The organism is Pseudomonas sp. ICMP 460 (genome assembly GCF_002723595.1).
In the GTDB taxonomy this organism is placed as follows: domain Bacteria; phylum Pseudomonadota; class Gammaproteobacteria; order Pseudomonadales; family Pseudomonadaceae; genus Aquipseudomonas; species Aquipseudomonas kitaguniensis.
Genome location: NZ_LKBR01000008.1, coordinates 1 through 111,425, shown reverse-complemented (window position 1 = coordinate 111,425; position 111,425 = coordinate 1). Strand labels below are relative to the sequence as shown.

Annotated in this window: 123 protein-coding genes and 2 pseudogenes (1 of these 125 running past the window's edge); 47 read left to right on the top strand and 78 right to left on the bottom strand. The window is 58.0% G+C overall.

Annotation, left to right across the window (positions count from 1 at the left end; genetic code table 11):
- Positions 1 to 51, bottom strand: the 5' portion of a protein-coding gene (locus AO240_RS08305) for a tellurite resistance TerB family protein (RefSeq protein ID WP_099236110.1). Its footprint begins 654 nt before the window's first position; only the first 51 of its 705 coding nucleotides appear in the window; it begins with the start codon at positions 49 to 51; its stop codon lies beyond the left edge, outside the window.
- Positions 52 to 505: 454 nt separating this feature from the next.
- On the opposite strand from AO240_RS08305, the gene AO240_RS08295 reads away from it, so the two are divergent.
- Complete coding sequence (locus tag AO240_RS08295) at positions 506 to 2,131, top strand: glucan biosynthesis protein D (RefSeq protein ID WP_099236106.1); 1,626 nt, start codon at positions 506 to 508, stop codon at positions 2,129 to 2,131.
- A gap of 52 nt (positions 2,132 to 2,183) precedes the next feature.
- Here AO240_RS08295 and AO240_RS08290 read toward each other — a convergent pair whose 3' ends face one another.
- The 3 genes from AO240_RS08290 to AO240_RS08280 form a co-directional block, all read right to left on the bottom strand.
- Complete coding sequence (locus tag AO240_RS08290) at positions 2,184 to 2,369, bottom strand: hypothetical protein (protein WP_099236104.1); 186 nt, start codon at positions 2,367 to 2,369, stop codon at positions 2,184 to 2,186.
- 266 nt (positions 2,370 to 2,635) lie between these two features.
- Positions 2,636 to 3,742: an NADH:flavin oxidoreductase/NADH oxidase gene (locus AO240_RS08285; RefSeq protein WP_099236102.1), complete on the bottom strand. Its 1,107-nt coding sequence runs from the start codon at positions 3,740 to 3,742 to the stop codon at positions 2,636 to 2,638.
- A gap of 131 nt (positions 3,743 to 3,873) precedes the next feature.
- The gene (locus AO240_RS08280) at positions 3,874 to 5,775 is read right to left on the bottom strand and encodes a potassium transporter Kup (protein ID WP_099236100.1); all 1,902 of its coding nucleotides are present in this window, start codon (positions 5,773 to 5,775) and stop codon (positions 3,874 to 3,876) included.
- Between the two features lie 289 nt (positions 5,776 to 6,064).
- Here AO240_RS08280 and rimO point away from each other — a divergent pair, with 289 nt between their 5' ends.
- The 5 genes from rimO to tsaA all read left to right on the top strand — a co-directional run bounded on the left by rimO (position 6,065) and on the right by tsaA (position 10,739).
- Positions 6,065 to 7,405 (top strand): 30S ribosomal protein S12 methylthiotransferase RimO, encoded by a 1,341-nt coding sequence (gene rimO, locus AO240_RS08270; protein ID WP_099236096.1) that lies wholly within the window; start codon positions 6,065 to 6,067, stop codon positions 7,403 to 7,405.
- A gap of 113 nt (positions 7,406 to 7,518) precedes the next feature.
- Positions 7,519 to 7,986, top strand: coding sequence for a GNAT family N-acetyltransferase (locus AO240_RS08265; RefSeq protein WP_099236094.1), 468 nt, complete (start codon positions 7,519 to 7,521; stop codon positions 7,984 to 7,986).
- 747 nt (positions 7,987 to 8,733) lie between these two features.
- Positions 8,734 to 9,444, top strand: a complete 711-nt coding sequence (locus tag AO240_RS08255; RefSeq protein WP_099236092.1) for an rRNA pseudouridine synthase — start codon at positions 8,734 to 8,736, stop codon at positions 9,442 to 9,444.
- A gap of 68 nt (positions 9,445 to 9,512) precedes the next feature.
- Positions 9,513 to 9,974, top strand: coding sequence for a DUF1456 family protein (locus tag AO240_RS08250; protein WP_058412658.1), 462 nt, complete (start codon positions 9,513 to 9,515; stop codon positions 9,972 to 9,974).
- A gap of 69 nt (positions 9,975 to 10,043) precedes the next feature.
- On the top strand, positions 10,044 to 10,739 hold the full coding sequence (gene tsaA / locus AO240_RS08245; protein ID WP_099236090.1) for a tRNA (N6-threonylcarbamoyladenosine(37)-N6)-methyltransferase TrmO: 696 nt from the start codon (positions 10,044 to 10,046) through the stop codon (positions 10,737 to 10,739).
- A gap of 84 nt (positions 10,740 to 10,823) precedes the next feature.
- Here the strand turns inward: tsaA and fpr are convergent, their stop codons facing one another.
- Positions 10,824 to 11,603 (bottom strand): ferredoxin-NADP reductase, encoded by a 780-nt coding sequence (fpr, locus tag AO240_RS08240; protein WP_003189055.1) that lies wholly within the window; start codon positions 11,601 to 11,603, stop codon positions 10,824 to 10,826.
- A 124-nt stretch (positions 11,604 to 11,727) separates the two neighbouring features.
- Here fpr and AO240_RS08235 point away from each other — a divergent pair, with 124 nt between their 5' ends.
- Positions 11,728 to 12,654: a LysR family transcriptional regulator gene (locus tag AO240_RS08235; RefSeq protein WP_177445798.1), complete on the top strand. Its 927-nt coding sequence runs from the start codon at positions 11,728 to 11,730 to the stop codon at positions 12,652 to 12,654.
- Between the two features lie 3 nt (positions 12,655 to 12,657).
- Here the strand turns inward: AO240_RS08235 and AO240_RS08230 are convergent, their stop codons facing one another.
- The 3 genes from AO240_RS08230 to AO240_RS08220 all read right to left on the bottom strand — a co-directional run bounded on the left by AO240_RS08230 (position 12,658) and on the right by AO240_RS08220 (position 14,719).
- Entirely contained in the window at positions 12,658 to 13,020 is a 363-nt protein-coding gene (locus AO240_RS08230; RefSeq protein ID WP_058412662.1) for a diacylglycerol kinase, read from the bottom strand.
- Positions 13,021 to 13,095: 75 nt separating this feature from the next.
- Complete coding sequence (erdR, locus tag AO240_RS08225) at positions 13,096 to 13,746, bottom strand: response regulator transcription factor ErdR (protein ID WP_099236086.1); 651 nt, start codon at positions 13,744 to 13,746, stop codon at positions 13,096 to 13,098.
- 253 nt (positions 13,747 to 13,999) lie between these two features.
- Entirely contained in the window at positions 14,000 to 14,719 is a 720-nt protein-coding gene (locus tag AO240_RS08220; protein ID WP_099236085.1) for a tRNA-uridine aminocarboxypropyltransferase, read from the bottom strand.
- Between the two features lie 199 nt (positions 14,720 to 14,918).
- Here AO240_RS08220 and AO240_RS08215 point away from each other — a divergent pair, with 199 nt between their 5' ends.
- Together AO240_RS08215 and AO240_RS08210 are read left to right on the top strand one after the other, a co-directional pair.
- Complete coding sequence (locus AO240_RS08215; RefSeq protein WP_099236084.1) at positions 14,919 to 15,359, top strand: PA3611 family quorum-sensing-regulated virulence factor; 441 nt, start codon at positions 14,919 to 14,921, stop codon at positions 15,357 to 15,359.
- A 377-nt stretch (positions 15,360 to 15,736) separates the two neighbouring features.
- Positions 15,737 to 16,849, top strand: a complete 1,113-nt coding sequence (locus AO240_RS08210) for a TIGR00730 family Rossman fold protein (protein ID WP_099236083.1) — start codon at positions 15,737 to 15,739, stop codon at positions 16,847 to 16,849.
- A gap of 92 nt (positions 16,850 to 16,941) precedes the next feature.
- Here the strand turns inward: AO240_RS08210 and recX are convergent, their stop codons facing one another.
- The 23 genes from recX to AO240_RS08100 all read right to left on the bottom strand — a co-directional run bounded on the left by recX (position 16,942) and on the right by AO240_RS08100 (position 33,057).
- Positions 16,942 to 17,409 (bottom strand): recombination regulator RecX, encoded by a 468-nt coding sequence (gene recX, locus AO240_RS08205; protein WP_099236082.1) that lies wholly within the window; start codon positions 17,407 to 17,409, stop codon positions 16,942 to 16,944.
- Positions 17,410 to 17,417: 8 nt separating this feature from the next.
- Complete coding sequence (gene recA, locus AO240_RS08200) at positions 17,418 to 18,476, bottom strand: recombinase RecA (protein WP_058412668.1); 1,059 nt, start codon at positions 18,474 to 18,476, stop codon at positions 17,418 to 17,420.
- 83 nt (positions 18,477 to 18,559) lie between these two features.
- Positions 18,560 to 19,060 (bottom strand): CinA family protein, encoded by a 501-nt coding sequence (locus AO240_RS08195; protein WP_058412669.1) that lies wholly within the window; start codon positions 19,058 to 19,060, stop codon positions 18,560 to 18,562.
- An 81-nt stretch (positions 19,061 to 19,141) separates the two neighbouring features.
- Complete coding sequence (locus AO240_RS08190) at positions 19,142 to 19,654, bottom strand: lysis system i-spanin subunit Rz (RefSeq protein WP_099236081.1); 513 nt, start codon at positions 19,652 to 19,654, stop codon at positions 19,142 to 19,144.
- A complete protein-coding gene (locus AO240_RS08185; RefSeq protein ID WP_099236080.1) occupies positions 19,642 to 20,166 on the bottom strand; it encodes a glycoside hydrolase family 19 protein in 525 nt (174 codons plus the stop codon). Before AO240_RS08185 ends, AO240_RS08190 begins: the two co-directional genes overlap by 13 nt.
- Before the next feature lie 51 nt (positions 20,167 to 20,217).
- A complete protein-coding gene (locus AO240_RS08180; RefSeq protein WP_099236079.1) occupies positions 20,218 to 21,225 on the bottom strand; it encodes a phage tail protein in 1,008 nt (335 codons plus the stop codon).
- Between the two features lie 9 nt (positions 21,226 to 21,234).
- The gene (locus tag AO240_RS08175) at positions 21,235 to 21,447 is read right to left on the bottom strand and encodes a tail protein X (protein WP_058412673.1); all 213 of its coding nucleotides are present in this window, start codon (positions 21,445 to 21,447) and stop codon (positions 21,235 to 21,237) included.
- A complete protein-coding gene (locus AO240_RS08170; RefSeq protein WP_099236078.1) occupies positions 21,440 to 21,823 on the bottom strand; it encodes a phage tail protein in 384 nt (127 codons plus the stop codon). The genes AO240_RS08175 and AO240_RS08170 overlap by 8 nt, the downstream gene beginning before the upstream one ends.
- Positions 21,823 to 23,742, bottom strand: a complete 1,920-nt coding sequence (locus tag AO240_RS28895; RefSeq protein ID WP_256585892.1) for a phage tail tape measure protein — start codon at positions 23,740 to 23,742, stop codon at positions 21,823 to 21,825. The genes AO240_RS08170 and AO240_RS28895 overlap by 1 nt, the downstream gene beginning before the upstream one ends.
- 127 nt (positions 23,743 to 23,869) lie before the next feature.
- Positions 23,870 to 24,442 carry a phage tail assembly protein gene (locus tag AO240_RS08160; protein WP_099236077.1) on the bottom strand — a complete coding sequence of 191 codons (573 nt, stop codon included), beginning with the start codon at positions 24,440 to 24,442 and terminating at the stop codon, positions 23,870 to 23,872.
- A 168-nt stretch (positions 24,443 to 24,610) separates the two neighbouring features.
- Complete coding sequence (locus tag AO240_RS08155; protein WP_058412676.1) at positions 24,611 to 25,117, bottom strand: phage major tail tube protein; 507 nt, start codon at positions 25,115 to 25,117, stop codon at positions 24,611 to 24,613.
- Positions 25,117 to 26,283 (bottom strand): phage tail protein, encoded by a 1,167-nt coding sequence (locus tag AO240_RS08150; RefSeq protein ID WP_099236076.1) that lies wholly within the window; start codon positions 26,281 to 26,283, stop codon positions 25,117 to 25,119. Before AO240_RS08150 ends, AO240_RS08155 begins: the two co-directional genes overlap by 1 nt.
- A gap of 2 nt (positions 26,284 to 26,285) precedes the next feature.
- Positions 26,286 to 26,459 carry a hypothetical protein gene (locus AO240_RS28610; protein ID WP_162839872.1) on the bottom strand — a complete coding sequence of 58 codons (174 nt, stop codon included), beginning with the start codon at positions 26,457 to 26,459 and terminating at the stop codon, positions 26,286 to 26,288.
- A gap of 86 nt (positions 26,460 to 26,545) precedes the next feature.
- A complete protein-coding gene (locus tag AO240_RS08145; protein ID WP_099236075.1) occupies positions 26,546 to 26,782 on the bottom strand; it encodes a tail fiber assembly protein in 237 nt (78 codons plus the stop codon).
- 11 nt (positions 26,783 to 26,793) lie between these two features.
- On the bottom strand, positions 26,794 to 27,546 hold the full coding sequence (locus AO240_RS08140; RefSeq protein WP_099236074.1) for a hypothetical protein: 753 nt from the start codon (positions 27,544 to 27,546) through the stop codon (positions 26,794 to 26,796).
- Positions 27,547 to 27,626: 80 nt separating this feature from the next.
- A complete protein-coding gene (locus AO240_RS08135; RefSeq protein WP_099236073.1) occupies positions 27,627 to 28,163 on the bottom strand; it encodes a hypothetical protein in 537 nt (178 codons plus the stop codon).
- The gene (locus tag AO240_RS08130; RefSeq protein ID WP_099236072.1) at positions 28,160 to 28,798 is read right to left on the bottom strand and encodes a phage tail protein I; all 639 of its coding nucleotides are present in this window, start codon (positions 28,796 to 28,798) and stop codon (positions 28,160 to 28,162) included. Before AO240_RS08130 ends, AO240_RS08135 begins: the two co-directional genes overlap by 4 nt.
- Entirely contained in the window at positions 28,795 to 29,790 is a 996-nt protein-coding gene (locus AO240_RS08125; RefSeq protein WP_099236071.1) for a baseplate J/gp47 family protein, read from the bottom strand. Before AO240_RS08125 ends, AO240_RS08130 begins: the two co-directional genes overlap by 4 nt.
- Positions 29,787 to 30,119, bottom strand: coding sequence for a phage baseplate protein (locus AO240_RS08120; protein ID WP_099236069.1), 333 nt, complete (start codon positions 30,117 to 30,119; stop codon positions 29,787 to 29,789). Before AO240_RS08120 ends, AO240_RS08125 begins: the two co-directional genes overlap by 4 nt.
- Positions 30,120 to 30,128: 9 nt before the next feature.
- Positions 30,129 to 30,740, bottom strand: a complete 612-nt coding sequence (locus AO240_RS08115; protein WP_099236067.1) for a phage baseplate assembly protein V — start codon at positions 30,738 to 30,740, stop codon at positions 30,129 to 30,131.
- Between the two features lie 3 nt (positions 30,741 to 30,743).
- Positions 30,744 to 31,259, bottom strand: coding sequence for a hypothetical protein (locus AO240_RS08110; protein ID WP_099236065.1), 516 nt, complete (start codon positions 31,257 to 31,259; stop codon positions 30,744 to 30,746).
- 21 nt (positions 31,260 to 31,280) lie between these two features.
- Positions 31,281 to 31,619: a phage holin family protein gene (locus AO240_RS08105; protein WP_099236063.1), complete on the bottom strand. Its 339-nt coding sequence runs from the start codon at positions 31,617 to 31,619 to the stop codon at positions 31,281 to 31,283.
- Between the two features lie 703 nt (positions 31,620 to 32,322).
- Positions 32,323 to 33,057: an XRE family transcriptional regulator gene (locus AO240_RS08100; protein WP_082649018.1), complete on the bottom strand. Its 735-nt coding sequence runs from the start codon at positions 33,055 to 33,057 to the stop codon at positions 32,323 to 32,325.
- A gap of 155 nt (positions 33,058 to 33,212) precedes the next feature.
- On the opposite strand from AO240_RS08100, the gene AO240_RS08095 reads away from it, so the two are divergent.
- From AO240_RS08095 to AO240_RS08055, 9 genes are all read left to right on the top strand, one after another.
- Positions 33,213 to 33,968 carry a zeta toxin family protein gene (locus tag AO240_RS08095; protein ID WP_256585891.1) on the top strand — a complete coding sequence of 252 codons (756 nt, stop codon included), beginning with the start codon at positions 33,213 to 33,215 and terminating at the stop codon, positions 33,966 to 33,968.
- Positions 33,968 to 34,135 (top strand): hypothetical protein, encoded by a 168-nt coding sequence (locus AO240_RS28605; protein ID WP_177445797.1) that lies wholly within the window; start codon positions 33,968 to 33,970, stop codon positions 34,133 to 34,135. Before AO240_RS08095 ends, AO240_RS28605 begins: the two co-directional genes overlap by 1 nt.
- A 427-nt stretch (positions 34,136 to 34,562) precedes the next feature.
- Positions 34,563 to 34,844 carry a DUF3077 domain-containing protein gene (locus AO240_RS08090; protein WP_099236061.1) on the top strand — a complete coding sequence of 94 codons (282 nt, stop codon included), beginning with the start codon at positions 34,563 to 34,565 and terminating at the stop codon, positions 34,842 to 34,844.
- A 401-nt stretch (positions 34,845 to 35,245) separates the two neighbouring features.
- A complete protein-coding gene (locus tag AO240_RS08085; RefSeq protein WP_099236059.1) occupies positions 35,246 to 35,602 on the top strand; it encodes a DUF6572 domain-containing protein in 357 nt (118 codons plus the stop codon).
- 56 nt (positions 35,603 to 35,658) lie between these two features.
- Positions 35,659 to 35,910, top strand: a complete 252-nt coding sequence (locus AO240_RS08080; protein ID WP_099236057.1) for a bacteriocin immunity protein — start codon at positions 35,659 to 35,661, stop codon at positions 35,908 to 35,910.
- A gap of 618 nt (positions 35,911 to 36,528) precedes the next feature.
- Positions 36,529 to 36,741 carry a hypothetical protein gene (locus AO240_RS28890; RefSeq protein WP_099236055.1) on the top strand — a complete coding sequence of 71 codons (213 nt, stop codon included), beginning with the start codon at positions 36,529 to 36,531 and terminating at the stop codon, positions 36,739 to 36,741.
- A 755-nt stretch (positions 36,742 to 37,496) separates the two neighbouring features.
- Positions 37,497 to 38,927, top strand: coding sequence for an IS1182 family transposase (locus AO240_RS08065; RefSeq protein WP_099236051.1), 1,431 nt, complete (start codon positions 37,497 to 37,499; stop codon positions 38,925 to 38,927).
- A gap of 407 nt (positions 38,928 to 39,334) precedes the next feature.
- On the top strand, positions 39,335 to 40,705 hold the full coding sequence (locus AO240_RS08060; protein ID WP_256585890.1) for a hypothetical protein: 1,371 nt from the start codon (positions 39,335 to 39,337) through the stop codon (positions 40,703 to 40,705).
- A 194-nt stretch (positions 40,706 to 40,899) separates the two neighbouring features.
- Positions 40,900 to 41,553 (top strand): hypothetical protein, encoded by a 654-nt coding sequence (locus AO240_RS08055; RefSeq protein WP_099236049.1) that lies wholly within the window; start codon positions 40,900 to 40,902, stop codon positions 41,551 to 41,553.
- Positions 41,554 to 41,698: 145 nt separating this feature from the next.
- On the opposite strand, the gene umuC is transcribed toward AO240_RS08055, so the two are convergent.
- A complete protein-coding gene (gene umuC / locus AO240_RS08050; RefSeq protein WP_099236048.1) occupies positions 41,699 to 42,976 on the bottom strand; it encodes a translesion error-prone DNA polymerase V subunit UmuC in 1,278 nt (425 codons plus the stop codon).
- The gene (locus AO240_RS08045) at positions 42,969 to 43,394 is read right to left on the bottom strand and encodes a LexA family transcriptional regulator (RefSeq protein ID WP_099236046.1); all 426 of its coding nucleotides are present in this window, start codon (positions 43,392 to 43,394) and stop codon (positions 42,969 to 42,971) included. Before AO240_RS08045 ends, umuC begins: the two co-directional genes overlap by 8 nt.
- Before the next feature lie 101 nt (positions 43,395 to 43,495).
- On the opposite strand from AO240_RS08045, the gene AO240_RS08040 reads away from it, so the two are divergent.
- Positions 43,496 to 44,197: an SOS response-associated peptidase family protein gene (locus AO240_RS08040; protein ID WP_099236044.1), complete on the top strand. Its 702-nt coding sequence runs from the start codon at positions 43,496 to 43,498 to the stop codon at positions 44,195 to 44,197.
- On the opposite strand, the gene AO240_RS08035 is transcribed toward AO240_RS08040, so the two are convergent.
- The 34 genes and pseudogenes from AO240_RS08035 to AO240_RS07875 all read right to left on the bottom strand — a co-directional run bounded on the left by AO240_RS08035 (position 44,194) and on the right by AO240_RS07875 (position 71,670).
- Positions 44,194 to 44,379 (bottom strand): hypothetical protein, encoded by a 186-nt coding sequence (locus AO240_RS08035; protein WP_099236042.1) that lies wholly within the window; start codon positions 44,377 to 44,379, stop codon positions 44,194 to 44,196. The genes AO240_RS08040 and AO240_RS08035 overlap by 4 nt on opposite strands.
- Before the next feature lie 81 nt (positions 44,380 to 44,460).
- The gene (locus AO240_RS08030; RefSeq protein WP_099236040.1) at positions 44,461 to 45,255 is read right to left on the bottom strand and encodes a DNA adenine methylase; all 795 of its coding nucleotides are present in this window, start codon (positions 45,253 to 45,255) and stop codon (positions 44,461 to 44,463) included.
- A 149-nt stretch (positions 45,256 to 45,404) separates the two neighbouring features.
- A complete protein-coding gene (locus AO240_RS08025) occupies positions 45,405 to 45,938 on the bottom strand; it encodes a lysis system i-spanin subunit Rz (RefSeq protein ID WP_099236038.1) in 534 nt (177 codons plus the stop codon).
- Positions 45,935 to 46,483 carry a glycoside hydrolase family 19 protein gene (locus AO240_RS08020; RefSeq protein ID WP_058411095.1) on the bottom strand — a complete coding sequence of 183 codons (549 nt, stop codon included), beginning with the start codon at positions 46,481 to 46,483 and terminating at the stop codon, positions 45,935 to 45,937. Before AO240_RS08020 ends, AO240_RS08025 begins: the two co-directional genes overlap by 4 nt.
- Positions 46,484 to 46,530: 47 nt before the next feature.
- The gene (locus AO240_RS08015; protein WP_099236036.1) at positions 46,531 to 47,580 is read right to left on the bottom strand and encodes a phage late control D family protein; all 1,050 of its coding nucleotides are present in this window, start codon (positions 47,578 to 47,580) and stop codon (positions 46,531 to 46,533) included.
- A 95-nt stretch (positions 47,581 to 47,675) separates the two neighbouring features.
- The gene (locus AO240_RS08010; RefSeq protein WP_099236034.1) at positions 47,676 to 47,882 is read right to left on the bottom strand and encodes a tail protein X; all 207 of its coding nucleotides are present in this window, start codon (positions 47,880 to 47,882) and stop codon (positions 47,676 to 47,678) included.
- Positions 47,857 to 48,702, bottom strand: coding sequence for a phage tail protein (locus AO240_RS08005; RefSeq protein ID WP_099236032.1), 846 nt, complete (start codon positions 48,700 to 48,702; stop codon positions 47,857 to 47,859). Before AO240_RS08005 ends, AO240_RS08010 begins: the two co-directional genes overlap by 26 nt.
- Before the next feature lie 9 nt (positions 48,703 to 48,711).
- Positions 48,712 to 51,756, bottom strand: coding sequence for a phage tail tape measure protein (locus AO240_RS08000; RefSeq protein WP_099236030.1), 3,045 nt, complete (start codon positions 51,754 to 51,756; stop codon positions 48,712 to 48,714).
- Between the two features lie 150 nt (positions 51,757 to 51,906).
- A complete protein-coding gene (locus AO240_RS28885) occupies positions 51,907 to 52,191 on the bottom strand; it encodes a phage tail assembly protein (protein ID WP_256585898.1) in 285 nt (94 codons plus the stop codon).
- A gap of 12 nt (positions 52,192 to 52,203) precedes the next feature.
- Positions 52,204 to 52,506: pseudogene (locus AO240_RS28880) on the bottom strand (phage tail assembly protein); the annotation flags it as partial.
- A gap of 14 nt (positions 52,507 to 52,520) precedes the next feature.
- Complete coding sequence (locus tag AO240_RS07990; protein WP_058411101.1) at positions 52,521 to 53,024, bottom strand: phage major tail tube protein; 504 nt, start codon at positions 53,022 to 53,024, stop codon at positions 52,521 to 52,523.
- A gap of 12 nt (positions 53,025 to 53,036) precedes the next feature.
- Positions 53,037 to 54,203, bottom strand: coding sequence for a phage tail sheath family protein (locus AO240_RS07985; RefSeq protein ID WP_058411102.1), 1,167 nt, complete (start codon positions 54,201 to 54,203; stop codon positions 53,037 to 53,039).
- 104 nt (positions 54,204 to 54,307) lie between these two features.
- On the bottom strand, positions 54,308 to 54,736 hold the full coding sequence (locus AO240_RS07980) for a phage tail assembly chaperone (RefSeq protein WP_099236026.1): 429 nt from the start codon (positions 54,734 to 54,736) through the stop codon (positions 54,308 to 54,310).
- Positions 54,737 to 54,746: 10 nt separating this feature from the next.
- Entirely contained in the window at positions 54,747 to 56,174 is a 1,428-nt protein-coding gene (locus AO240_RS07975) for a phage tail protein (RefSeq protein WP_099236024.1), read from the bottom strand.
- Positions 56,171 to 56,860: a phage tail protein I gene (locus tag AO240_RS07970; RefSeq protein ID WP_099236022.1), complete on the bottom strand. Its 690-nt coding sequence runs from the start codon at positions 56,858 to 56,860 to the stop codon at positions 56,171 to 56,173. The genes AO240_RS07975 and AO240_RS07970 overlap by 4 nt, the downstream gene beginning before the upstream one ends.
- Position 56,861: 1 nt before the next feature.
- Positions 56,862 to 57,743, bottom strand: coding sequence for a baseplate J/gp47 family protein (locus tag AO240_RS07965; RefSeq protein WP_099236020.1), 882 nt, complete (start codon positions 57,741 to 57,743; stop codon positions 56,862 to 56,864).
- A complete protein-coding gene (locus AO240_RS07960) occupies positions 57,740 to 58,066 on the bottom strand; it encodes a GPW/gp25 family protein (RefSeq protein WP_099236018.1) in 327 nt (108 codons plus the stop codon). Before AO240_RS07960 ends, AO240_RS07965 begins: the two co-directional genes overlap by 4 nt.
- Before the next feature lie 4 nt (positions 58,067 to 58,070).
- The gene (locus AO240_RS07955) at positions 58,071 to 58,349 is read right to left on the bottom strand and encodes a hypothetical protein (protein ID WP_099236016.1); all 279 of its coding nucleotides are present in this window, start codon (positions 58,347 to 58,349) and stop codon (positions 58,071 to 58,073) included.
- Between the two features lie 56 nt (positions 58,350 to 58,405).
- Positions 58,406 to 58,972, bottom strand: a complete 567-nt coding sequence (locus AO240_RS07950) for a phage baseplate assembly protein V (RefSeq protein WP_099236014.1) — start codon at positions 58,970 to 58,972, stop codon at positions 58,406 to 58,408.
- Positions 58,969 to 59,484, bottom strand: a complete 516-nt coding sequence (locus AO240_RS07945) for a hypothetical protein (RefSeq protein ID WP_099236012.1) — start codon at positions 59,482 to 59,484, stop codon at positions 58,969 to 58,971. The genes AO240_RS07950 and AO240_RS07945 overlap by 4 nt, the downstream gene beginning before the upstream one ends.
- Entirely contained in the window at positions 59,484 to 60,143 is a 660-nt protein-coding gene (locus AO240_RS07940) for a hypothetical protein (RefSeq protein ID WP_099236011.1), read from the bottom strand. Before AO240_RS07940 ends, AO240_RS07945 begins: the two co-directional genes overlap by 1 nt.
- Positions 60,140 to 60,460 carry a hypothetical protein gene (locus tag AO240_RS07935; RefSeq protein ID WP_099236009.1) on the bottom strand — a complete coding sequence of 107 codons (321 nt, stop codon included), beginning with the start codon at positions 60,458 to 60,460 and terminating at the stop codon, positions 60,140 to 60,142. Before AO240_RS07935 ends, AO240_RS07940 begins: the two co-directional genes overlap by 4 nt.
- A gap of 2 nt (positions 60,461 to 60,462) precedes the next feature.
- On the bottom strand, positions 60,463 to 61,458 hold the full coding sequence (locus AO240_RS07930; RefSeq protein WP_099236007.1) for a major capsid protein: 996 nt from the start codon (positions 61,456 to 61,458) through the stop codon (positions 60,463 to 60,465).
- A 62-nt stretch (positions 61,459 to 61,520) separates the two neighbouring features.
- On the bottom strand, positions 61,521 to 61,859 hold the full coding sequence (locus AO240_RS07925; protein WP_099236005.1) for a head decoration protein: 339 nt from the start codon (positions 61,857 to 61,859) through the stop codon (positions 61,521 to 61,523).
- Positions 61,856 to 62,998, bottom strand: a complete 1,143-nt coding sequence (locus tag AO240_RS07920) for a head maturation protease, ClpP-related (RefSeq protein ID WP_099236003.1) — start codon at positions 62,996 to 62,998, stop codon at positions 61,856 to 61,858. The genes AO240_RS07925 and AO240_RS07920 overlap by 4 nt, the downstream gene beginning before the upstream one ends.
- On the bottom strand, positions 62,995 to 64,476 hold the full coding sequence (locus AO240_RS07915; RefSeq protein WP_099236001.1) for a phage portal protein: 1,482 nt from the start codon (positions 64,474 to 64,476) through the stop codon (positions 62,995 to 62,997). The genes AO240_RS07920 and AO240_RS07915 overlap by 4 nt, the downstream gene beginning before the upstream one ends.
- Complete coding sequence (locus AO240_RS07910) at positions 64,476 to 64,682, bottom strand: phage head-tail joining protein (protein ID WP_056783432.1); 207 nt, start codon at positions 64,680 to 64,682, stop codon at positions 64,476 to 64,478. Before AO240_RS07910 ends, AO240_RS07915 begins: the two co-directional genes overlap by 1 nt.
- Before the next feature lies 1 nt (position 64,683).
- A complete protein-coding gene (locus AO240_RS07905) occupies positions 64,684 to 66,684 on the bottom strand; it encodes a phage terminase large subunit family protein (RefSeq protein ID WP_099235999.1) in 2,001 nt (666 codons plus the stop codon).
- Between the two features lie 3 nt (positions 66,685 to 66,687).
- The gene (locus AO240_RS07900; RefSeq protein WP_065935942.1) at positions 66,688 to 67,293 is read right to left on the bottom strand and encodes a terminase small subunit; all 606 of its coding nucleotides are present in this window, start codon (positions 67,291 to 67,293) and stop codon (positions 66,688 to 66,690) included.
- Between the two features lie 205 nt (positions 67,294 to 67,498).
- Positions 67,499 to 67,843 carry a phage holin family protein gene (locus tag AO240_RS07895; protein ID WP_003172128.1) on the bottom strand — a complete coding sequence of 115 codons (345 nt, stop codon included), beginning with the start codon at positions 67,841 to 67,843 and terminating at the stop codon, positions 67,499 to 67,501.
- Between the two features lie 518 nt (positions 67,844 to 68,361).
- On the bottom strand, positions 68,362 to 68,727 hold the full coding sequence (locus tag AO240_RS07890; RefSeq protein ID WP_099235997.1) for a hypothetical protein: 366 nt from the start codon (positions 68,725 to 68,727) through the stop codon (positions 68,362 to 68,364).
- Positions 68,720 to 70,942 carry a VapE domain-containing protein gene (locus AO240_RS07885; RefSeq protein ID WP_099235995.1) on the bottom strand — a complete coding sequence of 741 codons (2,223 nt, stop codon included), beginning with the start codon at positions 70,940 to 70,942 and terminating at the stop codon, positions 68,720 to 68,722. The genes AO240_RS07890 and AO240_RS07885 overlap by 8 nt, the downstream gene beginning before the upstream one ends.
- A complete protein-coding gene (locus AO240_RS07880; RefSeq protein ID WP_099235993.1) occupies positions 70,932 to 71,159 on the bottom strand; it encodes a TraR/DksA C4-type zinc finger protein in 228 nt (75 codons plus the stop codon). Before AO240_RS07880 ends, AO240_RS07885 begins: the two co-directional genes overlap by 11 nt.
- Positions 71,152 to 71,670, bottom strand: a complete 519-nt coding sequence (locus AO240_RS07875) for a phage regulatory CII family protein (protein WP_177445796.1) — start codon at positions 71,668 to 71,670, stop codon at positions 71,152 to 71,154. The genes AO240_RS07880 and AO240_RS07875 overlap by 8 nt, the downstream gene beginning before the upstream one ends.
- 658 nt (positions 71,671 to 72,328) lie before the next feature.
- Between AO240_RS07875 and AO240_RS07865 the strand changes: the two genes are divergently transcribed.
- The 12 genes from AO240_RS07865 (at position 72,329) to AO240_RS07810 (ending at position 81,001) form a co-directional block, all read left to right on the top strand.
- Positions 72,329 to 72,976 carry a LexA family transcriptional regulator gene (locus tag AO240_RS07865; RefSeq protein WP_099235988.1) on the top strand — a complete coding sequence of 216 codons (648 nt, stop codon included), beginning with the start codon at positions 72,329 to 72,331 and terminating at the stop codon, positions 72,974 to 72,976.
- Positions 72,977 to 73,027: 51 nt separating this feature from the next.
- Positions 73,028 to 74,443 (top strand): hypothetical protein, encoded by a 1,416-nt coding sequence (locus AO240_RS07860; RefSeq protein WP_099235987.1) that lies wholly within the window; start codon positions 73,028 to 73,030, stop codon positions 74,441 to 74,443.
- 256 nt (positions 74,444 to 74,699) lie between these two features.
- Positions 74,700 to 75,281 (top strand): hypothetical protein, encoded by a 582-nt coding sequence (locus tag AO240_RS07855; RefSeq protein WP_099235985.1) that lies wholly within the window; start codon positions 74,700 to 74,702, stop codon positions 75,279 to 75,281.
- A 9-nt stretch (positions 75,282 to 75,290) separates the two neighbouring features.
- Positions 75,291 to 75,575, top strand: a complete 285-nt coding sequence (locus AO240_RS07850) for a phage antirepressor KilAC domain-containing protein (protein WP_099235983.1) — start codon at positions 75,291 to 75,293, stop codon at positions 75,573 to 75,575.
- Between the two features lie 140 nt (positions 75,576 to 75,715).
- Positions 75,716 to 76,054 (top strand): pyocin activator PrtN family protein, encoded by a 339-nt coding sequence (locus AO240_RS07845; RefSeq protein ID WP_099235981.1) that lies wholly within the window; start codon positions 75,716 to 75,718, stop codon positions 76,052 to 76,054.
- Entirely contained in the window at positions 76,042 to 76,239 is a 198-nt protein-coding gene (locus AO240_RS28315; RefSeq protein ID WP_143505337.1) for a hypothetical protein, read from the top strand. Before AO240_RS07845 ends, AO240_RS28315 begins: the two co-directional genes overlap by 13 nt.
- 51 nt (positions 76,240 to 76,290) lie before the next feature.
- Positions 76,291 to 76,878 (top strand): hypothetical protein, encoded by a 588-nt coding sequence (locus tag AO240_RS07835; protein WP_371918606.1) that lies wholly within the window; start codon positions 76,291 to 76,293, stop codon positions 76,876 to 76,878.
- Positions 76,875 to 77,096 (top strand): hypothetical protein, encoded by a 222-nt coding sequence (locus tag AO240_RS07830; RefSeq protein WP_099235977.1) that lies wholly within the window; start codon positions 76,875 to 76,877, stop codon positions 77,094 to 77,096. The genes AO240_RS07835 and AO240_RS07830 overlap by 4 nt, the downstream gene beginning before the upstream one ends.
- Positions 77,093 to 77,635, top strand: a complete 543-nt coding sequence (locus AO240_RS07825; RefSeq protein WP_099235975.1) for a phosphohydrolase — start codon at positions 77,093 to 77,095, stop codon at positions 77,633 to 77,635. Before AO240_RS07830 ends, AO240_RS07825 begins: the two co-directional genes overlap by 4 nt.
- On the top strand, positions 77,632 to 79,593 hold the full coding sequence (locus AO240_RS07820) for a DNA cytosine methyltransferase (RefSeq protein WP_177445795.1): 1,962 nt from the start codon (positions 77,632 to 77,634) through the stop codon (positions 79,591 to 79,593). Before AO240_RS07825 ends, AO240_RS07820 begins: the two co-directional genes overlap by 4 nt.
- On the top strand, positions 79,590 to 79,787 hold the full coding sequence (locus AO240_RS07815; protein ID WP_099235973.1) for an excisionase: 198 nt from the start codon (positions 79,590 to 79,592) through the stop codon (positions 79,785 to 79,787). The genes AO240_RS07820 and AO240_RS07815 overlap by 4 nt, the downstream gene beginning before the upstream one ends.
- Complete coding sequence (locus tag AO240_RS07810) at positions 79,754 to 81,001, top strand: site-specific integrase (protein ID WP_099235971.1); 1,248 nt, start codon at positions 79,754 to 79,756, stop codon at positions 80,999 to 81,001. Before AO240_RS07815 ends, AO240_RS07810 begins: the two co-directional genes overlap by 34 nt.
- Before the next feature lie 25 nt (positions 81,002 to 81,026).
- Here the strand turns inward: AO240_RS07810 and AO240_RS07805 are convergent, their stop codons facing one another.
- Genes AO240_RS07805 through AO240_RS28305 form a run of 3 tightly spaced genes read right to left on the bottom strand, consistent with a single transcriptional unit; the run spans position 81,027 to position 83,127 of the window.
- Complete coding sequence (locus AO240_RS07805) at positions 81,027 to 81,698, bottom strand: hypothetical protein (RefSeq protein WP_099235969.1); 672 nt, start codon at positions 81,696 to 81,698, stop codon at positions 81,027 to 81,029.
- Positions 81,699 to 81,712: 14 nt separating this feature from the next.
- Positions 81,713 to 82,408 carry a hypothetical protein gene (locus AO240_RS28310; protein WP_143505335.1) on the bottom strand — a complete coding sequence of 232 codons (696 nt, stop codon included), beginning with the start codon at positions 82,406 to 82,408 and terminating at the stop codon, positions 81,713 to 81,715.
- Positions 82,405 to 83,127: a hypothetical protein gene (locus tag AO240_RS28305; protein WP_143505332.1), complete on the bottom strand. Its 723-nt coding sequence runs from the start codon at positions 83,125 to 83,127 to the stop codon at positions 82,405 to 82,407. Before AO240_RS28305 ends, AO240_RS28310 begins: the two co-directional genes overlap by 4 nt.
- Positions 83,128 to 83,477: 350 nt before the next feature.
- On the opposite strand from AO240_RS28305, the gene mutS reads away from it, so the two are divergent.
- Entirely contained in the window at positions 83,478 to 86,057 is a 2,580-nt protein-coding gene (gene mutS, locus AO240_RS07795; protein WP_177445799.1) for a DNA mismatch repair protein MutS, read from the top strand.
- A gap of 143 nt (positions 86,058 to 86,200) precedes the next feature.
- Complete coding sequence (fdxA, locus tag AO240_RS07790; RefSeq protein ID WP_058412691.1) at positions 86,201 to 86,524, top strand: ferredoxin FdxA; 324 nt, start codon at positions 86,201 to 86,203, stop codon at positions 86,522 to 86,524.
- Between the two features lie 614 nt (positions 86,525 to 87,138).
- Here the strand turns inward: fdxA and apbC are convergent.
- The gene (apbC, locus tag AO240_RS07780; RefSeq protein WP_099235963.1) at positions 87,139 to 88,233 is read right to left on the bottom strand and encodes an iron-sulfur cluster carrier protein ApbC; all 1,095 of its coding nucleotides are present in this window, start codon (positions 88,231 to 88,233) and stop codon (positions 87,139 to 87,141) included.
- Positions 88,234 to 88,405: 172 nt separating this feature from the next.
- Between apbC and metG the strand changes: the two genes are divergently transcribed.
- The 4 genes and pseudogenes from metG (at position 88,406) to AO240_RS07760 (ending at position 92,587) form a co-directional block, all read left to right on the top strand.
- Positions 88,406 to 90,457: a methionine--tRNA ligase gene (metG, locus tag AO240_RS07775; RefSeq protein WP_058412693.1), complete on the top strand. Its 2,052-nt coding sequence runs from the start codon at positions 88,406 to 88,408 to the stop codon at positions 90,455 to 90,457.
- 112 nt (positions 90,458 to 90,569) lie between these two features.
- Positions 90,570 to 90,944 (top strand): annotated as a pseudogene (gene rsxB, locus AO240_RS29270) (electron transport complex subunit RsxB); the annotation flags it as partial.
- Between the two features lie 714 nt (positions 90,945 to 91,658).
- On the top strand, positions 91,659 to 92,297 hold the full coding sequence (gene nth, locus AO240_RS07765) for an endonuclease III (protein ID WP_099235959.1): 639 nt from the start codon (positions 91,659 to 91,661) through the stop codon (positions 92,295 to 92,297).
- A gap of 107 nt (positions 92,298 to 92,404) precedes the next feature.
- Positions 92,405 to 92,587, top strand: a complete 183-nt coding sequence (locus tag AO240_RS07760) for a PA3496 family putative envelope integrity protein (protein WP_058412695.1) — start codon at positions 92,405 to 92,407, stop codon at positions 92,585 to 92,587.
- An 82-nt stretch (positions 92,588 to 92,669) separates the two neighbouring features.
- On the opposite strand, the gene AO240_RS07755 is transcribed toward AO240_RS07760, so the two are convergent.
- The 3 genes from AO240_RS07755 to AO240_RS07745 form a co-directional block, all read right to left on the bottom strand.
- Positions 92,670 to 93,302 carry a response regulator transcription factor gene (locus AO240_RS07755; RefSeq protein WP_058412696.1) on the bottom strand — a complete coding sequence of 211 codons (633 nt, stop codon included), beginning with the start codon at positions 93,300 to 93,302 and terminating at the stop codon, positions 92,670 to 92,672.
- A gap of 633 nt (positions 93,303 to 93,935) precedes the next feature.
- Positions 93,936 to 95,153, bottom strand: a complete 1,218-nt coding sequence (locus AO240_RS07750; protein WP_017738284.1) for an argininosuccinate synthase — start codon at positions 95,151 to 95,153, stop codon at positions 93,936 to 93,938.
- A gap of 129 nt (positions 95,154 to 95,282) precedes the next feature.
- Positions 95,283 to 96,191: an OmpA family protein gene (locus AO240_RS07745; RefSeq protein ID WP_099235957.1), complete on the bottom strand. Its 909-nt coding sequence runs from the start codon at positions 96,189 to 96,191 to the stop codon at positions 95,283 to 95,285.
- Positions 96,192 to 96,347: 156 nt separating this feature from the next.
- Between AO240_RS07745 and pyrC the strand changes: the two genes are divergently transcribed.
- Both pyrC and rnt read left to right on the top strand, forming a co-directional pair.
- Positions 96,348 to 97,394 (top strand): dihydroorotase, encoded by a 1,047-nt coding sequence (gene pyrC, locus AO240_RS07740; RefSeq protein ID WP_099235955.1) that lies wholly within the window; start codon positions 96,348 to 96,350, stop codon positions 97,392 to 97,394.
- A complete protein-coding gene (rnt, locus tag AO240_RS07735; protein ID WP_058412699.1) occupies positions 97,391 to 98,062 on the top strand; it encodes a ribonuclease T in 672 nt (223 codons plus the stop codon). Before pyrC ends, rnt begins: the two co-directional genes overlap by 4 nt.
- Before the next feature lie 67 nt (positions 98,063 to 98,129).
- Here rnt and AO240_RS07730 read toward each other — a convergent pair whose 3' ends face one another.
- Positions 98,130 to 98,732, bottom strand: a complete 603-nt coding sequence (locus AO240_RS07730) for a peroxiredoxin (RefSeq protein WP_057724790.1) — start codon at positions 98,730 to 98,732, stop codon at positions 98,130 to 98,132.
- Between the two features lie 246 nt (positions 98,733 to 98,978).
- On the opposite strand from AO240_RS07730, the gene AO240_RS07725 reads away from it, so the two are divergent.
- Positions 98,979 to 99,197, top strand: coding sequence for a bacterioferritin-associated ferredoxin (locus tag AO240_RS07725; protein ID WP_099235954.1), 219 nt, complete (start codon positions 98,979 to 98,981; stop codon positions 99,195 to 99,197).
- A gap of 200 nt (positions 99,198 to 99,397) precedes the next feature.
- The gene (gene bfr / locus AO240_RS07720; RefSeq protein ID WP_058412700.1) at positions 99,398 to 99,868 is read left to right on the top strand and encodes a bacterioferritin; all 471 of its coding nucleotides are present in this window, start codon (positions 99,398 to 99,400) and stop codon (positions 99,866 to 99,868) included.
- Positions 99,869 to 99,954: 86 nt separating this feature from the next.
- On the opposite strand, the gene grxD is transcribed toward bfr, so the two are convergent.
- The gene (gene grxD / locus AO240_RS07715) at positions 99,955 to 100,293 is read right to left on the bottom strand and encodes a Grx4 family monothiol glutaredoxin (RefSeq protein WP_058412701.1); all 339 of its coding nucleotides are present in this window, start codon (positions 100,291 to 100,293) and stop codon (positions 99,955 to 99,957) included.
- 86 nt (positions 100,294 to 100,379) lie between these two features.
- On the bottom strand, positions 100,380 to 102,488 hold the full coding sequence (locus tag AO240_RS07710) for a molybdopterin oxidoreductase family protein (RefSeq protein WP_099235952.1): 2,109 nt from the start codon (positions 102,486 to 102,488) through the stop codon (positions 100,380 to 100,382).
- A 435-nt stretch (positions 102,489 to 102,923) separates the two neighbouring features.
- Here AO240_RS07710 and argF point away from each other — a divergent pair, with 435 nt between their 5' ends.
- Both argF and AO240_RS07695 read left to right on the top strand, forming a co-directional pair.
- Positions 102,924 to 103,844, top strand: coding sequence for an ornithine carbamoyltransferase (gene argF / locus AO240_RS07700; RefSeq protein ID WP_058412703.1), 921 nt, complete (start codon positions 102,924 to 102,926; stop codon positions 103,842 to 103,844).
- Positions 103,841 to 104,902: an ABC transporter ATP-binding protein gene (locus tag AO240_RS07695; protein ID WP_099235950.1), complete on the top strand. Its 1,062-nt coding sequence runs from the start codon at positions 103,841 to 103,843 to the stop codon at positions 104,900 to 104,902. The genes argF and AO240_RS07695 overlap by 4 nt, the downstream gene beginning before the upstream one ends.
- 82 nt (positions 104,903 to 104,984) lie before the next feature.
- Here AO240_RS07695 and ybaK read toward each other — a convergent pair whose 3' ends face one another.
- The gene (gene ybaK / locus AO240_RS07690; RefSeq protein WP_099235948.1) at positions 104,985 to 105,455 is read right to left on the bottom strand and encodes a Cys-tRNA(Pro) deacylase; all 471 of its coding nucleotides are present in this window, start codon (positions 105,453 to 105,455) and stop codon (positions 104,985 to 104,987) included.
- A gap of 326 nt (positions 105,456 to 105,781) precedes the next feature.
- Here ybaK and AO240_RS07685 point away from each other — a divergent pair, with 326 nt between their 5' ends.
- From AO240_RS07685 to glpD, 4 genes are all read left to right on the top strand, one after another.
- Positions 105,782 to 106,636: an MIP/aquaporin family protein gene (locus tag AO240_RS07685; protein WP_099235946.1), complete on the top strand. Its 855-nt coding sequence runs from the start codon at positions 105,782 to 105,784 to the stop codon at positions 106,634 to 106,636.
- Between the two features lie 80 nt (positions 106,637 to 106,716).
- Positions 106,717 to 108,222: a glycerol kinase GlpK gene (gene glpK, locus AO240_RS07680; protein ID WP_058412707.1), complete on the top strand. Its 1,506-nt coding sequence runs from the start codon at positions 106,717 to 106,719 to the stop codon at positions 108,220 to 108,222.
- Between the two features lie 95 nt (positions 108,223 to 108,317).
- Positions 108,318 to 109,073 (top strand): DeoR/GlpR family transcriptional regulator, encoded by a 756-nt coding sequence (locus AO240_RS07675; protein WP_099235935.1) that lies wholly within the window; start codon positions 108,318 to 108,320, stop codon positions 109,071 to 109,073.
- A gap of 304 nt (positions 109,074 to 109,377) precedes the next feature.
- Positions 109,378 to 110,916, top strand: a complete 1,539-nt coding sequence (gene glpD, locus AO240_RS07670; RefSeq protein WP_099235933.1) for a glycerol-3-phosphate dehydrogenase — start codon at positions 109,378 to 109,380, stop codon at positions 110,914 to 110,916.
- The last annotated feature ends 509 nt before the right edge of the window (positions 110,917 to 111,425 follow it).

Genomic DNA, 111,425 nt, shown 5'->3' with positions numbered 1-111,425 from the left:
CATGTCCTGGCCAGATTTGAGCAACTGATCAAGCAATCCACGGGTATTCATTCACAGCCTCCAGACACTTGGGTTCGTAGGACCAATAGGCCTCCAGCGTAAAACTAAGTGCCAAAAAACCGAGATCTAGAGTGCTTCCAGATGTAACCCGCCGAGCAGATTGGCTTTCTGTGGGAGCGGGCTTGCTCGCGATAGCATCAACTCGGTATGCCTGATGCACCGAGGTGCCTGCATCGCGAGCAAGCCCGCTCCCACAGTTGACGGCATTGGGCTTGCGAGATTGCACTGAGAAGTGCGCCGCTGTGAAAGCCAGTCGGAAAAATCTTGTTTCATATGCCCCGCTACACGCTGCTATCAAGCAATTTTCCTACAGCATCGAACCGCTTAAGCTATCTGGCGTCTGTTTATAGTCCGTTGCGTTTGGCCGAAGGCATGTCCGAACCGTAATTTCTGATCCATTACGTGCCAGGAACGGCGCGGGATTTGCTCACGACAGGTTGTCTCTATGCACCGCAGGAATTTGCTCAAAGCGTCCATGGCCATTGCGGCTTACACCGGTTTGTCGGCCAGCGGGCTGCTGGCCGCGCAGGCTTGGGCGGGGAACCGCGCCGCCGATGGCAAGGCCGTGGCCTTCGATTTTGAATCGCTCAAAGCCCAGGCCAAGCAACTCGCCGGAACGGCTTATAAAGACACTAAACAGGTGCTGCCGCCGACCCTGGCAAGCATGACGCCGCAGAATTTCAACGCCATTGGCTACGACGGCAACCATTCGCTGTGGAAGGAATTGAACGGCCAACTCGACGTGCAATTTTTCCACGTCGGCATGGGTTTCAAGACGCCGGTGCGCATGCACAGTGTCGACCCCAAGACGCGTGAGGCGCGCGAGGTGCATTTCCGCCCGTCGCTGTTCAACTATGCAAAAACCACGGTGGACACCAAGCAGTTGACCGGCGACTTGGGTTTTGCAGGTTTCAAGCTGTTCAAGGCACCGGAACTGGATCGCCATGACGTGCTGTCCTTTCTTGGCGCCAGCTACTTTCGCGCGGTGGATGCCAGCGGCCAGTACGGCCTCTCCGCACGCGGCCTGGCGATTGATACCTACGCGAAAAAACGCGAAGAATTCCCCGACTTCACGCAGTTCTGGTTCGAAACCCCGGCCAAGGACGCCACGCGTTTTGTGGTCTACGCGTTGCTCGACTCGCCGAGCGCCACCGGCGCCTACCGCTTCGACATCGACTGCCAGGCCAGCCAGGTAGTGATGGCCATCGACGCGCACATCAACGCGCGTACTGCCATCGAGCAATTGGGCATCGCCGCCATGACCAGCATGTTCAGCTGCGGCACCGCTGAGCGGCGCATGTGCGACACCATTCACCCGCAAATCCACGATTCAGACCGCCTGGCGATGTGGCGCGGCAATGGCGAGTGGATCTGCCGCCCGCTGAACAACCCGGCCAAGCTGCAATTCAACGCATTTGCCGACACCGACCCGAAAGGCTTCGGCCTGGTGCAGACCGACCATGAGTTCGCCAGCTACCAGGACACCGTGGACTGGTACAGCAAGCGCCCCAGCCTGTGGGTGGAACCGACGACGGCGTGGGGCGAAGGCTCGATCGACCTGCTCGAAATACCGACTACCGGCGAAACCCTCGACAACATCGTGGCCTTCTGGACCCCGAAAAAACCGGTGGCCGCCGGCGACTCGCTGAACTATGGCTACAAGCTCTACTGGAGCGCGCTGCCGCCGGTGAGTACGCCGCTGGCGCAGGTCGACGCGACCCGTTCCGGCATGGGCGGTTTCACCGAAGGTTGGGCACCGGGCGAACACTACCCCGAAGTGTGGGCACGCCGGTTTGCCGTGGACTTCAAAGGCGGCGGCCTGGATCGCCTGCCGGCCGGCACCGGGATCGAGCCGGTGGTGACCTGCTCCCACGGTGAAGTCAAAGACTTCAGCGTGCTGGTACTCGATAACATCAAGGGCTACCGCATTCTGTTCGATTGGTACCCGACCAGCGACAGCGTGGAACCGGTGGAACTGCGGCTGTTTATTCGCACTCAGGACCGCACCTTGAGTGAGACCTGGCTGTATCAGTACTTCCCGCCTGCGCCGGACCAGCGCAAGTACACCTGATACACACGGTGGGAGCGCGCAGGCGCGCTCCCACCGCTCACCACTGCGCGGTTCAGAACCGCGACACGCTCTTCATCGCCCCAATCAGATAACGCATCGCCACTTGATCGTTCACGTTCAAGGCGCGGTACTGCGCGAGCATTTCAGCCTCGTCCAAACTTAACCGTCGAGCCCGCACGAATATCCTGCGGGTCAGTAAAACCACCAGTTCACCCGCTACACCATAGGACTTGGCCATGGACTGTTTCTCCTGATATCAATAAGACTCCTGGCGCCCATCGCCCGCGTCCCCTGAGGCGCGTGACCGTTACCGACAGCCTTGCTTGCTGGGCCAGCAATCAGACTTACCCTAAGAGTAGAAACAATCTCATCACGCGTGGGATTTTTTTAGAGTATTAACTTAAATAAATCTCTTAAGCAACAATGACCTACAGACTTTTCCTACGTGAGAGGCAATAAAAAACCCACCGGGCAAAGGTGGGTTTTTGGGTGCAACGCGTCGTATCAGTCCCGCAGATCAGACTCATGAATCGGCTGATCGCGATGCGTCGCGCGCTGGTACTGCGCCGGCCAGACGGCCTTGCGCCCGCCCAAGTCATCATCGGCATGCAGCGGCCAGTACGGGTCACGCAACAGCTCACGCGCAAGGAAAATAATGTCGGCCTGGCAAGTGCGCAGGATGTGTTCGGCCTGCGCCGGCTCGGTGATCATGCCCACGGTGCCGGTGGCGATGCCCGACTCTTTGCGCACACGCTCGGCAAAACGCGTCTGGTAACCGGGGCCGACGGGAATTTCGGCGTTGGCGGCGGTACCACCGGAGGACACGTCGATCAGGTCCACGCCGAGGTCTTTCAACTGCCGCGCCAGCGCGACGGTTTCATCCGGGTTCCAGCCGTCTTCCACCCAGTCCGTCGCCGACACGCGCACGAACAGCGGCAGGTCCTCAGGCCAGACTTCACGCACGGCCTGGGTCACTTCAAGCACCAGCCGAATGCGGTTTTCGAAGGAACCGCCGTATTGATCCCGACGCTGGTTGCTCAGCGGCGAAAGAAATTGGTGCAGCAGGTAACCGTGGGCGGCATGGATTTCCACCACCTCAAAACCGGCGGTCAGTGCGCGCTTGGCGGCGGCCACAAAGTCGGCGATGACTTGCTGGATGTGCGCTTCATCCAATTGTGTTGGCTGCGTGTGATTGGGGTCGAACGCAATCGGTGACGGGCCGACCGGCACCCAGCCGCCGTCTTCCGGCTTGACGCTGCCGTGCTTGCCGATCCACGGCCGATGAGTGCTGGCCTTGCGCCCGGCATGCGCCAGCTGGATGCCCGCCACCGCGCCTTGGGCGGCAATAAACCGCGTGATGCGTTGCAGCGGTTCGATCTGCGCGTCGTTCCACAGGCCCAAGTCCTGAGCGGTAATGCGACCATCGGCCGTCACCGCCGTGGCTTCGGTAAAAATCAGCCCGGCGCCGCCGACGGCGCGGCTGCCGAGGTGCACCAGGTGCCAGTCATTGGCCAGGCCATCGTCGGATGAGTATTGGCACATCGGCGACACGGCGATGCGGTTGAGCAGGGTCAATTGACGCAGGGTATAGGGTTCGAGCAGCTGACTCATGGCGCACCTCTTGGGCGTTCTGTGGGCACTCGTCTACACAACAGTGCATTGAGCCTAGTCGACAACGCTGGATCGCACAGGGTTCAGAAAGGAACGCGGGAGCCGATTGCCGGCTCCCGTTTTACAGCGGCTTACATCTCGACCTGGGTACCCAGTTCGATCACGCGGTTTACCGGGAGCTTGAAGAAGCGCAGGTTGCCGTTGGCGTTCTTCAACATGAACGCAAACAGGCCCTCACGCCAGCGCGCCATGCCGCGGATGCGCGAGGCGATCACCGTCTCGCGGCTGAGGAAGTAGGTGGTGCGCATCGGGCTGAAGTCCAGATCGTCCAGATGGCACAGTTTCAGCGCTTCAGGCACGTCCGGCTCATCGGTAAAGCCGAAGTGCAGGATGACGCGGAAGAAGCCTTCGCCATACGAATCCACCTCAAAACGCCGCGCCGCAGGCACCCGCGGAATGTCTTCGTAAACCACCGTCAACAATACCACTTGCTCGTGCAATACCTGGTTATGCAGCAGGTTGTGCAACAGCGCGTGAGGCACCGCGTCGGGCCGCGCGGTGAGAAACACCGCCGTGCCCTGCACGCGATGCGGCGGCTGCACGCGGATACTGCTGATAAAAATCGGCAGCGGCAAACCGCCCTCGTCGAGGCGCTCCACGAGCAATTGCTTGCCGCGTTTCCACGTGGTCATCAACACGAACAGCACGATCCCCGCGAGCACCGGGAAAGCGCCGCCCTGGATGATCTTCGGCACGTTGGCGGCGAAGAACAGCCCATCCACCAACAGGCAGCAGAGCAATACCGGCACGGCAAACACCGGCGGCCATTTCCACAGCAGCAGCATCACCGCCGCCACTAGAATGGTGGTCATCAGCATGGTGCCGGTCACGGCCACACCGTACGCCGACGCCAGCGCGTTGGACGACTCAAAGCCCAGCACCAGCAGGATCACGCCGACCATCAGCGACCAATTCACCGCGCCAATATAGATTTGGCCCTGCTCGGCGCTTGAGGTGTGTTGAATGTGCATCCGCGGGATATAACCCAACTGGATCGCCTGGCGTGTAAGCGAAAACGCGCCGGAAATCACTGCCTGGGAGGCAATCACCGTGGCCAGCGTGGACAACACCACCAGTGGGATCAGTGCCCAGCTCGGCGCCAGCAAGTAGAACGGGTTGCGCGCCGCCTCCGGGTCACCGAGCAGCAGCGCGCCCTGGCCAAAATAATTCAGCGCCAGCGCCGGCAGCACCAGAATAAACCAGGCGCGGGCGATGGGTTTGCGCCCGAAGTGACCCATGTCGGCATACAGCGCCTCGGCGCCGGTCAGCGCCAGGACTACCGCGCCGAGGATCGCCACACCAATGCCTGGGTGAACCATAAAAAAGCGCACGCCCCAGACCGGGTTCAGCGCACTCAGCACTTCGGGTTGCTGCAGGATGCCGTAGACGCCCAAGCCGCCCAGCACCAGAAACCACGTGACCATCACCGGGCCGAACAGCTTGCCGATGCGGTCAGTCCCGTGTTTTTGGATGAGGAACAGCGCCACCAGCACCACCAGCGCGATCGGCACTACCCATTTTTCGAGGCCATCGAACGCCAGTTCCAGGCCTTCCACGGCCGACAACACGGAAATCGCCGGGGTGATCATGCTGTCGCCGTAGAACAACGCGGCACCGCACAGACCACACACCACCAGGAAGCTGCGCAGCTTCTTGCGCTCCCCCGCCGCCCGCCGCGCCAGTGCGGTCAGCGCCATGATGCCGCCCTCGCCCTGGTTGTCGGCGCGCAGCACGAACAGCATATATTTGATTGACACGACCCAGATCAGCGACCAAAAGATCAGCGCCAGGATCCCCAACACGCCGTCATGGTTAACCTGCACACCGTAACCGCCAGTGAATACCTCTTTAAGGGTATAAAGCGGGCTGGTACCGATGTCTCCGTAAACCACCCCGACTGCCGCCACCAGCATGCCAATCGGCTTTGCATTGGAATGCTCGGCACCTGCTGCCTGACTCTTTGCCTGACCCATCAACCACTCCTGCCCTTTGACCTGAGGTCTTTTATAAACAACGCATCTAAGCTGACCGTAGCATGCGCTGTTTTACTTCTCGTAACAGACGTTTTATTGACCCAGGACTCATACCCGCGTGCAACGGCGCGAAGCATAGCGCAGCACTCGTCGCATTTCCCTGCATAAAGCTGGTCAAGTGCGGTGCCCGTCGCTAGAATTGCGCACTTTTTGATCAGAGGCGTACCAAGCGCCCATCCGCTGCCCTGTCGTGCCCGACGTGCGGCGTCATTCAATACCGAGGTTAGACATGTCCACCACCATCGCAAAAGCCAACCCCAAGGTCGGCTTTGTATCCCTGGGCTGCCCGAAGGCTCTGGTCGACTCCGAGCGCATCCTTACGCAACTGCGTATGGAAGGCTATGACGTCGTGTCCACTTACCAGGACGCCGACGTGGTGGTGGTCAACACCTGCGGTTTCATCGACTCGGCCAAGGCTGAGTCCCTGGAAGTGATCGGCGAAGCCATCAAGGAAAACGGCAAGGTCATCGTGACCGGCTGCATGGGCGTCGAAGAAGGCAACATCCGCAACGTGCACCCGAGCGTGCTGGCGGTTACCGGCCCGCAGCAATATGAGCAAGTGGTCAACGCCGTGCACCAAGTAGTGCCGCCGCCTCAGGACCACAACCCGCTGATCGACCTGGTGCCGCCGCAAGGCATCAAGCTGACGCCGCGCCACTACGCTTACCTGAAGATTTCCGAAGGCTGCAACCACAGTTGCAGCTTCTGCATCATCCCGTCGATGCGCGGCAAGCTGGTCAGCCGCCCGGTCGGCGACGTGCTCGACGAAGCCCAGCGCCTGGTTAAATCCGGCGTGAAAGAGCTGTTGGTGATCTCGCAGGACACCAGCGCCTACGGCGTCGACGTGAAATACCGCACCGGTTTCTGGAACGGCGCGCCGGTGAAAACCCGCATGACCGAACTCTGTGAAGCCTTGAGCAGCCTCGGTGTATGGGTGCGCCTGCACTACGTTTACCCGTACCCGCACGTCGACGAGTTGATCCCGCTGATGGCCGCCGGCAAGATCCTGCCGTACCTCGACATCCCGTTCCAGCACGCCAGCCCGAAAGTGCTCAAGGCGATGAAACGCCCGGCCTTCGAAGACAAGACCCTGGCGCGCATCAAGAACTGGCGCGAGATCTGCCCTGAGCTGATCATCCGCTCCACCTTCATCGTCGGCTTCCCCGGCGAAACCGAAGAAGACTTCCAGTACCTGCTGGACTGGTTGACCGAAGCGCAGCTGGACCGCGTCGGCTGCTTCCAGTACTCGCCGGTGGAAGGCGCTCCGGCCAACCTGCTGGACCTGGCGGTGGTGCCGGACGACGTCAAGCAGGCGCGTTGGGACCGTTTCATGGCGCACCAGCAAGCCATCAGCTCGGCGCGCCTGCAACTGCGCGTCGGCAAGGAAATCGAAGTGCTGATCGACGAAGTTGACGAGCAAGGCGCCGTTGGCCGCTGCTTCTTCGACGCGCCGGAGATCGACGGTAACGTGTTCATCGACGATGCCAGCGGCTTGAAGCCGGGCGACAAAGTCTGGTGCACCGTGACCGATGCCGACGAGTACGACCTGTGGGCTGAAAAGCGCGACTGATAGCGTCAGCGCTTTAAAAAAACCTGAAAAGCCCTGCCTCTGGAGAAGATGCGGGGCTTTTTTAGGTCTATCGTTTTGCCCATCAATACACAGAGAGACAAGGGGCAGCGGGCATGCGCCAGCATTCGGTTATCCACACGGCTAAAACCAGCGACTACGCGCAGTTGGCGCAACTCTGGGAAAACTCGGTGCGAGCGACCCACGACTTTTTGCCGGAAAGCTACATCGTGCTGCTTAAAGATTTGGTGCTGACGCGCTATTTGGACGCTGTGATGCTGATCTGCACCAAAGACGCCCGCCAGCGCATCACCGGGTTTGCCGGGGTGGCGGCGGGTAAGGTCGAGATGCTGTTTATCGACCCGCAGCACCGCGGCCAAGGCCTGGGCCGAGACCTGCTGCGCCATGCAGTCGAGCACCTGAACGCGGATAAACTGGACGTCAACGAACAAAACCCGCAGGCGCTGGGCTTTTATTTAAAGCAGGGGTTCGAGGTGGTCGGGCGCGCGGAGCATGATGGCCTCGGGCAGCCGTATCCGTTGCTGCACATGCGTTTGCGCCGGCAGCAAGATACCGGGGCTTAGGCGGCCTGAAGCAGAATGCGCTCAAATGTGGGAGATTCAATGGCTGAAAAATCGGGACGCAGAGCGTCCGGAGCGGCATTACCACGCAGAGCGTGGGAACGATCATCCCTCAAGCAGAACTCGGTCAACTGTGGGAGGGGGCTTGCTCCCGATGGCGGGGGGGCAGATAAATATTTTTCAACTGACACACTGCTATCGGGAGCAAGCCCCCTCCCACAAAAAGCAAAAAAAGCAGATCTACTGTGTATGCAAAACCCGCCCTTGATCTGCTTCAACCACTCAGGTCGGCTTTCAGGCCGCCGTGCTTTTGCTTTTGATCTGAGAAGCGCCCCGTTAAACCACGATGGCCGCACGCAGGCTTGAATCCGTGGGTAACCCGGCAGGACGCCGGGTTAGCCGCGCTGGGCCAAGGATGGCCCATCGCGGCGGCCCACGGATTCAAGCCTGTGTGCGGGCATGCCGAGCCCAAGCGAGGCACCGAGTGGTGGGGCAAGAGCGTTTTGGTTACTTTTGCGCTGTTCAAAAGTGACTCGCTGTAAGAGCGAAACCGATATAAGCCACAAACCAAATACCGGATATATACCCAACCTGAACAACACCCCAAGCCAGTCCAATGCTCGACAGCGCTACATCAAAAAAGCCAACCCCCGCCCCAGCGCCACAAAATGCCACAGCACTGAAATGGGGCCGGGATTAACCGGCGCCAGGCAGGTACAATAAACGCCCCCTTTTGCTACGGCCCTAGTCATGACTGACCCCATACGCCTCTCCAAACGCCTCATCGAACTGGTCGGTTGCTCCCGTCGGGAGGCTGAACTGTTTATCGAAGGCGGCTGGGTCTCGGTGGACGGCGAAATCATCGACGAGCCGCAGTTCAAAATCACCACCCAAAAGGTCGAACTCGACCCAGAGGCTAAAGCCACTGCGCCGGAACCGGTGACCATCCTGCTGCACGCGCCAGTGGGTATGGATGCTGAAACCGCGATGGCCTCGATCAGCGCCGAAACCCTGTCGGAAGAACACCGCTTCAGCAAACGCCCGCTCAAGGGCCACTTCCTGCGCCTGACCGCCAGCGCCGACCTGCAAGCCAAGGCCAGCGGCCTGTTGGTGTTCACTCAGGACTGGAAGATTCTGCGCAAGCTGACCGCCGACGCCGCCAAGATCGAGCAGGAATACGTGGTGGAGGTGGAAGGCGACATGGTCGCCCATGGCCTTAATCGCCTGAACCACGGCCTGACGTATAAAGGCAAAGAACTGCCAGCCGTGAAGGCCAGTTGGCAGAACGAAAACCGCCTGCGGTTTGCGATGAAAAACCCGCAGCCGGGTGTGATCGCCCTGTTCTGCGAAGCCGTTGGCTTGAAAGTCATCGCCATTCGCCGCATTCGTATCGGCGGCGTGTCCATCGGCAAAGTGCCGGTAGGCCAATGGCGTTACCTGTCCGGCAAAGAGAAGTTCTAGGCCGCACACCCTTTCCCGACATCGCCTGATTGGGCGGTGTCCACTGTTGAAAACCAGGATTGCCCACCATGATTCACAACGACGTACTGCGCAGCGTGCGCTACATGCTCGACATCAGCGACAACAAGATGGTCGAGATCACCAAGCTCGGCGGCATGGACGTAACCAAGGAAGACCTGCTGACTTACCTCAAGAAAGATGAGGAAGAAGGTTTTGTATTCTGCCCGGACGAGGTCATGGCGCATTTCCTTGATGGCTTGGTGATCTTCAAGCGCGGCAAAGACGAAAGCCGTCCACCGCAGCCGATCGAAACCCCGGTGACCAACAACATCATCCTCAAGAAACTGCGCGTGGCCTTCGAGCTGAAAGAAGACGACATGCACGCCATCCTCAAGGCCTCCGAGTTTCCGGTGTCCAAGCCTGAGCTGAGCGCGCTGTTTCGCAAATTCGGCCACACCAACTACCGCACCTGTGGCGACCAGTTGCTGCGTAACTTCCTCAAGGGCCTGACCCTGCGCGTCAGAGCTTAAAGCAGCCCCAAGCTTCACGCTGCAAGTTAAACGCTTGTAGCGTGCAGCTTGTAACTTGAGGCTTCAGAAATGAGTTACAACGTCTCGCCCATCGGCTTCGTGCGCTCCTGCTTCAAGGAGAAGTTCGCCATTCCGCGTCAGCCACAACTGGCACCCGCCGCCCGTGGCGTGCTGGAACTGGTGGCGCCGTTCGATACCGGTGAGGCGGTGCAGGGCTTGGAGCAGGTCAGCCATGTGTGGTTGCTGTTTCTGTTCCATCAGGCGCTGGAAGACAAACCTCGCCTGAAGGTGCGCCCGCCACGCTTGGGCGGCAATACGTCGATGGGCGTGTTCGCCACCCGCGCGACTCACCGTCCGAATGGCATTGGCCAGTCGGTGGTCAAGCTGGACAAGGTAGAGCCGGGCCGGCTGTGGGTTTCCGGAATTGATTTGCTCGATGGCACGCCCGTGCTGGATATCAAACCGTACGTGCCGTACGCGGACATCATTGACACCGCGACCAACAACATCGCCAGCAATGCGCCGCCGCTGATTCCCGTGCAATGGCTGAAGACGGCTCTGCACCAGGCACAAAGCCATGCTCAGCGCCTTGACGAGCCCTTGGTGGCATTGATCGAGCAATGTTTGGCACAAGACCCACGCCCGGCGTATCAAACACCGGTGCCTACACGCGAATACGGCGCACAGTTCTGGGATGTGGACGTGCGGTGGCACTATCCCGAAGCCGGGGTGATTTGCGTGCTTGAAGTGATTTCAGCTGACTGAAACCGAACGCCAATGTGGGAGGGGCTTGCCCCCTCCCACATTTAGAGCTTTTTTGTTGCCTGGTCAGCCAATGGCCTGACGTGTTTACTTCTCGACGAACGCACGCTCGATCAAGTAATCGCCCGGCTCACGCATGCGCGGCGAAACTTTCAGGCCGAAGCTGTTCAACACTTCGCTGGTCTCATCCAACATGCTTGGGCTGCCGCACAGCATGGCGCGGTCGTCCTCTGGGTTGATCGGCGGCAGGCCAATATCGCTGAACAGTTTGCCGCTGCGCATCAGGTCGGTCAGGCGGCCTTCGTTTTCGAACGGCTCGCGGGTCACGGTTGGGTAGTAGATCAACTTGTCACGCAGCGCCTCGCCGAAGAATTCGTTCTGCGGCAGGTGCTCGGTGATGAATTCGCGGTAAGCGACTTCGTTGACGTAACGCACGCCGTGGCACAGGATCACTTTTTCGAAACGCTCATAGGTTTCCGGGTCCTGGATCACGCTCATAAACGGCGCCAAGCCAGTACCGGTGCTGAGCAGGTACAGGTGTTTACCCGGTTTCAAATCGTCAAGCACCAGGGTGCCTGTCGGTTTTTTGCTGATGATGATCTCGTCGCCTTCCTTCAAATGCTGCAATTGGGAAGTCAGCGGGCCATCCGGTACCTTGATGCTGAAGAACTCCAGATGCTCTTCCCAGTTCGGGCTGGCAATCGAGTAAGCACGCATGAGCGGGCGGCCATTGGGCTGTTGCAGGCCGATCATCACGAACTGACCGTTCTCGAAGCGCAAGCCCGGGTCGCGGGTGCACTTGAAGCTGAACAGAGTGTCGTTCCAGTGATGAACACTGAGGACACGCTCGTGGTTCATGTTGCTCATGTACGGGGAACTCCTGGAAATGGGTCTGCGCCAAAGGTGAAGTGCGCAATTGCACAGCATTCTAATGGCGGCGACAATATCTGTTAACTGGATTATTAAGATAAGGGTTATCGGTTATATCGATATGCGATTTACTCTCCGTCAACTGCAAGTCTTCGTCGCCGTCGCCCAGCAGGAAAGCGTCTCACGCGCTGCTGGCCTTCTGGCCTTATCGCAATCCGCCGCCAGCACCTCGATCACCGAGCTGGAGCGCCAATCCAGCTGCCAATTATTCGACCGCGCGGGCAAACGCCTGAGCCTTAACGCCCTCGGCCATCAGCTATTGCCCCAGGCGGTGGCGCTGTTGGACCAGGCCAAGGAGATCGAAGACCTGCTGAACGGCAAGTCCGGCTTCGGCTCGCTGGCGGTCGGCGCCACCCTGACCATCGGTAATTACCTGGCCACGCTGCTGATCGGCAGCTTTATGCAGCAACACCCCGAGAGCCAAGTGAAGCTGCATGTGCAGAACACTGCAAACATCGTGCACCAAGTGGCGCACTACGAAATTGATCTGGGTCTGATTGAAGGCGACTGCAGCCACCCGGACATCGAGGTGCAAACCTGGGTGGAGGATGAACTGGTGGTGTTTTGCGCGCCGCAACATCATTTGGCCAAGCGCGGCGTGGCGACCATGCAACAACTGACCCATGAAGCGTGGATCCTGCGCGAACAAGGCTCGGGCACGCGCCTGACCTTTGACCAGGCAATGCGTCATCACCGCAGCGCATTGAATATTCGCCTCGAACTGGAACACACCGAGGCGATCAAGCGTGCGGTGGAGTCAGGGCTGGGGATTGGCTGCATTTCCCGGCTGGCGCTGCGCGACGCGTTTCGCCGTGGCAGCCTGGTGCCGGTAGAAACCCCGGACCTGGACCTGGCCCGGCAGTTCTACTTCATCTGGCATAAACAGAAGTACCAGACCTCGGCGATGCGCGAGTTTCTGGAGCTGTGCCGCACCTTCACGGCCGGGGTTCAGCGCAGCGACGAGATCGTGCTGCCGAGCATCGCCTGAGCCTTAGATCAGGATCACCGCCCACACCAGGGCGATCATGCTCAGTGCCACGAATTGCGCGGCGCTGCCCATGTCCTTGGCGTTTTTCGACAGCGGGTGACGCTCCAGGGAGATTCGGTCGATAGCCGCTTCGACCGCCGAATTGAGCAATTCGACGATCAACGCCAGCAGGCACACCGCAATCAGCAAAGCGCGCTCAACCCGGCTGACATGCAAGAAGAAGCTCACAGGAATAAGGATGACGTTGAGCAGTACCAACTGACGGAATGCCGCCTCGCCAGTGAAAGCCGCACGCAAGCCATCCAGGGAATAGCCCCCTGCGTTGAAGATACGTTTGATACCGGTTTGACCCTTGAAAGGCGACATAGATGTAGGCAACTGAACCAAAGAAGTGGGGAAACTAGTTCACGCAAGGTCAAAAAAGCGTGAATCGATGACAGCTTAATGCTGTGAAATTGACTCAAGTTGTTGCAAAAGCAGCGCCGCCTGCGTGCGCGTGCGTACGCCCAGCTTGCGGAAAATCGCGGTGACGTGGGCCTTGATGGTGGCCTCCGACACGCTCAACTCGTAGGCAATCTGCTTGTTCAGCAAACCTTCGCAGACCATGGTCAGCACCCGAAATTGCTGGGGCGTCAGGCTGGCGAGGCCATCACGGGCGGCCTTGGCTTCGTCGGACACGTTGATTTCTTCAAACGCTTGCGGCGGCCAGGACACATCACCGTCGAGTACGCTGCGCACCGCCTTCTGAATATCTGCCATCGCGCTGGACTTGGGGATAAAACCGCTGGCGCCAAACTCCTTGGAGCGCACCACCACATCGGCGTCTTCCTGTGCAGAGACCATCACCACCGGAATTTGCGGGTATTGCCCGCGCAACAGCACCAGCCCCGAGAAACCGTAGGCGCCAGGCATGTTCAGGTCAAGCAGCACCAGGTCCCAATCGGACTTTTCGGTCAGGCGGGCTTCCAGCTCAGCGATGCTGGCCACCTCAACCAAACGCACATCCGGGCCAAGACCCAGGGTCACCGCCTGATGCAGCGCACTGCGAAACAGCGGATGGTCATCGGCTATCAGGATTTCGTATGTGGCCATTGATTAAATGATCCTGTTTTTTTACGGCAGCCCTGATGGGTTCAGGGTTGGCCAGTACACAAGGCGACAGCCAGGCAGCTATCACCGCAGGGCACCCTCAGCGTCAAAAACATCTGAAACGGCGCTGAAAATTCACGCTTACGCCCCAATCGGCGCCCAGCATGCCCAGCGTAGCCTGGAGGGTCAAGCACTACGCCGGTGGGCATTCTAGCGGGGTACGGGTTTACAGTGCCATCATCGAGTTAGCGTCCGCTCATACCGCCGGGATATACGGTGCAAGACGCGTATGAACGAGGTCGGCCGGGTCCAGCGGCATCTGGAACTTGGCGGCCAGATAATGCGTGCTGAACACGTCGAGGTAGGCGTCGAGCACTTCACTGGCAGCTTGATCGCCGGCCAGTTCCAGGCACAGCGCGGCGACTTCGGCGGTGCAAAAATGGTCGTCACGCTTGGAGCGGCGCAGTTTGTAGCGCGACAGCTGTTCCGGCGCCAGGCTCAGCACCGGCAAGTGTTCAAGGTAAGGGCTCTTGCGAAACATCTTGCGCGCTTCGCTCCAGGTGCCGTCCAGCAAAATAAACAATGGGCGCTTGCCTGGTGCCACGTCGACCTGACTGACCACCCGCTGCGGCGCCACGAATTCGCCGGGGAATACGATGTAGGGCTGCCACTGCGGATCGGCAAGCAAGCTCAGCAACTCGGGCTCGACTTCAGTGCGCGCCCAGGCGAATGCGCTGGTGTCGTCAATCACATCGGCGATCAGCCAGCCGGTGTTACTCGGTTTCATCGGCTCAACGTCGTGCATCAGCAGGCACATGGCGGAACGCGCCTGCACCTGCGGGCGCCAGGCGCACAGGCAGTATTCGGGAATCACCCGGCAATCGGGGCAGCGCTCGGCACGTGAACCGCGATTGAGAAAAGGCCTGACGGCCCGCGCCAGGCGTTCGGTACGCAAGCGGGAGACGGCGTGGCTCATCGGATGCAACCCGCGAAAGGGGAAATCGACACTGAGGGAACTCGAGGCAGGCTTTAAGTGGCCGCAGTTTACCAGAGCTGTAGGCACTTCCCAGCAATACGCCTGGCTGTAGTGCCCAGCGCTCCCCTATAATTGCGCGCCACTGAACGCACAGCGCAGTGGCTGGTCTATGCACCAGTAACCGAATCAGGAGAGTTTCATGCTGCGTTCCATGCTGCGCCTTGTTGCCCCATCCGTCGCCCTTGCGTTGGTTTTGCCCATGGGCGCCCACGCGGCCTCGCTGCTGGAGGCCCAAATGAACAGGAAGCTGCAAAGCGTCGCGGCTGAAAGCAACAAGGACCTGCCACGGGAAATCGATGAAAAAACCCTGGAAGTGGCCTACACCGTTGAAGGCATGCAACTGATCGATCACCTCAGTGTGCAGCCTGATCGCGCCGAACAAATGCGCGCCAACCCCAAGGCTGTGTATTTTCAACTCGGGCAGAGCGTGTGCCTCAACCCGGGTTACCGCGAGTTGATGGCCAAGGGCGCAATCATGCGCTACGAGATCACCGAGAACAAAACCAATCGCCCAGTGGCATCGGTCAAGTTTGCGGAAGCCGATTGCCCGGCACCTGCCGCCGCCAAGAAGAAAAAGTAACCTCAGCTCGACCCTCGCGCGCTGCTGTCCTGCAGCGCGCGCATCCCCCGCTTCAATTGCCTGCAGACCACTGAACGGCGTGATGTGCGACCAACAACCGGTTGCCAACCAACGGTTTTTCGGCACATGATCAAGTCATCCCGACAGCCCACCCAGAGCGTTACCTACGTCGTTCTGTAACATTTTCAGGGCAAAAGAGGGTTGCCCTTCTGCGACTGGCAGTGCAAAGGTTTCTAAATCACCAGGAACATACAGAGCCCGTCTTGCCGCCCGGCGAGCAGCGTGCAATGCCTTCGGCATGCAGCGACACATGCAGTGTCGCGGCCTCGGAGAATTTCTCGCCGACGGCCCAGGCTCTGTGAAGAAGGAGAAGTTGAATGCCTTATGAATCGAACGAGCAACTGCTCCGTCATTTTGAAGAACACGGGGCTGACCTCACGCAGCAGGTCGACGCACAGCTACAGCTGATCGCCCCCAACAGCCCGAACATCCCCCTTTATCGCGACATGATTCTCACCGTTCTGCGCATGGCCCAGGACGACCGCAACCGTTGGAACGCCAAAATCACCTTGCAGGCCATCCGTGAACTGGACAACGCCTTCCGTGTGTTGGAACAGTTCAAGGACCGCCGCAAGGTCACGGTGTTCGGTTCGGCACGCACGCCGGTCGAAAGCCCTTTGTACGCCTTGGCTCGCGAAGTCGGCGCGATGCTCGCGCAATCCGACCTGATGGTGATTACCGGCGGCGGCGGCGGCATCATGGCGGCAGCCCATGAGGGGGCGGGCCTGCAACACAGCCTGGGGTTCAACATCACCCTGCCGTTTGAACAGCACGCCAACCCGACCATTGATGGCACCGATAACCTGCTGTCATTCCACTTTTTCTTCACCCGCAAGCTGTTCTTCGTCAAGGAAGCCGATGCGCTGGTGCTGTGCCCAGGCGGGTTCGGCACGCTGGACGAAGCGCTCGAAGTGCTGACCCTGATTCAGACCGGCAAGAGCCCGCTGGTGCCGGTTGTATTGCTGGATGCACCCGGCGGCGGTTTCTGGCAAGGCGCTCTGGACTTTATTCGCAGCCAGCTGGAAGCCAATCGCTACATCCTGCCAACCGACCTCAAGCTGGTCCGCCTGGTCTACAGCGCTGAAGAAGCAGTGGATGAGATCAACCGGTTCTATGCCAACTTCCACTCCACACGCTGGTTAAAACGTGAGTTTGTGGTACGCATGAATCACCCGCTGAGTGATCGAGCCTTGGCCCATTTGCAGAACGAGTTTGCCAGCCTGCGGCTAAAGGGTGAGTTCCAGCAATTGGCCTACACGGGCGAGGAACACGATGAGCCAAAGTTCGGCCATTTGACGCGGCTGGTGTTCAATTTCAACGGGCGTGATCAAGGCCGGCTGCGCGAGCTGGTGGATTACATCAACGTGCCGGAGAACTGGGCGCAGGCTGAGGGCAAAGCACAACAGCGCGTGACACCCGAGACGGCTTGATTTTTTAAAGGCAAAAAAAAAGGCCCACTATTTTCATAGTGGGCCTTTGTTTTTTGGCAGTTGCAGCAGATTAACGGTGGCAACTTGAGGATTCAGTCGTCCATGTGCCGGCCGCTTAGTAAGCGGCTGATCATTTCCATTGAAAACCCGCGATAACTCAGGAAGCGACCTTGCTTTGCGCGCTCCCTGGCATCAATCGGCAGATGACCCGAAAACTTGCGACGCCAGGTGTCTTCCAACTGCGACTGCCAACTGATGGTGCATTCGCGCAGGGCGAGGTCGATATCGGCACGTTGCAGGCCACGCTGGCTCAGCTCTTCGCGAATTCGCGCAGGGCCGTAGCCGGAGCGCGCTCGGTAAGACACAAAGCTTTCGAGGTAACGGGCTTCAGATAACAGCCCTTCTTCCGTCAAACGGTCGAGGGCGGTTTCGATCATTTCGGGCTCTGCGCCGCGCTGACGCAGTTTACGCGTCAGCTCGACTCGACCATGCTCGCGGCGAGCGAGCAGGTCCATCGCAGTGCGCCGAACGGCGACGAGTGTATCCAGTACAACTGTCATCGTTTGCTTCAGCTATCAGTGTCGGCTTCTTCTACTTCTTCAACCGGCTCGCGGTTGGCGGCAGCCTTCACGTCTGGCGCTGGAGTCAGCAGCTTGTCGCGAATCTGCTTCTCAAGCGTGGCAGCGATGTCCGGGTTGTCCGCCAGGAACTTGGCCGAGTTGGCCTTGCCCTGACCGATCTTGCTGCCGTTGTAGGCATACCAGGCACCGGACTTCTCGACAAAACCGTGCAGCACGCCCAGGTCGATCATCTCGCCGTTCAGGTAAATACCCTTGCCGTAGAGAATCTGGAACTCGGCTTGACGGAATGGCGGGGCCACTTTGTTCTTGACCACTTTAACGCGGGTTTCGCTACCGACAACCTCGTCACCTTCCTTCACCGCGCCAGTACGACGGATGTCCAGACGGACCGACGCGTAGAACTTCAGCGCGTTACCACCGGTGGTGGTTTCCGGGCTGCCGAACATCACGCCGATCTTCATGCGGATCTGGTTGATGAAGATCACCAGGCAGTTGGCGTTCTTGATGTTACCGGTGATTTTACGCAGCGCCTGAGACATCAGACGGGCTTGCAGGCCCACGTGCATGTCACCCATTTCGCCTTCGATTTCAGCCTTCGGTACCAGGGCTGCCACGGAGTCGACCACGATCACGTCGATGGCGTTGGAGCGCACCAGCATGTCGGTGATTTCCAGGGCTTGCTCACCGGTGTCCGGTTGGGACACCAGCAGGTCGTCAACGTTGACACCCAGCTTGCCGGCGTACTCAGGGTCGAGGGCGTGCTCGGCGTCGACGAACGCGCAGGTGGCGCCCATTTTTTGCGCCTGGGCAATCACCGACAGCGTGAGCGTGGTTTTACCGGAAGATTCAGGACCGTAGATTTCAACGATACGGCCTTTTGGCAGGCCGCCAATGCCGAGTGCGATGTCCAGACCCAGAGAGCCAGTGGAAATAGCCGGGATCGCCTGACGGTCGTGATCGCCCATACGCATTACGGCACCCTTGCCGAATTGACGTTCGATCTGACCCAGGGCCGCAGCCAAGGCTTTCTTCTTGTTCTCGTCCATTGAAGTCCTCACGTAATCAATAAGGCCTGACGGCCAACACCTGTATAAGTAGACAGTATTGTTCCACAAACATCGAAGATCGCCTACCCCTGATTTTCTATTTCTGCTGCAGCTCGTCGCAACAAGCCCTCCAGCGCGGCTTTTACCGTTTGTCGGCGAACCTCGTCGCGGTTGCCGGGGAAGTGCGCAAGCTCGGCCGTCACCTCCTCGCCTACGCCGAACGCCAACCATACCGTGCCCACCGGTTTGTCGCGCGAACCGCCATCGGGGCCGGCGACGCCACTCACCGCCACGGCAAAACGCGACAGGCTTTTTTCCTGCGCGCCCCGCACCATTGCCTCGACCACTTCCTGGCTGACGGCACCGACGTTGGCGAACAGTTGTTCAGCTACGCCCAGTTGTCGGGTTTTTTGTCGATTGGAATAGGTGACATACCCCGCCTCGAACCAGGCCGAACTGCCCGGTATGCGTGTGATGGCCTCGGCGATACCGCCGCCGGTGCAAGACTCGGCAGTGGTGACGTGGGCATTGAGCACCTGCAAGCGGCGACCCAGTTCAGCGGCTAATTGAGTGATTTCCTTCACGGTCGTCTCCAGAAACAGGCGGGGGTTTGCCTACCCTACAGGAGCAAATCGCACACGCAAGCGACAGACTGGATCAAGATGCTAACGCCCGACGGCGCGCACATACGCCTGGCAAGCCCGCAAGGCGATCAGGGCGTTATCACCGTCGTCGGTGATGCCGATAATTCGTTGAGCATGCGCCGGGTCAAGTCGGGCTCGCGCGGCTGCATGAACCACGCCGCCGGGGGTGGCGGTGGCAGGCACTGCGCAGCCACTGGCAGGCTCGCTGGCGTCGAGAAGGACTGACAGCCGCACATCAGCAGTGGCCAGGCGGGCGCGCAAATACGCCTGATTATGGTGGGCATCGTTCAACTCCTGCGCATGGTGTTGGTCGCTGGCACTGAGTTGTTGCTCCAGGGCCAACCGTTTGTCTTGTTCGGCATGTTGTTGCTGCAACGCCGCCTGGGTGTGTTGATCGAGCACGTTTGCGTGCGTCGCCGCCAAGCGCACAAGCTGCGCCTCATACCGCCACGTCTGAAGCTGCCATGCCAGGCTCGCAGCAACACCAAGCGAAAGGAAATACCCCAACAGCCGGTAGGACATTAAGAAACGCATAACACCGCCTTCGCCCGCGCACACAATTGCAAGCGGTCGTCCAAGCCATTCAGGCCACCATTAATGCGCCGGGTGATGGTGGTGAACTGGTCGTTGTCGGCCAGTTGATTCAGGCCATTGCTTTGCCAGAACCAGGCGGCGGATTCGCACGCCCATTGGGGTTGTTCGAGCAGTTGCGGTTGTTGCAGCAAACGCTCATCACCGAACAGCGCCTGGCTGCACGCCAGGTAATTGCGCCGTCCGGTGATCTGGATGAGCCCGCGACCGCGATATTTCTGGCCATCGCCATCTGCCTCGGGAGTGTTGCCCAGGCGAGCCGCCAATGTGCCGGTGTCGTACTTGCTCAGGTATTGCTCGCTGCCCAGTTCACGCACGTACAGCAGTTGGCCGGATTCGTGGCCGACTTGGGCGAGGAAGGCGGCGATGCGTTTGGGGTTGTCGATGGCGTATTTCGAGGTCGCCGTGTTTAACGCCGATAAAAAAATGCCCGCTCTAAGGCGGGCTCCAGGCATCACCTGGATAAGGTGAGACAGCGTTATCAATAGATGCCCTTACTTAAGTGATTATTCTGCCTGCGATAAACCGCTTGCGTTGATCACGCATCGATAGCTCTGTTGACGGTTGCCGCTGGCCGTGACGGTGTGGATCGACCAACGCCCCTGCATAAAACTTGGCCATGATTCATCCAGCAGTAACACGCCTTCTGCGGCCAGTGACGGATTACCGGGGCAGGCCACATCGATCTTCAACCCTTCACGCCCCACTCGACGCATTTCGCCTTGCGCCGCAGAGCGGGCTTCGTCTTCGTTTTGATAACGTTGCGTGACCACCTTGAACGGTTCAAAACCCACCTCCACCAAACGCTGTATACCGGCCGCTGCATCCCACCAAGAAGTTTGCGCGCCGTTGTAGAGGGCTCGGCTGGTCTTGGTAAACAGTGCGCTGATAAACGCGCGATCACCCGGGCGATTGTCGCGGGTGACCGACAGCTGCACGTCCGGCAGTACCTTGCCGGACAAGGAAGTGATCCGCCCTTTGCGCCCCAGCACGTACAGCGCGTCGACGGGTTTGGCGACCGCATCGAACTGCTTCGCCAGGCGCGTCAAAAATGCCATGTCGCTTTCATTGGTCTGGTCGATATGCGCGATCAGCTTGCCATCCAGTTCAGGCTCCACACGCGGTGAAAACCCATAGCGCGTGGTCAGTTGGCGAAACAGCGCGCCCAGGGTGATCGGCCCGTGGCTGGCGGTACGCCGTTGCTTGAACCCCTCCATGTCAAACGGCGCCGCCGTGGCCACCAGCACCAAGCGCATGGGGAACAGTGACGCGGTGCGCTGGGTGATCTTGAACAGCCCTTTGTCGACCAAACCCGACTCCAGGTAACCGACGCGCAGGCCAACTTTCCCGCCCAGGTCCGGCAACCCTTCGAGCCCTTCGATATCGAGGGTCAGCTTGAGCTGGTCCGAGGCCAAGCCGGTGGTATCGGTATGCACCCACTCCAATAAACGCTGGTTGAACAGCGCGGCATTGGCGCCGTAAAGCTCCACCACGGGTGTGAATCCAAGTGCCATGGTTGCTCCTTAATCCCAGGCCGATACCGGACGGTTCGTGAGGGGTTGCGTGTCCAATTCGGGCACGAGTACGGTGACGCCTGCGGGTAATACAGCGCCCTGTTCGGCCAGCGCCGGGTTCAAGCGCCACAGGGCTTCTTCCGCCGCATCATCACAGCGGCCCAGCTCGCGGTAGAGCAGCAGGTTGACTGAGTCACCGGCAATACTTCTCACCTTACGCATTGACGAACTCCTCAAGCACCAGCGTCCAATTGATCAGCATGGCGGTGCCATCGTCGATCACACCGGCCTGCTTTTCGTCGATCGACTTGATCGTCCACAACCCCCAGTTACGCCCGATACCATCGACCAAAGGCAACGGCACCCGAACAGCTTGCAGCGCCCGCAGCTCATCCAGACGCGCCATGCCCTTGGCACGTGTGGCCTTGCCGCCAAACGTAAGTGTTTCGAGCGCTTGGCCAACCTGGGTGGATTTGGGCTTGCCGACAATAATGTCCAGGCTGCCCCAGCCACCGCTGCTCACACGATCAAGGGTGTCGTAGGCAAACCCGCGCGAGAGCCCAAAAATAAAAGTGCCCAACACCATCTGTTGTCGCATCACACAGCTCCATCGGTCAGTGCTGCGTCGCGTCGCGTCGCCAGCAGGTTGTCCATCGACAGTGGGGTAAATTGCGCTTCGATCTGTTGCACCACCAGCGCCGCCAACTCTTGATGGCTGGCTTGCTCAGGCGCGGTGATAGTGATCTGCGGCGCAAAATTGATTGGGCGGTTATCGGCTTGAGGGCTGTTCAGGTTTTGACTGACCTGCGTGGGTGAAGGCAGACGGTCGCTTGTGCTCATCACTTTTTCAGCCAGCCACGTGCCCGCCTCACTGCCGAGCAAGCCACCGATGGCGCCGCCTACTGCGGTGCCGACGCCGGGCAATATCAACGTGCCAATGGCTGCACCAGCGGAAGCGCCCGCCCACGCGCCACCGGCGGTACTCAGGCCTGTGCCGATGGCTTTTGCGTCGCCATTGCGCACGCCCTGGATGACATCCATGGCGGTGTCGACGTACTTCAACGGGCCCAGCCGGCGCGCGGCGGATGACTCCAATTTGCTCAAGGTGCCCATCAGGCCGGAGGTGGGCATGCTTGGCGAGCCGGGCACAGCCGCGGGCAGGCGCTCGCCGCCGACAGCCTGGGCACGCGATGAGGTATTCGCGCGACCTTCAGACGGCGTCAGCGCAGCGCGCCGCGCCGACGCTTCAATCAACTCCGGCGCTCTGCCTGGCACCGATTGGCGCGCGGCATTAGCCTTCTTGCGGCGGTTTGGCTGGGCGCGGGACGAAGTATTCGCGCGGCCTTCGGACGGCATCGGTACTACGCTGCGCGCCGACGCTTCGACCAACCCCGGCGCTCTGCCTGGCGCCGATTGGCGCGCGGCATTATTCCTTTTGCGGCGGGTTGGCTCGGCCGCAGGCGGCAGTAAAGCCTGAGTGGGAGCGATGCCAGTGAATCCTGCCAGCGAGCGGCTTAAAGGCTTGGCAACCCGATCAAACAGACTGCGGGCCAACCCGGAGAAGCCACCGGTTTTTTTCGCCGGGCCTCTGGCGGCTGCCGGCGAACGGGCGGGTTTCGGCTTGCCTGCGTTGGTCTTCCTGCCGGTGTTTCTTGGGCCAAAACGCTCGCGCCCTCGCGGGGCTTCGGCCGCAGGCGGACAGCAGCAATCCTTGCCATCGTCCTTATCGCCGTCTTTATCGTTGCCCTTTTCGGAATCACCTCCCTTGAACAGCTCGCCGATGAACGGCAGCTTACCGAGTGTTCCATCGACCACTTTATCGGTAACGCGGGTCTTGATGGTTTCGCCCAACGTTTCAAGCATCGGCATGATCACGGCGCCTGCCGTTTTTAATGCGCTGGCCGCAACAGGCGAATCGCCGGCAAGTTCATTTGCGCCGTCCACCACGCGGGTCTTGGCCTTCAGCCAGGCGCCTTCGAACAACATCGGCGCGGGTTCTAACGTTTTAGAAAGGCGACTTTCGCTTTCAGTGGATTCTTCGCGCAGAACGCTGATCGACTTTTGCGACGTTGTGGTCGTATCCAGCGACAGATTGGCGTTGGAAGATCGAAGCGCTGCGACCGGGTCGAGCACCTGTGCGGTGACGACTTTTATGGATTCGCGGGTATGGCTGATGTTCTCTGACGTGTTCGACGTCAATTCAGCGCCAGCCTTGGGCTCGGTTTGCTCAGCGGTCTTTGACGGCTGAACATCCAGTGCCTTGAACGGCAATAAAGAGGTTTCCAGCGCATCCACGCTGTCACGCAATTGGCTCAAGGACAGGCTGAGGCGATTCACCTCAAGGCCTGCATTGGCCAGCGCCAACTCCACGCCCGATGATGCTGCAGCCGCCCTACTAGTTTCGGGTACCAAAGCCCCTGCGTTGACGACGGCGGCGTCCATCGCACCGCCGACGCTGCCGAACACCTGCTGGCCATCCTTGGCCGTGGCATACGTGAGCGAATACTTGTCTTGCATCCCGCTTACTCCTGTTTGACGCCAAGACGAGTGATCGCAATGTCGTAGCGGCGCAATGCTTTTCCGGCATCCCAGTCGAGGATCTCCGCCTCATTGACCGAATAAATCAGCGGAACCACATCGAGGATTACTTCGATGTCGCGCTCCGAAAGAAGTCCGCCGGTTGATTTAAAAAATCGTCGATGCGCTCCTGCAGTTCCGTCCAGTCGGGCACGGTCAGGCCGGCGAGATCAGGGATCATCAGGCCGGTGCAGTGCGCGGTGATGAACTCGGCGCGCTCCTTGTTGGTGGCGAGCTTTTTCATCACTTTGGTCACGCGCAGGGCGGGCATTTCCAACGCGAGTTCAGTCTGGGTTCGACCGGCTGCCGCCAACGGCAATAGCAAGTGGACCGGCTGATCGTGGTTCGCCGCGGTGCGCTCATCCAGGAAGAACGACGCAGGGCGCGTCGACATTTCGTGGACGTATTGGGCGATGCTCACGTAGTCCGGACGCTTGAGTTGGTCGAGCTCTTTTTCCGACAGGCCGGTGGCGAGTTTCGCCAGCTCGAAGAACTGGTCGTCCTCGTCGTCACCGGCGCGGGCCAGCGCGTCTTTTTGCGCGGCATAAAACAGCGGCTTGAGTTGGATTTTTTCGATCGTCGCGCCGGTGTCAGCGGTGATCGGGGACAGCAGGCTGTGCAGCGGAGGCATCCAGGCCATTAAGTCATTCCTTGATAAGCGTTTTAAAAGGCAGCGCAGCGTTAAGCTGCGCGCGCGGTCACTGTGGGCGCCGGCTTGCTCGCGATGGCAGTGGGTCAATCAGCACAGGTGTCGGCTGACCTGGCGCTATCGCGAACAAGCCCGCTCCCACAGGGGGCGCACTGCGCTTTACGGCATCAGCACGGCGCGGCGGGCATCACCGAGGATGTCGACACCGTTGAGCACGAACTTCTGGGTGCGCACGTCGATGTCGATCACCGGAATGCCGTTTTCCAGGCGGCTGTAGGTGCGGCAGGAGAGTTCCAGCGTGATGGCCGGTTTATCGCCCATTTTCAACGTGGTTTCGGTCAGGGATTTCAACTTGCCGCCGACGGTGTGGTAGGTGAAGTACGTCTTGCCGTCCTGGTCCTGACCGGCTTCACGCACGTTCAGCAAAATGTCCTCACCCAAGGTCACGCCCAGAGCCAGCATGATCTCCGGGCCTGCACCTTGCAGCTCCAGGGTGGCATTCAACACCTTGGCGCTCTTGGCCATTTCTTCGCCGATGAAGCGTCCGCCGGTCATCGACTCCATGTCGAAGTCGATCTTCGGCGGTGCGAACGAATTGACCGTTGCCGACAACGGCAGGCCTTGAAGGGTGGCCGCAAGGGCCTGTCTGATTCGGTTGGTAAACATTAGAGAACGTCCTCCAGGAACTGCTCGATGATTTCATCGCGGGCGTTGAGTTGATAAACCATGTGTTCGTTCGGCGCGTAGCGGCCGTAGTCGATGACGATGAACCAGGTGCCGTTCTTGTACTTCTCGACGCTGTTCAGTTCCGGGTGCAGGTACACGCTGCCGCCGGGAATGGTTTCGTCGGCAACCAGGGTTTGCATCCAGTCGTTGATGCGCTTGACCTCCTGGTCCATGAAGGACTTGGTGAGGTTCTTGGCCATGGCTTTCTGGCCGGCCTTGACCAGCTTGCGGCTGATGGCGTCTTCCAGGCCGACGTAGCTGATGAACTTGCCGGTGATCGAGCGGTTACCCAACAGCGAAAAACCGCCGAGGATGGTGCGCGCGTAGTAGCTCACGCCGTAGCGGTTGAGCAGGTCGCCTTCGGTGGAGGTGTCGAGGATGTTGTACTCGACCACGCGCGAAACGTCCTCGGCGAACGTCACCTGATTGCCCGGGCTTTCCCACTGTTTGACCTTGGCCAAGGCAGCGATAGCCAGCGACGACGGCGCCAGAAACACGTTTTTCTTCGCCGCTTTGGAGTACACCGACGGCATGTTGTGAACCAGCAGGCAACGGTCGAAGCCGAGGTCGGCACCGCCCAGCTCGCCGCTGTAAGTCACTTGGTCAGCGACCGAAGCGTCCTTGCCATCCAGCACCACACGCGCCTTGATGCGCTTGCCGAACGCGGCAAACTCACCGGCCGCAGCCTTGGTGCCGGTGAAGCCTGGCGCACCGATAATGGTCAGGTCTTCCGGCACGCTGCTCAGCGCAGCCAGGCCAAGTTTGCGCCCGGTGACCGGCTCGTTGCCGCCAATCACGTTGTTCAGCGTGTCGGCCGGGGTTGCGCCCTCCTCCACGATCACCACGTAAACCGGTACTTTGACCACTTTGAGAATCTGGTAAACAGCCTGAAACAGTGTGCCGGTTTCAGCGCCGGTAGGGTCCAGCAGCGCCTGAGTGGTGAAGCTGTTGATGCGAAACGGCGCGTTTTTCGGGATCGACGCATGCGCATTCGGCGCAGTGCCGACCAGCCCGATCACGTTATCGCCCAGGCCACCCATGGCCTCGGGAGATTCGGTGGCATTCACGGTGATGCCGTTGTGCTCGAAGTTCAAAACCTCAGCCATGATTAGTCAGCCTTCTTGGGGGTGGAGTTAAGGACGCTGGTCAGTTCCAGACGGCCAGCGGTGCGCAGCGCGGAGGCTTCGACGTCGAGCAGTTCGAGTTCCTGGCCGGCGGTGGACCAATGGCCACCTCCGGTGGGGAACGGGATGAGGACGGTGTAGGTTTGGCGGGTGTACATGTGTGGGATTCTCCAGATGGAAAACGCCAAAGCCCCTGCGGGAGGGGCTTTGATGGGGCGAAAAAAAACCGCTTTCGCGGTGGGGGTTATTTCAGGAAGCCGGGTTTTTCAGGCCAGACGACTGCGTCAGGATCGGCTCCCTGATCAGGGATATCACGCAACCCCTGACGGTAAGCCACGAACACCGCGCGATCCTTTTCCGCCATCGGGTAGTCGGGCATGGCCGCGTAGTCGCTGGCAGCCAGGTCGGCATCGCGCGCCGTACGAATCAGTTTCCATTTAATCAATGGGTGAATTTCAGGCAGTACAAATTCAGGTTTCATCAATATTCTCCTTAACCCAGGCCCAGCAGGGTTCCCCAGTCGGTAGGACGCGTGACGACACCGGTACAGGCGCCTGCCAGCATGACCTCGACCGAACCGGTTGCAGAACTGCGGATAGGGTGAATGTGCATGTAATTAGCAAAGAAGTTGTCTGGCATGAGCTGCGCGGAACACCAGCGCCACTTGCCTTTCTTGTTCCCGCTGGCCCATGCCCCGTCAATGGCGCCCTCACTGACGCGAACAAAAGCGCCCATCGTCATGCAGTTGTTCAACGGTACGGGTGTGGTGCCGCTCAAACGCCCCGCATCGACGGAGGTAGGAAACGCCAACCAACCCACCGAATTGTTTTCCGACCACTTCATTTGCCAAACATTGACCGGATTTCGCCAGTAACCCGCCGCCCTGATATCAAAATCAGGAAACTGCTCGCGCACGTCGGCCTGCACCTGGTTCATAAACTCAACGTCTGCATTCGGACGCCCGGCAGATTGGGCCGCCTGGGTGATCGTGCGTAATTTGGTGGCGGCGACTTCGGTATGCACATACCAGCCATCAATCAATTTTTCGGTGGCGTCCGGCACCATATGAAAGTTTCTCGTGACGGCCAGACGAGGCAGACGGCTATTCAAACTCGATAGCTGTTCTTCATATTTCACCCGTGCGTCCGCCAGCGCCTTGTCAATGTCGCCTATCTTGCCTGTCACGACAGTGGTCAACGCGTTCGCTGCGCTGACCACCGCCGCCAATTGCTGTTCAGTACTCAATGTTGAACTCCTTGTAGTGCATTGAACGATTCACTCACCTGATTGAATCAGGTCAAGGTTCGAATCTGATTAAACAGTTGTTACCCGGCCCTGGTCTCCAGAGCCATGACCCGAAACAGCACAGAGACACCTCTGGACATGTTGTCGATACTCGCTGCCGAGAGCGAAGCCAGTTCTTCGGTCAGCAGAATATTGAGGTTCTCGGAGCCCACCACCACGGTCACGCTGTCCGCCGGCAACGGCGAAATATCCAGCGTGAATTTCTGCAGCACTCGCGCCGCCGCCGCTTTATACGTCAGCAACTTGCCCGCCACGGAATACACCGCCAGCAAGGTCCCGCTGGCGAGGTAAAAACCGAACTCGCCAATCTCGTATTCAGCCTCGCCGTCAAACAGTGCGGCCATCCTGAGTTGGCGGTCGCCCAAGTCCTCGTAATCCACAATGGCGACCCGTTGGCGCTCATCACGCAAGGCCACTTCTGTGCCGTCCGTGGTGTAGCGGCCTGTGCCGGCGCCGATGTGGGTGATCTGGCCTTTCAAACCCTGATTCTTGGCCTGCAGCACTTCATCCAAACCTTTGGAGGTGAAGCGCACCAGGCGCGTAATGTCATCTGTCATGGCTGCGCCCTGAGGTCGTAGTCGTTAATGGTGTAGTGCTGGGCAACCCCAGCGCTGTTAAGTCGCGCAACCAACGCCAACTCCGGCAACCCGCCGTACAGGCACAGCTCGCCGTCGCTTAGCGGGGCGTGCAGGACCTGAGTGAGCGCAAGCCGACCTTCGGTTTCATGCACGATGGTGATCGTCGCCTGGTCCCGCTCACTCTTGGCCGCATTGATTCGGCGGATCAGCCGGTTGTGATCACCGCTGGACCAACTGCGCCCGATGATCGCCTCTACGTCGAAGGTGTAAGGCAACCCCACTGGCCGCTGCTGATACCAAGCGCTGATGTTGGGGGTGAAACCGAGTGACTCCACCGCGTAACTCAGTGCCTTGGGCGTACCCGCCTGGCGCTGTATCTGCCAGGACAAGGCCACCGTCAGGCGCTTTTCGGTCTCAGTGGCGTCGGCATCCCACTCACTGACGCCACGGTCGGCGGCGAGGTAAGGCAGAAACTCGGTGGGCGTTTGCAGCGGGTTCATCAATGCCGGAAACGGCAGCACGATCCGGTCGAGCAATTGCCCGAATCCCACGTCCAGGGCCTTTTCCAGCGGTGAGCTGTTGGCAGGCAACAAACTTGCTTCAGGCTCAGTCATAGCGTGTGCACCTCCACCTCGACGCCCGTGCAATAAGGGGCCTGAAACGCTGTGCTGATGATCGGCTCCAGCGGTTCAAGGATTTGCAGTTGCGCCGCCCCGGCGCTGTGGATCGCATAATCGATCCAGCTCGGATCTACCCGGCCTTCCAGGCGATGACAAGAGCCTGCGTAGTCTTGCAACAGTTTCTGGGCGGCGACTTGCGTGAGGCCGGAATCGGGGCCAGCGTTGATCTTGGCCACCACGCGAATCTTGTAGGGTTGAATCTGCGCACCTTGCACGCTGACCAAATCGGTCTCGGGCCGCACATCCGGCCGGGCGAAATGGCGACGAACACCGTCAAGCAAATCCGCCGATGGCGTACCGTCGCCGTCGCGGGAGAGTACGGTGACCATCACTTCACCGGGCGCCGTTCGACGCCCATTGCCATCCTTGACCTGCGCGGCGTAGCCGTCCGGATCAAAGGTGTAACTGACCGTGACCACGCCCGGTGTGGCGCTCTGCACGTTTACCGACGGCCGCTCGCCGAGGGTGAACACCTCACGGCGATACTGCATCCGCGAGCCCGCCGCCGGGGCATGCGGTGCCAGGTAATAACGCAAGCGGGCGTCGTCGTCGCTTTCAAGCGTCGGCGGCACGGGCGGGAAAGCCGCCGGGTCGCCGGGGTCGAGCACCTGGCGTTCCAGGCCCATATCGGCCAGGCGTGCATCCAGGTTGCTACCGGTGGCCCACCACGCCAGCATCTGCTTGATGCGTGCGTTGTATTTGCGTTCGTGAGTTTGCAAACGCACGCAAAAAGCTTCCAGGGCAAGGGTCAGCAACTCGCTTTCATTGTCGAGGCTGACCTTGAGTTTGGCCGCGCTTTGCGGCGCTCGGGTGGCCACGTAGTCGATGACAAACGCCTTGAATTCAGCCAGCAACGGTTCGAACTCATCCACCGCAATGATGGCCGGTTCCGCCAGTTGGTTCTGGCCAGGGATCAACATGCTCATGTCACGACCTCGAAGGTTTGTTGGCGGTTTTTCCAGGTGCCGGCAAACCGCAGCAGCAGGCCTGCGCCCTGGCGGGTGGCGACGATGACCTGGGGCTGAAAGTCGCCGATGCCGTTCTGCGCGTTATAGAACGCTTGAGCCGCATGGCTTTGCGCGAGAATCAGCAGGTCGTCGCCAAGGTTCTGGCCGAGCAATTGCGGGATCATCGAACCGTACAAAGGGCGTTTTTGGCGAGTCCCCACGGGGGTGGTCAGCGCTCGGGTGGCGCGCTGCACGAACTGCAGCCAGTCATCGACGGCTGCCCCGGTGTTTCGATCTATTCCGATCATGCGATGTCCTTATCGGGGGCTGATGACTCGGCCCTGGTGGTCCACCACCGGGCCGCTGAAGTGCGCGCCAGCCGCATCCAACACTAAAAGGGTGGCGCCGACTTGCAGGGTGATGCCTTGGGCATTCATCGTCAGGCTGGCGGCGCCGACCCTGGCTTCAACCTGTTCGCGCGAACCTGTGAACGTGGTGGTGCCGTTGACCCAGTTGAAGGTGTGGCTGGCGTCGTCGTAGTCGCTTTGGGTGCCGTCCTGATGGCGCCGCCTTGTGAGCGTCGCCATGCTGGAAACCGGCGGAAAGCGATCACTGTTGAGGCCGAACAGCGCCACCGATTGCGAGCCGCCCTCACCGCCGCCGTAGTTGAGCAACACGCACTGCTCACCCACGGTAGGGATACGGGTTTCGGTTTGCGCACCCGCGCTGGGGTTGAAAAAGCGGATCGCTGGCGTAAGTAACTCACCGTGGCTGACCTTGCAGGTGTTGCTGGCAGCGTCGACTTCCTGGCAAATGCCAATCCGGCACACACTCTCGGCACGTCGATGCACGTCTTCGAGTTGGGCCTCCATCTCTGCCAGGCGCTCGACAATCGGCCCCAGTTGCATGCGTAACAGCGCGTCGAACATGAGCTACTCCGCCAATGGTTTGTATTGAGCGGGATCATCGATGTTCGACACCTCCCAAGTGAAAGCGAACAACGGTTGGCCTGTGGGATCGTGGAGTAACTCCGGCCCCAGATAGAGTGTTTGGGTGAAGGAAACAGTCCAGGTGTTGTAGTCCTTTTCTGCGGTGCTCTGAACGGAGGGCGCGGCAACGATATTGATCGGCAAATCGCACTGTGCCAGCGGTAAGTTCCAGCGGTTATCCAGCACCAGGTCCATGAGTTGGCTGGCCAGGTCGCAGGCGTCAAATGGCAGCGCACCCGGCGCCAGCATGGCCTTGAGCGAAATCGCCAAGGCGTGGGCCTTGCGCCCTTCGCAAGAGCGAATGCCCGTGCCATTGCCCTCGACCGAAATCAACACACCGGTTTGTTCCACGGCGCCCTGAAAGTCCTGATAACTGCCAACTTTCAGGTCCGGGAATGCACGGTGCAGCGCCTCGCCAATCGCCTGTAGCAGTTGGGATGGTTTTTCGATAAGTGTCATTAGGTAGCGTCCTTGCAACGGTTACTGCGGGTCCGGGCGGGAGCCTTGGTTCACGCCGATGCGCTTGGCCGCCCACCGCTCATAAAGGCCGATGGCCACGTCGGCACCCGCCATGGCGGTCAGGCAGCCGATGGCGCCGGCGGTCCAAATCGACATACCGGCGGCGTAACACAGCATTAGGGCTGAAACCCCGCACACCATGCACGCCCCGGACCTAAGGGCCAGACGCCGGACCAGCGACCACCCGCGGGCGCCCTCTTTGTCGGCGCGCCACATTTCGCCGGAAACCCCGCCGATCACGGCCAGTGCGATCACCAGCCAGACAGGCATTTCCGCCAACGCTTGCTGCTCGTTTGTCATGTCACGCCTCCTGGCTGAGCATTACCGGCAGAGTGCCGGGTTCTGGGTAAATCCATTTATAGGTAAGCATTCCAAAAAGCCCGGTCGCCCAGGCTTTTCAGTAATGATGTCCTGTGCCCTGCCCCACCCGTACGCACCTTTTGAAAAATGACCGCGGTTGTGTGGCAACCCGGCGTGGCGATAAAACGCCGTCAAAAGGCCCCGTAAGGGTGAGGCAAGGCACTGGTCCTTCGGCGCTACTGGCGCGGTACGGACCTGTCTCCATGTTTTTTCCGACCACGATCCCTGTCTGCCGGATAACTGCTTCTGGTGCTTTACGCTGCGCACCCGGGTCAGTTGCCAACCCTCTGAACCGTTAAGGCCGGTTCATCGCTGCCTGTTTTTTAAAGCGTTACAACTAAAGAGCGTCGGCATCCTTGCCGGTGTTACCTGGCTTCCCTGCCATCGCTTCGATGGCGTCCTTGCCGATGTTGCTTGCCTTCCTTGTCTTCCCTGGCAGCATCCTTGCCGCCTCCACCAGACCTTGTTGGCTGGCTTGAGATGAAGAATATGCCTGTATAAATATACAGTCAATGCATCAGTGCATTTATTTTTGTCGTTAAAATGCACAAACGCATTTAAGGCCCAGTGGATAAAGGGTTTGGCGGTTTTTGACAGGCGAAAAAAAACCCGCTCATGGCGGGTTTGGTCTTACGCAAGAAGGTTAACGGGCGTACATACCCCACCAGAACACATGGCCGAGGATGCTGATCTGCTCATCCTGAATATCCTGGAAGCTGTAGTCCTCGTCCGGGTGCTCATCGCGGTTGAAACTGCGCAAGCGAATACCGGAAGGCAGGCGATAGAGCTGTTTCACGCGCAATTGGCCGTTGTGATTGATGGCGTACAAGTCGCCGTCAACAATATCGCCGATACCACACTTGCCCGCATTCACCCCCACCGTGGCGCCATCGCGCAGCACCGGCAACATACTGTTGCCGCGCACCGTCACACACTTGGCCTGATCAAACTGCACACCGTTATGCCGAAGGCTGCGCTTGCCGAAACGCAGGCTGGCCTTCTCGCTTTCCTCGATGACGAATCTTCCTGATCCAGCAGCCAATTCAACCTCACGCAGAAAGGGGATCGACACCTCGTCATCATTAACGGGCGTGTCGTCATCCCACAGGCTTATGTCCTTGAGCTCCGAATGCATCGGGTCACGCCCGTCGTCACGCAAAGCGCCCACCGCCACGCGCCCGCGCAGCTGGTCGGTGCTCACGCGAAAGTACTCGGCGATGCGCGAGATGTGCTTGTCCGACGGGTCAACGATCTTGCCGCTGAGAATCCGGGAGAGTGTGGATTGAGGCACGCCGGTACGCCGGTGAAGCTCCGTGGGGGAGATCCGGTCGCGGTCTAGTAGCTCTCTTAAGACGGTTGAAACGTTGCGTTTTTGCATAACGCGGATGATGACGGGGGATTTGGGGGTTGGCAAATGCTAATTTGCATATTTTATGCATAAAAAAAGATGTATTAGGTGAAATTTCGGCCAACAGCGATCCTGTAATCGCATGATAGCCTTTAGAACAAAGCCGAAGCAGATGGGGATGTTTAATGGACCGACATGCACTTCCCGACACCGGCGGGATGACACCGGCAGAGATTGAGATTTCAGACGAAGCACTTCGCTTTGCTCGATCTAATAAAAAATCAATTGCCAGACGCCTGACAGACAAGGCCATCTATCCACCAGAGGAGGCCCCGGTATCTGTCTTCATGGCTGGATCGCCCGGTGCAGGAAAAACAGAGGCGTCAATCGCTCTAGTGAACCTATTCGCTGACACCCCTATTTTGCGGATTGATCCTGACGAACTTCGCAGAGAGTTTGCGGCTTACGAGGGCGCAAATTCGTGGCTGTTCCAGCGAGGCGTATCAATTCTCGTCGAAAAGATAATTGACCAAGCATTGGACCAGCGCCAGTCCCTCCTTCTCGACGGCACTTTTTCGAATCTCAAAGTCGCTAGGAGAAATGTTGAACGCTCCTTGAAAAAGGGAAGATTCGTACAGATCTTGTACGTGTACCAAAACCCCATGCTTGCATGGGACTTCGTAAGGGCCCGTGAGGAGTCCGAAGGTAGAAGAATTCGTAGAGAGCATTTCATCGAGCAGTATTTTGCAGCGCGTGACGTAGTGAACACGCTTAAGCTAGAGTACGGAAGCGACGTTCATGTGGATTTGCTCATAAAGCATATCGACAATTCTGGACGACTTTACAAAGCGGGTGTCGATAAGATTGACTACCATATTCCTGAGCAGCACACGCGGGCCGATCTAGAGGCCAAGCTCGGGCCACAATCAGGAGCGCATTGATGATTTCGATCAAGCTGGGCTTGTCAAAAGGTGTGAAAAGCTCCTTTGCAGACTTTATTCGTGACGCAAAATCTGATCAGAAAAAGCGTGTTTACAGTGAAGTCCTAAGCGAAGCTACCAAGCAGCAGAATCTTGTGATGATGAAGGCAGAGGCCAAACGAGCCTGATTGCATCCAACTAGCTTTCCAAATCCCGGCCCTGCGCTGAGCTTTTTATTGGGCAAATTTGGCTCAGAAACATATGGCGAGCACGCTTACTTCGTGCACGGTCCTTAGGTTCTCGATAGCAACAAAATGGCACATCCATCTTCCCCTGTTGCACCAGCCACGCCGCCACGCTACCCTCCCCTCCGTCGCTGCCAATTCAGCGATCGGGCCTGATAACCCGGCAAGATGCAGGCGCACCAAGCGCCCTCAGAACTCGATTTGCAGGCGTTTTTTTTCGCCCAGCATTTTGTGCAATGGCGGCTGTGCGTGGGAGACCTTCGGGTCTGCCGGGTTCCTGTATCTCCGGTTTATCAGCCTGCGCACAGTTGCCACCCAATTCGCCTGATAACGAATGTGGTAGCTCTCAATTGATATGGGAGTTTTACCGATGACCGCAACAAATCCGTCTGCATTAACCACCCTCGGCGTCACCCCCTTCTCTTTCCACTCCGACCAACCTCTATTCCGCGTCAACAGCGGCGTTTCCCTGCACGAAGCTTTGCAACACGCCTCCGACCTCCTCCACGTCGCCAAGCAGCTCGCAGAAGAAGCGGCGATGACCAAGGAAACGGACCGTTACGCCTGGGCGTCGCATTACTTGCAGGAGATGGTCAAAGCGGTGATTGATGATGTGGTGAAGGTGTTGGATTCGCCCGTCGGCACTCAGTAAGGGGCAACAGCAAAAAGGGGCGCTTGCCGCCCCCACTGTACCAGCGGGCTTGTCGCGCAATGACTGCCCGGCATCACTGCGCGCAGTCAATCGTGGTTACGCCTTTACTGATGCGCTTTGAAAGCGCTGCTCAACTTTTCGGAACGATCCTACGACGCGCGTCGACGGTCTTGAATTCCCGGTAACGCCATTCTTCCCTAGCCTCATCCGCGACTCTCCCAAGACGAAAAGGAAGTTGCATATCCGGCTATGTGCCAGGGCCAGCCAGGCCCAACGCTATCAAGAGCAACAGCGGCGCGACCCTCGTTGGTAAAGGGAACCCGGTTTCCCCGGTTGCACCAAACTACCGCCCACCAGAATCGAAATCCTTCGACCTGATCTACCCTTCTGAGGGAGCAGCCATGTCCATCGTAGAAACGAAAGTCGTCGATATTATTGCCGTGCCAGAGTGGGAGCCTAAAAACGTAATTCTGCTTATTACTGACCACCTAAAATGGGGCGACAAGGCCCAACAGGACGAGCACTTGCTGTTGCTGCAGGAAAAAATCAATACCTACATTGCCTTCATCGAAAGCGGCGAGATTTTGGAAAGTTATCCACCCTCCAAAGGTAAGCTGCCCATCATCCGCATCAATGGCCTGTACGAATTACCAGAGCAGGCCGAGTTCTTCATTGACCAAGTCTCAGAGACGTTGACGGAAGTGGGTATTGGATTTGAGTTTGTGTTTAAAGACGACGAAGCCATTCGCACTATGTGACCGGCAATATCGCCGGTTGGTAGCGCTTATGAATTTCACAAGACACCACCAAAAACATGAAAAACACATTTAGCGAATACACCGAGAGCACATTCGTAGCCCTGCTACAGCGCATCATCAGGCACGATGGCACGGAGCCGGAAGTGGACAAATTAGTGATCCTCTTTGAACAGGTGAGCGAACACCCCGATGGTTCTGACCTGATTTTCTACCCGGAAGACGGGGCCGATGATTCAGCATCGGGCATTACCCAGACTGTGAAGGAATGGCGCGCGGCTAAGGGATTGCCGGGACTTATGGGCGAATGATTAAAGCTCTTGGCAGAAGGCGTGAAGACCGGTCGAAGTGTTTTAAGTCGCGAGTAGGTGGGCAGGTCCCCTCGCCACACTCAATGTTTCTGTTTAATTGACTGCCGTTAGCGGCTGCGCCCCTTCTACAGTTCACCTTGCCGTTTGCGACCTGCGAAGCCCCGACCTCGCGTGTTAACCTTGCGCCCATCGCAAAAACTGCTGGGCCAAGCGTGCCCTTTGCCCCATCACTTTCAACGAATTTGCCTATTATCCAATGAGTAAAAACACCTCCGATCTGTCCTCCCACACGCCGATTGTGTAGGAGTATGTGGGAGATTTTGGGGGATAGTCCCGTGCTTGCGGTCTGTGACACTCTTCCACGGCAGGTTGCATAAATGCCTATTGGGCATTAATTGGCATAGATTGGCGTACAGCTTGCCCCATTTATGCCCCACCAGACCCCACTGAATCCCGCTTGCCCAATCAGTCCGATGATGGATTGGACGGAGCCCTCCTCCAAATCCCCACTTTCCTGTCTTTCGAGGCATTGAGCGGCCGTTCTCGTGGCATTTTTTAAGCAAGCACCCATTTACTAGGCTACTGCTATGCTTAGATCTTTTAGGCGGGGTAACACATATGGATGGGGAATATTCACTCCCAGATTTGCTTGAACGAATGTACGAGAATCAGCTCGCGTTGGAAGCAGCTCTGATGGAGTTGGCTCTCCAAAGCGAAAAGCAAGGGATGGATGAGGTAGGTGACAACGTACGTGGTGCTCTATTCGTTATCGGCGAAAACGCCGGGCACATCAAGCAGGGCTTGGCGAAGCTACGAACTAATCGTCTCTGACAAAGCAGACGCCAATTCTGTAGAAATATGTGGTGGATTTTGGGGGATAGTTCCATGGTTGCGAGCTATAAGGCCCGGACGCAGCACGTCGCAGAAATGCATAGTGGGCGTTGAGTGACATAGACTGGCGTAACGTTTTACCCAATTTTGACCGGTTATCCATCCGATATTCAATAACCGCTTATGCACCCAATCAGCGAGCCAAGTGCTTCACGACACGGCGGCTTTCTGCCGAAAGTTGGCCGGTCGCAGGGGGCCACTACCGGCCCAGAGTGTGTCAAAACCCTTGTTAGCGGCTTCCACTCTAGTGTTTTTTCCTACTCAGCCCAGGTCAGACATCAGTTGCTCAGATTCAGTATAAGATTCCGGAAATCAGCAGGTACGCCGACAACGTGGGCTAGAGGCTAGAAATCTGGGGGTTGGATGATTGCAAGCAACGTTTCATATCTTTGTCCGGTTTGTGGATACCCCGGGCTTGAAGAGCCTCCATACGATGAGGTTGGCTGCTCTTCGTTTGGCATGTGTCCGTCCTGCGGTACGCAGTTTGGCTATGATGACGCAACATCTGCTCATGCTGATTTGCGGAAATTATGGATCTCTAAAGGAATGCTTTGGTGGAGCAAAGCTCAAGCGTCGCCGAGTGGTTGGGACCCGGTAAGGCAACTACAGGCGGTTGAAAAACGCATCACTATCTGAACAGAACACCGCTCTTAGCCCTGCTATGATTTCTGAGGATTTCATCGCAGGGATCGCCCATGAAGCGCTTTATCCAAGGTGAACATCGAGGCCAAGAAACCTTCCTTCCCGCGAGCCTCGACGATTACGTCACGGATGCCAATCCGGTGCGCGTAGTCGACATCTTTGTCGACGAACTGGACCTGGTCAAACTAGGTTTCGAGGGCGCCTTACCTGCTGATACAGGCCGGCCGGCTTACCATCCCTCGGTCCTGCTGAAGATCTACATCTACGGCTATCTGAACCGCATTCCATCGAGCCGGCGTCTTGAACGAGAAGCCCAACGTAACGTCGAGCTGATGTGGCTGACCGGGCGTTTGATGCCCGATTTCAAGACCATCTCCAACTTCCGAAAAGACAACAGCAAGGCCATCCGAGGTGTCTGCCGCCAGTTCGTGGTGCTGTGCCAGCAGCTAGGACTGTTCGAAGAAAATCTGGTCGCCATCGACGGCAGTAAATTCAAGGCCGTCAATAACCGCGACCGCAATTTCACCAGCGCCAAGCTGAAACGGCGGATGGAAGAAATTGAATCAAGTATCAATCGGTACCTGACTACGCTCGACGAAACCGATCGGCAAGAACCCTCGGTCGCTCAGCCCAAGGCTGCTCGTCTGCAAGAGAAAATCGACAAGCTCAAAGCTCAGATGAAAGAGTTGCAGGTCATTGAAACTCTGCTCAACGAATCACCGGATAAACAGGTCTCACTGACCGATCCAGACGCCCGTTCCATGATGACGCGCGGCACTGGAATCGTCGGTTACAACGTGCAGACAGCAGTCGATACCCAGCACCATTTGATCGTTGCGCATGAGGTGACCAACGTCGGTTCCGACCGCGATCTACTCAGCTCGATGGCCAAGCAGGCCCGCGAGGCGATGGCGTCAGATACGTTGTCGGTAGTGGCTGACCGAGGTTACTTCAAAAGCGAACAAATCCTAGCTTGTCACGATGCAGGCATCACCGCCTATGTGCCCAAGCCGATGACCTCTGGAGCCAAGGCTGACGGGCGTTTCAATAATGATGCCTTCATCTATGACGCGGCAAAAAACGTATACATTTGTCCCGCTGGAGAGGCGTTGATCTGGCGCTTTTCCAGCGTTGAAAAAGGCCTGAAGTTGCACCGTTACTGGAGTTCTAATTGCCAGGGATGCGTGCTGAAATCGAAGTGCACACCGAGCAAGCAACGGCGAGTTCGGCGATGGGAGCATGAAGCCGTTTTGGAGGAAATGCAGAACAGGCTGAGCAACGCGCCGGACATGATGCGAGTCCGCAAGCGTACGGTCGAGCATCCCTTCGGGACACTCAAACAATGGATGGGCGCCACACATTTCCTGACACGAAAGCTGAACGGAGTAAGTGCGGAGATGAGCTTGAACGTCCTCGCCTACAACTTGAAACGAGTCATGAAAATTCTCGGTACCAGCGGTTTAATGAAGGCGCTGTCGGCCTGAAGAGGTCTGTATTTTGGCCACCCAGCAAGGTAGAAGCGGCGCTAGGGGCTCCCAGACCCTCGTGATGATCCGCAGGACTTGTTGTGAGCAATTACTCAGCTAACAACCGTCAGCGCTGCGCGCCGACAGTGCATCAGCGCGTTTTTACACACTCTGGGCCATAAGCGGACGCTTCTGAGCGTCTACTTTCGACCGGTTCTGTTGAAAGCAGTCGGCCATCTTTCCACGGCGGAAAAGTACGCGCCAGAGATTGAAATCTTTACTTCGAGCAGAGGGTTTCTGGCTCAGATTTCTCGTAGCTAAGCGCAAAAAAACTTTTTCAGCACAATCGACCAACAGGCTGCCATTCGTTGGGTGCAATGCCATAATGCTACCTATGGACGATGACCGACCCGTGGAGGGAGTGCGTGACTAATTTCGTATTTTCACGTAGAGCGATGCAAGCTCGCATCAATGGCCTTGCGGAAACCCTTAGCCCCACTCAGCTCACCGCAATCATCAACAGACTCAACGCTACGGACGCCACCCGACTTCATGTTATGTGGGAGTTAGTAATATTGCATGGGCTCTCCCAATCGGGACACCTCAAGCACGAGGAGGCATTGCCAAATGGACGTTGCCCCGACATCTGCTGGACGATAAATAAGCAAGACGGTGGCGCACTAACGATCATCGGCGATATCACCACAATATCAGATGATGGGCTTGACGCTCAGAACCCTCTAAAATATATCAGTGAAGAAGTTCTACGGATTGCATCTAAGTTTGGATTGCGCCCCGGGAGTTTTTGGATAGATGTGCGTGGAGAAACCACAGGGCCTCGCCATAAAAGCAAAATGCGCCTGATGCTACCTGAAAAATCTGAGATGAGTCGCTTCATCAGAACAGAGCTTGAACCATGGTTATATAGCATCAGAGACACTCCTACAATCAAATCCAGATTTGATTGTACCGAGAACAACACAAATCTTAAAATCATTTACGATCCGAATTGGGAGAATGGAGGCGGCAGCCACACTAGCTACACTGTAGCCACTTCAAAAAGCATCAACCCTTTATTTAGTGCACTCAAAGGGAAAGTTAAGCAGCTAAATAACGCACCAGAAGACTCTCTCCGTATTATCGCCGCATGTGATGGCGGTTGCGATTTAATTAGAAGCGGAAATCGAGGAAAATCACATTATATTTATAGCTCGATAGAAATCGCAGAAGATTTTCTTCGCCAAAATAGTAGTATTGATGTTGTTTTGTTAGTTTCTATATATGAGCAGCATCGTTCATTTGGTAGTCAACAAGAATATCAGATGAGCTACGAGCTAATCTGTGCTCCTCTTTTGGCTCGCTCTCACCGCGCTACGAATGAATCAATCGAATTACTGACCGCAGCGTTGAATGTAGCGTTTCCACACTTACCGAGGCCATTACGTCCCGCCTATCACTCTGCTTCGCTGCTGAAAACTCCAGGCGTTGGATACGATCAATTAGGAAGATATTCTATGCAAGGCAATAAAATCACAATCTCATCTAGAGGGCTGCTTCGACTTCTCGCAGGTGAGATATCTACTGAAGAATTCAATCAAGCGCACGGATGGGACGAACCTACGAACCACTCTAATCCATTTGCCAGTAATCGCAATAATGGATTTATGATCAGTAATCTTGACGTAACTAGTGACATAGACTCCGATGACGATAAGATCACGATTACAATAGATAAATTTGACGTAGCCACAGCTCCTTTCATTTTTCCGAAAAAAGACAAGCCGGACAATATATAACGGTCAAGTTTAATCGAGCGGAGATCACTCAAGCAAGCTCAAATTCGACTGCATTTTTGTCGTCAAGCGAGTGACCACTTTTGGCCGATTGCAGCACTTCATGAGAGGCGGTAATCGGCCACTAATCGCCACTCGGCATCACGTCGAAAGCCAGATAGATTTCAAGTGCAACGGGAATAACAAGGACCGAACCAATGGATTACCCCAGTATCGATACGCTCGTTAATTTGACTGTAGGACTTATCGGCGCAGGCATTGGCGGATTTTGTACACTCAAGGGAACCAATCATGCGCATCGATTGGCGCTACAGAAGGAAGCGGAAGCCGACCATGAAAAAATGGTCACTACACTGATGCTGTTACGCACTGAGATAGAGACGGCGTGGCAGATCTTTGAAGGAGAGATCGGAAGTGAGATGCTCGCTCAGACCGCAGATGAACCATACCTGGCAATATTCCCTATTGGGGACTCACCGTTTCCCCTTTTCAACTCTGCCCCACAAGCGCTCAATCTACTGCCGTACGACCAGGCCAAAGACGTTGTTCGCTTTTACATGCGCGCCAAAGGCATGATAGCGATGATTGAGACAAACAACCGTGACTACGAACAGGCACTTCAACATGCTCGTCTTTTGCTGGATTCACATCTAGCGCAAGACCGAGGTATGCCTCATAAGTTGCAACAGGAACTCTTCCAAGGCGGCGTTGAGTACATGGCTGCCATGCTGGGAATGGGCGATAACGCGGAAGGAATCCGCAGGCTTGCCCGTGAGTTAGCTCCAGTGGTTAAACGCATAACGACTTCCGTCGACGAGCTACTGGTTCCGAACACCAACCGTATGGGCTAGGTGCCGTACCCGCTCCTTTAGCTCCGTAAAGGCGATAACGTAGGCCTTGGCATATGCCTTCGGCCAGAAAGTCGACGCATAGGGGAAAGTGAATAGCACCCGCTTTTGTAGATACTCGACGTCCGCTTTTGGCCGAAAGCAGCCATTACCTGCAAGCAACTGACCAAAGCTGATCAAGCTTGGTTGTGTAGCTTTGACTCATCAATTCGCGGCGCATGGCCCAGTCAGGATCTGTTGGCACGCTGGCGGAGCGGAGCGTGCCCCTGCCCCACCGCTCATTGATCTGATCCAATACGGTCATCACCCTTGTCGCCTCTGCAGGCTGCGATATGGCAAACAGGTCATCAGTGTACTCCCCAGGCTGGCACAGGTTTAGCAGCATCACCTCTGCCTTGCTGTACTTGAAGCCAAGTCGAAAGATACTGTCAAGCGCGTCCACTGCCGCCTGCGTGAGCAGACGCACATCGTCTGTGGGATAGGGCATGTCCACTACAACCCCGTTCGCGTACTTAGCTTCCTCGGGATTGAACATGCCGGTGCGTATACAGACGCGCACCTTCTTGCACAGCGAATTCTGAGCGCGGAGTTTTTCAGATGCCCGCATCATGTAGGTGGCCACCGCCTCACGGATCGGTGGCAACTCAGTCAGCCGCTTGCCGAACATCCGACTGCAGCAGATCTCTTGCTTTGGCGGGTCAGGTTCGTCCAGCTCCAGACAAGGCGTACCGCCCAGCTCTCTGGCAGTCTTCTCGATCACAACACTGAACTTCTTGCGGAGCGTCCACGGGTCGGCCTTAGCCAAGTCCATGGCAGACTTAATCCCTAAGGAATCTAAGTGAAGTTTCATCTTGCGACCGACGCCCCACACGTCGGCTACGTCAGTATTGCGCAGCACCCAGTCGCGCTTAACCGGGTCAGTGATGTTGACTACCCCACCGGTTTGGGACTGAAGGCGCTTAGCCGTGTGGTTTGCCAGCTTCGCCAAGGTCTTGGTGTGAGCGATACCGACACCGACCGGAATGCCGGTACACCGAAGTACCTGGGCACGAATCTGCCGGCCTAAAGTATCCAGCCCACTGATACCCGTCAGATCAGCGAACGCCTCATCGATGCTGTACACCTCAACAGCTGGCACCATTGCCTCGATCAGACTCATCACGCGCTCGCTCATATCGCCGTACAGCGCATAGTTTGAGGAGAATGGGACAATGCCGTGTTGCTTGAGCTTGTGCTTGATCTGGAAGTAAGGCTCGCCCATCTTGATGAACGGTTTAGCGTCGTAGCTACGGGCGATGACGCAGCCATCATTGTTGCTCAGCACCACAATGGGCACCTTTGCCAGGTCCGGCCGGAATACACGCTCGCAACTGGCATAGAAGCTGTTGCAGTCGATCAGCGCAAAGGTCGGCTCTTGCTTAGACATGGCTGCGCACTGTGCTAGTGATAACACCCCAGATTGACAGCTCGTCGCCTTCCAGCACGTAGCGCGCAGGGTACTTAGGGTTTTCCGAGAGAAGGACCACCTCCAGGCCGCGCTTGCACAGGCGCTTGCAGACAGGCTCATTGTTCAGCAGGGCAACCACCACATGGCCGCTGACCGGCTCAATGGCACGATCCACAACCGCGAGGTCACCCTCGAAGATCCCAACCCCTTGCATGCTTTCCCCGGTAATTGCGACCAGGTACACATGTGGTGCACGGATATTCAGAACCTCATCCAGTGAGATGTGCTGCTCAATATGATCCGCTGCCGGCGAAGGAAAACCGGCCGGAACCTGGAACGAGCACAAAGGCAGCTTCGCGCCGACTTCAGCGAGGGGACCTAGAATGGTGAAGCTCATGACGCGGCCTTTTGCAATTACTGTACGAATGTACAGTTAACTTTGTAGGACTCTTGCGGTCAATTTTTCTGTAGGGGATTTCGACAGACGGAGAGGTGAATATGTGTGGACGATTCGTGCAGTACGAAGGGATGGCCTTATTTATCGAAGAGCTGAGCCCCCAAATAGAGCTGTTCAGCGGATACGACGCACAGCCTATTGATCGCTACAACATAGCTCCGTCGACACGGGTGCAGGTGCTGCACTCGGCAGAGGGTGGACTGCATATCGATGCAGTCAAATGGGGATGGGCGCCGTTTTGGGCCAAGGGCAAGCGCCCCGACCCGATTAACGCACGCGTAGAGACAGTCACCACAGGAAAGTTCTTCAAGCAACTCTGGCCAAATGGCCGGGCCGTGGTGCCGAGTGAAGGGTGGTACGAATGGGTCAAAGACCCTGACGATCCGAAGAAAAAACAGCCTTACTTCATTCGCCTAAAGAGTCAGAAACCCATGTTCTTTGGCGCGCTCGCTCAAGTTCACCCAGGACTTGATCCTCACGAAGGCGACGGTTTTGTGATTATCACAGCCGCGAGTGACCAGGGCATGGTGGATATACATGACCGTAAGCCTTTGGTGCTGACACCCGAGCATGCGCGGGAATGGCTCGACTCGAACCTGTCGCCGGAGCGCGCCGAGGAAATTGCGAAGGAGTGTTGCCAACCCACTGATGATTTTGAGTGGTATGCGGTCGACCGAGCTGTGGGAAACGTGAAAAACCAGGGAGCTGATCTTCTGCTCCCCGTGCCGAAAATAGAAGACTAAGCCTGGCGACGCTGCTCCAGAAGACTGGCGGCGGCCTGGAACCCAACCCAGCTCGCATTTTGGTCAAGTCCGCGACCGGCCAAGACGGCTCCGGCCAATTCGTTCAGATCAATTTCTCCTCGAACGATTGCAGCAAGCATTTCGGATGGGAAAACGTTCAGGTATTTGTCGGCGGTTTCCATGAGGCGTCCTTCGTTTGAGTGACCACAGTAACGCTCTCGCGTAATCGCATAGCAAGCTAATCAGCGTAAGAAAATCGCACTTCAAAACAACCCTCCCAACGCTGCCGGCTCCCAGTTCATGATTATCAGTTCACCGCTCAACTCAGCCCTCGCTTGGCGCTGGTTGGTGGTGCTGTACCGAATGTCCACCATCTCAAAGTGAAACCCCTCAAACACCTGCCGAATGTCGGGGTGATCGTTGATGCTGACCATCACCTTGCCTTTGCAGCGCCGCATAAAGTCAGCCATGCGCTCGTAATTCTCGAAAGGAAAGTCCACGCCGTAGCCTGCCGTCTGCCAGTAAGGCGGGTCCATGTAATGAAAGGTGTGAGCACGGTCGTAGCGTTCGGCACATTCAAGCCAGGGGAGATTTTCGACGTAGGTGCCAGACAGACGCTGCCACGCTGCAGACAGGTTCTCCTCGATCCGCAGCAGGTTGATGGCCGGGCCGGTTGTGGCAGTACCAAACGTTTGCCCGGTGACCTTGCCGGCGAAGGCATGGTGCTGCAGATAAAAGAATCGGGCGGCGCGTTGGATGTCGGTGAGGGTTTCAGGGCGGGTCATCTTCTGCCACTCGAACACTTGGCGCGAACTGAGCGCCCATTTGAACTGGCGCACAAATTCCTCCAAGTGGTTCTGCACGACACGATACAACGTCACCAGGTCACCGTTGATGTCGTTGAGTACTTCAACCGGCGCCGCCTGGGGCCGCATGAAATAAAGTGCGGCGCCGCCGGCAAAGACTTCAACGTAGCATTCGTGGGGTGGGAAGAGCGGGATGAGGCGGTCGGCCAGGCGGCGTTTGCCGCCCATCCAAGGGATGATGGGTGTAGACATAAAAGCAAGACCTTTACTGTATGGATAAACAGGTGCTAGGCTCGCCGCGCTTCGTGCACGGAGTAAGAGCCATGGCTGGACTTGCAGGGACGATCTGCAGGGACGGCGGTCGGGTTGGATGTTGACGCATCCAACCCGACCGCTCTTTTTCACTTCGGTGTTGAGACTTCTTTGGCGTAGGCCTGACAGGCCGCCAGGGCGATCAGTCCTTGGTCGCCGGCATCGGTGATGCTGATAATTCGTTGAGCATGCGCCGGGTCAAGTTGGGCTCTTGTGGTGCCATGAACCACGCTGCCGGCGGCGGCGGTGGCAGGCACTGAGCCGTTGGCGGGTTTGGCGGTGGCGTCGAGTAGGACTGACAAGCGCAAATCAGCAGTGGCAAGGCGGTCGCGCAAACGACTTTGATCACGTTGGACATCATTCAAAACTCGGTAGTAGGTTTGCTCACTGGCGGAAAGTCTTCGTTCCAATGCCAGGCGCTTATCCTGCTCGGCTTGCTGCTGAGCAGCCGCTGCCTGGGCCTGTTGGTTCAGACCGTCGACATGCAGGCGGGCTTGCCGCTCCAGCTGCTGACCGTAGCGCCAAGCCTGAACTTGCCAGGCCAGCGCGCCAGTACTGCCAGCCAACACGGCCAGCAACACACCGTTGGCCAGCAGCCGATGCGGCGTGGGGATCAGGCTCATAGCACCGCCCTCGCCCGCTCCCACAGCTCCAGCCGATCCGCTAATCCGTTGAGGCCGCCATTGATCTTGCGAGTGATGGCCTCGAACTCGTCTCGATCTGCCAGGGCATTCAACTCGCGCACCCACCAGAACCATGCGGCCGACTCGGCGGCCCATTGCGGCAGCTCGAGTAGCTCAGGCGTGCGCAGCAATCGCTCGTCGCCAAACAAGGCCAGGCTGCAGCGCAGGTAATTGTTGCGCCCTGTTATCTGAATCAGACCGCGACCGCGATAGCGTTGGCCATCGCCATCTGCTGCAGGTGTGTTACCCAAATTCGCGGCCAGTTTGCCGGTGTCGTATTTGCTCAGGTACTGATCGCCGCCCAGCTCGCGGACGTACTGCAGTTGACCCGACTCGTGACCGACCTGCGCCAGGAACGCGGCCTGGCGTTTTGGCGTGTTGATCTGGCGATTGACCATCGCCACGTTGAGGGCGGATACAAAAACGCCCGCTTGGCGGCGGGCGTTCGGCATGATGCGTTGTAGTTGTTGCTCAGTGACGGGCATAAACACTCCAGACATAAAAAAACCGCACTTGGGCGGCCAGAGATTCGTTACTGTTTTTCGACGTTCACTACCTTGAGCGGCGCCGTTGCTTTCTTTTTCTTCGCCGATTTAGATTTGCCTTTCTTGCCGGCATTGCACTCGACCGTGGTGGACCAGCCCGCTTGCGTAAACACCTGCTCAACCGAATCCGCCAAGTACTCACCATCAAGGCCGACCTTGAAGCCCTGAGCATTGATCGACCGCTCGGCAAAAATGTCTGTCCGGCCAGGCATCTCAAACCGCACGTCAGCGGTCGAGCGATTGAACGCCGCCAAGCGCGCCTTGGCCGCCGATTCGGCAGCGGTTTTGTTTGGGTAGATATGCCGGTCGGTATGCACCGCCGGCAAACCATCCGGCGCGTCATCGTTATCAATGGTGACCACCGATAGCATGCCGTCCTTCTTGTTCTGATGTTTGGTCGCCACGGCCTTGTGCGAGTTGCGGTCGCCTAGACTGAACTGCCAGCGGCTGACGTCGCTGCGCGTCAGGGTGATCGCGCCGAACGTCTTGCCGCTCGCGGTCTGGCCACCTTGACGCGGCATGACCAAAAGCTTGCCGTCAGAGACCTTGGCCGTGCAGTCATATTGCTTCGCCAAGCGTGTGATGAAATTAAAATCCGACTCGTTGAGCTGATCCACCCGGACCACTTTCGTGGCCACCGGGCACCCTGACTGCCAACCGTTGCGCGCCGCAATGTCGCTCACGATCTTAGACAGCGGCACGTCCTCCCAACTGCCGCTACGGATGGTCTTACCACTGCCGCGCATGTCGCTGGCCTTGCCCTTGATCACAATCGTATCCGGCGGGCCGGACACTTCGACCGTATCGACCGCGTAACGCCCCAGGCGCTGTAGGGCCGTTTCGACATAGCCCAGGTAGATCTCGATTGAGCTGCCACGCGAAGGCAGTTGCACCTGGCCGTCCCGGTCATCGATACGCAACTCAAACTCGTCAGATTCCATACCTGGCTTGTCAGAGGTGCGCAGCAACAACAGTCGATCATTGATCAGAGCCGTGATGTCGGAACCATCGGCCACGATTCGAAAGGTGGGTGTCATGGATTTTATCCAAAAAAAAGCCCGCACCAGGCGGGTCAAAACAGAGTGCCGTTACGCGTAACGCAACGAGTTGCCAGCGGCGGTGTGGCCCGAGGTCAATCCCACAAGCTAATCCCTTCCTCGGTCGGGCTGGGCAGATCAGGCAGCACGATCACCACCCCCGCGCGGTAAGGCTGGGGCTCGTCAGCCAACCCCTGATTGGCATCGAGCACCGCTTCGGTGGTTCCGTTCAGATGGCCATAAACGTTATGGCAAATGACATCGAGCATGTCCCCATCAGACGTTCTGCATATCGTCGCCATAACGCACAAACTCCAAACTAAACCCTTGTTTACGCGGAATCCCGCCGTGCAACAGCGCGCCCTGTTCCTCGTTGATAGCCTTCAGACACCAAGTACCGATTACCTCGCCATAGCCCGTGGTCAGGGTTAGCGGCTGTAGCCTGCCGCCGATGGTGCGCAACGTGTCGAGCTGCTTGAGACCACCTTTGAAGCCCGGGTAAATCGTCCCCTTGAGGGTTAGCTTTTCATCCCCCTGGCCCACGGCCTGCTGCGCCGGCCGCCGCGATAAGCGCTCCTGTGAAGCCCAGCGGAATTCAGTCGAGCGGCTTAGCTCGTCGAAGGCCGCCGTATCCAAGTTGAAGTAATAAGGCTGCACCTTGGGGTCTCGCGGCTGGATGATCAGCAAGTGCGGGAACGGCTTCACCGCTTCCGGTGCCGGCGTGGCGTCCACTGCAAAAGAGCTGGTGGGCACGATGTTCGCCAGTGACGGACTGATTTTGCCGGCAATGTTGTTGATCGCCGTGGCCGCTTTGCCCGCTTGCTCCTTCAGCGTACCCAATCGTTCCTGTACTTCGGCGGCGGCACGCGTGGCACGCCCGTACACCGCTGCCACCTGGCCGACCTTGGCCTGTGCCGCATTCACCCCCCGCATGACCCGTTGCAGCTTGGCCCCGATGGCTGGCCCCACAAACGGGATGCTTTCCAGTTCGGACGCGGCGCCGGTTATTTCACTGATGGCACCGTTAACCGGCCCCAGCATGCCGTCAACGCTGCGCCGCCCGGCCTCCCCCGCGTCTACCAGGTACTTGAGGCCCGATTGCAACTGTTCCATATAGGCCATAAAGCCCCCTTATAAGTGAGGTTCGTCATACAGCTTCGTCGCGTTCTGTTTCGCCGCATCGGCCATCATCCGCTGCATGTGCGGCATCAGATCCTGTGCAAAGCGTTGTGGATCTTTGACATCCCCCTGCACCGTGACCGGCATGTTTAGCGAGTACTGAAACTGCTGATCCACTTTGGCCGGGACCGGCTTTTCCGGCGCCTTGGGCTCAATGGCCACGGCCGCCGGCTTAACCGGTGCCTGTACAGCCATTGCGCGCGCGACGTCGCCCAGCACCGGGCCTTGAGGCGCCGGGGCATGAGCCATCAGCAACGCGCCGGAACCGTTCGCCTTGTCCTGATCGGCCGACCCATTGAGCGGCTGAGTCAAGGTGGCCAAGCTTGGAACTGCCGGACCAGGGCGCGGCCCCATCAGTAATGGCGTGATCAGTGGCGCCGGCTTTGCTTCCGGTTTTTCCTCGGGCTTTTCATCATCGCCACCAAACAGCGACTTGCCCAAGGAGCCACCCAACACCGAGCCGCCCTGACTGCCGACATACGCGCCAATCAAACTGCCGATGGCGGTGCCAATAATCGGCACCACAGAACCAATGGCCGCACCCGCCGCCGCGCCGGCCATGGTCCCGGCCAAATTGCCAGCGGCCGCGCCATAGCCTTCAGCCTTTTCGTTCTGGGTCGTGGCATTCTCAAACGTGTCGAACGCCATCGCGCCAGCTTCCATCACCGAGGCGCCCGGTATCATCTTGGCGGCTTTGCCGACCTTGCCTGCCACTTGCACCACGCCACTCAACTTGGCCAACGCCCCGCTGGGAACCGGTACCGGCGGTACCGGTGGAATCGGCGGGCGGGGAATCGGCACCGGTGGCCGGGGTACTGGCGGTCTCGGCGGGAGCGGACTCGGCACCGGCGGCCGAGGCACAGGCGGTCTCGGCGGGAGCGGATTGGGCACCGGCGGCCGAGGTACTGGCGGTCCCGGCCTTGGCACGGGCGGGCGCGGCGGGCCGCCCGCCCGAGGTGGTCTCGGCCGACGACGCGAAGGCGTGCGCCTTGCACCGCGACCACGTCGACGCGCTTCGCCGGCCCCTCCAGCAGCTGCGCCTATATCACTCGCATTTACAACGAAAACCCTTTTGACGCCGTCGTCGCCTCCACCCGCAGCACCACCTTCAGCGCCTTCGTCGCCGCCAGATACCGCCTCCTGCGCTAGCGAAACCACCTTGAGGCCAGTCGCGACCAGGTCGAACTTGCCCGGCTTCTTGTCGTCTTTACCCTCGCTATCGTCGTCACCATCGGCGGGCTCCCCTTTGAAAGCGGCCACCGCCTTAAGCCCTGTTTCAACCAGCGACAGCGCTTTACCGGCCTTGCCCTTGGGCTCTGCGCCTTTCCCACTGCCCTCGCCGTCGCCATCCTTGGCGTTGGTGACGAAGACTTTTTGCACTTCACCAGACTTTCCGCCCAGCGAGCCCCGCGCGAGGTTGAGCAACCCTTTAGCGATCTTGAACGAACTGAGCAAACCCTTTAACGCAACAAGGCCTCCACCAACCGCCACGATCCCCGTTACCACCCCAGGGGTGCTGTCTGACAGCGAAGTAATCCCTTTGGTGACTTTGGTGAGCGTCTCGGCCACGGTATCCGTGACAGGGCGTAGCGCGTCCCCAACGCTGCGCATTGCGTCGTCCATCGACTGGGCCATCTCGGCCCACTTTTGTGACGACGACTCGCGGCGCTCGCTGAGGTTTTTGTCGAGGATGCCGGTTGCGTCGCGCGAATCGTTTTTGAGCTGGCTATACAGCGCCTTGTTCTGCATGTAAGCGGAAAGCGCAGCCTTCACCTGCATGTCGGCGAACAGGTCGCCGGTGCGCAATGACTCTTCCAGCGAGGCCATCATGGCCTTGGCTTTCTGCGGGTCAGATTCCTTGCTGATCTTTGCCGTTGCCTCGGCCATCGCGGCCGCACGCTTCGGATCGGTGGCCTGAATGTACTTCTGAGCTAACGCCATGCTCGTTTCGAGCGTGGACATACCGTTCTGCAAACCGGTTTGCATCGAGCCCTTATAGTCAATGCCAGCGTTTTGGTAGGCTTTGACCGTGTCGGTCGAACCTATTTTGCCCATCCAGTTTTTGAGGTTGTTCGCCGCCTCATCGGCGCCGCCGGCAGACTTCATCTGCACTTGCAGCATGGCGCCCAACTGAGTCACCGCATCCATGCCAGTGATACCCAGGCTGCCCATGTTGGCCAACAGTTCAGGGAACCACTTGGCCATGTCGGCGGCTTCAAAGCTGCCCGCCTGCCCTTGGTAGGCAATCGCCTCCAGCGCTTGCTGCATCTGCTTGGGGTCGGTGATCTTGGCGTTCTGCCCTAAGGCGTTGATCATCTTGGCCGTGTCTACGCCACTTGATCCCTGCCCCACAACGAACTTGGCCGCGACCGGCGCATATTCCAACGCCTTGCTCAAATCCATGCCGGCGCCGACCAACTGATTGACCACGTCGGCGACTTCGTTACGTGCCATGCCGGTGTCGCGCGACGTATCAATGATTTTTCGCGAAACCTCCTGCTCTTGCGGCTTGTTGGCAATGCCAGCCTTGATCGCAATATCACGAACAATGGCACCGAAGTCAGCGCTCACCTTCGTCGGAATTGCCAGCATGCCGACCCCGACGACAGCTGCGCCGACCGCGCTTTTCATGCCGTCCTTGCCGGCATTAATTTGCTGGTGTCCTTTGGCTTTAAGCTCTGCCTTGTTCGCGGTCTGCCCCAGGGACCGATAGGCCTTCTCTAGCCCGCCGACTTCAATACCCTGCTTTTTAAGCATGTCCAGATTTGAATTCAACCGACCCAGCAACTTCGACGCCCCAGCAGAGCCGCTGTCATGGGCTTTCTTCCATTCCTCGCGCAAGCGAATGGTGTCGCCGATAGTGCGCTGCAGAACGCGCGCCTTGTTACCTTCGGCCTCAAGACGCTTGATGCGCCCCGTTACATCTTTGAACGCAGCGCCGACAGTCGAGCTGACGGCGCCGCCGATGACCAGCCCGAGAGCGATTTTGTTCGCCATGTCATGGCCCCCATTTGCACAGCCTCACCGAAAGAGGCTCAATCCGTGAGCCACCAAACCATCTCAGCAAACGGCATCGACTGAATCTCAGCGGCGGAAAATCCGGTTTCCGCCGCCAGACGTTTCGCGGCCATTTTTATAACGCCGGGGTTAAATCCCGTCGTCTTGGTCCATGCGAAAATAGCCGGCCTGCAGGCGGTTAAAATCCACCAGCTTCAGGCCCTCCAGGTCTGCGACCGGCGCACCGGCCAGCTCGGCAAACAACACCAGCTCGCGCTGCTCGGCATCGCCCCCTGCCTCACGGTTCGCCGAACGAACGTCGCGCACGGTTGGGGAACGCAGGGTCAACTTGTCGACGGTCACGCCGTTGATCACGGTCGGACACGACAACGTGACCTGCACGTTATCGGTGGTGATCGACAACCAGGCCGGCATCGACTCCGAATAATCAGTATCCGGGACCAAACGCGAATAGCCCGACTGAACGCGGCGATAGTCCACCAGTTTCAGGCCTTCAAGGTCCTTGACGCCCAACTCTGCCAAGCCCGCGAACAACATCATTTCGCGCTGCTCGGCATCACCATTAGAGGCGCGGTCAGCCGCCCGCACTTCGCGCACCGTAGGGCCGCGCAAGGTCAACGTATCGACCTTGATCCCATTGGCATCACTCGGCCGCGAAAGTGTCACGACAGCGGACTCTGCGGTGATCTTCAGCCAATCCGGCAATTTGTTTACGTCTACTTGATTCATCTGGATTTCTTCCCTTACAGGCCGAGCGCGGTGCGCACTTCGAGGAGTTGGTCTTTGCCGTCGATCACCTGAACGCCAGCGACCATGTCGATTTCGTACATGAGGCGCCCGTCGATTTCGAGCTTGTAGTAAGCAACCGCGATGGCGTGTTTGATCTCGGCCGAATCACCCGCTTTCCAGTCGCCCGGGTCGACCTCTTTGAGCCGACCACGCAAGGTGGCGATAACCGCCGTCACCGCACCTTTTTGCCCCCTGAAGGCGCCCCGGAACGTCGAATTGAAAGCGGTCCCATCGGCCAAGCCGAAGTACTTCAGCGACTCACGGCGCACGCCCTTGGTAATAAAGGACGCTTCCATTTTTTCCAGGCCTTGGTCCATCTCAATGGCACCGGCCATACCGCCACCGCGATACTCGTCGGTCTTGCTGGTCAGCTTGGGCAGCGTCAAGCTGGGCACGTCACCGGAGAAGTTAACGCCGTCAACAAACAGGTTCGTGTTGTACAAAGTTTGAGGAATCATCTGCGTGGTCTCTTAGGCTGCTTCAAGAACTTCGGTCATCCACTGATCGGTGACTTCGAAAAGGAAATTCGGGTTTTCAGCTGGCGGCACGTCGGTAAAACGGATGCGCCAATACACCTTGCCCTGGGCAATTTGGCTGGCCGTGTTCAGCTCGGTGTCCGGGAATACTTCGAAGTTGATAATTGCGCCTTGGGCCTTGAGGTCGCGCATGAACGCTTCCAGGCCATTGGTGACATCCGTTACGTACGTTTTGGTGATCGAGCGGTCTACGGCCCACTTATGGCCGGCTTGCACCGCATCCATGAGGATGAACAGCGTACGAACGCGGGTGACGAACGCCCATTTCGGATCGCTCGACAGCGTGCGGTTACCCCACAAGCGATAACCGTCGTCGCGGATGATCGTCGTGATATTGGCGTTATTCAGCAGGTTGGCTCGGCACGTCGCGTCACCGTCCAGATACTCCACAGCCCGGGTCGTGCCAGTGATGCCGGTAAATTCCTTGTTCGACGGCGAGGCCCAAAAGCCGTACTCCGCATCGGTCCAGGCAAACAAACCAGCGGCCCAAGCTGAACCCGGGGCATCCACGGTCTTGCTGAGTTCGGTGTCCCAGTACTGCACACCAGGGTCAACCATGAACAGGTTACGGCTGCCGAAGTTTTTCGCGTAGGCCATGGCGGCCTCGTCCGTGGTGCCAGGCCCGTCGATAATGCCGATAGCGCGCAGCTTCTGCGCCAGGCTATCGAGCGCGGTGGCCACCGCCTGAGTGGCCGTGTGGCCTGGCGCGATCAGCAACCGCGGCTGCGCGTTAAACAGGCTTTTACCATCGAGCAAGGCTTGCAAGCCAGTGCGCTGGCCCGAGACCAGGACGCCGCCAATGATCGCCGAGGTTTGCAGCGCCGCGTCTTCCATCTTAGGCACGCCGATGGCGACGATCACCGCCTTGGCTTTGGCATAGATCGCCTTGCAGGCCTTGGTAATCGCCGAGTCAGCGCCAAAGGCGGCAATGGCTTCGCGCTCGGTGGTGATCAACTTCAGCTCGCCGGCCTTGGCGGTGCCGCCGCCGAGGACGCCCGGAGTGAAGGTGCTGCACAACCCAATGATCGACGACGACGGCAGCGAGATAGTGCGTGCGCCGGTATCAACCGAAGTCGTGGTGACGCCGTGATAGAAACTCATAACGTTCAATCTCCAGGAACGAAAAAGCCCCGCTTAAGCGAGGCTGGGAGGGGTGTCTGTGTTACGCGTAACGGGAAAACAAAACGCCCCGACAAGGCGGGGCGTTATTGGGTTTGCTGGTCGATCCAGTTGGGCCGTAGCGGCTTGGTCTTACTCGCCGGAAACCCTTCAACGGCTGGCCAGTCGCGCAACTGTTGAACGTAATCAATCAATTCGCCGGACTGAGCGGAGGTCAAGGTCGTCGAACGGCCGGCGTCGACCTCATCACGGTGACGCTCGCGCAACCATTTGAGGCTATCAATCTCGGTATCCCGCCACTGCCTTGCCTGCGCAATCAAAGCTTCGTCAGAAAGCGGCTCAGGATCGACCAGTACCGGGAAGCCCTTTTCACCCGCAAGAATTATCCGGCCCGCAGCTTCCCCTGTTAACAACGCCGTCCGCTGATCTTGCGTAATGTTGACTGCATCGGCCGGTATCGACAGGTGAATTTCATCGTCGTAGAAACCGCCAGTTTGGGGTGAGTAATAAAGCATGGTGCTTTCCTTATTTTCCGAGTGCGCGCCAGTACAAGACTTGTGGCACGGTAGCTGAACTGGTGACGACGGCCCGCTCTTTACCTCGCGCCTCACCCCCCACGTACCCTGTCGGACTACTAGAGGCCGTCGCGATAAAGTGAAAACACGCGACGGGAAACGCCAGCGGAAAAGTCACCGTGATCGGCTCGTTGACCGCACCCGTCGTGGTGATCTCGCCCCACTGCTCAATCAAACCACTTGGCAGAAACTGGTAGCCCGGCGTGGTCATCGAAGCGCTGAACAGCTTTGAAGTCTTCAGCGTTTCACTGCCGCAGTGCCCACGCCAGACGCTGCCCTCGCGGACCACAATCACGTCGCCGCCTGGCGAGAACGTGTAAGGGGTCGGCACCGCGAGGTTGTTCATGGCGAACTGATCGCCATTGGCCGTAGTGAGTTTAGAGGTGGTCGACGTCGGACCCGCTGACAGCAAATACGCCGTGCCTTCTGGCACAGAGGTTGTCAACGGCAACGTGGCCACCACCCCGGCCGCCAACTCAATACGCATCCCCCGCTCATCAACTGTCAGGGCGCGACTCTGCGCAACGGTGCGGCTACCGGCAAAATTGCCCATCAAGCCAGCCAGGATGTTACGAAAGCTCAACGCGGTGGTGCCCAGCACAATTGGCGCATCCGTCACTAACTGCCACTGAGTGTCAGCATTGACCGTGCCCCGCTCAACGCTAACCAGCAATGCCGGCGTCACCTTGTCGCTGGTATCGGCGTCGACAGTGCGAACCCAACTATCAGCGCTGACCAGGTACAGGCCATTATCCTTCGGCTGGTCTTGATTCTTCACCAGCACGCGAGAGCCAGCGGGAGCGGCCAAGCCATCAATCACTTGCACACCGGCCAGCACCATTGGCCCCGTCGTGGCCACCAACACCGATTGCTTGGTGTCCAGCCGGTTGACTGCATTGGCGACCGAGTCGTCGACGTATTTGCGTGTCGCCAGAACCACGGCCGGGTCAATGGTCAGCACGATGTTACTTGCGCTGCTCACCACAAAATTCATGCGCAGCGTTTGCGTGCGCCCTGAGCCTTGGGAGAGCTTGGGCTTGAAGCTTGGGGCACAGTTGGCAATGGCCACCAGGTCACCGTCTGCATCAAACAGCCCCAGCTCCCGCACCCAAAAACCGCCCTCGTCGGCAGGAATAACCTGCTCGGCGACCAAGATGGCCGGGTTAGCAGGATCGGGCGCCAGTGAGTTCAAAGGAGCGCGGCGCCGCTCGTTGATCAGTACCTTTTGCATGCGGTCTGGCAATGGATCGAGGCCATTGGCATCACCCACCGCCATGTGGGTGATTTTCCACGTCAGCAAACCTGCATCGGCCTTGACCTGCTTGGCCTCCCCGGCCGCAGTCAGGATGGCGTAGAACTTTGAATTGGCATCAATCATGGATATACGTCCAAAAAGTCTATGGAATGTTCGCGGGCAGATACCCCGGTCACGCAGTCAACCGAGATAACGCCGCTTGAAGGCGGGTAAATATCCAGCGCGTCAATGGAATGCTCACGCCCTGCGCCGCCGATAACGCCTGTGACTTCAATGTCCTGCAATACGGGCGGATAAACATCAATCTCGTCGCCGTCATACACACCGGCAAACACGTTAATGCCACCGGTGGTTTCCAGGCTGATGGCCAGCCCCGTCAGTTTCCGGCTGACGGGCTTGGCGTCATCAATCAGCCGCTCCAGCTCCTGATACATTTCCTCGGTGATACCGGTGTCCAACACACCAACCTTCAGCGCAAAGGTGCCGGGCACCCCTTCGGGTTTCATGTTGAACCACTCGATAATCTCGATCAGGTAGCCCAAGGGCTCAACCACGCGGCGCAGCGCGCCAATGGTCCCCTTGTGGGCATGGATGTAGTAAGAGGCCTTAATGGCCGCCCGCTTGACCGCCTCCGGCCATCGGTAGTCCCAGCGATCCACCGACCACGCCCAGGCCAGGTGCGGCAGCAAATGCACCGGGCAGGTATCCGCGTTGTAGAGGTCGCGCAGCGGGACAATCGTTTTCTCAAAAAACGTCGCCTCCATGGCGCGTTCCAGTTGCGTGCTGTTGATCGGCAGTAGGCTTTTCATATCAGCCCGCCAGCGTCACGGTATAGCCCGTGCAGTACGCCGCCTGAGCCTTGGTCGGGGACAAGTCCTGCCAGCCGACCAGCTCAACCCGGGAAACGCCGGCAACGTGCAACTGAGCGTCTACGCCGGAGCGTGCGACCTCAACGCCCAGCCGTTTGCGCGGATTGATCCAGGCCGCCAACCGGCTTTTGGCCTCGGCCAAACTGGCATCCGCTTCGGGACCGGCGCCGGTCATGTGCAGAATCGCCTGAATTTGGTAAGGGATCACCTGGGCGCTCTGCACCGTCACCCGATCACACACCGGCCGCACATTGTCGTCATTCAGTGCGGCGGCCACGGTGGCCAGCAGCTCCGGTGGCGCCACGCCCTGCCCGTCTAAACCCAGCACCGTTACGGTAACGTAACAAGGCGCCGGACTTTCGGCCGTGGCATCCGCGACCAACCCCGAGGCGTTACGCGCATGCAGGATGTAGCTGTTTCGCGGGCCAGCCGTAGTCAACCCCTCATAGGCCAACTGGATGCGCTCACGAAACGGGTCGTCATCCTCCATGACCAAAGGCACCGGTGGCACCGCCAGCAGATCCTCGGCCTGAATGACCAGGCGCATTAGATTGACGTTGGCCCCCAGGTGATCGAGGTCGCCGCGTATGGCGTGTGCCAGCAATACCGCTTTGCCAGCGTCATTAACCCGGGCACGGTTGCCAACCTTGATGTACGCGCCAACCTCCAGCACCTTGACCACCGGATCGCTTTCAAGCGCGGCAGTCCAGTTGCCGCCCATATAACCGCGAAACACCGCCAGCCCTTCCTGATAAACCTCTTCGAAATCCAGCGGCTCCAACACGGTCGGCGCCGGCAACGACGACAGATCCACGATACTCATACGGCCACCTCCAGCGTGACGCCATCGCCTCGGTACTGCCCGACGACTTTCAGGTTGATTTGCCCGCCGACAACGGAAATGACTCGCACCTGATCCAGTTTCAAGCGCGGCTCAAAGCGCCCCAAGGCGCGAGCGACCTCGGCCTGTACCGCGCTTTTCCAGCCTTCGTTAACGGGCAAGTCAACAAACCGCCGAAGATGGCTGCCGTAGTCCGGCCGATGCCGGCGACTGCCCAATGGCGTGCCCAAAATATCGGGAACGCTTTGGCGCAAATGCGCGATGCCGGAAATGGGCAGGCCGGTGTGGCGGTCCATTCCGATCATTGAATTACTCCTGCAATTGCTCCAGCTCTGGATGCGCTTTCAAAAACGCATATTGATCATCGCCGCAAGCGGTAACACGACTGACAACCACAGGCAGCTGGCTGCCGCTTGGCATGATCAAGGTGCGCGAGGTAAAAACCTTGTCGCGAAAAACGCGCGCGGGTCCGATGGATTCAACCGAGCCAGCCGGAACAGGAAGAGCCACCGGCGCTGCTTTCAATCCCGGCACTGCAATAACTTCACTGACGGCCGCAGATTCGCCGTCAACCCTTGACTTACTCATAAGGCAAACTCCAGATATGAAAAAGCCCACACTGGGTGGGCTGTTGTGAGTTGAAATTAATGCGTGTGGTGGTTGCTGTTGCCACCCGCATCAATGATCGCGCCGGCACTGGTGATGCCCTTCGTAACGTGTAACGCACCGTCGATGGTCACCGCCGCTTTCAGGTTGATGTTGCCGGTGGTCACATTCACGGCGCTGTCCGTGATGACCGCCTCGGTGCTGGCGACTTTGATGGTCACTGTGCCGGTGGGCAGGGTGATGCTGTAGCTCTTGGCTTGCCAGTCGTAGATCAGCGAACCGCCATCATCAAACCGCCAGACTTCAACATGATCGCGGTTATCCGGCGGAGGGCCGGCATTACCATACAGACCGGGGATGAAGGTGCCTTGTGCCACATCACCGCTGGTACTGACCAATGTCCCCTGCTCGCCCAGAGACGGAGCCCTCCAATGCCTAGCCTTGCCGGCAGCGATGCTGTGCCAACGCACCCAGGCGCTAGTCCATTCGCCATCCGAAACCCGACATACCGGCGGAGATGCAGCCAAGTCGACCGCCACCACAAAACAATCTTTGACCAGCCCGGCGAGCATGCGGTCATGTTGAGCGCTGGCATAGCTACTCATATGTCCGCCGCCGGCACAAAGTCCTCTTTGACATCGTTGTTAAACCCGAACAATAGCGAACCCGGGGGCTGATCAGGCCACGGCCATTCCTCGGGGCCGAGGTACACCTGCTGCGTCCACTCCACCAGCCAGACCGTGTAACCATCCAGCATGGGCTGAGTCCAATCTTGCACGGCCTGGACGAACTCGGCCGGTTCGACTTCAAGCCCCCAGGTCTGCGCCCGCAGTAGAACGGCGAGCTGAGTAGCCAGATGCACCGCCTGATGCTGATGATTAGGACTGATCGGGTCAACAATGATGCGTGCCTCAAACTTGCACACCAAAGTGGTTTCGCCAGTGCCGATATCTGCACCTGGCTCAATCTCAGCCAGTTCCAGGAACACCGCTGGCAACGAGACGCGGTCTTGAATGTTCGGCCAGACGCTTACAGCCTGAACCCCAGACAAATGGGTAGCCAGGTGTTGCTCAACGGCCTGGTACAACTGGGTCAGGCTAAAAGGTTCGTCAGCCATTACCCGCTCCTCTTGAGGTATTTTTGTATCTCAAAGTTGAGTTCCTGTCTCAGTATCTCCAGCAAACGCTCATCGGCCTTTTGTACCCAGCTTTCAAAGTGGGGACGAGCTTGCTCCAATGACACTTTTGCCTTGGCCAACGGAAAGCGGCTGCCATGTTCGGCGACCCATCCCGAACTCGCCCCGCGACCGGGTGACACCGTGCTATCGGGATAGTCATCCGCGTTGAAATGCTTGCTCGCGGTACGAATCCAGATGTCGGCTTTGTCGCCGTATACCTTTTTCAAGAAGGCGCCCTGGTAACGCCGGCCGGCGACCGAAACGCCGGTACCGGTCTGCCTTGCGCGGCCGATTCGGCTGGATTCGATGGCATTCAAACCGAACCACAGCTTGCCGCTTGCAGCCCCACCGGACACCGGGTAACTACGCAACCGCTGACGCACCGCCGCGACGGCAATGCGCTCCTGACGACTGACCGCCCGGGCAATGTGCGTGCGCAGCCAACCGAGGGTCTTGTTGATTGCTCGACGTTGCGCTGTGGCCGCCGCCTTGGGCACCACCTTGGCGAAGTCCTGAAACGCTTGCAGATCTGCGGCCGATGACTGGATGGAGATCATCCCGCCACCAGACGAGGGTTTGAAGTAGCTACCGACACTCATGGGCGTAACCTCAAGATCAAGGCAACCAGGCCGTCGCCGCTCGGTTCCAGCTGCAGCAGGTCGTAATCGCCGCCGCCGTCCAAGGCGGGCAAGTCGACGCTGACCAGCAGCCCGCGTTTCAAGCCTACCGAATCGCTAACGCGGATCTCAAACCGAGGCTCACGCAAGCCGGTGTTGAGCTTGCCGAGCTTCGGCTGCAACCAGGGCGCGGCAAACATGCCAAGCACTGGTTCTTCTCGGCCTTCGATCCGTGCGCTATCGCCCAGTGTTTCGAAGACCACTTCGTCGATGTCGTCGATCAGATCGCGGAAGGCCACAGTCACATTTCCAGCAGAATCTGCGCCAACGGCCGCGTGCAAATATGCAGCGGGTTGGACTGCGCTTCGCCAGCCACCCCCTTGTTGAAGGGCAGCGGCTCGATCTTGCTGTAGTAAGGAATGCCTTCGGTGTTGACCGTTTCCATGTAGTCGGCCGGCGCGAACGTCGAGATGTACAGATCAGGCACGCCTTCGGGAATCAACAATGCCTTGTCATCGTGGATGAAAGAAACACCGGCCACCTTGCCGCGATAGCGCTCCCAGACAATCCCGCCGAACTCGAAGCTTTCACGGGCATCGCCGCGCAGAGCAGCGGCTTGAATGGTGTTGAGGTACGTCAATTTTACCGATTCGTGGGAGACCAGCGAGTTCCAGAAGTTTTTCCCGCAGAGCGCACGGGAGCCGGAACTGGTGATACTACCCAGCGCGTCTTCCTGCAGATCGAGAGCCTCTCCGGCACGGACTCGCAGTTCTGTCTTAGGATCGTTCAACCCCATCGACAGCCTTTTGCGGGAGACGCCAAACGTCTTGTAGATATCCAGCAGAACAGTCTTACCGTCTGCATCAAGCACCTGACCGTTCAGAGCGCCCATGCGTTGAAATTCGTGAGTGGCGTCTAACTGGCGGCGTGCTTTTGCCAGGCGCTTGTTGACCACATCTTGCACCGCCTGCAGTTCACTGCGGGTACCGAAGGCGCGAATACCTTGAATCTCGTCGGCCTTGATAGTGAAGCGCTGTGGCAAGTGCACGGTGTTAAACGGGATCATGTGACGCTTGGATCCAGCCACTACCAGGCCCGAGGTACCACGCTCGCCGGCTGGCACCAGCGCAAGGGTGTCGCCGTCTTTCTCGATCTGCACGGTCAGCGTGCTGATGCCTTCTTCGCGGAACAGGCCAAGACTGCTGATGCGGCCCGGCAGGTATTCCTGCTCATTGATTGCAGCGGTCAGCGAGGAGACGCTGAATGCATCGTCTTCAAAAATGGCGATATCGGCCATGGGGTACTCTCCAGAAACGAAAAATCCCGCACTCGGCGGGATGGATAAATGAGGTGAACGTCTTAACGGACGATCACGAAATGGGCGGCCAGGGCCTTTTCGGCTGCGGGGTCGAGGCCGGTCAAATGGACTTCACTGACTTCGGCCTGACGCACGATGGCGCGGCCGCGACGAACCACATCAGACTGCCCCAGCGGGCCGTAGAGGATCGCGATGGCGTTTTCAGATCCGTCCTCAGCTGTCGGCTGATAGGGTGCAAACTCGCCCGTAGCGGTAACCAGCCCAAGGATCTGGCCCGGCTCCAACGCCGGCCCGGCGGCGACGTTGATCGCTTCGCGTGAGATGGTGCCGGGGCCTTCGGAAAGCAGGAACTCGCCCGCGTGCATCGATTCGATTTTCATGTTCTTACTCCTTTCGAGGTTCCGTTCTGCGCTGCCTGCCGGCTTGCCCAGATTAAATTACTATCGACCTGTTTGGCCTTGACAGTGGATGCAGGATCATTGTCCAGCGGTAGGCTGTTGTTGATTTCAAAACCGCCGCCGCTGCCGACCAGCTTGTCGAACAGACGCGCCCTGACAGCAGCTTCATCCAGGCCAGCGGCCAGGAACTCGCTGGTCAGCTCCGGCAATCGTGCTGCGACGCACAAGCCGTGCAGTACTTTTGCCTTAGTCAGCGCGGCCGTGACTACCGCCTCGCTTTCCAGCCTGGTGGTAGCAAGCAGTGGCTCCACCAGGTTACTGATGCCGGCCGCCGCGCAACCTTTGGTGACCAGCAGAGCCAATCCAGCGGCGTCTAATACGGGTGGCGGATTCGGCGGGCTATCAGGCTCTGGCGGCTCGACTTCCGGCTCTTCGTCCAGCTGGGCGAGCAGTTCGGCCGGTGCATGCTGAAAACGCTGCAACACACTGCCCTGTCCAAGACAGGCGCTAACCTTGAGGCCATCGCCGACTTCATCAGCCAGGCCCAGTGCCACCGCTTCGTTGGCCGTGAGCCAGGTTTCAGCATTGACCATGCGCCGCAGCTCGGCTTCGTCGATGTCCGGCGCCTTGGCCTTGTAGGCCGCGATGATCGCTTCCAGGGTCTGGTCCAGTACATCCGCGACACGGCGGAAGTCTTCGGCATCACCACCGGTAAAGGTGTAGGGGTTGTGGATCATCAACATAGCATTGGCTGCGATCACCACTCGGTGAGCGCCGCACACTGCGACACTGGCCGCGCTCGCCGCCAGGGCATCAATGCGCCCGGTACAGCGCTCACCCAGTCGCGACAATGCGTTATGGATCGCCAAGCCGTCGAACAGATCGCCGCCGATGCTGTTGAACGCAACGGTCACAGGCGACACCCCGTCATCCATGGCGCGCAGATCCTGCACGAACTGATTGGCGGTAACGCCCCAGGCGCCGATCTCGCCGTAAACAAAGATCTCGATGCTGCGTTGTTCAGCCTCTCCGCTGGCCTGGAAGGTATACCAGCTCTTATCGGAGACCTTGACCTGCTTACCGGCCTTGTCATAAACGCGGGGTTTCGTTTTTTTGCTCATGGTTGTTCCTTGTCATCGATGACAGCGATGGCTTCAAGAGTCGAATAGTTGAGTCCAAGGTCCGTGGCCCTGGCGAGATCAGCGGCGTTTTCCGTGTCGACCGTTTCCGCGTCGTAGCCGGTACGCAGCACCATCTCGCTACGCGAGGCAAAGCCCGCTCGTACTTCCATCTGCCGCGCCTGTACGTCCTGCACTGGCTGAATGTAGGCCCAGCCTTGAGGCACCCAACGTGTACGCAGGTATTCCCGCCGACGTTGCGAGTAGTCCTCCAGCACCAATGCGCCGGACAGCACTGCCATGTCCATCCAAGCGGCACGCACCGGGCGACAGAGCTGATGCACGTACACGCCGAATTGCAGCTGCTCCAGGCGTCGCCGGAACTCGTTGAGCACCACCCGCAGCGCCCGGTCGTTGACCTCGCGCATATCACCGGTAAGGATCTCGTACGGCGTGCCCGAACCCGCCGCCGCCGCCATCAGTTGCTGCCGCATGAAGTCCGGGTAGTTGTTGCCGGCGTCCGGTGGCTTGGAGAACTCCACCTCTTCACCTGGTCCCAGCTCCTGCATGGTGCCAGGCTCCAGCGCGACCATTGGGGTGAAGCCGTCGCGGTCTGTGACCAGGAGCTCTCCGGTCACCGGGTTGCGCGCTTGCGGTCCGGCCTCAGGTGCAGGACGCTTGATGAAGCCGGCAAAGAGGTTCGCTACCTCTTGGCGGAACAACACCGCGTCATCGTAGTTATCCAGACTTCGCAAGCGTTTCAACACCGGGGACAAGCGCGGTACACCGCGCAGTTGCCCTGGCTCCATCGGTTCGAAGATATGCAGCACCTGCGCCGCCGGTACGCGCACCAACTGGTTGTACCCGGAGTTGAACGACGAGGAATCGCGTGGATGCGAGAGGTACATCCAATACGCCACGCGCTTGCCGGCCGGGTTGAACTCGATCCCGGCGCGAATCACGTTGCCGTTTTTGGCTGTTTCGAACTTGTCGTGCGGGACAAACTCAGGTGCCAGCGCCTGCAGCTGCAGCGGCACCGCTAAGCCCTCACTTAGGCTGCGCGGCCGCAACCGCACGAAGCACTCACCGGCCGTTTCAACGGTGCGCGCTACCAGGGCCTGCATGCCGTAGAAGTCGGTCAGTTCATCGGCGTCCGCTTCGTCAACCCAGTCGTCCCACAACTGCTGCTGGAGTTTGCGCAGTGCCGCGTCATCCGTGGTCGGCCTGGGCGTGATGCCGGTGCCGATCAGGTTGCTGACGCGCTTGTCGATGACATTGAAGGCGTACGGGTCATTGCGCACCGCCGCCCGTGAACGCGCCCGCAAGTTACGCAGGGCCGGGGTGTTGATGCTGTTGATGCCGTTGTCGGTGGCTTCCCAACTGGCCGAGCGTCGGCCCTCACCCGCGCCTTCGTAACTGGCCTTGATGTTCGACGGCAGCAAGAATCCATTACGGGTCAGCGTCGGATAGTGTCGTGCCATTAGAGTCCTTTGCCTCCATGCATGAGCCGAACCACACGAGAGCGAGGCCCGGCAGCGTTGGTCAGTGACGTACGAATCTCGTCGCGGGCCTTGAGCAGTTCGTCGATGGATCGGTATTCCACCGTGCGGTCGCTGTAGCGCACGGTTTTTTCACCGCGTGCGATGGCGCGCTCGATGGCTTCGAGGTGCTTCGGAGTAAACGACATATCAGCGTCTCTTCAGGTAACCGCTGGTGGAGCTGCGGCGTTGTGGGGGTGCAGCGGGTCGCGGTTGGGCAACAGGGGCAACGGGTTGCGGCGTCACTTGCGGTGTCGCGGGAGCCTGCTCGGCAACCGTGATACGTTCCGCGGCGACCACCTTTTCATCGAACAAACCGGCCTGGGCCAACGAGTTACGTACCCGGTCCCAGTCGTGTTCCTGATACCGGTTGATTCCGAGGTAATGCGCCATCGCCAGGCAATACACCATCAGGTCGAGGGCTTCGTTGCGCTCGGCCTTGCCCTTGATCCACTCGATGCGCTTGTGACCCCGCACGTACTTGGCGACCTTGCGCTCGGCCACGCACTGGGCGAAGAACTCGTCCGGCAGATCGTTGGCAAAGTGCAGTGCGCCGGGTCCGGATTCAAACGGGTAGCGGTTGTAGATCCAGTCCTTTGCAGTGTCGGTACCGACAAACCACAGCTCGGCGCCGCCGCGTTCGGTCTGGCCCTTCCAGGTCACATCCACCATGGACGGCCGTTGAGCGATTACCGGCTTACCGGGTTTGCTCGCGCCCTTGATGGCGAAGATGTTGCGCCAGCGCCGCACACGGCAGAACTGGTACACCTCGTCGGTGTGGTGACCACCGGAGTCGACCGCAACCGCGAGAATGCCCAGGCCGACACCGCACGGATGCCGGTACCGCTCTTTCAGCAGTTCATCCAGCACCGCCCAGGTGCGTTCGTCCGAAGGATCGCCCGCGATCACACGGTGATCGATGACCCAGCGCTCCATGCCGACGCCCCAGCCCATTGCCATGAACTCCAGGCGATCAGCCTGCACGTCGACAGCGCCCGTGATCATCATCACGGCGGCGGGCATCGCACCGAGGGAGAAGCCTTCCCGGCGCGCCCGCTCGATCAGCACCGATGCCTTGGTTTGCTCTTGCGCGCTGTCCCACACCTTAGCCAGACGGGTGTTATAGAACACCTGCATGGGCTCAAGGTCGCCTTTGGCCTGGGCCTTTTTCGCCTTCTCGAATTGCTTCGCCAGCGACTTCCAGCCCGTCCAACCCAACGGTGAATACAGTGCGTTGAGGTGGAAGCCGACGGTCTCTCCATCGCCCTTGGCATGGGCACGCCACTCACCACGAGCGAGCATGTCGCCCTTGTGATGCTCCTCGATCAGCACGTCGCAGTCGGGCGCAGCGCACTCGTAATGCACTACGCTGAAGTCCTGGGAGTAATGCAGCCGCTCCCACTCCAGGGTTTGCATGTGCCCGCACGTTGGGCACGGCACGTAGTAGTAACGCTGGTCACTACCCTCGAACAGATCGTCGATGCGCGAGGCGCCCTTGATCGTCGGCGAACTGGAGAAGTAAAACTTGGCATTGCGCCCGAAGGTACTGCCCCGCGTTTCCGCCAGTTCGATGGGGTCGCCCTCTTCGCCTACGTCGACTTCCCAGCGGTCAATCTCATCGCCATACACGTAGCGCGCCGACAGCTCGGCCAAGTTGGCCGCAGAGCCGGCTGTGGTGACGTACAGCGAGCCGCCTTCGAACTCCTTGGTGTCCATGGTGTTGCGTGAGTCCCGCGAGCGGCTCGCCGCCACACGTTCACGCAACACCGGGGTGGCCTTGATCGTCTTACCGATACGCGAAGACACCCGCTTTGCCAGACCCAAGCTGGGCAGCAGCGTGAGGATGTTCGACGGCACCATGTGGATCAACGCACCGATCCAGTTCAAGGCGATCTGGGTTTTCATCAGTTGCGAGGCAACCATGGTGACCACACGCTTGCACGGGTGAGCCGGTGACAGGCAGCGCATCGGCTCGCGTGCGTAGGGTGTTCGCCCGGTGCGATATTTCCCTGGCTCGGCGGCGCCTGTATCACGCGGAATGCGCATGTACTCGTCGGCCCACTCGTCCACCCAGAGGCTGGGGTCTGGACGCAGCCCACGGAAATACGCCTCACGGTACACCTCAGCGCCGTCAGGTTTTTCCGTTTGCATGGTTTAACTCGTAGTGATCAGATCGCGTTCAAGATCAGCCGAAGACATGCGCTCGGCCTCTTCCAGGGACAGCCGCAGCGCCTTGGTCAGGTGCTGCTCAATCTCCCAAGGGTCGGACATCGCCGCCAGTTCGGGTGCTAGTTGCGGGGGCATGCTGAGCAACTGATCGCGCAGCATGCGTCCGGCGTTGTAAGCCCCGGTAGTGACCGCTTTCATATCCACCAGCGAGCCCTGCACCTTGTGAAACTCGGCTTCGGCCAGCTGGGCCAGGTAGTACTCGCGGTGTGCGCGGGCCTTCTGGAAGTCGGGTTGCCCGCTCTTCGCGCCAGCAGGCTGCGGCGGCGCAGCCGTGTTAGTCGGCTCGACCATGGGGGACAATTGGCTGTAAACGTCACGCTGGAGCCGGTCTTGTTGGTGTCGAGCCGCGACGGCGGCCTTGCTGGGGTCGGCAGTTTCAAGAATCAGCGCTTCCGTTGCCAGCACGTCTACCTTCTTGCCATCCGGCGACAGCACCAGGCGGTTGTTGTCTTTCAGCCAGGTGATGTAGCTCGGCGTCCTGCCGATGCGAACCGCGAAAGCGCTTTTAGACAGGAACAGTGGATCTGTCATAAGCCCTCCTTTTCAACGGCTTTTCAATGGAAACCTTTCAATTTCAATGGATTGAATTTCAGTAAGCTGGTGGGCCTGCCGCTAACGCTTTCCCGCGGGTTTCATGCCCCGTGTCCCTCGAATACCGCCAGGGTCCCCGGCGACTTTCGGCACACCATCTTGACGCACTACGCTACAGGCCACGTATTCCGTGGCCTCCAACACATCACGCCTGACCACTGCCCGAGGGCGGCACATCGCACACGCCCAACCGCTTGGCGGCCCAGCGTTCGTACAAACCGATGGCGACATCGGCGCCGGCCATCGCGGTGAGGCATCCGATGCTCCCTGCCGCCAGGACCGACATGCCCGATGCGTGCAACAACATCATGGTGGAAAGCCCGCAGACCACGCAGGCCCCGGACCGAAGCAGCAAGCGGCGAACCAATGACCAGCCGCTCACCCCCGCTTTGTCGGCCCGCCATGCCTCGCCGGAAATACCGCCGATCAGGGATAGCAGGATCACCATCCAGATCGGCATCTCAATAAGCGCTTGCTGCTCGTTTGTCATCGCCCTACCCCATAAACGCAAAAACCCGGCGCAATGGCCGGGTTCAGTGTGGTGGTGTGTCCCGCTGCTCGCGGTCGCACCTATCGAAGATGACTACTTTTTACAGGTGGATTCCGGTGGCAGCAACCCTGTTTTAATGCCACCCGGTGAATGTCTGGTCTACGTCTAGGGAATGTCGGTGAATATCTTTATTTCGGCTTCCAGCGCCTCCGGCGCTGTCCTACCTGCCCCACTATTCAGAAGGGAGGTAGGACAGCTGGAGGCCGCTGAATTCGGGGCCTTGCCCTACTGCCCTACCTCTTTTAACTTTTTCTCGTGTAAAGAGAGAAAACTAAAAAAACGCATGCGCGCCAGCGGCGCGTGATGCGACGCGCTACGCTCATGTGTGCGTCGTGCGATATTAAGTAGGGAGGTAGGACAGGCCACGGAATGCGCGGCCTCCAGCAGTCCTACCTTGCAAACTTGAGGTAGGGCAAGGCCGGACAGTAGGACAGTTGTAGGCGCAAGTGTGCGAAAGGTCACGCAGCCTTCCCCATCAGCATGCCGGCAATGTGCAGGTGCGCTTCATGCAGGCGCTGATAGTAGGTATCGCGACTACACCCACAGTGGGTGTACTTCTGCGACAGGAAGCTTTCGTGGTTACAGTAGTGTTCACGCACGACGACCGACAGCTGCGGCGGCAAGTGCTTGTTGATGATGAGCTCGATATCGGCCGATTCATCCAACAGTACCCGACTGCCACGCGTGCCGCGTATCAGTTCCCCTTTACACTCCATCAGCATTGCAATCATGTTGCCGCCACTTGGCCCACCAGAGCCTTCCGGCACTGGCGAATGCAGATCCTGCGCCCAGAGCTTGAGCATTTCATCGATTCGCTTAATCAAAGCAAGGCTCCTCATCCCTTGCGCTATCAACCTGCAGCGCTGATGCATTGCCCCAATGATCCGGCTTCTTGTAGGCATATGGCCGAATACCACTTTTCGGCAACGGCGGCAGTCGCACCTTTCGCCATCCGAGTCGATGCATGATCGCCCCGACACGCATCTGCTCAGGTTTGCCCCAGTGGCCATAATCGAGCTTCAACGCACCAGCCAAAATATCTTCGCCGCTAGCTGTTGCGCCGATCTGAGATTCTTCCAACCACTTGACGACCGGACCTTCCCACTCATCTACGACAAAGCGCGATTCCTGCGCTTCGGCGAATAGTGGCGCCTCATCCCGATTGACCCACCAAATGTCACCGGACTGATAACAGAACATCGCTTCGGCCCAGAGCTGGTCGCGGACTTCGCGCAATTGTTCCAAATCGACCTTGGTACACGCGACAGGCCAGTAACGCCGGTTACCCGTGGCGTCTTTGAGATATTCGTCTTGGTTCGTCGTACCCACAAAAACACACTGGCGTGGCACGTCCATCGTTCTTCGGCCATAGCTCTCACGATAGGTGTCAGTCGAAGCAGAGAAAAACTGCTTCGCTTTGGTCGACTCAGCTTTGTTGAAACTATCCAACTCCCCCAGCTCAATGATCCACTTACCACGGATCGCCTGGAAGCCATCCTTATCGCCAAGGGCGAAAGGTGTATCCATAAACCAGGCACCGCCAAGCACAGACATTGCTGTTGATTTACCGGCACCCTGTGCCCCTTCGAGGATCATCACCGAGTCAGCCTTACAACCTGGCTGCATCACGCGCCCGACCGCTGACACCATCCAGCGCTTACCAACCTTCGAACTGTAGTCAGTTGCTTCAACGCCCATGATGTCAGTCAACCAGGTAGCCAACCGTGGAACACGGTCCCATTCCAGACCGTGGAGGTAATTGCGTACAGGATGGAAGGCATGATCATGGGCAACCACACTAACCGCTTCGATCACGCTGCTGGCCTTGACCCGAAGGTTGTACTGTTGTGCGAGCCACTTCATTACAAGCATGTCGTCGATATCTGCCCAGTCGCCGACACCGCCACCGTATGGGGCAGCACGTAACTTAACGATTTTTGAGCTGAACGCGCTGAAGCCGATTACTCCAGCCCAGCGCTCATCGTTGCCGAGTATTAATTCGACGTTCTGCATGTGCGCTATCAAAGATCCGTTTTCGGTTCGGGCCAATTGATCCTTCCACCCACCAGCTGCAGGAGGCCTGACCACCGACAGCACCTGACGGCGGACAGCCTCTAGGCCTTCTGCAATATGCAGGTCGTTGAAGTCGGTCCACTTGGTCTCGCGCTCACCGGAGAACACCGGGGCAACCACTTGACCACCGACGATCAGAGCGGCGTTGTTGGCCTTTTCTTCGCCAGGGTTCCAGGGATCGCCGTTGGTGCGCTTGGTCTTCCAGTCGTCGTCGCGACAGATGATCAGCGGGCAACCGGGGAAACGTTCGCGCATGGCCTTGGAAACCGACAGCAAGTTGCCCGCGTCAAAGGCGACGGCGACAGCGAGCGAAGTCGCCATGTGCAGGCTTGCACCCGTAGCATAACCCTCACACACCAGCACCGGCTCACCCGGTTCAGGGTGCGGGCCGATCAAGTGGAAAGCGCCTTCCTTCGACATACCGTAGGGCCAATACGCTTTGTCGCGCCCGGTGTCCTCTTGCTTCGCGGGGAAGATCACCTGCAGGCCGACGATCTGGTCGCGCACGTTGCACATGGGCACTAAAAATGCGCCTGTACGTGGCGCATAGCGAACCTTAAAGCCTACGATCTGCTTTCGATCCAGGTAGGCGCTCTTACCCTTTTCTGGCATGCGCTGGAACAATGCCGATGCACGATTGGCCGCTCGGCGGGACGCGTTAGCCGCGATTTCGGCAGCCTTGCGCCTTGCATCTTCCTGTCGAGCACGCATTACCTCGCGCTCTTCCGGGCTCATGCGCCCGGCCTTTACTTTGATTTTTTGGGTATCGCCAGATCGCCAATCACCAAAGCTACCGAATATCAGCGTTCCGTTCTTCTCGGTGCGATGTTCGTGGACAACATACCAGCCATTTTTCTCCTTGCCTTTATCCTGGGTGGTTTTGCAGCGAGTGAGCTTGCCGAAAACCAATGGCTGATCAGGCTCAAGGCCATAATCCCCGAACTGATTAATTACCTCATCGAGCATAACGGGAAGCCCTCACATCGTCTGCGGATTGGCATTCAACACAGTGAGTGCAACCGGGTTGTGCCAACCGACGAGCTTCCGGGATTGGCTCATCGCATTCATCACAGAACATCAACGAACTAAGGGGCATGGCGGAAAGCTGGGCTGCGCGAGCAGCCAAAGCCTGATCAAGTCGTTCCTGCACCAGGTCATTTGCAAAATCAGCAATATCAGCCACGTTCCACCCCACGAGTAGTCTGGTTGACATAACGGGCGCGGTTGTACATACCCAACAAACCCTGGATGCCGCGAAACACCAACTGGCGGATCTCAGCCAACTCACTGTCGTCAACCTTTCCGTCGCCAATATGCTTGGCCCAAGTTTCGGACAGGTCCGCTACCTGCCGGAAGAACTGTGCAATCCCGGTGGTAAGGGTTTCGGGCATGTCATTGGTGTACGACTCGGCCAGCTCCTGCCAGATCGTGTCGCCAACAAGGCCGTGCACAGCGTCGAGAATCCGACGGTCCTTGGTCAGTTCGAGGATCTCGCCAAATTCTTGGATATTGACCGTGTGCGAGGGGTGCGTAGGAGACAACTTGTGTTGCAGCGTTGTGGCATTGCGGCCGGTGGTGGCGGCGATTGCAGCGGCGCCACCCGGATAATCCCGTGCGGCGTGGTAAAGCGCTAATTCGAGCGTCAGGATTTCCCGCTGTGCTCGATCAACGCAACTCAGAGCAATTCGGCTCATGGCATTAATCCTTATAAGTTGCCAGTGCCGCGCGGCGTGCAGTGGTGTTACATTTGCCGCGTGGCTTGAAAGGGCCCAAACGCCGGCAAGATCCTCAAGATCGAAACCGGCACCGTGCCGAGGCGAGTGATCCGTCTCTCACCTCTGGCGCAACAGCTGCCCAATCTGTGGTGGAAAAGGCAGCAACCCAAGACATCCGTGTCTTGGCAGCGCGATAAAGGGAGGTGGTTTGCATGTGGTGTGCCCTCCTACCTTAGTCGCGACCCGACAGCACTGTGGTGGTGTGTGCCGGGAGGAACTGGGCGGCCTTTGGGTCGCCTTTTTTCTATGCAACCCTATTCGTACAAGGACTCTCAACAATACCGAAATGCTCTAACACTTCAGCAAGGGACACAGCCCCTTCACTTTCACGCGCCAAAGACTTTATTAGCGATACGCTAGGATCCTTGCTCGCATATTTAACGTGAAGGCGAAGGTAGCTCACAGCAATGCTGCAACGGCCTGCATAAGCCTTGAGCGACTCAGGGTCCAAACGGTTGATGTAATCACGCAGTCTCATGTGGTGTACCTCCCAGAAGCAAATTTAACCATAAGGGTTAATTTTTGCAATACCTGAAAGGACATTCACCTGGAAGGTTAACCTTGCCAGAATCAAATCATGAAAATTTCTGACACTCGCCTACAAAATTTCCGCAGAGTCATAGCCGAGAAGAAGCTCCGCCTGACTGATATTGCCGAGCGCTTGGGAAAAGCTCCCGCTCAGGTCAGTGCCTTTGGAGGGAAAAATCCAACAAAAGGGATCGGGGACCAAATTGCCAGAGAACTTGAGAAAGCACTGGGCTTACACGACGGTTATCTCGACATGCCTTATGGGATTGGAGAGTTCAATAACGCTACGGTTTTGAGTCATACAGGTAGGAAGCTGCCAGTGATTGGCTCGATAGCAGCAGGCTCTTGGTGTGAAGCTCATGAAAGCTTCGATCCCCGAGACGCAGAGGAATGGATTGACGCACCAGGACCTGTTGGACCAAGGGCTTTTATTCTCAGAGTGGAAGGTATGAGCATGGAACCAAAATTTGTTGAGGGAGACATGATCGTTATTGACCCCTCACTCGAAGCGCTTCCAGGCCATTTTGTTGCTGCGAAAAGAACGAGGGATCAAGCAGCCACCTTGAAACAATTAAAGCAAGAAGGTGACGAGCAATATCTGTTTGCTGTGAATCCTGATTGGCCTGAACGAATTATTCGCATGACGGAAGAATGGTCAATATGTGGGAGAGCGCGCTGGAAAATATCTAATCTTTAACGCTCTTACACCAATCTGGCTAAAATCATTAAACACAACACTGGAAAACTTATGGAAGAGAATGACTTCGAACCCGAGGAGTTCGAAACAATTAATGACGAAGAGCTAGATCCATACTCAGGCTATGAGTATCGGGACTTTGAATTAGATCCTGACAAGCCGTTAGTTCTACTTCTTGGCAGCGTCGGAGGAGAAGGCTCACTAAACCTTCTAACGACGACAAAACGTCAATACAAAAAAAAGATGCTGAATTCAACTCCCGCAAACTGGGAAACCATACTGCATTTTTTCTTGCAATATGAGATAAACTCAGTAATTGTGAAAATTACTGACCCTGTCTTTCACTGTCTATACGACCAATCATACGATGATATTAAAATTGAGCTATTTTCACGAATAGCAAAATGCCGGCACATAGCTTTCGTTCAGGAACACACGCTTAAAAGATCAAATATGCCCGGTATAGAAATGGTCAATAGCCGCCTTCCTCAAGAAATGGCCCGCTACGCTCTGGAGTGGTTTGAGGAAATAGGCTTAGACATTACGCCATACAATCGCACAGCTGAAATGAATGTTCTATCTGAAAACTTTTTGGTAGAAACTGAAAAAAATCTAATTTTTCGTATGTACATTCCAAAGCGAAGAATTTGGTCTGAACAAACTGAGAAACTTCTGCAGCTGTTCAAGGACTATCTCGGCCGAGTATCTAACATAAAAACAAGGCTCGACCAACGTTCGACAGACGATGGTACCGTATATGAGTTCCATGGAGAAGAAGAACACTCAGAAAGCAGCATGCAGGAAAAGTTTAACGATTTCTCTTCACTAATGGACCTTTGCGCTAATGACATCACTGCTGCCGAAGCCTTATTGAAAAGCAGAGAAGTTAACGAACAAGAACTTAATTCGATACTGACCAAATTTTCAAAAGAAGCTAAAAGGCTAAAGCTGGACATCAAACATGAGGGCGAAACGAAGCTTCTAAGCCTTCGACACAGAATGGAATCCGAGCTAACTGACATAATCCATAGCCCACAAGAACAAGAATATATACAAGGCATTATAAACTCCATAGTCACACCCTTAATCAATTCAACATTGAAATCCCCACTAGGCACATCTTTCCCATCCGTACTAAATGGAATTCCACAAAATACCGGAGCTACCCATATTAGCTCCCAAGTCATTAATATTGCGAGTATCGCTATTTCTCAGGAAATCAGGGGAAATAAGCAGTTGACCGAAGAAGATTTAAAGCTCATCGAGTTAATTGAGCAATACGGCGGAAAATCTAAGACTCAACTGGAATCCGCGGTGCATGAGCTCGCAGATACCGGAATCCCGGAGCCAGAAAGACTCGGAGCTAAACAGAAGCTGAAGAGGTTTCTCTATGATGTAGGCTCAAAAGCCACTGATCTGGGTCTCGGCGTGCTTCAGACCTATATTGAGAAAAAGCTCGGACTCTAACCCCAAAGGTTGTTTTAGCTTGCAAAGTTAATCTCAAAGGTTAATATTTGCCTCACTCTCCCACCACAGAGCGAGGCAACACCATGCACACCACAGCCACCCTGCACGTCCACCCGGCCGCTGCTAACCCCTCCCGCATCTTCGAAATCCGCCGACTGGCACAAGCCTGCGGCTGCGCCTTCATCGCGTCCACACCTAAGCTGAAGCACCGCTCCGCGCCTGCCCCATTTGACCCAAACGGCGGAGGGCAAGCGGCATGAGCAAGTATAAACTCGACAACCGCACCCTTACCCTGCTCAAGGCCCAAGTCAGCCTGACCGAGACCTTCAACCACCTCTTGCGAGCCGAAACGCAGCGCGAGGCCCTGGCCTTCCGCCTGAATGTCGAGCGCCGAAAAGTCGACACGCACTTCACCATTGAGCTGGGCAGCGAACGTCACACACTGACCCTAGCCAACACCAAGAGGATGCACCTCAAGCTTGCGGACTTCATCGAGGAGATCGTCAATGGGCCAACCACCCCATCCGATCCATCGTCCCTGCCGCACGCAAACCGCTGCTACGGCGTATTCAGGACTGAACACAAACAGCAGGTATTCAACCTGGTGCAAACCGGCGGCGCTCTCAGTCTCGATATGGGCTTCGAGCAACCGATCAACTTGGCAATCCACCGCAGCAAAACCCGCGCAGGCATCACCACCATCATAAGCATCGGCGTCAGAAAGCCGCGCACCAAGTGCTTCACGGTGTACGGCAGTGACGTGGAGATCTACTCCATGGTGGCCGAATCCATCACCCACCTGGCTGCCGTGGCGACACCCGCCGCGCATGCAGCCTAGGAGGCCGAGATGGAACGCAACCTCGAACAAGCCGCCAAGTACTTCGGACTTACACGCCACAAGTTGATCGCCCTGATGCGCGAGAAACGCCTGCTTAATGACCGCCGCCTTCCAGCCTTCCCCATTCGAGATCGCGAGTACCTGCGCATCAAGAACGGCAACTGGTACCACGAGACTGCGGGAATGCAATACAGCCAGTCGACCAAGGTCAGGCAAGCCGGCATGCCCTGGTTGGCCGAGCAACTAGGGCTCGAACTGCCAGCCATCCCGGCAGACAACCGTGACGTGGCCTAGGGAGTACGCCCGCCAGATCGTCGCCATGCGCACACGCGAGGAGCGCAACGCCGCGCTCCTCGAAGTGCCGGAGCATCTACGGGAGCTGACTAAACGCCATTGCCTGAATGCCTGGAATCATCCTCAACGGAGGAAACCCAATGACTGCACACGCTGACCAGCAGCCACTGCGGCTGCTGCCCGCACCAGATCCGGCAACAGTCGAACTGCTGTACCGGACCTTCGGTGACGTTCTGATTCCTGTGGAAAAGCTGCGCGAACGGTACTTCCGGAACCTCAACGAAGGATCTTTTGCCGACGCAATTGCAACAGGCCGAATTCAACTGCCCGTGACAACGCTGGTCAACAGCCGCAAGGCGCCGAAGTACGCTCATATCAAGCATGTGGCCTCGCTAATCGACATTCGCGCCTACAAGGCGGATGAAGATATGCCGCGACCAGAAGCCGTCGACGACGAGGTCGTGACATGTCACTGCTAGACCAATGCCGACACTGCGATACACCTTTGTCTGCCGAAGAACAGGGCAGCCGACTGTGTGATGAGTGCAGCTACTTTGCCGCCGACTATCAGCGCTACGACGCCCTCCGAGAGGAGGGTTACATGCCCTATCAGGCCAAGCTGATGTGTGGCCTGGCAGATCCACCAGATCCAGACGACGAATAACACACCAATTGGCTGCCACCACCAGCCAACACACCACCAGGAGCACACCACATGACTGCAATTCAAATCTGCGCGTTGATCAGCATCATTTTCGCAGCCGCGATCCTCTATTGGGTCGGCTATCGAGGGGGCTTGATTGATGGTCGCATCGAAGGCATCGATGAAGGCAAGGCTAATCAGCAATCTGATAGCTCGGGCGCCATCCGGGACCTGGAGCTATTGCTTGAGCAAGCCCAGACTCACCACAAGCAACTGTTAGCCCACTACAAGCGGGCACTGGATGCGTCGAAGCTGGGGGAGCCAGCTCGCCAAACTCTATTGGATATCGCCGAAAAGCTACGTATCGCAGCCGAGACATTCAGCGCGTTTCGCACTGGCAAAAAGCTCGAGCGCGACTCACTTACCCTCCGCGACCAAGCGCTCGCCATGGCAGCTTTGCTGGACCCAGCAGCACCAGAAATGGCCGCGACTGAAGTGAATAATTCGACCACTGAGGCCCAGACTCGCCGACTAGTGATCGGAGAAAGCCCGAAGATAAAAATGTGTCCGAAAGAGGCCGAAAAAGCGGCTCTTTATTTTCGATCAACCCACCAGGATGCCGTCGCCCAACAAAAAAAAGCTTGTGGCGGTGACGTATGAGCCAGGCCATTCCGATGCTGCGCCTAACGCCCCAGGCCGCCGGCACACTGCAACAGCAACATGCAAAGGCCACCAAGGATCTTCGCGCCCTGACCCGCTACAGCAAAGAGTTCGTCCGCCAGTTGAAAGCACTGATCGGCTACGAAGCTCTGCGCCAATTGCACAAGGCAACCGACAACGCCTTGCTGCTGGCCGACCTGGTGAGGGAAGCCGCATGAACTGGATCCTCACCTCCACCGGCAAACGCTTCGACTTGTTCGAGCCTGACGCCGACATGATCGACCCACGGGACATCTCGCACTCGCTCGCACACCTATGCCGCTTCAACGGCCACACCCGCGAGTTCTACAGCGTGGCCCAACACAGCTGCATCGTCGCCGAGCTGGTGCCGGAAGAACACAAGTTGGCGGCCCTGCTCCACGATGCGACCGAGGCGTACTTGGGCGATATGACCCGGCCACTCAAAAAGTGGATGCCCGACTATCGAGGATTTGAGGACGTTATCTGGATGCGCGTTTGCGAGCGCTTTGACCTAGCCGTCGAACTCCCCGCCTGCGTGCACCAGGCCGACCTGATTGCACTGGCGACGGAACGCCGCGACCTCATGCCAACCAATCCGGCTATCTGGGATTGCTTGGTTGACATCGACCCCATGGTTGAAATCATCCGCCCATGGCCCGCCGCAGAAGCCCGACTCACCTACCACCAGCGGCTGATGGACCAACTCGCTATCGAACACCGGAGGAAAGCGGCATGAAGAACCACCAGGACAACGCCAACGCCCTGCCCGCTTTGCTCCGCGCTACAGGTGGCGTCCACACGCTAGAAACAAACAGTCTCTGCTGCGCAGCAGCAGGCATTATTGCTTCTTCCAGCGCCACTGCCGAGGCACTTATACCCCACGAAAAGCTGCGCGGGGCAGCGCTCGCTGATGCAACGCTAAACGCTCAGAAACGCCCGCTCGCGCAGCCTGCCGTGGGGTATAACCACCCAATTGCATCAGCCGTCAAAACCCAGTTCGGTCTCGACTTTTCAGGCGAGATCCGCGTCGATCTCTTCGCTGGCGGCGGCGGCGCAACCATGGGCCAGGAGATGGGCACCGGCATGCCGGTCGACATCGCCATCAACCACAACCCCGACGCCATCAGCATGCACAAGCGCAACCACCCGAGCGCCGAACACTACATCACCGACGTCTACGACGTGTGTCCCCGCCTAGCAACTCGCGGCCGTCCAGTAGCGCATCTGCACGCTAGCCCTGAATGCACCCACCACAGCCTTGCTGCTGGCGGTCAGGCGCGCAGCACCACCAGCCGTTCGCAGTCATGGGTCATCCAGAAATGGGGAGGCCAGGTCAGCCCCCGCATGATCACGATGGAAAACGTCGTGCAGATCCTGCAATGGGGACCGCTGATCGCGAAGCGCTGCAGCAAGACTGGTCGAGTGGTACGCCGTGACATGACTGTCGCGGCTGCTGGCGAGCGGGTACCGGTACAAGAACAGTACCTGGTGCCCGATCCAAAACGGAAAGGACAAACCTGGCGCCGCTTCGAAAACAACCTGCGGTCTATGGGCTACGACCTGATGTACGGCAAACTAAAAGCCTGCGACTTTGGCGCCGCCACTACCCGTGAGCGCTTGTTCCTGATTGCTCGCCGTGACGACCAGCCACTGCGCTGGCCTGATCCGACGCACTTCAAGAACCCAGCCAAGGGACAGTCAGCCTACCGCACCGCCGCCAGCTGTATCGATTGGTCTATTCCATGTCCGAGCATTTTCCTCACCAAGGAAGAAGGCCGTGCTGCAGGTGTAAAACGACCACTGGTGAACAACACCATGGAGCGCCTGCGCAAAGGTGCCAAACGCTACGTCATTGAGCACAAAAAACCGTTCATTGTCAGCGTCAACCATAGCGGCAACGACATGGCGCGTTGCCAATCCGTTGACGATCCCACAAAGACCATCACCGGTGCGCATGGGTTTGCTCTTGTCACCCCGCAGCTCGCGCCCTTCATCACCGAACACGCCAATGGCAGCAGCCAGCGCAACATGCCAGGTGATGATCCTCTACGCACCATCTGCAGCGGCGTGAAGGGCGGACACTTCGCCCTTGCCGTCGCATACGTCGCCCAGCACAACGGCGGATACAACGTGACTCCTGGGCACCACCCGAAGCAACCGCTGACGGCGATCACCACTACGGGCAGCCAGCAGCAGATCGTCACTGCGCACCTGTCGACGCTTCGTAGGAACTGCGTCGGCCGAGCCATGGACGAACTGGTGCCGACTATCGCGGCCGGTACCGAGCATCACGCCCTGGTCGAGTACAAGCTCGCGCCAGAGGTCGAGGCCGGAGCCATGCGTGTAGCAGCCTTCCTTATGGGCTACTACGGCAGCGACAACACCTACGACCTGCGTGACCCAGCCGCGACCGTCACCACGCGGGACCGCTTGGCACTGGTCACCGTTACGATCAAGGGCACGCCGTATGTGATCGTCGATATCGGCATGCGCATGCTTACACCTCGCGAGCTTTACCGTGCACAGGGCTTTCCAGACAACTACGTGATCGACCGTGGACACGATGGCCGAAAATTCAGCAACAAGACACAGGTGCTGATGGTGGGCAACTCGGTTTCACCGTGGCCGATGATGGCGCTGATCAGTGCCAACAAGGACATGGATAAACGTGAGCTGATGGGAGAAGCAGCATGAGCCTACCCCGCTGGGTAATGATCAGTCGCGCCTCTGAACTCACTGGCTACAGCGAAGACGCTATCCGCCACAAGGTGAAGAACGGCACCTGGGCCCAAGGTCGTGTCTGGCGCAAAACGCCGGACGGCCGCATTGCAATCAACATGACGGAGTATGACAAGTGGGCCGAGAGCGCACCTCAGGAAGCGGCCTAGAAACCGAGCTCGCAAAGCAGAAGGGGATTGAGATACACGGCGGCAACCTGCGCGTCGTGTTCATGTGGCGGCGTATACGCTGCCGCGAATCCCTCGGCCTTCCGATCACCAAAGCCAATATCAAACACGCCGCCCTATTAAGGGCGGCAATTCTTCATGAGATCAAAACCGGCCACTTTGACTATGGCCGGCACTTTCCTAACTCAAAGCACGCTACCAACTACAGCAGCGCCAAGGACGAAAGGCTTGGGGCATTGCTGGAGCGATATAAGCCACTGAAGGCGGTGGATATCACTCCAATGACGGAAGAGAAGTACGGTTACGCCTTAGACATCTGCACGGCGCTGGTCGGTATTGATCGTCTTGCAAGCGTTTTGTTGCCTGAAGACATTCAGTTACTGAGGACACTGTTGATTGCAGACCGAGCGCCATCAACCGTCAATCACTACCTGGCAACGTTCGCCGGTTTCTTAGGCTGGTGCGAGAGCAATGGTTATTGTCGCTCGGGATTATCAGAGGCGTGTAATCGGTTCGCAATGCAAGGCCAAGAGCCAGATCCGCTAACCCGTGCCGAATTCCAGCTGCTGGTGGATAAGGGATGCCTTCACCCCCAAGACTCTGCGGCGATCACTTTAGCTGTGTATACCGGGATGCGACCAGGCGAACTATGTGCGTTGGCCGTTGAAGACATAGACCTGGAGGGTGGGCAAATCAGAATTACTCGAGCCATAACAGCGAGAGGTACATTTAAAGTACCAAAAACCGGGAAGGCACGCTCAGTACTACTAATGCCTCCAGCTATTGAAGCATGCCGAGTTCTAATGTCGCTAGTCAAAGGCCACAACCAGCAAACAATTAAGGTATTCCAGAACAGATACGAAAGCCGACAGGAAAAAGTAACCCCACTGCTTTCTCCGACTACCCAAGCACGTAAAAAAAATATCAACTTTTGGTACGTACCAACTGCATGGAATACAAAATGGTCTGCCATACAAAAAAGATCAGGAATACGCCCACGCCGACCATATCAAACACGGCACACCTTCGCTTGCTGGTGCCTAACAGCGAGAGGCAATATCGCTTTTATTTCAAAGCAACTGGGCCACAAGGACTTCTCAATGCTGGTAGAGGTCTATGCAAAATGGATGGAGGATGAATCCTCAAAAGAATTAGAGCGGATTTGGAGGGAAATAAATAATCAGTCGAACTGTTGATCATAACCAGCTCGACTTGCAGCGATTAGCTAAGCACTCCCTTATCGCGTACCCTATCGAGCAGCTGTTCACCAAATATGACGGCGTCTGAATACACAATAGGCGTCGAGTCATATAGTGCTGAACAAGCTGCAACTTCCTCAGGACGGTACCTAAAAGCACTACTCGCAATCTTCCTTAATTCTGCTACATGATCAGCAAGTTCCGGCTTTTTCGAAAGCTCAGCCAAAACCATTTCTTGCCACTCTTCATCCTCTGGGCGTTTTTGCCAAGTGCTTTCACAAATCACGGGGTACAATTGAGATGCAAAAACGCTCATAAGGAAAGTGGCACACGTAAGCCCTGACCCTGGGCTTCGATTCGAGACTGAGCCCTCCCCATCAAAAAAAGTAGAAAAGCTATCCGAACCAATGCCGTAAGGAACGTTGAAACGATTTTTTCGCCAAATCGTCTTAACAAAACTTACAATATCTTCCGCTTGCTCATCTAGAAAATTCTGACACTCATACGCCACAAACTTCCCAAATCTATCAACGTACTCAGATGTTGAGTTATTAGAAAGCCGCATATGCCAGGCAAGATGAATCAATTCTGGTTCTTGCCCATCCTTTAAAAAAAAGCCCACATGACGCTGCGCTTCACTCCCAGAAATCAAAACCGCCAGCTTCCCGCCGGAATATTCCATTACATTCAGCATCGCCCAATCCCGTATCAGTCTAGACCTTTCAACAATTTATGAGCGTTTGGATTGTCTTTAAGACTAAGCCTGACTCGACCTTCAAACAGCTTCCAAAAGGTAAGATGTTTACGAGCACGAGAGGTGGCCCTTAAAAAACTCACAGAAAGACTATGATCAACCAATTCAGAAGATGCTAAAAGCAACATATGATCAATCATTAGGACATCTCTTTCCTCAAACGCATCTTCGAGAAAGTCATACATAAAATCTAAAGCTCGCCTACGAGACTCAGATGCCTCAAAAACTCTCATCTTATAAAGATTAAGCTGAGCTCTTACATCATAAGCATCCACACCTACAGAAAAACCATCTTGTGCGTAGTAGTGAGGAAAAAACTCATACATAGCACTAGCGCGCACAGATCTCCTAACAAAACCACGTGCACAATTAACCCTTGGAAGATCTATATTTCTGATCCCAACATAATCCCCGACAAACGCAACCTCTGCATCTCTTGTTGACTTCCGAACCTTACTTATATCCGGATAGTGCTCACAGACTTTCTGTACCAAGCTAGAGCAAACCGCAGTCAAGCCACGACTATATGTATCTAACGAATATGATATTTTTTGGACGTAAGCAGAGGTTTCGGCCGATTCATGAGCGGCCGGAAAAAAAACTTTAAGAGCGCCATCTACCACAGATGAATTAATCACTGGATTAATCATAATGCACCATTGTGAGTCAGGGCAAAAACTCTATGCTCCAAGTCAGTCAACACTCCAGCCACACTTACTCGATCCGAAACCACAACTTGATCCACAGTATTAATATCAAACTCCAACCGGACAGCATGAACAATTTCGCCCTCTGATGCTAAGCCATTCTCGGTAAACTGCAAGGTTCTTACCTCCACACTTGACCACTTACTCAGCTCATTAATAGATATGCCATCAGCTGAAACCTTCTTCCTATTCACCTGCAGGAAAAAATTAGACATGTCACTCTCAAATTTAACAAACGGCAAGAAATCTTTTAATTTTCCATAACCTTCTGCGACACTATTAACGGGCAACAATAAAACCCCCGCAATGGCATAGCGTATAGCACCCACTTTACCAAAGCGCTCATACAAAGAACTAAAAACTTCTAGAACATCTGGCAACGACCCAGCATTTGGTAGTGGACCATCTTGCTGAGAAAAATTATATACAACATCAATGCGACCATGTTGCTTAGAGACAGAAAGATTGCCATTCAGCCAAGGCCCCTCTTCAGTCCGCACGCCTGTTCCGCGCTTCTCAGTAACAGACTCAGGTTCGCTCGAAGTCAAACTAGACCAATTAAGTCCCTCCCCTTCCACGTCCGAAGACATATTTAAAAAAGAGAATCTCAATACCTCTATTTGCCAAGGTAGCATTGCCATAATATTGCCCGACTCATTCATTGGGTTGTTGATACCAGTACTTCCTCTTACTGGTTCCCTAGCACATAAAGCAAAGGGCTTCCTAACCTTAGCAGGTCCTTGACAGGGCAGGGTAGTGTCATAATGACACCATTGCAAGATTGTCGCTAGGAATCATCAGATGAACCCAGCGCTAACCATGAATCCCAGCAGCACATCCGCAACAGCTCCGCTCGCTACGTACATCCGACATGTTAGGCTTCCATTCATTACGTTAATGACACCAGGAATGAACGAATACCTTCCATATTCGCCCTTAGCGGATTCTGATTTGCCCCTTTTTTGCCCCATCCACAACGAAAGAACGCCCTAAGACACTGATGAATAAAGCAATTCCAGACCTAACCTCCCACACGCCGATGATGCAGCAGTACTGGCGCCTGAAAAACCAGCACCCTGATCAGTTGATGTTCTATCGCATGGGCGATTTCTACGAGATCTTCTATGAAGATGCGAAGAAGGCTGCCAAGTTGCTGGACATCACCTTGACCGCGCGCGGGCAGTCGGCGGGGCAGTCGATTCCGATGTGTGGGATTCCTTACCATTCGTTGGAAGGCTACTTGGTCAAGCTGGTGAAGCTGGGCGAGTCGGTGGTGATTTGTGAGCAGATAGGCGACCCGGCGACGAGCAAGGGGCCGGTGGAGCGCCAGGTGGTGCGCATTATTACGCCGGGCACGGTGAGTGATGAGGCGTTGCTGGATGAGCGCCGCGATAACCTGATCGCCGCGGTGTTGGGTGATGAGCGTTTGTTTGGCCTTTCGGTGCTGGACATCACCAGTGGCAATTTCAGTGTGGTGGAGATCAAGGGCTGGGAGAGTCTGCTGGCGGAGCTGGAGCGCATCAATCCGGTGGAGTTGTTGATTCCGGATGATTGGCCGAAGGATTTGCCGGCAGAAAAACGTCGTGGGGCCAAGCGTCGCGCGCCGTGGGATTTTGAGCGTGATTCGGCGCTGAAAAGCCTGTGCCAGCAATTCTCGGTGCAGGACCTTAAAGGCTTCGGTTGCGAGACGCTGACCCTGGCCATCGGCGCTGCCGGGTGCCTGCTCAGTTATGCCAAGGAAACCCAGCGCACCGCGTTGCCGCATTTGCGCAGCCTGCGCCATGACCGCCTGGACGACACGGTGGTGCTGGATGGCGCCAGCCGGCGCAACCTGGAACTGGATACCAACCTGGCCGGCGGGCGCGACAACACCTTGCAGTCGGTGGTCGACCGTTGCCAGACCGCGATGGGCAGCCGTTTGCTGACCCGTTGGCTGAACCGTCCGCTGCGTGACTTGGCGGTGCTGCAAGCGCGGCAGTCTTCTATTACCTGTTTGCTCGACGGCTATCGCTTTGAAAAGCTGCAGCCGCAACTGAAAGAAATCGGCGATATCGAGCGGATTCTGGCGCGGATCGGCCTGCGTAACGCGCGCCCTCGTGACCTGGCGCGCCTGCGCGATGCACTCGGCGCCCTGCCGCAATTGCAAGTGGCGATGACCGAGCTGCACACGCCGCACCTGCAACAACTGGCCGTGACGGCCGGCACCTACCCGGACCTCGCGGCGCTGCTGGCGAAAGCCATCATCGACAACCCGCCGGCGATCATCCGTGACGGCGGCGTGCTTAAAACCGGTTACGACACTGAGCTGGACGAGTTGCAGTCGCTGAGCGAAAACGCCGGGCAGTTCCTGATTGACCTGGAAGCCCGCGAAAAAGCCCGCACCGGCCTGGCCAACTTGAAGGTCGGTTACAACCGTGTGCACGGCTACTTTATCGAGTTGCCGAGCAAGCAGGCCGAGCAGGCGCCGATCGACTATCAGCGGCGCCAAACCCTCAAAGGCGCCGAGCGGTTTATCACGCCGGAGCTGAAGGAATTCGAAGACAAGGCGCTGTCGGCCAAGAGCCGCGCGCTGGCCCGCGAAAAAATGCTCTATGAAGCCTTGCTTGAAGACCTGATCGGCAAGCTGGCGCCGCTTCAAGACACGGCCGCCGCCTTGGCGGAACTGGACGTATTGAGCAACCTCGCCGAGCGCGCGCTGAACCTTGACTTGAACTGCCCGCGGTTTGTCAGCGAGCCGTGCATGCGCATCGTGCAGGGGCGCCATCCGGTGGTGGAGCAGGTGTTGACCACGCCGTTCGTCGCCAACGACCTGTCGCTGGATGATGACACCCGCATGCTGGTGATCACCGGTCCGAACATGGGCGGTAAATCCACCTACATGCGCCAGACCGCGTTGATCGTGTTGCTGGCGCACATCGGCAGCTTTGTGCCGGCGGCCAGTTGCGAGTTGTCGTTGGTCGACCGTATTTTCACGCGGATCGGCTCCAGCGATGACCTGGCCGGTGGCCGTTCGACCTTTATGGTGGAAATGAGCGAAACCGCCAACATCCTGCACAACGCCACCGAGCGCAGTTTGGTGCTGATGGACGAAGTGGGTCGCGGCACCAGCACCTTCGACGGCCTGTCTTTGGCGTGGGCGGCGGCCGAACGCTTGGCGCACTTGCGCGCCTATACACTGTTCGCCACGCACTATTTTGAACTGACGGTATTGCCCGAAAGCGAGCCGCTGGTGGCTAACGTGCATCTTAATGCCACCGAACACAACGAGCGCATCGTATTCCTGCACCACGTGCTGCCGGGGCCGGCGAGCCAGAGTTATGGCCTGGCCGTGGCGCAGTTGGCCGGCGTGCCAAACGATGTGATCACCCGCGCCCGCGAGCACCTGAGCCGCCTGGAAACCACGGCGCTGCCCCACGAAACCGTGGTCGCCAGCCCAGCCAAAGGCAAAAACAAACCCAGCGCGCCACACCAGAGTGATATGTTCGCCAGCTTGCCGCATCCGGTGCTTGATGAGTTGGCAAAACTTGACCTGGACGACATGACCCCGCGTAAAGCATTGGAAATGCTCTATGCACTGAAGACACGGGTCTAACGCAGACGCTTGCAAGCTGATAGAATCTCGCGCGGTTTGGGATGCTGCGGGCTTTTAGCCTGGTCCGCAGACTATCGCTCTCAAACCTCGCGAGCCCCGCCGATAAGGGGTTTCGCTGCCGCCGCCTGAGGAGAAAATTAGAAATGACCTTCGTCGTCACCGACAACTGCATCAAGTGCAAGTACACCGACTGCGTAGAAGTGTGTCCGGTGGACTGCTTCTACGAAGGCCCGAATTTCCTGGTTATCCACCCGGATGAGTGCATCGACTGCGCCCTGTGTGAGCCAGAATGCCCGGCCGTCGCTATTTTCTCCGAGGACGAAGTCCCGGCAGAGATGCAGGAATTTATTCAGCTGAACGTCGAGTTGGCGGAAATCTGGCCGAATATCACGGAGAAGAAAGATTCGCTGCCGGATGCGGCCGAATTTGATGGCGTGAAAGGCAAGATCAAAGACCTCATACGCTAACAGCGTCGACGCCCTCGAAAAGGCCCCTTGCGGGCCTTTTTGCGTTTGTGCGTGGCGGGTTTCACTTTTCTACAGGCGAAAAAAAGGGGCGGTATGACCCGCCCACATTTTCTCCATAGTCCCTTTGATCCTTTTCATCATCCTGATGAATCGCATCCCGCGATGTTCCCTCGAACCATCGTTCCTTGATGGCCGTGTCAATCCGTGGACACAGGGCTGATATTAGAGAGTTCCAAAGGAAGTTCAACGGGATCCAAACCTCTGGCTGACACGCTTGGCCGGTGAGCGACACATAAATAATTGTTATATTTCAAATAGATAGAAAAATCTCTCGACGTTTTGAGTCGCACACACCCGGTAAAAAAACCGAACACTTACGCAGAAGTAAGTGAATGCTTACGCGCACAACTGCGTAAAAGCAGCATCGGCACCCATTGAGCATTTTTCAGGCAATAAAAACCCCCCTTATCGGGGGGCAATATTATCTGTGGCGAGCGGGCTTGCTCGCGTTGGAGTGCGCAGCAGTCCTGTTCTTTACCGCTAAGAGCGGCGCCGCTACGCGGCCCAACGCGAGCAAGCCCGCTCGCCACAGGGCCGCTCGCCACAGGGATGGATCAGTCGTCGCTGACTGTGATCGTCGGCATCGCAGGCGCAGCCGCTTCTTGCAGGACGATTCGCGCGCCCACATGGCGCGCCAGTTCCTGGTAGATCATCGCGATCGGCCCACTGGGCTCGGCCGCCACGGTGGGCTTGCCGCCATCGGCCTGCTCACGTATCTCCATCGCCAATGGCAACGAGGCGAGCAATTCGACGCCGTACTGGGTCGCCAGCTTCTCGCCACCGCCCTCGCCAAACAGATGCTCGGCGTGGCCGCAATTGGAGCAGATGTGCACCGCCATGTTTTCCACGACGCCCAACACCGGGATGTTGACCTTGCGGAACATCTCTACGCCTTTTTTCGCGTCAAGCAACGCCAGGTCCTGCGGCGTGGTGACGATGACGGAGCCGGCCACCGGGACTTTCTGCGCCAGCGTCAGTTGGATGTCACCGGTGCCGGGCGGCATGTCGATCACCAAGTAGTCGAGGTCGCCCCAGGCGGTTTGGGTAACCAGTTGCAGCAACGCGCCGGAGACCATCGGCCCGCGCCAGACCATCGGTGTGTTGTCATCGGTGAGGAAGGCCATGGACATGACTTCGACACCCATCGACTCAATCGGCACGAACCACTTCTGGTCCTTGACCTTGGGCCGCGTGCCTTCGGCGATGCCGAACATCACGCCCTGGCTGGGGCCGTAAATGTCGGCGTCGAGAATACCCACGCGCGCACCTTCACGGGCCAGCGCCAGCGCCAGGTTGGCGGCGGTGGTGGATTTGCCCACGCCGCCCTTGCCGGACGCCACGGCGACCACGTTCTTGACGTTGGCCAAGCCCGGGATTTGCGCCTGGGCCTTGTGCGCGGCGATCACGCACTGAATGTCGACCTTGGCCGAACGCACACCGTCCAAGCCTTCAATGGCCATTTGCAGCATCTGCGCCCAACCGCTCTTGAACAGGCCGGCGGCATAGCCCAGTTGCAACTGGACCGAGACCTGATCCCCGTGAATCTCGATGGCGCGCACGCAACCGGCAGTGACCGGGTCCTGGTTCAAATAGGGGTCGGTGTATTGGCGAAGAACGGCTTCCACCGCTGCGCGAGTGACGGCGCTCATGGGCTACTCCCGAAAAAAGACTGACTGAAACAGGCGGCTATCCTAACCGTTCCAGGCGCCCAGCGGCATGCTTTCGACGGCGCGCACGCTGCTGAAACAACGCCACGGGGTGAAATATATTTGCTGGCGCTTTATAGTGGCCGACCTCCGTTTCATCAAGTAGCCGAGCCCCATGTCCGAGCCACGCAAGATCCTCGTCACCAGCGCCCTGCCCTATGCCAATGGTTCTATCCATCTTGGCCATATGCTTGAGTACATCCAGACCGATATGTGGGTGCGCTTCCAGAAGCATCGCGGCAACCAATGCATTTATGTCTGCGCGGACGACGCCCACGGTTCGGCCATCATGTTGCGCGCCGAAAAGGAAGGCATCACCCCGGAACAACTGATCGCCAATGTGCAGGCTGAACACAGCGCCGACTTTGCCGAGTTCCTGGTCGATTTCGACAATTTCCACTCGACTCATTCCGAAGAAAACCGCGAGCTGTCGAGCCAGATCTACAAGCGCCTGCGCGACGCCGGGCACATTGATACGCGCTCGATTACGCAGTATTTCGACCCGGAAAAGAAAATGTTCCTGGCCGACCGCTTCATCAAGGGCACCTGCCCTAAATGCGGCACCGAAGACCAGTACGGCGATAACTGCGAGAAGTGCGGTGCGACTTACGCGCCCACCGACCTGAAAGACCCGAAGTCGGCCATCTCCGGCGCCACGCCGGTGCTTAAAGACTCGCAGCACTTCTTCTTCAAGCTCCCGGATTTTCAGCAGATGCTGCAAACCTGGACCCGCAGCGGCACGCTGCAGGACGCCGTGGCCAACAAGATCGCCGAATGGCTCGACGCCGGCCTGCAGCAGTGGGACATCTCCCGCGATGCGCCGTACTTCGGTTTCGAGATCCCCGACCAGCCGGGCAAGTATTTCTATGTGTGGCTGGACGCGCCGATTGGCTACATGGCCAGCTTCAAGAACCTGTGTGACCGCACGCCGTCGCTGGATTTCGACGCGTACTGGGCCAAGGATTCAACCGCCGAGCTGTACCACTTCATCGGCAAAGACATCGTTAACTTCCACGCGCTGTTCTGGCCCGCGATGCTTGAAGGTTCGGGCTACCGCAAGCCGACCGGCATCGCCGTGCACGGCTACCTGACGGTCAATGGCCAGAAGATGTCCAAGTCGCGCGGCACCTTTATCAAGGCGCGCACCTACCTGGACCACCTGTCGCCGGAATACCTGCGCTACTACTACGCCTCCAAGCTGGGCCGTGGCGTCGATGACCTCGACCTGAACCTGGAAGACTTCGTACAGAAGGTCAACTCGGACCTGGTCGGTAAAGTGGTCAACATCGCCAGCCGCTGCGCCGGTTTTATCCACAAGGGCAATGCCGGTGTATTGGTGGCCGAGAACGCCGCGCCGGAACTGACCGACGCGTTCCTGGCGGCCGCGCCAAGCATTGCCGACGCGTATGAAGCGCGCGATTTTGCCCGTGCGATGCGCGAGATCATGGGCCTGGCCGACCGCGCCAACGCCTGGATCGCCGACAAGGCGCCGTGGTCGCTGAACAAGCAGGAAGGCAAGCAGGCTGAAGTGCAGGCGATCTGCGCCACGGGCATCAACCTGTTCCGCCAACTGGTGATCTTCCTCAAGCCGGTATTGCCGTTGCTGGCCGCCGATGCCGAGGCGTTCCTCAACGTCGCGCCGCTGACCTGGAATGACCACGCCAGCTTGCTCGGCAACCATCAACTGAACGCGTTCAAGCCGCTGATGACGCGTATCGACCCGGTCAACGTGCAGGCGATGACCGACGCTTCGAAAGAAGACCTGATCGCCAGCCAGACCGACACCGGCGAGCCCGCGCCTGCCGGCAACGGCGAACTGGCCAAGGACCCGCTGTCCCCCGAGATCGACTTCGACGCCTTTGCTGCCGTGGACCTGCGCGTTGCGCTGATCATCAAGGCCGAAGCCGTGGAAGGCGCCGACAAACTGCTGCGCCTGACGCTGGACATCGGCGACGAGCAACGCAACGTGTTTTCCGGGATCAAGAGTGCTTATCCGGACCCGTCCAAGCTCGATGGTCGCCTGACCATGATGATCGCCAACCTCAAGCCACGGAAAATGAAGTTCGGCATTTCCGAAGGCATGGTGATGGCGGCCGGCCCCGGCGGTGAGGAAATCTACCTGCTGAGCCCGGACAGCGGCGCCAAGCCAGGGCAACGTATCAAGTAAGGCTCAAGGCCCGCGGTAAGCGGGCCTGTTTTATGAAGCGCGCGTGATTTATCGCGAGCGGCTCACCTGTACAAGCGTTATGTATTCAACCGGCATGCCCATGAACCTGATTCAACGTATCGACGCGCTGCTGCCGCAGACCCAATGCGGCAAATGCGGGCACCCAGGCTGCAAGCCTTACGCCGAAGGCATCGCCGCCGGTGAGGCGATCAACAAGTGCCCGCCGGGTGGGCAGGAAACCATCGAGGGCCTTGCGCAATTGCTGCGTGTGCCGGTGTTGGAACTCGATACCCGCCGTGGCGAAGCCCCAGCCGTTGTCGCCTATATACGTGAGGCCGAATGCATCGGCTGCACCAAATGCATCCAGGCCTGCCCGGTGGATGCGATCGTCGGCGCCGCCAAGTTGATGCACACCGTGATCGTTGATGAGTGCACCGGCTGCGACCTGTGCGTTGCGCCCTGCCCTGTCGATTGCATTGAGATGCGCCCGGCGGCCAGCGTGCTGCCGATTGTCGGCGGCATGGCGGCCAACGACCATGAACGCCATGAACGTGGCCTCAAACGTGACCGGGCGCGGCGACGCTACGAACAACGCAACGCGCGCTTGCAACGCGAAGAAGCCCACACACTCGCCGAGCGCCTCGCGCGGGCCAAGCGTTCGGCGCCGGTTGCGCCGGTGCAGGCCAACACAGCGCAGGCGGCCAGGGATGCTGCGGTCAAAAAAGCCAAAATCAGCGTGGCGATGAGCCGTGCCCAGTTACACAAATCGTTGAAGGCGTTTGGTCACCCGCCGACCTTTGAGCAACAGTCGCAATTGAGTGTGCTGCAGCAGCAATTCGAAGCGGCTGAGCAGGCACTGAATGCACTGGAAGTGAACAGCCCGCCACCGGCGTCGACGACGACGACCAAAGGCCCCGATCTCAAGCGCGCGAAAATCCAGCTGGCGTATGCCCGGGCGAATGTCGGCAAGTTGCAACGCCAGCCGGGCGTCAGCGCGGATGAACTGCAGGCCGCACAACGCACGCTGGAAGACGCGCAGCGTCAGGTCGACGCTCACCTCAGTGCATGAGCCGCACCAGGCAATGCAGGCTGCCGGGTAGCGTGGTGATGGTTTATCCTGCCGGGTTATTGCTGGCAGGCTCCCCTGCCTGTGCACACTTTTCACAATCACGTTGACTGTCTGCAAGGAACTACCTGCCCGATGAACGCCGCAAAACGCCTGGAAATCTTCCGCAGGCTTCACGAAGACAATCCGGAACCTAAAACCGAACTGGCCTATTCCTCGCCGTTCGAGTTGCTGATTGCGGTGATTCTGTCGGCGCAATCCACGGACGTTGGCGTGAACAAGGCCACCGCAAAACTGTACCCGGTAGCCAATACACCGGAGGCGATTCATGCCTTGGGCGTAGACGGGTTGTCCGAATACATCAAGACCATCGGGCTGTACAACAGCAAGGCCAAAAATGTTATCGAAACCTGCCGCCTGCTCGTAGAGCTGCATGGCAGCGAAGTGCCACAGACCCGCGAAGCCCTCGAAGCCCTCCCCGGCGTGGGCCGCAAAACCGCGAACGTGGTGCTCAATACCGCGTTCCGGCAACTGACCATGGCGGTCGACACGCATATTTTTCGCGTCAGCAACCGCACCGGCATCGCGCGCGGCAAGAACGTGGTTGAGGTGGAAAAACAACTGATGAAGTTCGTGCCCAAGGCGTATCTGCTTGATTCCCACCACTGGCTGATCTTGCACGGGCGCTACGTTTGCCAGGCCCGCAAACCGCGCTGTGGGAGCTGCCGTATCGAAGACCTGTGCGAATACAAGGACAAGACCTCAGACGATTGAGGCTTCATTGCTTTTCCCGATCAGTCGATTGAAAAAATCTTTTTTACCCCGCCATGGATTATCGTTATAAGGGGCGCCAACGGCATTCTTAGCCTGGAGTTAACCTTATGAGCACTGGCAAAGAACAACTGGATCTGGAAGACGACCTCGTTGCAGAGTCGGAAGACGATGGGGAAGCACCTGTTGCTGAGGTGGCCAAGACCAATCTGAGCAAACGTCGCACGATCGACAACCTCCTGGAAGAGCGCCGCTTGCAAAAACAACTGGCCGATTACGACTTCGATCTCTAATCGACCCGCTGGCGACCGGAAGCCTCCCTGACGGAGGCTTTTTTCTGCCGGTTACGCTTGGCCTCAGTGGCAATCGCCTCCGCTATACAAGGCCGTTGCGTTGCGCCAGCTCGATCAGGTCGACGAGGGAACGCGCATTCAGCTTGAGCAGCAGGCGTGTCTTGTAGGTACTGACAGTCTTGTTGCTCAGGAACATGCCGTCGGCGATCTCCTTGTTGGTTCTGCCACGCGCCAATTGCTGCAGCACCATCATTTCTCGACCCGACAAGCGTTCGACCATATCCGCTTCACTGGCGTTGCCCATGGTGGAGCGCACCGAATTGAGCGCCTGGTTGGGGAAATAGCTGTAGCCGGAGAGTACTGCCTTGATGGCGCTCAATAACTCGGTCAGGTCCTGCTGCTTGCACACGTAGCCGGCCGCCCCCGCCTGCATGCAACGCATGGAAAAATGGCCGGGCGCCTGCGACGTCAGCACCAGCACCTTAAAGGGCGCAGCCTGCTTGGTAGACGCCAGGCGACAAATCACTTCCAGCCCATCGAGTTTGGGGATCCCGATATCCAGTATGACAATGTCAGGCACATGCTCGCGCGCCAGTTGTAACGCATCGACGCCGTTATCAGTCTCGGCAACGACTTCATAACCATGACGTTCCATTAGCATGCGTACAGCAAGACGAATGACGGGATGATCATCCACGATCAGCACTTTATTCATGAGAAAGTCCAATTTCGCTGTTCGAATTATTTAGAGCAAGCACAATAGCCTAGTCGTTTCCTAGTTGGCATAGTGCTCACCCCCAAGCAACAGCAAGCAGAGACCCAACCCACAATGCTTTAGGAATTGACCTACAAAAAAACACCCAGTTGGATACATCCAGCTTTAGGGGGACTTTCAGAACTTTCCGAAGCCATACATATTTTGAATGAAATATACGCCGCGCAAGCCCCGTAACGTCCGCGCGCCGCCCCTGTCTTTCAGAAAATGTCCATTGCTTGTCACCACCGGGCGAATGAAGAGGTGAAAAAATTCCGATGCTATTAGTTCCATTCAACATATTTTCTAATCTCCCTAATTCCTACAGAACTTTCCGCGTCTTACATAATTTTCGCCCTCATATAGTGAATCTTCTGTAAGACATAGTTCCTAGGCAGGTGTTAAAAATTCATTCAGGCGTAAAAAAACAACCATCAAGAAAAATCAGCCCGCTTATGTTTATATCGGACAAGCGATAAACATTTACACAGCACTTTTAAACATTGCAGTTCATTCAACTGCCTGGCGCCTTGATAGACAGGCAAAAAAAATGGCCCCTTGGGCAAGGGGCCATTTTTACAACGCGGGTATGACTCAGAACAACTTGCGACCCTTGTTGGCCGCAATGCGCATACGCAGTGCGTTCAACTTGATGAAGCCTGCTGCGTCCGCCTGGTTGTAAGCGCCGCCATCTTCTTCAAAAGTGGCGATATTGGCGTCGAACAGCGACTCATCAGACTTGCGACCGGTGACGATCACATTGCCCTTGTACAGCTTCAGGCGCACAACGCCGTTCACGTGGGCCTGGGAAGCGTCGATCATCTGTTGCAGCATCAGACGCTCAGGGCTCCACCAGTAGCCGGTGTAGATCAGGCTGGCGTATTTGGGCATCAACTCGTCTTTGAGGTGCGCCACTTCGCGGTCCAGGGTGATCGACTCGATGGCGCGGTGGGCGCGCAGCATGATGGTGCCGCCCGGGGTTTCGTAGCAGCCACGGGACTTCATGCCCACGTAACGGTTCTCAACGATGTCGAGACGGCCGATACCGTGTTCGCCACCGATACGGTTCAGGGTCGCCAGCACGGTGGCCGGGGTCATTTCGACGCCGTCCAGCGCGACGATGTCGCCGTTGCGGTAGGTCAGTTCCAGGTACTGAGGCTTGTCTGGAGCGTTCTCCGGGGAGACGGTCCATTTCCACATGTCTTCTTCGTGCTCGGTCCAGGTGTCTTCCAGCACGCCGCCTTCATAGGAGATGTGCAGCAAGTTGGCGTCCATCGAATACGGGGACTTCTTCTTGCCGTGACGCTCGATCGGGATGGCGTGCTTTTCAGCGTAATCCATCAGCTTTTCACGCGACAGCAGGTCCCATTCACGCCAAGGCGCAATCACCTTCACGCCAGGCTTGAGCGCGTAGGCGCCCAATTCGAAACGCACCTGGTCGTTGCCCTTGCCGGTAGCACCATGGGAAATGGCGTCGGCGCCGGTTTCGTTGGCGATTTCGATCAGGCGCTTGGCGATCAGCGGACGTGCGATGGAGGTACCCAGCAGGTACTCGCCTTCGTAGACGGTGTTGGCGCGAAACATCGGGAAGACGAAATCGCGGACGAATTCTTCGCGCAGGTCGTCAATGTAGATCTCTTTCACGCCCATGGCTTGCGCCTTGGCACGTGCAGGTTCGACCTCTTCGCCCTGACCCAGGTCAGCGGTGAAGGTCACCACTTCACAGTTATAAGTATCCTGCAGCCACTTGAGGATCACCGAAGTGTCCAGGCCGCCGGAATACGCGAGAACGACCTTGTTTACGTCGGCCATGCCATCACTCCACGGGGTTGTACGGAAAGGCGACGATTCTACCGACCAAAACCATGGATTTACAGGGGCGCGACAGCAAATGAAGATAAAGCGACAGATTATGTCGAGAGCGCGACCGAAAGTCGCACCCTAGGATATGTGCGCAGGGTTAGTCGGCGCCGTGGCTTGGGGCGCCGGTTTTTCGGGGGCTGCCACCCGTTCAAGCTGAACATTCACGCGGCGGTTACGCGCCCGGTTGGCGGCGTTGGTGTTGGGCGCCAATGGGTAGCTTTCGCCATGAAAGCGCAGCGTGATCTGCGATTCAGGAATGCCGTTGGCCTTGAAATAGTCCATCACGGCCAGCGCGCGACGGCGCGAGACGTCGCGGTTGGTCAGCCGATTGCCGCTGTTGTCGGAATGGCCATTGAGCTCGATATGGTTAACCGTAGGGTCGGCCTTCATGTACGTGACAATCACGTCGAGCTTCTTCTTGGCCGCCGCGTCCAGCTCAATACCACCGCCGGGGAAACCCACTTCGGCCTGTTTGACCTGATCGTAATTCATCGGCAACAGCTTGGCGGTGCACACTTGATAGTCGTTGTAGGCCTTGCTGAACTTGACCGGCAGCAGACGAATTTCCGAGTAACCGCCCTCACGCCCATAGTGGCGCACGGTCGGGCTACGGCCTTCCAGCAACCCGGTAAACAGCCGCCCCGCCTGAGCCTGGGAGCTGTTGAACAAGACGTCGCCACTGCCCGCACGCACCGCGCCGAGGTTGATGTCACCGCGGCCTGGCTGCCACGGCGCAGCGGCGGCCAACAAGGTGGCCGAACCCGCGCCCAGCGCGCCGTTATAGGCTTTCAGGCGAAATGTCGCCTGCTCGCCAGCGCGGCGCACGAACTCACCCGAACCAAAATCGGCGATCGGCTGGGTCAAACGGCACTCGAACACGTCGCCCTCCACCTTCCACTCAATATTCTCCAGACGTGTCTGGAACGTGAGGGCCATCGCAGGCAGGCTGGCGAACACACTGAGCAGGGCTAGATAATGCTGGCGCACGGGCGGCTCCACTGGTTTCTACAACACTTCAAAGCGTCATACGTCGTTAAGGCATACTCAGGGGTATCGGTCACCTCCCGCAAAACTTGATAGCGAGTGCCTGCAAGAGTCTTTTCCGGTAGCATTCCCACCAGATTGACCCGCCTGGAATCCCCAATGTCCGACCGCCTGACCCTGCTGCGTCCCGATGACTGGCATATTCATCTTCGCGATGGTGCTGCGTTACCCCATACCGTGGCCGATGTAGCGCGCACGTTTGGCCGCGCCATCATCATGCCTAACCTGGTACCGCCGGTGCGTAATGCCGAGCAAGCCGACGCCTATCGCCAGCGTATCCTCGCTGCCCGACCGGCCGGCAGCCGCTTCGAACCGTTGATGGTGCTTTACCTCACCGACCGCACCCAGCCCGAAGAAATTCGTGAGGCAAAGGCCAGCGGTTTTGTGTACGCCGCCAAGCTGTACCCGGCGGGCGCGACCACCAACTCCGACTCCGGCGTTACCAGCATCGACAAGATTTTGCCGGCGATCGAAGCCATGGCTGAAGTCGGCATGCCGCTGCTGATCCACGGTGAAGTCACGCGTGGCGATGTGGACGTGTTTGACCGCGAGAAGGTCTTCATCGACGAACACATGCGCCGTGTGGTCGAGCTTTTCCCGACCCTCAAGGTGGTGTTCGAGCACATCACCACGGCCGATGCCGTGCAGTTTGTCACCGAGGCTTCGGCCAACGTCGGTGCGACCATCACCGCGCATCACCTGCTCTACAACCGCAACCACATGCTGGTGGGCGGGATTCGGCCGCACTTCTATTGCCTGCCGATCCTCAAGCGCAACACCCACCAGGTGGCCTTGCTGGATGCCGCCACCAGCGGTAACCCGAAGTTTTTCCTCGGCACCGACTCGGCGCCCCACGCCCAGCACGCCAAAGAAAACGCCTGTGGCTGTGCCGGTTGCTACACCGCGTATGCCGCAATCGAGCTGTACGCCGAGGCGTTCGAGACGCGCAATGCGCTGGACAAGCTCGAAGGTTTCGCCAGCCTCAACGGCCCGCGTTTCTATGGCCTGCCAGCCAATACCGAGCACATTACCCTGGTCCGTGAAGACTGGACCGCCCCTGCCAGCCTGCCGTTTGGCGAGCTGACCGTTATCCCGCTGCGCGCCGGTGAAACACTGCGCTGGCGCCTGCTGGAGGAAAGCAAGTGAGTGAAGACCATTACGACGACGAACACGAGCACAGCGGTGGCGGCTCCCGCCACCCGATGGCCGAGCGGTTTCGCGGCTATCTGCCGGTTGTCATCGACGTAGAAACCGGCGGCTTCAACTGCGCCACCGACGCCTTGCTGGAAATCGCCGCTACCACTATCGGCATGGACGAACAGGGCTTCGTGTTCCCGGAACACACGCACTTCTTCCGCGTAGAGCCGTTTGAAGGCGCGAACATCGAAGCCGCCGCCCTGGAGTTCACCGGCATCAAGCTTGATCACCCACTGCGCATGGCGGTGAGTGAAGAAGCGGCGCTGACCGATATTTTCCGTGGCGTGCGCAAGGCGTTGAAAGCCAATGGCTGCAAACGCGCGATCCTGGTCGGTCACAACAGCAGCTTCGACTTGGGCTTCCTGAACGCGGCGGTGACGCGACTGGACATGAAGCGCAACCCGTTTCACCCGTTCTCCAGCTTCGACACCGCCACCCTCGCAGGCCTGGCGTACGGCCAAACCGTGCTGGCGAAAGCCTGCCAGGCGGCCGGCATCGACTTTGACGGACGCGAGGCCCACTCGGCTCGCTATGACACCGAGAAGACTGCCGATCTGTTCTGCGGCATCGTCAACCGCTGGAAACAGATGGGCGGCTGGGAAGACTTCGGCGACTGACTGAAGGTTTGCCCGCGCATAAAAAAACCGGCCTTCTCAGGCCGGTTTTTTTTGCCTCGAACGTGGCTTACAGCTTGCCGGCGTTCTCGGTCAGGTAAGCCGCCACACCTTCGGTGGAAGCGGTCATGCCCTTGTCGCCCTTTTTCCAGTTGGCAGGGCACACTTCGCCGTGCTCTTCGTGGAATTGCAGCGCGTCGACCAGACGGATCAGCTCTTCCATGTTTCGGCCCAGCGGCAGGTCGTTGATGATCTGCGAGCGCACAACGCCCTTGTCGTCGATCAGGAACGCGCCACGGAACGCCACGCCGCCTTCGGACTCAACGTCGTAGGCCTTGGCGATGTCGTGCTTCATGTCGGCAGCCATGGTGTATTTGACTTTGCCGATGCCGCCATCGTTGATGGCAGTGTTGCGCCAGGCGTTATGGGTGAAATGGGAGTCGATGGAAACCGCGACCACTTCAACGTTGCGCGCCTTGAAATCGTCCATGCGGTGGTCCAGAGCGATCAGCTCCGAAGGGCAGACGAAGGTGAAGTCCAGCGGGTAGAAGAATACCAGGCCATATTTGCCTTTGATCGCTTCAGACAGTTTGAAGCTGTCAACGATTTCGCCATTGCCGAGCACGGCAGGTACGTCGAAATCCGGGGCTTGTTTGCCGACGAGTACGCTCATTGGGTATCTCCTGATGGTAAAGGTGACGATTGAAGTAAAAGGACCGGCCCTGAGTCTGCCGCGTTTAAGCGACAGCCCTGTGACGCAGTCACGCTTCGTGAAAGCCGAGCATCATACCTTAAAAAAACCGTTCGTCAGCGCGAGGGCAGCGGCGGTGCAAAGAGCCGCGAAACTATTTTGACAATCATTCTCGTTAACATTAAGATCCATCGCACTTAAGCCTTAACACCGCGACGGTTCTCCCTTATGTATGTCTGCCTCTGCACTGGCGTCACCGACGGACAAATCCGCGAAGCAATCCTTGAAGGTTGCTGCAGCTACAAGGAAGTGCGTGAAACCACCGGCGTTGCCAGCCAATGCGGTAAATGTGCATGCCTTGCCAAGCAAGTCGTACGGGAAACCCTGACGCAGCTGCAAACAGCCCAGGCCGCGATACCCTATTCAGCAGAATTTACACACGCTTAATTGGCGTGTTTTTAAGAACCGGACCGCGTGTCCGGTTTTTTTATGCCCGAAATTCAATTAGTTAGCGCCAAGACGCGGAACACAAACATTCTTATTCCGATTAATTTTCATTTATTATTCAATAACTTAGGTTTGACACTAGGGATGCCGCCGCTCAAACTCCGCCTTATACACCGTTATTACAGGGCAGGACCCCAGTCATGAAAGGCGACATCTCAGTCATCCAGCAACTCAACAAAATCCTTGCCAATGAACTGGTCGCGATCAATCAGTACTTTCTGCATGCGCGCATGTACGACGATTGGGGCCTGGAAAAGCTCGGCAAGCGTGAATACAAAGAATCCATCAAGGCAATGAAGGACGCGGACGCGCTGATCAAGCGCATCCTGTTTCTGGAAGGCCTGCCGAACGTGCAAGACCTGGGCAAGCTGAATATCGGCGAACACACTCAGGAAATGATCAGCAGCGACCTGCGTTTCGAACAGAAAAGCCACAGCGACCTCAAGGCCGCCATTGCTCACTGTGAAACACACAGCGACTTCGGTAGCCGTGAACTGCTGGAAGAGATCCTAGAAGACCAGGAAGAGCATATCGACTGGCTGGAAACCCAACTGGGCCTGATCGTCAAAGTCAGCCTGGAGAACTACCTGCAATCGCAGATGGGTGAATAACCCACGCGGCTACAGGTAAGGCACAAAAAAGCCCCGCGCTCTGACGAGACGCGGGGCTTTTTATTGCAGGGCTTATTACAACAGCATCAAGCTTCAGTCTTGGCTGCCGCTTTGGCCGCTGCGTCTTTGACCAATGCCTGCAACGAACCGTCCGCAGCCATTTCAGTGATGATGTCACTGCCGCCGACCAGTTCACCGGCTACCCACAGTTGTGGGAACGTAGGCCAGTTGGCGTACTTCGGCAGGTTGGCGCGAATTTCCGGGTTTTGCAGGATGTCTACGTAAGCGAATTTCTCGCCACACTGCATGATCGCCTGCGACGCTTTGGCGGAGAAACCGCACTGAGGAGCGTTTGGCGCGCCCTTCATGTAAAGCAGAATAGTGTTGCTGGCAATCTGCTCTTTGATCGTTTCGATGATATCCATGGAACACCTCGGCTGGAACTTTGCGACTCACAGGTCGGCACGGTGGCGCATTGTAGCGCAAAATTCCAGCCCGGTGGTCGGGCGCCTTACGCAGCCGCCACCTGCACCGGCACGCCGTTGAGTGCCGCATTGCCCGACAACTCATCCAACTGGCGCTCATCGGTCAGGTCATTGGCACTCGCGCCCGGCTGCCCACTGGCGATGCTCATGCGCACACCCGGGCGCCCGTGGCCCCAACCATGCGGCAGGCTGACCACACCGGGCATCATGTCCAGGCTGGCGACCACCTCCACTTCAATCATGCCAATGCGCGAGCTGACGCGAACCCGCTGGCCATCGCTGAGTGCACGGCTGGCCAAGTCATCCGGGTGCATGTGCAACTGGTGCCGAGGCTTGCCCTTCACCAGGCGGTGATAGTTATGCATCCAGGAATTATTGCTGCGTACATGGCGACGGCCGATCAACAACAGCTCGCCGACCTTGGCCAGCGGCTGCGCCGCGAACCGCGCAAGGTCCGCCAGAATCACTGCGGGCGCCGCCTGTACACGGCCGTTGAGGGTTTTCAAACGGTTGGCCAGGTTCGGTTTGAGCGGCCCCAAATCCACGCCATGCGGATGATCCGCCAGCATCGCCACCGACAGCTTATGGCTGGAGGCGTCGCCGTAAACCCCGGCGCGCAAGCCGAGGTCGATCATCTGCGCAGGCGCCATGGTCGGTTTAAGCGCCACGCCGGTCTGCGCGGCAAAGGCGGTGGCCAAGCCGACGAAGATCTCCCAATCATGCAACGCGCCTTCGGGCTTGGGCAGAATCGCACGGTTGAAACGCGTGACGTTGCGCACCGCAAACATATTGAACGTGGTGTCGTAGTGATCGTTTTCCAGCGCTGAAGTCGACGGCAAAATCAGGTCGGCGTAACGCGTGGTCTCGTTGATATAAAGGTCAATGCTGACCATGAATTCCAAGCCTTCCAGGGCCTGTTCCAATTGGCGGCCGTTAGGCGTCGACAGCACCGGGTTGCCGGCCACGGTGACCAAGGCGCGGATTTGCCCTTCGCCTTCGGTGAGCATTTCTTCGGCCAACGCCGACACAGGCAACTCACCGCCGTACTCCGGGCGCGCTGACACACGGCTTTGCCAGCGATTGAAATGCCCGCCGCCGGTGGATGCCACCAAGTCCACGGCGGGCGTGGTGCACAGGGCGCCACCGACCCGATCGAGGTTGCCGCTGACCAGGTTGATCAGTTGCACCAACCAATGGCACAGCGTGCCGAACGCCTGCGTCGACACGCCCATGCGCCCGTAGCAGACGGCTTTATCCGCCGCCGCAAAATCGCGCGCCAACTGGCGGATCTGCTCGGCCGGCACCGCACATTGGCGGCTCATGGCGTCGGCAGTGAAACCGGCAATCGCTCGGCGCACGTCGTCCAGGCCGTCAACCGGCAAGTGGCTGGCGCGGGTCAGGTTTTCGCTGAACAGCGTGTTGAGCACGCCGAACAGCAGCGCCGCATCACCGCCAGGGCGCACGAACACGTGTTGATCGGCCATCGCCGCCGTCTCGCTACGCCGTGGGTCAACCACCACCACTTTGCCGCCGCGCGCCTGAATAGCCTTGAGGCGCTTCTCCACATCCGGCACGGTCATGATGCTGCCGTTGGACGCCAGCGGGTTACCGCCGAGTATCAGCATAAAGTCGGTGTGATCGATGTCCGGTATCGGCAGCAACAAACCATGGCCGTACATCAAGTGGCTGGTGAGGTGATGGGGCAATTGGTCCACCGAGGTCGCCGAAAAGCGGTTACGCGTCTTCAACTGCCCCAAAAAATAATTGCTGTGGGTCATCAGCCCGTAGTTGTGCACGCTGGGGTTGCCCTGATAAACCGCCACCGCATTCTGCCCATGCTGTGCCTGGATGCCCGCCAGCCGTTCGGCCACCCGCGCGAACGCCTCGTGCCAGGGGATCGGCTGCCACTCGCTGCCCACGCGCAACATCGGTTGGCGCAGCCGGTCGGGGTCGTTCTGAATGTCCTGCAACGCCACGGCTTTGGGGCAGATATGCCCACGGCTGAAAGGGTCGAGCGCATCGCCCTTGATTGACGTGATCGCAAGGTGGCCATCGTCGGCTTGGGTGGTTTCCAGGGTCAAGCCGCAGATGGCTTCACACAGATGGCAGGCGCGGTGGTGCAGAGTCTTGGTCATGGCCGGTGTCTTTATCAGGGCTTGGGCTGAACTATGGGCCGCGACCGCAACGCGCACCAGCAACGTTAGCCCTGTGAATCGATGGGCATCAGGCGCAAGCATGGGCAAGCGTGTGCAAATGTTTCAAAAACCCCACGAATGGCCTCTGAAACCGGCACAGCCTGGCCCAAACCCGCCTGCATAGATTGCAAAAGGTCTCGGCGCCAGTGTACAAATGGGCCGCTGCTGTCTGGTAATCGTCTTCAAAAGCGCTTTCGCGCCCCTCTTGAACACCCTTAAAAACCGTAGCCCTATTGGTAAGACGCGACATTTAATTATAAGATCGCGCCTTCCCCTATTTCGTCGCCCCGTGCGGCTCTCGCCGCAGGTCTCGCCCGTTGTCACAATAAACAAGGCTTTGAGTATCTGCGGTCTGTTGCAAAAAGGTAGTTAATGATGAGCGCAAGGCACTTTCTCTCCCTGATGGATTGCACGCCCGAAGAGCTGGTCAGCGTGATCCGTCGAGGCATTGAGCTTAAAGACCTGCGTAACCGCGGCGTACTGTTCGAGCCTTTGAAAAACCGTGTACTCGGGATGATTTTCGAGAAGTCGTCGACGCGCACCCGCGTGTCGTTTGAAGCGGGCATGATCCAGCTCGGCGGCCAAGCCATCTTTCTGTCGTCGCGCGACACGCAACTGGGCCGTGGCGAGCCGATTGCCGACAGCGCACGGGTGATGTCGCGCATGCTCGATGCGGTGATGATCCGTACCTTCGCGCACAGCACGGTGACCGAATTTTCCGCCAACTCCCGCGTACCGGTGATCAACGGCCTGTCCGATGACCTGCACCCGTGCCAGTTGCTGGCCGACATGCAAACCTTCCTCGAACACCGTGGCTCGATCCAGGGCAAGACCGTGGCCTGGATCGGCGACGGCAACAATATGTGCAACAGCTATATAGAAGCGGCGATCCAGTTCGACTTCCACTTGCGCATCGCCTGCCCTGAAGGCTTTGAACCGAGCGCCGAATTCCTGGCCAAAGCCGACGGCCGCGTGCAACTGCTGCGCGATCCGAAAGACGCCGTTGTAGGCGCGCATTTGGTCAGCACCGACGTCTGGACCTCCATGGGCCAGGAAGAAGAAACCGCCAAGCGCCTGGCCCTGTTCGCCCCGTACCAGGTGACCCGCGCCCTGCTCGACCTGGCCGCGCCGGACGTGCTGTTTATGCACTGCCTGCCCGCGCACCGTGGCGAAGAAATCAGCCTGGACCTGCTCGACGATGAGCGCTCGGTGGCGTGGGACCAGGCTGAAAACCGCCTGCACGCGCAAAAGGCGCTGCTTGAATTTCTCGTGCCGCCGTCGTACCACCACGCATGAGCCAGCCGTTACTGCTGAACCTGCGTAACCTGGCATGCGGCTATCAAGATCAACGCGTGGTGCAGAACCTCAATCTGCACCTCAACGCTGGCGACATCGGTTGCCTGCTGGGCTCTTCGGGCTGCGGCAAAACCACGACCTTGCGCGCGATTGCCGGGTTTGAACCGGTGCACGCAGGTGAAATCAGCCTGGCGGGCGAAGTGATCTCAAGTGCCGGTTTTACCCTCGCACCGGAGAAACGCAAGGTCGGCATGGTGTTTCAGGATTACGCGCTGTTTCCACACCTGAGCGTGGCCGACAACATCGCCTTCGGCATTCGCAAGCACCCGCAAAAAGACCGCGTGGTGGCGGAGCTGCTGGAGCTGGTGAACCTTAAAGACCTCGGCACGCGCTTTCCCCACGCGCTTTCCGGCGGCCAGCAACAACGTGTCGCCCTCGCCCGTGCGCTGGCGCCGGAGCCGCAACTGTTGCTGCTGGATGAACCGTTCTCCAACCTCGACGGCGAACTGCGCCGCAAGCTCAGCCATGAAGTGCGCGACATCCTCAAGGCACGCGGCACCAGCGCGATTCTGGTCACGCATGATCAGGAAGAAGCGTTCGCCGTGAGTGATCAGGTCGGGGTGTTCAAGGAGGGCCGCCTTGAGCAGTGGGACACGCCCTATAACCTTTATCACCAACCGCAGACGCCTTACGTGGCGAGCTTTATCGGCCAGGGCTACTTTATCCGTGGGCTGTTGAGTTCGCCGGAATCGGTCAGCACCGAACTCGGTGAGCTGCGCGGCAATCGCACCTATGCCTGGCCTGTGGGCGGCGCGGTGGACGTGTTGCTGCGCCCGGATGACATCATCTACGCGCCGGACAGCGCGTTGAAGGCGCGCATCGTCGGCAAGACGTTTTTGGGTGCGTCAACCTTGTACCGTTTGCAACTGCCGACGGGCGCACAGCTGGAGTCGATTTTCCCCAGCCATGCGGATCATCTGGTCGGTGCGCAGGTGGGTATTCGGGTTGCCGCTGAGCATTTGGTGCTGTTCAAAGCGGCGGGCAGCACGGCTGCCTGACTAACCGGAGCACACTGTGGGAGGGGCTAGCCACCTCCCACTTAAGCCCTCGCGCACACAGGAACCATCCCCAAAAAAACATTCAGGCCCGGCCGATCGGCGCGAATTTGGCCTGGGTGTGTTCAGCCAGCACTGCCGCCGAGAGCTCCACTTCCAGCCCCCTTCTGCCGGCACTTACAAAAATCGTCGCGAACGGCTGCGCCGTCTCATCGATGAACGTACGCAAACGCTTCTTTTGCCCCAACGGGCTGATGCCGCCCAACAAGTAACCGGTGGAGCGTTGCGCCGCAGCCGGGTCGGCCATTTCGACTTTTTTTACCCCGGCAGCAACGGCCAGGGCTTTTAAATCCAGACTTCCGACGACTGGCACCACCGCGACCAACAATTCGCCTTTCTCACTGCTGGCCAGCAAGGTCTTGAATACCTGCGCCGGGTCGAGCCCCAATTTTTCCGCGGCCTCCAGGCCATAGGACGCCGCCTTGGGATCATGTTCGTAACTGTGGATGTGATGTTCGGCGCGAACTTTTTTCAACAAGTCCAGTGCGGGGGTCATGGCTACTCCGGGCGTGGCAATCAGACGGCCAATTCTAGGCCAAGCCCATGCAAAACGCTCTAGTGCGGCGCTTGCATAACATACCCGCGTGACGTAAAGCGTGATCATTCACCAAACCAATAGATGAAAAATGACCGGCGGTTCACTTTCGACCTTTGACAGCCGCCTTTCTTGTCTATATTTTTTCGTTTCCGAATGCTGTAGGAATAATACTTCGGTGCGTTAAGAGTAAGCTGCAGTCAGGATGGGGATCCTGGCCACGGTGAAAATCGCGCAACAGCCCAATGAGGCGGTTCGCTAAACAAGAACAACAATTGAGGTTTGCCATGACAACTGCTCTTCAACAGCCTTCACTTTCGAGCCAATGCATGGCCGAATTCCTGGGTACAGCGCTTCTGATCTTCTTCGGTACAGGTTGTGTCGCCGCGCTCAAGGTCGCGGGCGCCAGCTTTGGTTTGTGGGAGATCAGCATCATCTGGGGGATCGGCGTAAGCATGGCGATCTACCTGAGCGCCGGTATTTCCGGGGCTCACCTCAACCCGGCGGTGAGTATCGCCCTGTGCATTTTTGCCGATTTTGAAAAGCGCAAACTGCCCTTCTATATCCTCGCCCAAGTCGCCGGCGCCTTCTGCTCCGCCGCCCTGGTGTACACGCTCTACAGCAACCTGTTTTTCGATTACGAACAAACTCACCATCTGGTTCGCGGCACACAGGCCAGCCTGGAATTGGCGTCGGTGTTCTCCACCTACCCGCATGCACTGCTGAGCACCGCCCAGGCCTTCCTGGTCGAAATGGTCATCACCGCGATCCTGATGGGCGTGATCATGGCCCTTACCGACGATAACAATGGCCTGCCACGCGGCCCGTTGGCGCCGCTGCTGATCGGCCTGCTGATTGCCGTCATCGGCAGCGCCATGGGCCCGTTGACCGGCTTTGCGATGAACCCGGCGCGGGATTTCGGGCCAAAGCTGATGACCTTTTTCGCCGGCTGGGGTGAAATGGCCTTTACCGGTGGCCGCGACATTCCTTACTTCCTGATTCCGATTTTCGCGCCGATTGTCGGCGCCTGCCTCGGTGCTGCGGCCTATCGCGGGCTGATTGCCCGCCATCTGCCAAGCGCCGCACCTGCTGTAGCTGAAACAACTGACACGGCTGTCAACGGCAAAACACGTATCTCCTGATAGCGTCAGCCTGGTCCTTGCTGCCCTTACGCGGCCCAGGCTGATCACTCACTTCCTTATTTCAGTCCAAGGCAATCGACATGACCGATATCCAGAATAAGAACTACATCATTGCGCTTGATCAGGGCACGACCAGTTCGCGGGCGATCATCTTTGACCGTGACGCCAACGTGGTCTGCACCGCCCAGCGCGAATTCACCCAGCATTACCCGCAAGCCGGCTGGGTTGAACATGACCCGATGGAAATTTTCGCCACCCAGAGCGCGGTGATGGTCGAGGCCCTGGCACAAGCCGGCCTGCACCACGACCAGGTCGCCGCCATCGGTATCACCAACCAGCGTGAAACCACCGTGGTCTGGGACAAAATCACCGGCCGCCCGATCTACAACGCGATCGTCTGGCAGTGCCGCCGCAGCACCGAGATCTGCCAGCAACTCAAGCGCGACGGCCACGAGCAATACATCAACGACACCACTGGCCTGGTCACCGACCCGTACTTCTCCGGCACCAAGCTCAAGTGGATCCTCGATAACGTCGAAGGCAGCCGCGAGCGTGCGCGCAACGGCGAGCTGCTGTTCGGCACCATCGACAGCTGGCTGATCTGGAAATTTACCGGCGGCAAAACCCACGTCACCGACTACACTAACGCCTCGCGCACCATGCTCTTCAACATCCACACGCTGGAGTGGGATGCGAAGATGCTGGAGATTCTGGACGTGCCGCGCGAAATGCTGCCGGAAGTGAAGTCCTCTTCGGAAATTTACGGCCGCACCAAAAGCGGCATCGCCATTGGCGGCATCGCCGGCGACCAACAGGCCGCGCTGTTCGGCCAGATGTGTGTAGAACCCGGCCAGGCCAAGAACACCTACGGCACCGGCTGCTTCCTGCTGATGAACACCGGCGACAAAGCGGTTAAATCACAACACGGCATGCTCACCACCATCGCCTGCGGCCCGCGCGGCGAAGTGGCGTACGCCCTGGAAGGCGCGGTGTTCAACGGTGGTTCCACCGTGCAGTGGCTGCGTGACGAGCTGAAAATCATCGCCGACGCTACCGACACCGAATACTTCGCCGGCAAGGTCAAGGACAGCAACGGCGTGTACCTGGTGCCTGCGTTTACCGGTTTGGGCGCTCCGTACTGGGACCCGTACGCACGTGGCGCGCTGTTCGGCCTGACGCGTGGCGTGCGCGTGGATCACATTATTCGTGCAGCGCTGGAGTCGATTGCCTACCAGACCCGTGACGTGCTGGACGCGATGCAACAGGACTCGGGCGAACGCCTGAAAGCCCTGCGCGTGGACGGCGGCGCGGTGGCCAACAACTTCCTGATGCAGTTCCAGGCCGACATCCTCGGCACCCACGTCGAGCGCCCGCAAATGCGTGAGACCACCGCACTCGGCGCCGCCTACCTGGCAGGCCTGGCCTGTGGTTTCTGGAGCAGCCTCGACGAGTTGCGCGGCAAGGCCGTGATCGAACGCGAATTCGAGCCACAGCTCGATGAAGCCGCGAAAGAGAAACTCTACGCCGGCTGGCAAAAAGCGGTCAGCCGCACCCGCGACTGGGAACCGCATGAAGGCGCTGAATAAGCCAACCTACAGACCCGCATAGGGTTGTAACTGGCAGGGAGCAGATTCCTGCGTCATCATGGGCCACTTTTGTATGGCAGCCCAAAGGACGTCTCATGAATCTGCCTCCCCGCCAGCAACAAATCCTCGAACTGGTCCGCGAACGCGGCTACGTCAGTATCGAAGAAATGGCGCAGCTGTTCGTTGTCACCCCGCAAACCATCCGCCGCGATATCAACCAGTTGGCGGACGCCAATCTGCTGCGCCGCTACCATGGCGGCGCCGCCTATGATTCCAGCGTCGAGAACACCGCGTACGCCATGCGTGCCGACCAGATGCGTGATGAGAAACAACGCATTGCCGAAGCCATCGCCGCGCAAATCCCCGACCACGCCTCGCTGTTCATCAATATCGGCACCACCACCGAATCCATCGCGCGTGCGCTGCTCAATCACAATCACCTGAAAATCATCACCAACAACCTCAACGTCGCCACCATGCTCAGTGCCAAAGACGACTTCGATGTGCTGTTGACCGGCGGTAACGTGCGCCGTGACGGCGGTGTGGTGGGCCAGGCGAGCGTCGACTTTATCAACCAGTTCAAGGTCGACTTTGCGCTGGTGGGTATCAGCGGGATTGACGAGGACGGCAGCCTGCTGGACTTCGATTATCAGGAAGTGCGGGTGTCCCAGGCGATTATCGCCAATGCGCGCCAAGTCATTCTGGCGGCGGATTCGAGCAAATTCGGGCGCAATGCCATGATTCGCTTGGGGCCGATCAGCCTTGTGGACTGTTTGGTGACGGATCAACAGCCGGTGCCGGCGCTGGTGCAGGTGTTGAATCAGCATAAGGTTCGGCTGGAGGTGGTTTAGCGTCTGCACCAGCGCCATCGGGAGCAAGCCCCCTCCCACAGTTGCCTGCATTGCCACAGTTGGCCTGGCTCCAACATGAGAATGGGGGCAACTGTGGGAGGGGGCTTGCTCCCGATGGCAATCTATCCAGCACCCACTTTATAGAGCCGCCCCCAGGCTCATGTTCACAATTCTTCCTTTCCCCGCCCTTCGATCAGTTTTTTCAATCGAAGTTGGGTGGCTGTGCGCGCATTTATCAGCTACCATTTTCGCAAATGAACATTAATGTTCGAATTCCAAGACGATAAGATCGCGAGGACTGCCGATGAACCCTTCCACCTTGCCTGTCCCACCGCTTGCCGAAGTCTATGACGTTGCCGTAATCGGCGGCGGTATCAACGGCGTCGGCATCGCAGCAGACGCAGCCGGTCGCGGGTTGTCGGTTTTCCTTTGCGAAAAGGACGACCTGGCCAGCCATACGTCCTCCGCCAGCAGCAAACTGATCCACGGCGGCCTGCGCTATCTGGAACATTACGAATTCCGCCTGGTGCGCGAAGCGTTGGCCGAGCGCGAAGTGTTGCTGGCCAAGGCCCCGCACATCGTCAAGCAGATGCGCTTCGTGTTGCCGCATCGCCCGCACCTGCGCCCTGCGTGGATGATCCGCGCTGGCCTGTTCCTGTACGACCACTTGGGCAAGCGCGAAACACTCGCCGGTTCCAAAAGCCTCAAGTTCGGCCCTGACAGCCCGCTCAAAAGCGAAATCACCAAAGGTTTTGAATACTCCGACTGCTGGGTCGACGACGCCCGCCTGGTAGTACTCAACGCCATGGCCGCACGTGAAAAAGGCGCGCATATCCATACCCAGACCCGTTGCGTCAACGCTCACCGCAGCAACGGCCTGTGGGAAATGAACATGCAACGCGCCGATGGCAGCGAGTTTTCGATCCGCGCCCGGGCACTGGTAAACGCGGCCGGCCCGTGGGTCGCCAAGTTCATCAAGGAAGACCTGAAGCTGGAGTCGCAGTACGGCATCCGCTTGATCCAGGGCAGCCACCTGATCGTGCCAAAACTCTACGAAGGTGCGCATGCGCACATTCTGCAGAACGAAGACCAGCGCATCGTCTTCACTATTCCGTACCTGAACCACCTGACCATCATCGGCACCACCGACCGTGAATACAGCGGCGACCCGGCGAAGGTGGAAATTACCGACGGTGAAACCGACTACATGCTCAAAGTGGTCAATGCTCACTTCAAGAAACAAGTGAGTCGTGACGACATCGTGCACACCTACTCCGGCGTGCGCCCGCTGTGCAACGACGAATCGGACAACCCATCGGCCATCACCCGCGACTACACGCTGTCGCTGTCTGGCGGCACGGGCGAGGCGCCGATCCTGTCGGTGTTCGGCGGCAAGCTGACCACCTACCGCAAACTCGCCGAGTCGGCGATGGCGCAGTTGGCACCGTACTTCACGCAGATGCGCCCAAGCTGGACGGCCTCGGCCAGCCTGCCGGGCGGCGAAGACATGACCACGCCGGAAGCCTTGGCCGATGCGATTCGCGCCAAGTTTGACTGGCTGCCGAGCGAAATTGCGCGGCGCTGGTCGACTACTTACGGCAGCCGCACCTGGCGCTTGCTGGAAGGCGTGCAATCGCTGGCCGACTTGGGCGACCACCTGGGTGGCGGTTTGTACACCCGCGAAGTCGATTACCTGTGTGCGGAAGAATGGGTGACGCAACCTCAGGATGTGCTGTGGCGCCGTACCAAGCTGGGTCTGTTCACCACGCCGCAAGAGCAGGATAACGTGGAGCGTTACCTGTCCAAGGTCGAGCAGAATCGCGCGAAGATCGAAGCGGCCTGATTCTGGGCAGAGCCAGGTCATGAATGTGGGAGCGAGGCTCGTGCTGTCGTAGCGTTGGTCTTGGGTGCATATCCGTTATTGAGGTTATGGCTTGTATCGGTTCCGCTCTTACAGCGGGTCACTTTTGATAGATCCGGAAGCCGGCCCAGTTAAAAGTAACCAAAACGCTCTTGCCCCACCACTCGGCACCTCGCTGTGGCTCGGTGTGCCCTCACTCCGACATTACGGAGCGCCTTAGATCAAGATCACAAGCAGGCGGCCTGAAAGCCGACCCAATCTCCCACGCTGAATGCAGTCAAATGTGGGAGATTCCATGGCTGAAAAGGCGGGACGCAGAGCGTCCTTAGCGGCATTACCACGCAGAGCGTGGGAACGATCATCCAAGCCGACCCAATCTCCCAAGCAGAATGCATTCAAACTGTGGGAGGGGGCTTGCTCCCGATTGCGGTGTGTCAGTCAACTCATGTATCAACTGTAAAACTGCTATCGGGAGCAAGCCCCCTCCCACA

Bases quoted from the DNA above. Each gene is read 5' to 3' on its own strand.
- AO240_RS08295 (WP_099236106.1), top strand. From the start codon at position 506: ATGCACCGCAGGAATTTGCTCAAAGCGTCCATGGCCATTGCGGCTTAC.
- AO240_RS08290 (WP_099236104.1), bottom strand. From the start codon at position 2,369: ATGGCCAAGTCCTATGGTGTAGCGGGTGAACTGGTGGTTTTACTGACC.
- AO240_RS08285 (WP_099236102.1), bottom strand. From the start codon at position 3,742: ATGAGTCAGCTGCTCGAACCCTATACCCTGCGTCAATTGACCCTGCTC.
- AO240_RS08280 (WP_099236100.1), bottom strand. From the start codon at position 5,775: ATGGGTCAGGCAAAGAGTCAGGCAGCAGGTGCCGAGCATTCCAATGCA.
- rimO (WP_099236096.1), top strand. From the start codon at position 6,065: ATGTCCACCACCATCGCAAAAGCCAACCCCAAGGTCGGCTTTGTATCC.
- AO240_RS08265 (WP_099236094.1), top strand. From the start codon at position 7,519: ATGCGCCAGCATTCGGTTATCCACACGGCTAAAACCAGCGACTACGCG.
- AO240_RS08255 (WP_099236092.1), top strand. From the start codon at position 8,734: ATGACTGACCCCATACGCCTCTCCAAACGCCTCATCGAACTGGTCGGT.
- AO240_RS08250 (WP_058412658.1), top strand. From the start codon at position 9,513: ATGATTCACAACGACGTACTGCGCAGCGTGCGCTACATGCTCGACATC.
- tsaA (WP_099236090.1), top strand. From the start codon at position 10,044: ATGAGTTACAACGTCTCGCCCATCGGCTTCGTGCGCTCCTGCTTCAAG.
- fpr (WP_003189055.1), bottom strand. From the start codon at position 11,603: ATGAGCAACATGAACCACGAGCGTGTCCTCAGTGTTCATCACTGGAAC.
- AO240_RS08235 (WP_177445798.1), top strand. From the start codon at position 11,728: ATGCGATTTACTCTCCGTCAACTGCAAGTCTTCGTCGCCGTCGCCCAG.
- AO240_RS08230 (WP_058412662.1), bottom strand. From the start codon at position 13,020: ATGTCGCCTTTCAAGGGTCAAACCGGTATCAAACGTATCTTCAACGCA.
- erdR (WP_099236086.1), bottom strand. From the start codon at position 13,746: ATGGCCACATACGAAATCCTGATAGCCGATGACCATCCGCTGTTTCGC.
- AO240_RS08220 (WP_099236085.1), bottom strand. From the start codon at position 14,719: ATGAGCCACGCCGTCTCCCGCTTGCGTACCGAACGCCTGGCGCGGGCC.
- AO240_RS08215 (WP_099236084.1), top strand. From the start codon at position 14,919: ATGCTGCGTTCCATGCTGCGCCTTGTTGCCCCATCCGTCGCCCTTGCG.
- AO240_RS08210 (WP_099236083.1), top strand. From the start codon at position 15,737: ATGCCTTATGAATCGAACGAGCAACTGCTCCGTCATTTTGAAGAACAC.
- recX (WP_099236082.1), bottom strand. From the start codon at position 17,409: ATGACAGTTGTACTGGATACACTCGTCGCCGTTCGGCGCACTGCGATG.
- recA (WP_058412668.1), bottom strand. From the start codon at position 18,476: ATGGACGAGAACAAGAAGAAAGCCTTGGCTGCGGCCCTGGGTCAGATC.
- AO240_RS08190 (WP_099236081.1), bottom strand. From the start codon at position 19,654: ATGCGTTTCTTAATGTCCTACCGGCTGTTGGGGTATTTCCTTTCGCTT.
- AO240_RS08185 (WP_099236080.1), bottom strand. From the start codon at position 20,166: ATGCCTGGAGCCCGCCTTAGAGCGGGCATTTTTTTATCGGCGTTAAAC.
- AO240_RS08180 (WP_099236079.1), bottom strand. From the start codon at position 21,225: ATGGCACTTGGATTCACACCCGTGGTGGAGCTTTACGGCGCCAATGCC.
- AO240_RS08175 (WP_058412673.1), bottom strand. From the start codon at position 21,447: ATGCGTAAGGTGAGAAGTATTGCCGGTGACTCAGTCAACCTGCTGCTC.
- AO240_RS08170 (WP_099236078.1), bottom strand. From the start codon at position 21,823: ATGCGACAACAGATGGTGTTGGGCACTTTTATTTTTGGGCTCTCGCGC.
- AO240_RS28895 (WP_256585892.1), bottom strand. From the start codon at position 23,742: ATGCAAGACAAGTATTCGCTCACGTATGCCACGGCCAAGGATGGCCAG.
- AO240_RS08160 (WP_099236077.1), bottom strand. From the start codon at position 24,442: ATGGCCTGGATGCCTCCGCTGCACAGCCTGCTGTCCCCGATCACCGCT.
- AO240_RS08155 (WP_058412676.1), bottom strand. From the start codon at position 25,117: ATGTTTACCAACCGAATCAGACAGGCCCTTGCGGCCACCCTTCAAGGC.
- AO240_RS08150 (WP_099236076.1), bottom strand. From the start codon at position 26,283: ATGGCTGAGGTTTTGAACTTCGAGCACAACGGCATCACCGTGAATGCC.
- AO240_RS28610 (WP_162839872.1), bottom strand. From the start codon at position 26,459: ATGTACACCCGCCAAACCTACACCGTCCTCATCCCGTTCCCCACCGGA.
- AO240_RS08145 (WP_099236075.1), bottom strand. From the start codon at position 26,782: ATGAAACCTGAATTTGTACTGCCTGAAATTCACCCATTGATTAAATGG.
- AO240_RS08135 (WP_099236073.1), bottom strand. From the start codon at position 28,163: ATGACAGATGACATTACGCGCCTGGTGCGCTTCACCTCCAAAGGTTTG.
- AO240_RS08130 (WP_099236072.1), bottom strand. From the start codon at position 28,798: ATGACTGAGCCTGAAGCAAGTTTGTTGCCTGCCAACAGCTCACCGCTG.
- AO240_RS08125 (WP_099236071.1), bottom strand. From the start codon at position 29,790: ATGAGCATGTTGATCCCTGGCCAGAACCAACTGGCGGAACCGGCCATC.
- AO240_RS08120 (WP_099236069.1), bottom strand. From the start codon at position 30,119: ATGATCGGAATAGATCGAAACACCGGGGCAGCCGTCGATGACTGGCTG.
- AO240_RS08115 (WP_099236067.1), bottom strand. From the start codon at position 30,740: ATGTTCGACGCGCTGTTACGCATGCAACTGGGGCCGATTGTCGAGCGC.
- AO240_RS08110 (WP_099236065.1), bottom strand. From the start codon at position 31,259: ATGACACTTATCGAAAAACCATCCCAACTGCTACAGGCGATTGGCGAG.
- AO240_RS08105 (WP_099236063.1), bottom strand. From the start codon at position 31,619: ATGACAAACGAGCAGCAAGCGTTGGCGGAAATGCCTGTCTGGCTGGTG.
- AO240_RS08100 (WP_082649018.1), bottom strand. From the start codon at position 33,057: ATGCAAAAACGCAACGTTTCAACCGTCTTAAGAGAGCTACTAGACCGC.
- AO240_RS08095 (WP_256585891.1), top strand. From the start codon at position 33,213: ATGGACCGACATGCACTTCCCGACACCGGCGGGATGACACCGGCAGAG.
- AO240_RS28605 (WP_177445797.1), top strand. From the start codon at position 33,968: ATGATTTCGATCAAGCTGGGCTTGTCAAAAGGTGTGAAAAGCTCCTTT.
- AO240_RS08090 (WP_099236061.1), top strand. From the start codon at position 34,563: ATGACCGCAACAAATCCGTCTGCATTAACCACCCTCGGCGTCACCCCC.
- AO240_RS08085 (WP_099236059.1), top strand. From the start codon at position 35,246: ATGTCCATCGTAGAAACGAAAGTCGTCGATATTATTGCCGTGCCAGAG.
- AO240_RS08080 (WP_099236057.1), top strand. From the start codon at position 35,659: ATGAAAAACACATTTAGCGAATACACCGAGAGCACATTCGTAGCCCTG.
- AO240_RS28890 (WP_099236055.1), top strand. From the start codon at position 36,529: ATGGATGGGGAATATTCACTCCCAGATTTGCTTGAACGAATGTACGAG.
- AO240_RS08065 (WP_099236051.1), top strand. From the start codon at position 37,497: ATGAAGCGCTTTATCCAAGGTGAACATCGAGGCCAAGAAACCTTCCTT.
- AO240_RS08055 (WP_099236049.1), top strand. From the start codon at position 40,900: ATGGATTACCCCAGTATCGATACGCTCGTTAATTTGACTGTAGGACTT.
- umuC (WP_099236048.1), bottom strand. From the start codon at position 42,976: ATGTCTAAGCAAGAGCCGACCTTTGCGCTGATCGACTGCAACAGCTTC.
- AO240_RS08045 (WP_099236046.1), bottom strand. From the start codon at position 43,394: ATGAGCTTCACCATTCTAGGTCCCCTCGCTGAAGTCGGCGCGAAGCTG.
- AO240_RS08040 (WP_099236044.1), top strand. From the start codon at position 43,496: ATGTGTGGACGATTCGTGCAGTACGAAGGGATGGCCTTATTTATCGAA.
- AO240_RS08035 (WP_099236042.1), bottom strand. From the start codon at position 44,379: ATGGAAACCGCCGACAAATACCTGAACGTTTTCCCATCCGAAATGCTT.
- AO240_RS08030 (WP_099236040.1), bottom strand. From the start codon at position 45,255: ATGTCTACACCCATCATCCCTTGGATGGGCGGCAAACGCCGCCTGGCC.
- AO240_RS08025 (WP_099236038.1), bottom strand. From the start codon at position 45,938: ATGAGCCTGATCCCCACGCCGCATCGGCTGCTGGCCAACGGTGTGTTG.
- AO240_RS08020 (WP_058411095.1), bottom strand. From the start codon at position 46,483: ATGCCCGTCACTGAGCAACAACTACAACGCATCATGCCGAACGCCCGC.
- AO240_RS08015 (WP_099236036.1), bottom strand. From the start codon at position 47,580: ATGACACCCACCTTTCGAATCGTGGCCGATGGTTCCGACATCACGGCT.
- AO240_RS08010 (WP_099236034.1), bottom strand. From the start codon at position 47,882: ATGGCGACGATATGCAGAACGTCTGATGGGGACATGCTCGATGTCATT.
- AO240_RS08005 (WP_099236032.1), bottom strand. From the start codon at position 48,702: ATGGCCTATATGGAACAGTTGCAATCGGGCCTCAAGTACCTGGTAGAC.
- AO240_RS08000 (WP_099236030.1), bottom strand. From the start codon at position 51,756: ATGGCGAACAAAATCGCTCTCGGGCTGGTCATCGGCGGCGCCGTCAGC.
- AO240_RS28885 (WP_256585898.1), bottom strand. From the start codon at position 52,191: ATGCCGGCCTGGTTGTCGATCACCACCGATAACGTGCAGGTCACGTTG.
- AO240_RS07990 (WP_058411101.1), bottom strand. From the start codon at position 53,024: ATGATTCCTCAAACTTTGTACAACACGAACCTGTTTGTTGACGGCGTT.
- AO240_RS07985 (WP_058411102.1), bottom strand. From the start codon at position 54,203: ATGAGTTTCTATCACGGCGTCACCACGACTTCGGTTGATACCGGCGCA.
- AO240_RS07980 (WP_099236026.1), bottom strand. From the start codon at position 54,736: ATGCTTTATTACTCACCCCAAACTGGCGGTTTCTACGACGATGAAATT.
- AO240_RS07975 (WP_099236024.1), bottom strand. From the start codon at position 56,174: ATGATTGATGCCAATTCAAAGTTCTACGCCATCCTGACTGCGGCCGGG.
- AO240_RS07970 (WP_099236022.1), bottom strand. From the start codon at position 56,860: ATGAAAAGCCTACTGCCGATCAACAGCACGCAACTGGAACGCGCCATG.
- AO240_RS07965 (WP_099236020.1), bottom strand. From the start codon at position 57,743: ATGAGTATCGTGGATCTGTCGTCGTTGCCGGCGCCGACCGTGTTGGAG.
- AO240_RS07960 (WP_099236018.1), bottom strand. From the start codon at position 58,066: ATGATCGGAATGGACCGCCACACCGGCCTGCCCATTTCCGGCATCGCG.
- AO240_RS07955 (WP_099236016.1), bottom strand. From the start codon at position 58,349: ATGAGTAAGTCAAGGGTTGACGGCGAATCTGCGGCCGTCAGTGAAGTT.
- AO240_RS07950 (WP_099236014.1), bottom strand. From the start codon at position 58,972: ATGAGTAGCTATGCCAGCGCTCAACATGACCGCATGCTCGCCGGGCTG.
- AO240_RS07945 (WP_099236012.1), bottom strand. From the start codon at position 59,484: ATGGCTGACGAACCTTTTAGCCTGACCCAGTTGTACCAGGCCGTTGAG.
- AO240_RS07940 (WP_099236011.1), bottom strand. From the start codon at position 60,143: ATGAGTGTCGGTAGCTACTTCAAACCCTCGTCTGGTGGCGGGATGATC.
- AO240_RS07930 (WP_099236007.1), bottom strand. From the start codon at position 61,458: ATGGCCGATATCGCCATTTTTGAAGACGATGCATTCAGCGTCTCCTCG.
- AO240_RS07925 (WP_099236005.1), bottom strand. From the start codon at position 61,859: ATGAAAATCGAATCGATGCACGCGGGCGAGTTCCTGCTTTCCGAAGGC.
- AO240_RS07920 (WP_099236003.1), bottom strand. From the start codon at position 62,998: ATGAGCAAAAAAACGAAACCCCGCGTTTATGACAAGGCCGGTAAGCAG.
- AO240_RS07915 (WP_099236001.1), bottom strand. From the start codon at position 64,476: ATGGCACGACACTATCCGACGCTGACCCGTAATGGATTCTTGCTGCCG.
- AO240_RS07910 (WP_056783432.1), bottom strand. From the start codon at position 64,682: ATGTCGTTTACTCCGAAGCACCTCGAAGCCATCGAGCGCGCCATCGCA.
- AO240_RS07905 (WP_099235999.1), bottom strand. From the start codon at position 66,684: ATGCAAACGGAAAAACCTGACGGCGCTGAGGTGTACCGTGAGGCGTAT.
- AO240_RS07900 (WP_065935942.1), bottom strand. From the start codon at position 67,293: ATGACAGATCCACTGTTCCTGTCTAAAAGCGCTTTCGCGGTTCGCATC.
- AO240_RS07895 (WP_003172128.1), bottom strand. From the start codon at position 67,843: ATGACAAACGAGCAGCAAGCGCTTATTGAGATGCCGATCTGGATGGTG.
- AO240_RS07885 (WP_099235995.1), bottom strand. From the start codon at position 70,942: ATGCTCGATGAGGTAATTAATCAGTTCGGGGATTATGGCCTTGAGCCT.
- AO240_RS07875 (WP_177445796.1), bottom strand. From the start codon at position 71,670: ATGAGCCGAATTGCTCTGAGTTGCGTTGATCGAGCACAGCGGGAAATC.
- AO240_RS07865 (WP_099235988.1), top strand. From the start codon at position 72,329: ATGAAAATTTCTGACACTCGCCTACAAAATTTCCGCAGAGTCATAGCC.
- AO240_RS07860 (WP_099235987.1), top strand. From the start codon at position 73,028: ATGGAAGAGAATGACTTCGAACCCGAGGAGTTCGAAACAATTAATGAC.
- AO240_RS07855 (WP_099235985.1), top strand. From the start codon at position 74,700: ATGAGCAAGTATAAACTCGACAACCGCACCCTTACCCTGCTCAAGGCC.
- AO240_RS07850 (WP_099235983.1), top strand. From the start codon at position 75,291: ATGGAACGCAACCTCGAACAAGCCGCCAAGTACTTCGGACTTACACGC.
- AO240_RS07845 (WP_099235981.1), top strand. From the start codon at position 75,716: ATGACTGCACACGCTGACCAGCAGCCACTGCGGCTGCTGCCCGCACCA.
- AO240_RS28315 (WP_143505337.1), top strand. From the start codon at position 76,042: ATGTCACTGCTAGACCAATGCCGACACTGCGATACACCTTTGTCTGCC.
- AO240_RS07835 (WP_371918606.1), top strand. From the start codon at position 76,291: ATGACTGCAATTCAAATCTGCGCGTTGATCAGCATCATTTTCGCAGCC.
- AO240_RS07830 (WP_099235977.1), top strand. From the start codon at position 76,875: ATGAGCCAGGCCATTCCGATGCTGCGCCTAACGCCCCAGGCCGCCGGC.
- AO240_RS07825 (WP_099235975.1), top strand. From the start codon at position 77,093: ATGAACTGGATCCTCACCTCCACCGGCAAACGCTTCGACTTGTTCGAG.
- AO240_RS07820 (WP_177445795.1), top strand. From the start codon at position 77,632: ATGAAGAACCACCAGGACAACGCCAACGCCCTGCCCGCTTTGCTCCGC.
- AO240_RS07815 (WP_099235973.1), top strand. From the start codon at position 79,590: ATGAGCCTACCCCGCTGGGTAATGATCAGTCGCGCCTCTGAACTCACT.
- AO240_RS07805 (WP_099235969.1), bottom strand. From the start codon at position 81,698: ATGCTGAATGTAATGGAATATTCCGGCGGGAAGCTGGCGGTTTTGATT.
- AO240_RS28310 (WP_143505335.1), bottom strand. From the start codon at position 82,408: ATGATTAATCCAGTGATTAATTCATCTGTGGTAGATGGCGCTCTTAAA.
- AO240_RS28305 (WP_143505332.1), bottom strand. From the start codon at position 83,127: ATGAATGAGTCGGGCAATATTATGGCAATGCTACCTTGGCAAATAGAG.
- fdxA (WP_058412691.1), top strand. From the start codon at position 86,201: ATGACCTTCGTCGTCACCGACAACTGCATCAAGTGCAAGTACACCGAC.
- apbC (WP_099235963.1), bottom strand. From the start codon at position 88,233: ATGAGCGCCGTCACTCGCGCAGCGGTGGAAGCCGTTCTTCGCCAATAC.
- metG (WP_058412693.1), top strand. From the start codon at position 88,406: ATGTCCGAGCCACGCAAGATCCTCGTCACCAGCGCCCTGCCCTATGCC.
- nth (WP_099235959.1), top strand. From the start codon at position 91,659: ATGAACGCCGCAAAACGCCTGGAAATCTTCCGCAGGCTTCACGAAGAC.
- AO240_RS07760 (WP_058412695.1), top strand. From the start codon at position 92,405: ATGAGCACTGGCAAAGAACAACTGGATCTGGAAGACGACCTCGTTGCA.
- AO240_RS07755 (WP_058412696.1), bottom strand. From the start codon at position 93,302: ATGAATAAAGTGCTGATCGTGGATGATCATCCCGTCATTCGTCTTGCT.
- AO240_RS07750 (WP_017738284.1), bottom strand. From the start codon at position 95,153: ATGGCCGACGTAAACAAGGTCGTTCTCGCGTATTCCGGCGGCCTGGAC.
- pyrC (WP_099235955.1), top strand. From the start codon at position 96,348: ATGTCCGACCGCCTGACCCTGCTGCGTCCCGATGACTGGCATATTCAT.
- AO240_RS07730 (WP_057724790.1), bottom strand. From the start codon at position 98,732: ATGAGCGTACTCGTCGGCAAACAAGCCCCGGATTTCGACGTACCTGCC.
- AO240_RS07725 (WP_099235954.1), top strand. From the start codon at position 98,979: ATGTATGTCTGCCTCTGCACTGGCGTCACCGACGGACAAATCCGCGAA.
- bfr (WP_058412700.1), top strand. From the start codon at position 99,398: ATGAAAGGCGACATCTCAGTCATCCAGCAACTCAACAAAATCCTTGCC.
- grxD (WP_058412701.1), bottom strand. From the start codon at position 100,293: ATGGATATCATCGAAACGATCAAAGAGCAGATTGCCAGCAACACTATT.
- AO240_RS07710 (WP_099235952.1), bottom strand. From the start codon at position 102,488: ATGACCAAGACTCTGCACCACCGCGCCTGCCATCTGTGTGAAGCCATC.
- argF (WP_058412703.1), top strand. From the start codon at position 102,924: ATGAGCGCAAGGCACTTTCTCTCCCTGATGGATTGCACGCCCGAAGAG.
- AO240_RS07695 (WP_099235950.1), top strand. From the start codon at position 103,841: ATGAGCCAGCCGTTACTGCTGAACCTGCGTAACCTGGCATGCGGCTAT.
- ybaK (WP_099235948.1), bottom strand. From the start codon at position 105,455: ATGACCCCCGCACTGGACTTGTTGAAAAAAGTTCGCGCCGAACATCAC.
- AO240_RS07685 (WP_099235946.1), top strand. From the start codon at position 105,782: ATGACAACTGCTCTTCAACAGCCTTCACTTTCGAGCCAATGCATGGCC.
- glpK (WP_058412707.1), top strand. From the start codon at position 106,717: ATGACCGATATCCAGAATAAGAACTACATCATTGCGCTTGATCAGGGC.
- AO240_RS07675 (WP_099235935.1), top strand. From the start codon at position 108,318: ATGAATCTGCCTCCCCGCCAGCAACAAATCCTCGAACTGGTCCGCGAA.
- glpD (WP_099235933.1), top strand. From the start codon at position 109,378: ATGAACCCTTCCACCTTGCCTGTCCCACCGCTTGCCGAAGTCTATGAC.